The sequence below is a fragment of the Pseudomonas sp. KH_021 genome, from assembly GCF_057838865.1.
Map to the genome: position 1 here is coordinate 1253821 of NZ_CM174477.1, position 113513 is coordinate 1367333.

Annotated in this window: 100 protein-coding genes and 12 pseudogenes; 49 read left to right on the forward strand and 63 right to left on the reverse strand. The window is 57.9% G+C overall.

Going from position 1 to position 113513, the window contains the following annotated elements; genetic code table 11:
• Positions 1-171: 171 nt before the first annotated feature.
• On the reverse strand, positions 172-2763 hold the full coding sequence (locus AC3IX4_RS05880) for a glycosyltransferase (RefSeq protein ID WP_489259667.1): 2592 nt from the start codon (positions 2761-2763) through the stop codon (positions 172-174).
• 267 nt (positions 2764-3030) lie between these two features.
• On the opposite strand from AC3IX4_RS05880, the gene tcdA reads away from it, so the two are divergent.
• Complete coding sequence (gene tcdA, locus AC3IX4_RS05885; protein ID WP_489259668.1) at positions 3031-3858, forward strand: tRNA cyclic N6-threonylcarbamoyladenosine(37) synthase TcdA; 828 nt, start codon at positions 3031-3033, stop codon at positions 3856-3858.
• On the opposite strand, the gene AC3IX4_RS05890 is transcribed toward tcdA, so the two are convergent.
• Genes AC3IX4_RS05890 through AC3IX4_RS05905 form a run of 4 tightly spaced genes read right to left on the reverse strand, consistent with a single transcriptional unit; the run spans position 3837 to position 6930 of the window.
• Positions 3837-4247 carry a SufE family protein gene (locus AC3IX4_RS05890; protein WP_489259669.1) on the reverse strand — a complete coding sequence of 137 codons (411 nt, stop codon included), beginning with the start codon at positions 4245-4247 and terminating at the stop codon, positions 3837-3839. The two genes, tcdA and AC3IX4_RS05890, sit on opposite strands and share 22 nt — an antisense overlap.
• A complete protein-coding gene (locus AC3IX4_RS05895; protein WP_489261219.1) occupies positions 4244-5449 on the reverse strand; it encodes an aminotransferase class V-fold PLP-dependent enzyme in 1206 nt (401 codons plus the stop codon). Before AC3IX4_RS05895 ends, AC3IX4_RS05890 begins: the two co-directional genes overlap by 4 nt.
• A 53-nt stretch (positions 5450-5502) precedes the next feature.
• On the reverse strand, positions 5503-6537 hold the full coding sequence (gene dapD, locus AC3IX4_RS05900) for a 2,3,4,5-tetrahydropyridine-2,6-dicarboxylate N-succinyltransferase (RefSeq protein WP_489259670.1): 1035 nt from the start codon (positions 6535-6537) through the stop codon (positions 5503-5505).
• A gap of 45 nt (positions 6538-6582) precedes the next feature.
• Entirely contained in the window at positions 6583-6930 is a 348-nt protein-coding gene (locus tag AC3IX4_RS05905) for an ArsC family reductase (RefSeq protein ID WP_489259671.1), read from the reverse strand.
• A 391-nt stretch (positions 6931-7321) separates the two neighbouring features.
• Between AC3IX4_RS05905 and AC3IX4_RS05910 the strand changes: the two are divergent.
• A pseudogene (locus AC3IX4_RS05910) lies at positions 7322-7960 on the forward strand (cation:proton antiporter domain-containing protein); the annotation flags it as partial.
• Here AC3IX4_RS05910 and AC3IX4_RS05915 read toward each other — a convergent pair.
• The gene (locus tag AC3IX4_RS05915) at positions 7932-8219 is read right to left on the reverse strand and encodes a hypothetical protein (RefSeq protein WP_489259672.1); all 288 of its coding nucleotides are present in this window, start codon (positions 8217-8219) and stop codon (positions 7932-7934) included. The pseudogene AC3IX4_RS05910 and the gene AC3IX4_RS05915 sit on opposite strands and share 29 nt — an antisense overlap.
• Before the next feature lie 178 nt (positions 8220-8397).
• Here AC3IX4_RS05915 and AC3IX4_RS05920 point away from each other — a divergent pair, with 178 nt between their 5' ends.
• On the forward strand, positions 8398-8823 hold the full coding sequence (locus AC3IX4_RS05920) for a potassium channel family protein (RefSeq protein WP_489259673.1): 426 nt from the start codon (positions 8398-8400) through the stop codon (positions 8821-8823).
• A gap of 117 nt (positions 8824-8940) precedes the next feature.
• On the opposite strand, the gene AC3IX4_RS05925 is transcribed toward AC3IX4_RS05920, so the two are convergent.
• The 3 genes and pseudogenes from AC3IX4_RS05925 to AC3IX4_RS05935 form a co-directional block, all read right to left on the reverse strand.
• Positions 8941-9105 (reverse strand): hypothetical protein, encoded by a 165-nt coding sequence (locus tag AC3IX4_RS05925; protein ID WP_489259674.1) that lies wholly within the window; start codon positions 9103-9105, stop codon positions 8941-8943.
• Between the two features lie 132 nt (positions 9106-9237).
• Positions 9238-9336 (reverse strand): annotated as a pseudogene (locus AC3IX4_RS05930) (NAD(P)-dependent alcohol dehydrogenase); the annotation flags it as partial.
• A 15-nt stretch (positions 9337-9351) separates the two neighbouring features.
• A pseudogene (locus tag AC3IX4_RS05935) lies at positions 9352-9528 on the reverse strand (IS66 family transposase); the annotation flags it as partial.
• Between the two features lie 403 nt (positions 9529-9931).
• On the opposite strand from AC3IX4_RS05935, the gene AC3IX4_RS05940 reads away from it, so the two are divergent.
• Both AC3IX4_RS05940 and AC3IX4_RS05945 read left to right on the forward strand, forming a co-directional pair.
• The gene (locus tag AC3IX4_RS05940) at positions 9932-10165 is read left to right on the forward strand and encodes a hypothetical protein (RefSeq protein WP_489259675.1); all 234 of its coding nucleotides are present in this window, start codon (positions 9932-9934) and stop codon (positions 10163-10165) included.
• A gap of 154 nt (positions 10166-10319) precedes the next feature.
• Positions 10320-11068 (forward strand): annotated as a pseudogene (locus tag AC3IX4_RS05945) (cation:proton antiporter domain-containing protein); the annotation flags it as partial.
• A 134-nt stretch (positions 11069-11202) separates the two neighbouring features.
• Here AC3IX4_RS05945 and rnt read toward each other — a convergent pair.
• Together rnt and pyrC are read right to left on the reverse strand one after the other, a co-directional pair.
• Complete coding sequence (rnt, locus tag AC3IX4_RS05950) at positions 11203-11874, reverse strand: ribonuclease T (protein ID WP_489259676.1); 672 nt, start codon at positions 11872-11874, stop codon at positions 11203-11205.
• Positions 11871-12917, reverse strand: a complete 1047-nt coding sequence (pyrC, locus tag AC3IX4_RS05955) for a dihydroorotase (RefSeq protein ID WP_489259677.1) — start codon at positions 12915-12917, stop codon at positions 11871-11873. The genes rnt and pyrC overlap by 4 nt, the downstream gene beginning before the upstream one ends.
• 128 nt (positions 12918-13045) lie before the next feature.
• On the opposite strand from pyrC, the gene AC3IX4_RS05960 reads away from it, so the two are divergent.
• A complete protein-coding gene (locus AC3IX4_RS05960) occupies positions 13046-14038 on the forward strand; it encodes a flagellar protein MotY (protein ID WP_489259678.1) in 993 nt (330 codons plus the stop codon).
• 97 nt (positions 14039-14135) lie between these two features.
• On the forward strand, positions 14136-15353 hold the full coding sequence (locus AC3IX4_RS05965; protein ID WP_489259679.1) for an argininosuccinate synthase: 1218 nt from the start codon (positions 14136-14138) through the stop codon (positions 15351-15353).
• Between the two features lie 561 nt (positions 15354-15914).
• Here AC3IX4_RS05965 and AC3IX4_RS05970 read toward each other — a convergent pair.
• Positions 15915-16128 (reverse strand): annotated as a pseudogene (locus tag AC3IX4_RS05970) (hypothetical protein); the annotation flags it as partial.
• 534 nt (positions 16129-16662) lie between these two features.
• Between AC3IX4_RS05970 and AC3IX4_RS05975 the strand changes: the two are divergent.
• Positions 16663-17289 carry a response regulator gene (locus tag AC3IX4_RS05975; protein ID WP_489259680.1) on the forward strand — a complete coding sequence of 209 codons (627 nt, stop codon included), beginning with the start codon at positions 16663-16665 and terminating at the stop codon, positions 17287-17289.
• A gap of 81 nt (positions 17290-17370) precedes the next feature.
• Here the strand turns inward: AC3IX4_RS05975 and AC3IX4_RS05980 are convergent, their stop codons facing one another.
• From AC3IX4_RS05980 to metG, 8 genes are all read right to left on the reverse strand, one after another.
• Positions 17371-17547, reverse strand: coding sequence for a PA3496 family putative envelope integrity protein (locus AC3IX4_RS05980; protein ID WP_489259681.1), 177 nt, complete (start codon positions 17545-17547; stop codon positions 17371-17373).
• 107 nt (positions 17548-17654) lie between these two features.
• A complete protein-coding gene (gene nth / locus AC3IX4_RS05985; protein WP_489259682.1) occupies positions 17655-18293 on the reverse strand; it encodes an endonuclease III in 639 nt (212 codons plus the stop codon).
• Entirely contained in the window at positions 18290-18853 is a 564-nt protein-coding gene (locus AC3IX4_RS05990) for an Rnf-Nqr domain containing protein (RefSeq protein WP_489259683.1), read from the reverse strand. Before AC3IX4_RS05990 ends, nth begins: the two co-directional genes overlap by 4 nt.
• Complete coding sequence (locus tag AC3IX4_RS05995; RefSeq protein WP_489261220.1) at positions 18846-19457, reverse strand: RnfABCDGE type electron transport complex subunit G; 612 nt, start codon at positions 19455-19457, stop codon at positions 18846-18848. Before AC3IX4_RS05995 ends, AC3IX4_RS05990 begins: the two co-directional genes overlap by 8 nt.
• Positions 19457-20461 (reverse strand): RnfABCDGE type electron transport complex subunit D, encoded by a 1005-nt coding sequence (locus tag AC3IX4_RS06000; RefSeq protein WP_489259684.1) that lies wholly within the window; start codon positions 20459-20461, stop codon positions 19457-19459. The genes AC3IX4_RS05995 and AC3IX4_RS06000 overlap by 1 nt, the downstream gene beginning before the upstream one ends.
• Positions 20448-21461 (reverse strand): electron transport complex subunit RsxB, encoded by a 1014-nt coding sequence (gene rsxB, locus AC3IX4_RS06005; RefSeq protein WP_489259685.1) that lies wholly within the window; start codon positions 21459-21461, stop codon positions 20448-20450. Before rsxB ends, AC3IX4_RS06000 begins: the two co-directional genes overlap by 14 nt.
• Positions 21458-22039 carry an Rnf-Nqr domain containing protein gene (locus tag AC3IX4_RS06010; protein WP_489261221.1) on the reverse strand — a complete coding sequence of 194 codons (582 nt, stop codon included), beginning with the start codon at positions 22037-22039 and terminating at the stop codon, positions 21458-21460. The genes rsxB and AC3IX4_RS06010 overlap by 4 nt, the downstream gene beginning before the upstream one ends.
• A gap of 96 nt (positions 22040-22135) precedes the next feature.
• Positions 22136-24172, reverse strand: coding sequence for a methionine--tRNA ligase (gene metG / locus AC3IX4_RS06015; protein WP_489259686.1), 2037 nt, complete (start codon positions 24170-24172; stop codon positions 22136-22138).
• 153 nt (positions 24173-24325) lie between these two features.
• Between metG and apbC the strand changes: the two genes are divergently transcribed.
• Entirely contained in the window at positions 24326-25420 is a 1095-nt protein-coding gene (gene apbC, locus AC3IX4_RS06020) for an iron-sulfur cluster carrier protein ApbC (RefSeq protein ID WP_489259687.1), read from the forward strand.
• Positions 25421-25585: 165 nt separating this feature from the next.
• Here the strand turns inward: apbC and AC3IX4_RS06025 are convergent, their stop codons facing one another.
• Positions 25586-25795, reverse strand: coding sequence for a cold-shock protein (locus AC3IX4_RS06025; RefSeq protein ID WP_489259688.1), 210 nt, complete (start codon positions 25793-25795; stop codon positions 25586-25588).
• Positions 25796-26161: 366 nt separating this feature from the next.
• On the opposite strand from AC3IX4_RS06025, the gene dcd reads away from it, so the two are divergent.
• Together dcd and AC3IX4_RS06035 are read left to right on the forward strand one after the other, a co-directional pair.
• The gene (dcd, locus tag AC3IX4_RS06030) at positions 26162-26728 is read left to right on the forward strand and encodes a dCTP deaminase (protein WP_489259689.1); all 567 of its coding nucleotides are present in this window, start codon (positions 26162-26164) and stop codon (positions 26726-26728) included.
• 99 nt (positions 26729-26827) lie between these two features.
• A complete protein-coding gene (locus AC3IX4_RS06035) occupies positions 26828-27037 on the forward strand; it encodes a hypothetical protein (RefSeq protein WP_489259690.1) in 210 nt (69 codons plus the stop codon).
• A 63-nt stretch (positions 27038-27100) separates the two neighbouring features.
• Here the strand turns inward: AC3IX4_RS06035 and AC3IX4_RS06040 are convergent, their stop codons facing one another.
• The 6 genes and pseudogenes from AC3IX4_RS06040 to AC3IX4_RS06065 all read right to left on the reverse strand — a co-directional run bounded on the left by AC3IX4_RS06040 (position 27101) and on the right by AC3IX4_RS06065 (position 32744).
• Positions 27101-28216 (reverse strand): succinylglutamate desuccinylase/aspartoacylase family protein, encoded by a 1116-nt coding sequence (locus AC3IX4_RS06040; protein ID WP_489259691.1) that lies wholly within the window; start codon positions 28214-28216, stop codon positions 27101-27103.
• An 8-nt stretch (positions 28217-28224) separates the two neighbouring features.
• Positions 28225-28356, reverse strand: a pseudogene (locus AC3IX4_RS06045) (amino acid ABC transporter permease); the annotation flags it as partial.
• Between the two features lie 537 nt (positions 28357-28893).
• Positions 28894-31326 carry a penicillin acylase family protein gene (locus tag AC3IX4_RS06050; RefSeq protein WP_489259692.1) on the reverse strand — a complete coding sequence of 811 codons (2433 nt, stop codon included), beginning with the start codon at positions 31324-31326 and terminating at the stop codon, positions 28894-28896.
• Between the two features lie 143 nt (positions 31327-31469).
• Positions 31470-31679: an SEC-C metal-binding domain-containing protein gene (locus AC3IX4_RS06055; protein ID WP_489259693.1), complete on the reverse strand. Its 210-nt coding sequence runs from the start codon at positions 31677-31679 to the stop codon at positions 31470-31472.
• Positions 31680-31768: 89 nt separating this feature from the next.
• Positions 31769-32245 carry a YchJ family protein gene (locus tag AC3IX4_RS06060; RefSeq protein WP_489259694.1) on the reverse strand — a complete coding sequence of 159 codons (477 nt, stop codon included), beginning with the start codon at positions 32243-32245 and terminating at the stop codon, positions 31769-31771.
• A 4-nt stretch (positions 32246-32249) separates the two neighbouring features.
• A complete protein-coding gene (locus tag AC3IX4_RS06065) occupies positions 32250-32744 on the reverse strand; it encodes a DUF6231 family protein (protein ID WP_489259695.1) in 495 nt (164 codons plus the stop codon).
• 164 nt (positions 32745-32908) lie between these two features.
• On the opposite strand from AC3IX4_RS06065, the gene AC3IX4_RS06070 reads away from it, so the two are divergent.
• Together AC3IX4_RS06070 and AC3IX4_RS06075 are read left to right on the forward strand one after the other, a co-directional pair.
• A complete protein-coding gene (locus AC3IX4_RS06070) occupies positions 32909-33601 on the forward strand; it encodes a PA1041 family peptidoglycan-binding anchor lipoprotein (protein ID WP_489259696.1) in 693 nt (230 codons plus the stop codon).
• A gap of 100 nt (positions 33602-33701) precedes the next feature.
• Positions 33702-33977: a DUF1145 domain-containing protein gene (locus AC3IX4_RS06075; RefSeq protein ID WP_489259697.1), complete on the forward strand. Its 276-nt coding sequence runs from the start codon at positions 33702-33704 to the stop codon at positions 33975-33977.
• Between the two features lie 36 nt (positions 33978-34013).
• Here the strand turns inward: AC3IX4_RS06075 and AC3IX4_RS06080 are convergent, their stop codons facing one another.
• Both AC3IX4_RS06080 and AC3IX4_RS06085 read right to left on the reverse strand, forming a co-directional pair.
• Positions 34014-34682, reverse strand: coding sequence for a DUF3313 domain-containing protein (locus AC3IX4_RS06080; protein ID WP_489259698.1), 669 nt, complete (start codon positions 34680-34682; stop codon positions 34014-34016).
• 13 nt (positions 34683-34695) lie between these two features.
• On the reverse strand, positions 34696-34968 hold the full coding sequence (locus AC3IX4_RS06085) for a hypothetical protein (protein WP_489259699.1): 273 nt from the start codon (positions 34966-34968) through the stop codon (positions 34696-34698).
• Between the two features lie 208 nt (positions 34969-35176).
• Between AC3IX4_RS06085 and AC3IX4_RS06090 the strand changes: the two genes are divergently transcribed.
• Both AC3IX4_RS06090 and AC3IX4_RS06095 read left to right on the forward strand, forming a co-directional pair.
• Positions 35177-35887, forward strand: coding sequence for a response regulator (locus tag AC3IX4_RS06090; protein ID WP_489259700.1), 711 nt, complete (start codon positions 35177-35179; stop codon positions 35885-35887).
• Positions 35884-37224, forward strand: coding sequence for an ATP-binding protein (locus AC3IX4_RS06095; RefSeq protein ID WP_489259701.1), 1341 nt, complete (start codon positions 35884-35886; stop codon positions 37222-37224). The genes AC3IX4_RS06090 and AC3IX4_RS06095 overlap by 4 nt, the downstream gene beginning before the upstream one ends.
• Positions 37225-37344: 120 nt before the next feature.
• Here the strand turns inward: AC3IX4_RS06095 and AC3IX4_RS06100 are convergent, their stop codons facing one another.
• Positions 37345-37812: a CopD family protein gene (locus tag AC3IX4_RS06100; protein ID WP_489259702.1), complete on the reverse strand. Its 468-nt coding sequence runs from the start codon at positions 37810-37812 to the stop codon at positions 37345-37347.
• Between the two features lie 94 nt (positions 37813-37906).
• Here AC3IX4_RS06100 and dinG point away from each other — a divergent pair, with 94 nt between their 5' ends.
• The 6 genes from dinG (at position 37907) to AC3IX4_RS06130 (ending at position 46240) form a co-directional block, all read left to right on the forward strand.
• Complete coding sequence (dinG, locus tag AC3IX4_RS06105; RefSeq protein WP_489259703.1) at positions 37907-40051, forward strand: ATP-dependent DNA helicase DinG; 2145 nt, start codon at positions 37907-37909, stop codon at positions 40049-40051.
• A gap of 83 nt (positions 40052-40134) precedes the next feature.
• Positions 40135-42435: a beta-agarase gene (locus tag AC3IX4_RS06110; RefSeq protein WP_489259704.1), complete on the forward strand. Its 2301-nt coding sequence runs from the start codon at positions 40135-40137 to the stop codon at positions 42433-42435.
• 188 nt (positions 42436-42623) lie between these two features.
• Complete coding sequence (locus AC3IX4_RS06115; protein WP_489261222.1) at positions 42624-43769, forward strand: serine hydrolase domain-containing protein; 1146 nt, start codon at positions 42624-42626, stop codon at positions 43767-43769.
• 112 nt (positions 43770-43881) lie between these two features.
• Positions 43882-44853: an OmpA family protein gene (locus AC3IX4_RS06120; protein WP_489259705.1), complete on the forward strand. Its 972-nt coding sequence runs from the start codon at positions 43882-43884 to the stop codon at positions 44851-44853.
• An 18-nt stretch (positions 44854-44871) separates the two neighbouring features.
• Positions 44872-45519, forward strand: a complete 648-nt coding sequence (pdxH, locus tag AC3IX4_RS06125) for a pyridoxamine 5'-phosphate oxidase (RefSeq protein ID WP_489259706.1) — start codon at positions 44872-44874, stop codon at positions 45517-45519.
• 256 nt (positions 45520-45775) lie between these two features.
• Complete coding sequence (locus AC3IX4_RS06130; RefSeq protein WP_489259707.1) at positions 45776-46240, forward strand: outer membrane lipoprotein; 465 nt, start codon at positions 45776-45778, stop codon at positions 46238-46240.
• 57 nt (positions 46241-46297) lie between these two features.
• On the opposite strand, the gene nhaA is transcribed toward AC3IX4_RS06130, so the two are convergent.
• From nhaA to AC3IX4_RS06195, 13 genes are all read right to left on the reverse strand, one after another.
• Entirely contained in the window at positions 46298-47485 is a 1188-nt protein-coding gene (nhaA, locus tag AC3IX4_RS06135; RefSeq protein ID WP_489261223.1) for a Na+/H+ antiporter NhaA, read from the reverse strand.
• 235 nt (positions 47486-47720) lie between these two features.
• A complete protein-coding gene (locus AC3IX4_RS06140) occupies positions 47721-49334 on the reverse strand; it encodes an NAD(P)/FAD-dependent oxidoreductase (protein ID WP_489259708.1) in 1614 nt (537 codons plus the stop codon).
• A 114-nt stretch (positions 49335-49448) separates the two neighbouring features.
• A complete protein-coding gene (locus AC3IX4_RS06145; protein ID WP_489259709.1) occupies positions 49449-50123 on the reverse strand; it encodes a COG3650 family protein in 675 nt (224 codons plus the stop codon).
• 43 nt (positions 50124-50166) lie between these two features.
• On the reverse strand, positions 50167-50676 hold the full coding sequence (locus AC3IX4_RS06150; protein ID WP_489259710.1) for a DoxX family protein: 510 nt from the start codon (positions 50674-50676) through the stop codon (positions 50167-50169).
• 2 nt (positions 50677-50678) lie between these two features.
• The gene (locus AC3IX4_RS06155; protein ID WP_489259711.1) at positions 50679-51437 is read right to left on the reverse strand and encodes an HvfC/BufC N-terminal domain-containing protein; all 759 of its coding nucleotides are present in this window, start codon (positions 51435-51437) and stop codon (positions 50679-50681) included.
• Complete coding sequence (gene bufB / locus AC3IX4_RS06160) at positions 51434-52297, reverse strand: MNIO family bufferin maturase (protein ID WP_489259712.1); 864 nt, start codon at positions 52295-52297, stop codon at positions 51434-51436. Before bufB ends, AC3IX4_RS06155 begins: the two co-directional genes overlap by 4 nt.
• Before the next feature lie 79 nt (positions 52298-52376).
• Positions 52377-52676, reverse strand: a complete 300-nt coding sequence (locus AC3IX4_RS06165) for a BufA1 family periplasmic bufferin-type metallophore (protein WP_489259713.1) — start codon at positions 52674-52676, stop codon at positions 52377-52379.
• 307 nt (positions 52677-52983) lie between these two features.
• Positions 52984-54405: an IS1182 family transposase gene (locus AC3IX4_RS06170; RefSeq protein WP_489261224.1), complete on the reverse strand. Its 1422-nt coding sequence runs from the start codon at positions 54403-54405 to the stop codon at positions 52984-52986.
• A 101-nt stretch (positions 54406-54506) separates the two neighbouring features.
• A complete protein-coding gene (locus AC3IX4_RS06175; RefSeq protein ID WP_489259714.1) occupies positions 54507-55208 on the reverse strand; it encodes an ABC transporter ATP-binding protein in 702 nt (233 codons plus the stop codon).
• Entirely contained in the window at positions 55209-55976 is a 768-nt protein-coding gene (gene livG, locus AC3IX4_RS06180) for a high-affinity branched-chain amino acid ABC transporter ATP-binding protein LivG (protein ID WP_489259715.1), read from the reverse strand. It lies immediately after the preceding gene.
• Positions 55973-57229 carry a high-affinity branched-chain amino acid ABC transporter permease LivM gene (locus AC3IX4_RS06185; protein WP_489259716.1) on the reverse strand — a complete coding sequence of 419 codons (1257 nt, stop codon included), beginning with the start codon at positions 57227-57229 and terminating at the stop codon, positions 55973-55975. The genes livG and AC3IX4_RS06185 overlap by 4 nt, the downstream gene beginning before the upstream one ends.
• Complete coding sequence (gene livH / locus AC3IX4_RS06190) at positions 57226-58149, reverse strand: high-affinity branched-chain amino acid ABC transporter permease LivH (protein ID WP_489259717.1); 924 nt, start codon at positions 58147-58149, stop codon at positions 57226-57228. The genes AC3IX4_RS06185 and livH overlap by 4 nt, the downstream gene beginning before the upstream one ends.
• A 226-nt stretch (positions 58150-58375) precedes the next feature.
• Positions 58376-59503 carry a branched-chain amino acid ABC transporter substrate-binding protein gene (locus AC3IX4_RS06195; RefSeq protein WP_489259718.1) on the reverse strand — a complete coding sequence of 376 codons (1128 nt, stop codon included), beginning with the start codon at positions 59501-59503 and terminating at the stop codon, positions 58376-58378.
• Between the two features lie 368 nt (positions 59504-59871).
• Between AC3IX4_RS06195 and AC3IX4_RS06200 the strand changes: the two genes are divergently transcribed.
• Positions 59872-60177, forward strand: a complete 306-nt coding sequence (locus tag AC3IX4_RS06200; RefSeq protein ID WP_489259719.1) for a DUF2288 domain-containing protein — start codon at positions 59872-59874, stop codon at positions 60175-60177.
• Between the two features lie 230 nt (positions 60178-60407).
• The gene (locus AC3IX4_RS06205) at positions 60408-61304 is read left to right on the forward strand and encodes an NAD(P)-dependent oxidoreductase (RefSeq protein ID WP_489259720.1); all 897 of its coding nucleotides are present in this window, start codon (positions 60408-60410) and stop codon (positions 61302-61304) included.
• Here AC3IX4_RS06205 and AC3IX4_RS06210 read toward each other — a convergent pair.
• Together AC3IX4_RS06210 and rapA are read right to left on the reverse strand one after the other, a co-directional pair.
• Positions 61195-63489, reverse strand: a complete 2295-nt coding sequence (locus AC3IX4_RS06210; protein ID WP_489259721.1) for a putative bifunctional diguanylate cyclase/phosphodiesterase — start codon at positions 63487-63489, stop codon at positions 61195-61197. The genes AC3IX4_RS06205 and AC3IX4_RS06210 overlap by 110 nt on opposite strands.
• 671 nt (positions 63490-64160) lie before the next feature.
• Positions 64161-67007 carry an RNA polymerase-associated protein RapA gene (rapA, locus tag AC3IX4_RS06215; RefSeq protein ID WP_489259722.1) on the reverse strand — a complete coding sequence of 949 codons (2847 nt, stop codon included), beginning with the start codon at positions 67005-67007 and terminating at the stop codon, positions 64161-64163.
• A gap of 186 nt (positions 67008-67193) precedes the next feature.
• On the opposite strand from rapA, the gene AC3IX4_RS06220 reads away from it, so the two are divergent.
• From AC3IX4_RS06220 to AC3IX4_RS06240, 5 genes and pseudogenes are all read left to right on the forward strand, one after another.
• On the forward strand, positions 67194-67529 hold the full coding sequence (locus tag AC3IX4_RS06220; protein ID WP_489259723.1) for an aspartate-semialdehyde dehydrogenase: 336 nt from the start codon (positions 67194-67196) through the stop codon (positions 67527-67529).
• Between the two features lie 62 nt (positions 67530-67591).
• Positions 67592-67750, forward strand: coding sequence for a hypothetical protein (locus AC3IX4_RS06225; protein ID WP_489259724.1), 159 nt, complete (start codon positions 67592-67594; stop codon positions 67748-67750).
• A gap of 296 nt (positions 67751-68046) precedes the next feature.
• Positions 68047-70035: pseudogene (locus AC3IX4_RS06230) on the forward strand (FUSC family protein).
• Entirely contained in the window at positions 70022-70228 is a 207-nt protein-coding gene (locus tag AC3IX4_RS06235; protein WP_489259725.1) for a DUF1656 domain-containing protein, read from the forward strand. The pseudogene AC3IX4_RS06230 and the gene AC3IX4_RS06235 overlap by 14 nt, the downstream one beginning before the upstream one ends.
• Positions 70229-70239: 11 nt before the next feature.
• Positions 70240-71100 carry an efflux RND transporter periplasmic adaptor subunit gene (locus tag AC3IX4_RS06240; RefSeq protein ID WP_489259726.1) on the forward strand — a complete coding sequence of 287 codons (861 nt, stop codon included), beginning with the start codon at positions 70240-70242 and terminating at the stop codon, positions 71098-71100.
• Between the two features lie 109 nt (positions 71101-71209).
• On the opposite strand, the gene AC3IX4_RS06245 is transcribed toward AC3IX4_RS06240, so the two are convergent.
• Positions 71210-72391 (reverse strand): GAF domain-containing sensor histidine kinase, encoded by a 1182-nt coding sequence (locus tag AC3IX4_RS06245; protein WP_489259727.1) that lies wholly within the window; start codon positions 72389-72391, stop codon positions 71210-71212.
• Between the two features lie 177 nt (positions 72392-72568).
• A pseudogene (locus AC3IX4_RS06250) lies at positions 72569-72802 on the reverse strand (hypothetical protein); the annotation flags it as partial.
• 215 nt (positions 72803-73017) lie between these two features.
• On the opposite strand from AC3IX4_RS06250, the gene AC3IX4_RS06255 reads away from it, so the two are divergent.
• Positions 73018-74127, forward strand: coding sequence for an MBL fold metallo-hydrolase (locus AC3IX4_RS06255; protein WP_489259728.1), 1110 nt, complete (start codon positions 73018-73020; stop codon positions 74125-74127).
• 1 nt (position 74128) lies between these two features.
• Here the strand turns inward: AC3IX4_RS06255 and AC3IX4_RS06260 are convergent.
• Together AC3IX4_RS06260 and AC3IX4_RS06265 are read right to left on the reverse strand one after the other, a co-directional pair.
• Positions 74129-74242, reverse strand: a pseudogene (locus AC3IX4_RS06260) (formate/nitrite transporter family protein); the annotation flags it as partial.
• 213 nt (positions 74243-74455) lie between these two features.
• Positions 74456-74708: pseudogene (locus tag AC3IX4_RS06265) on the reverse strand (formate/nitrite transporter family protein); the annotation flags it as partial.
• A gap of 198 nt (positions 74709-74906) precedes the next feature.
• On the opposite strand from AC3IX4_RS06265, the gene AC3IX4_RS06270 reads away from it, so the two are divergent.
• The 5 genes from AC3IX4_RS06270 (at position 74907) to AC3IX4_RS06290 (ending at position 80870) form a co-directional block, all read left to right on the forward strand.
• Entirely contained in the window at positions 74907-76859 is a 1953-nt protein-coding gene (locus AC3IX4_RS06270) for a flavin monoamine oxidase family protein (protein ID WP_489259729.1), read from the forward strand.
• 170 nt (positions 76860-77029) lie between these two features.
• On the forward strand, positions 77030-77926 hold the full coding sequence (locus AC3IX4_RS06275; protein WP_489259730.1) for a nitrilase family protein: 897 nt from the start codon (positions 77030-77032) through the stop codon (positions 77924-77926).
• A 10-nt stretch (positions 77927-77936) separates the two neighbouring features.
• Complete coding sequence (locus AC3IX4_RS06280) at positions 77937-79136, forward strand: hypothetical protein (RefSeq protein WP_489259731.1); 1200 nt, start codon at positions 77937-77939, stop codon at positions 79134-79136.
• A complete protein-coding gene (locus AC3IX4_RS06285; protein ID WP_489259732.1) occupies positions 79133-80107 on the forward strand; it encodes an asparaginase in 975 nt (324 codons plus the stop codon). The genes AC3IX4_RS06280 and AC3IX4_RS06285 overlap by 4 nt, the downstream gene beginning before the upstream one ends.
• A 94-nt stretch (positions 80108-80201) precedes the next feature.
• Positions 80202-80870, forward strand: coding sequence for a UPF0149 family protein (locus tag AC3IX4_RS06290; RefSeq protein ID WP_489259733.1), 669 nt, complete (start codon positions 80202-80204; stop codon positions 80868-80870).
• 178 nt (positions 80871-81048) lie between these two features.
• Here AC3IX4_RS06290 and AC3IX4_RS06295 read toward each other — a convergent pair whose 3' ends face one another.
• Together AC3IX4_RS06295 and AC3IX4_RS06300 are read right to left on the reverse strand one after the other, a co-directional pair.
• Positions 81049-81471, reverse strand: a complete 423-nt coding sequence (locus AC3IX4_RS06295) for a type II toxin-antitoxin system VapC family toxin (protein ID WP_489259734.1) — start codon at positions 81469-81471, stop codon at positions 81049-81051.
• A complete protein-coding gene (locus AC3IX4_RS06300; protein WP_489259735.1) occupies positions 81468-81716 on the reverse strand; it encodes a FitA-like ribbon-helix-helix domain-containing protein in 249 nt (82 codons plus the stop codon). Before AC3IX4_RS06300 ends, AC3IX4_RS06295 begins: the two co-directional genes overlap by 4 nt.
• A gap of 224 nt (positions 81717-81940) precedes the next feature.
• Between AC3IX4_RS06300 and AC3IX4_RS06305 the strand changes: the two genes are divergently transcribed.
• Complete coding sequence (locus AC3IX4_RS06305) at positions 81941-82297, forward strand: hypothetical protein (protein WP_489259736.1); 357 nt, start codon at positions 81941-81943, stop codon at positions 82295-82297.
• A gap of 40 nt (positions 82298-82337) precedes the next feature.
• Positions 82338-83030 (forward strand): DUF6933 domain-containing protein, encoded by a 693-nt coding sequence (locus AC3IX4_RS06310; RefSeq protein WP_489259737.1) that lies wholly within the window; start codon positions 82338-82340, stop codon positions 83028-83030.
• Positions 83031-83109: 79 nt separating this feature from the next.
• Here AC3IX4_RS06310 and AC3IX4_RS06315 read toward each other — a convergent pair.
• Positions 83110-83327: pseudogene (locus AC3IX4_RS06315) on the reverse strand (DUF1016 N-terminal domain-containing protein); the annotation flags it as partial.
• Positions 83328-83452: 125 nt separating this feature from the next.
• Between AC3IX4_RS06315 and AC3IX4_RS06320 the strand changes: the two are divergent.
• Both AC3IX4_RS06320 and AC3IX4_RS06325 read left to right on the forward strand, forming a co-directional pair.
• A complete protein-coding gene (locus tag AC3IX4_RS06320) occupies positions 83453-83938 on the forward strand; it encodes an Hcp family type VI secretion system effector (protein WP_489259738.1) in 486 nt (161 codons plus the stop codon).
• Complete coding sequence (locus AC3IX4_RS06325; RefSeq protein ID WP_489259739.1) at positions 83935-84630, forward strand: DUF4225 domain-containing protein; 696 nt, start codon at positions 83935-83937, stop codon at positions 84628-84630. Before AC3IX4_RS06320 ends, AC3IX4_RS06325 begins: the two co-directional genes overlap by 4 nt.
• A gap of 844 nt (positions 84631-85474) precedes the next feature.
• On the opposite strand, the gene AC3IX4_RS06330 is transcribed toward AC3IX4_RS06325, so the two are convergent.
• On the reverse strand, positions 85475-86542 hold the full coding sequence (locus tag AC3IX4_RS06330; RefSeq protein ID WP_489256307.1) for an IS630 family transposase: 1068 nt from the start codon (positions 86540-86542) through the stop codon (positions 85475-85477).
• A gap of 657 nt (positions 86543-87199) precedes the next feature.
• Positions 87200-87817: a BRO-N domain-containing protein gene (locus tag AC3IX4_RS06335; RefSeq protein ID WP_489259740.1), complete on the reverse strand. Its 618-nt coding sequence runs from the start codon at positions 87815-87817 to the stop codon at positions 87200-87202.
• 610 nt (positions 87818-88427) lie between these two features.
• Here AC3IX4_RS06335 and dcm point away from each other — a divergent pair.
• Positions 88428-89864: a DNA (cytosine-5-)-methyltransferase gene (gene dcm / locus AC3IX4_RS06340; RefSeq protein ID WP_489261225.1), complete on the forward strand. Its 1437-nt coding sequence runs from the start codon at positions 88428-88430 to the stop codon at positions 89862-89864.
• Between the two features lie 37 nt (positions 89865-89901).
• A complete protein-coding gene (locus AC3IX4_RS06345; RefSeq protein WP_489259741.1) occupies positions 89902-90381 on the forward strand; it encodes a very short patch repair endonuclease in 480 nt (159 codons plus the stop codon).
• 113 nt (positions 90382-90494) lie between these two features.
• Here AC3IX4_RS06345 and AC3IX4_RS06350 read toward each other — a convergent pair whose 3' ends face one another.
• From AC3IX4_RS06350 to AC3IX4_RS06365, 4 genes are read right to left on the reverse strand one after another with little or no spacing between them, the layout of a single operon-like run.
• A complete protein-coding gene (locus AC3IX4_RS06350) occupies positions 90495-90935 on the reverse strand; it encodes an EcoRII N-terminal effector-binding domain-containing protein (RefSeq protein WP_489259742.1) in 441 nt (146 codons plus the stop codon).
• Positions 90932-92752, reverse strand: coding sequence for a DEAD/DEAH box helicase (locus AC3IX4_RS06355; RefSeq protein WP_489259743.1), 1821 nt, complete (start codon positions 92750-92752; stop codon positions 90932-90934). Before AC3IX4_RS06355 ends, AC3IX4_RS06350 begins: the two co-directional genes overlap by 4 nt.
• Positions 92745-93569: an HNH endonuclease gene (locus tag AC3IX4_RS06360; RefSeq protein ID WP_489259744.1), complete on the reverse strand. Its 825-nt coding sequence runs from the start codon at positions 93567-93569 to the stop codon at positions 92745-92747. Before AC3IX4_RS06360 ends, AC3IX4_RS06355 begins: the two co-directional genes overlap by 8 nt.
• Position 93570: 1 nt before the next feature.
• Positions 93571-95199: an ATP-binding protein gene (locus AC3IX4_RS06365; RefSeq protein ID WP_489259745.1), complete on the reverse strand. Its 1629-nt coding sequence runs from the start codon at positions 95197-95199 to the stop codon at positions 93571-93573.
• Positions 95200-95818: 619 nt separating this feature from the next.
• Between AC3IX4_RS06365 and AC3IX4_RS06370 the strand changes: the two genes are divergently transcribed.
• The gene (locus AC3IX4_RS06370) at positions 95819-96214 is read left to right on the forward strand and encodes a hypothetical protein (RefSeq protein WP_489259746.1); all 396 of its coding nucleotides are present in this window, start codon (positions 95819-95821) and stop codon (positions 96212-96214) included.
• A 72-nt stretch (positions 96215-96286) separates the two neighbouring features.
• Here the strand turns inward: AC3IX4_RS06370 and AC3IX4_RS06375 are convergent, their stop codons facing one another.
• Positions 96287-97534 (reverse strand): ribonucleotide-diphosphate reductase subunit beta, encoded by a 1248-nt coding sequence (locus AC3IX4_RS06375; protein ID WP_489259747.1) that lies wholly within the window; start codon positions 97532-97534, stop codon positions 96287-96289.
• 287 nt (positions 97535-97821) lie between these two features.
• Positions 97822-100698 (reverse strand): ribonucleoside-diphosphate reductase subunit alpha, encoded by a 2877-nt coding sequence (locus AC3IX4_RS06380; protein ID WP_489259748.1) that lies wholly within the window; start codon positions 100696-100698, stop codon positions 97822-97824.
• A gap of 582 nt (positions 100699-101280) precedes the next feature.
• Between AC3IX4_RS06380 and AC3IX4_RS06385 the strand changes: the two genes are divergently transcribed.
• Genes AC3IX4_RS06385 through fhuF form a run of 3 tightly spaced genes read left to right on the forward strand, consistent with a single transcriptional unit; the run spans position 101281 to position 104170 of the window.
• Complete coding sequence (locus AC3IX4_RS06385) at positions 101281-102024, forward strand: response regulator (protein WP_489259749.1); 744 nt, start codon at positions 101281-101283, stop codon at positions 102022-102024.
• Positions 102021-103628, forward strand: a complete 1608-nt coding sequence (locus AC3IX4_RS06390) for an ATP-binding protein (protein ID WP_489259750.1) — start codon at positions 102021-102023, stop codon at positions 103626-103628. Before AC3IX4_RS06385 ends, AC3IX4_RS06390 begins: the two co-directional genes overlap by 4 nt.
• Positions 103586-104170, forward strand: a complete 585-nt coding sequence (gene fhuF / locus AC3IX4_RS06395; RefSeq protein WP_489261226.1) for a siderophore-iron reductase FhuF — start codon at positions 103586-103588, stop codon at positions 104168-104170. The genes AC3IX4_RS06390 and fhuF overlap by 43 nt, the downstream gene beginning before the upstream one ends.
• 139 nt (positions 104171-104309) lie before the next feature.
• Here fhuF and AC3IX4_RS06400 read toward each other — a convergent pair whose 3' ends face one another.
• Positions 104310-105014: a 4'-phosphopantetheinyl transferase family protein gene (locus tag AC3IX4_RS06400; protein WP_489259751.1), complete on the reverse strand. Its 705-nt coding sequence runs from the start codon at positions 105012-105014 to the stop codon at positions 104310-104312.
• Positions 105015-105678: 664 nt separating this feature from the next.
• Between AC3IX4_RS06400 and AC3IX4_RS06405 the strand changes: the two are divergent.
• From AC3IX4_RS06405 to AC3IX4_RS06420, 4 genes and pseudogenes are all read left to right on the forward strand, one after another.
• Positions 105679-105864: pseudogene (locus tag AC3IX4_RS06405) on the forward strand (hypothetical protein); the annotation flags it as partial.
• Positions 105865-105924: 60 nt separating this feature from the next.
• Positions 105925-106602 (forward strand): response regulator, encoded by a 678-nt coding sequence (locus tag AC3IX4_RS06410; RefSeq protein ID WP_489259752.1) that lies wholly within the window; start codon positions 105925-105927, stop codon positions 106600-106602.
• Positions 106599-107945 carry an ATP-binding protein gene (locus tag AC3IX4_RS06415; RefSeq protein WP_489259753.1) on the forward strand — a complete coding sequence of 449 codons (1347 nt, stop codon included), beginning with the start codon at positions 106599-106601 and terminating at the stop codon, positions 107943-107945. The genes AC3IX4_RS06410 and AC3IX4_RS06415 overlap by 4 nt, the downstream gene beginning before the upstream one ends.
• Positions 107946-108230: 285 nt before the next feature.
• Positions 108231-109553, forward strand: a complete 1323-nt coding sequence (locus tag AC3IX4_RS06420; RefSeq protein ID WP_489259754.1) for a dicarboxylate/amino acid:cation symporter — start codon at positions 108231-108233, stop codon at positions 109551-109553.
• A gap of 30 nt (positions 109554-109583) precedes the next feature.
• Here AC3IX4_RS06420 and AC3IX4_RS06425 read toward each other — a convergent pair whose 3' ends face one another.
• A complete protein-coding gene (locus tag AC3IX4_RS06425; RefSeq protein ID WP_489259755.1) occupies positions 109584-110789 on the reverse strand; it encodes an ISL3 family transposase in 1206 nt (401 codons plus the stop codon).
• A 678-nt stretch (positions 110790-111467) separates the two neighbouring features.
• The gene (locus tag AC3IX4_RS06430) at positions 111468-112559 is read right to left on the reverse strand and encodes an IS630 family transposase (protein WP_489259756.1); all 1092 of its coding nucleotides are present in this window, start codon (positions 112557-112559) and stop codon (positions 111468-111470) included.
• Between the two features lie 58 nt (positions 112560-112617).
• On the opposite strand from AC3IX4_RS06430, the gene AC3IX4_RS06435 reads away from it, so the two are divergent.
• Positions 112618-112920: a DUF4225 domain-containing protein gene (locus AC3IX4_RS06435; protein ID WP_489261227.1), complete on the forward strand. Its 303-nt coding sequence runs from the start codon at positions 112618-112620 to the stop codon at positions 112918-112920.
• Positions 112921-113513 lie beyond the last annotated feature (593 nt).

Sequence of the window (113513 nt, forward strand, 5' to 3'; positions counted from 1 at the left end):
GTTCATCGCGGCTAAAGGCTAGGCGCCCCCGCCGCTCCTACAAGGTTCAGCCTGTAGGAGCTGGGCTTGCCCGCGATGAACACACCGCGGTGTGTCTGGCAAACCGCGGCGCATTCATCGCGGCTAAAGGCTAGGCGCCCCCGCCGCTCCTACAACACCCAATTCCTACGATCAGCCAGCCGTTGCCGGCTCCGTGGCATCCGAAGGCTTGGGCAGCGACGACAGCATGGCCATGATCATCGCCGCCAGGTATGGCAGCGATTGCACTAGCAGCATGGCGATCCAGAAGCGCACGTCCGCGCTTGGCAGGCCCTGCACCAGGTAAATACCCAAGGCCGCTCCCCACAACAGCAGCATGATGAACAGCTCTTCACGCGCCTCGGAAAGTGCTACCAGCAAGCCGTGGCTGTCTGCGTTTTTCGGGGTGCGGAAGAACGGAATGCTGGTGGTGAAGAAGCCGTACAGCACCGCCTTGGCGATGGTGTGCGACAACGCCAACCCTGCCAAAGCGGCGGCGAAGGCGTCCTTGAGGTTCACGCCAACGGCGCGACGGTACAAGAACACAATCTTGCCCACCTTGAAGAAGAACAGCGCCAACGGCGGGATCGCGAAGATCAGCAGGGGTGGGTCGACTCGTTGCGGCACGATGATCATGGCCGCCGACCAGAGCAGGGCTCCCACGGTGAAGAAGATGTTCATGCCATCGGCCACCCACGGCAACCAGCCCGCCAGGAAGTGGTAGCGCTGGCCACGGGTCAGTTCGGTATCTTTGCCGCGCAACAGGCTGGCGGTATGGCGCTTGATGATCTGAATGGCGCCATAGGCCCAGCGAAAACGCTGTTTCTTGAAGTCGATAAAGGTGTCGGGCATCAGGCCCTTGCCGTAGCTGTTGTGCGAATAGGCGGCCGAATAGCCTTTTTCGAATACCCGCAGGCCTAGCTCGGCGTCTTCGCAGATGCACCAGTCGGCCCAGCCCAGCTCTTCCAGTACCGAGCGGCGAGTCATGGTCATGGTGCCGTGCTGGATGATCGCGTCACGGTCGTTACGGGTCACCATGCCGATATGGAAGAAGCCCTTGTACTCGGAGTAGCAGAGCTTCTTGAAGGTGCTTTCGTTCTGGTCGCGGTAGTCTTGCGGCGACTGCACCACGGCGATTTTCGGGTCGGCGAAGTGCGGCACCATGTGCTTGAGCCAGTTTCGGTCCACGCAGTAGTCCGAGTCGATCACCGCGATGACCTCGGCGTCTTTGGCGGTGTGCGGGATCAGGTAATTCAGCGCGCCGCCCTTGAAGCCTGCCAGGGGGGAGACGTGGAAGAACTTGAAACGTTCGCCCAGGGTTTCGCAGTGTGCCTTGACCGGCTCCCAGACGGCCGGGTCCTTGGTGTTGTTGTCGATGATCAGGACTTCAAAGTCCGGGTAATCGAGGTTGGCCAGGGCATTGAGGGTCTGTTTGACCATCTCCGGTGGCTCGTTGTAGCAGGGTACATGCACCGACACTTTAGGGCGGTAGGCGCTGTCGGCCTGTACCGGCAGAAACTCACGCCGGCGCTTGTGAATCCATACCGCTTCGGCCAGCTCATGGGCTTCAGTCAGCAAGACAATAAACACCCCCAGGGCGCCGAGTGCGAGCAAGAAACCCACGGTCAGGCTGAACCAGGTGCTGTATTGCTGGCTGTAGTCATAGCCGATCCAGACCAGTACCGAACCACACAAAAAGGCGATGAAGGTCAGGAAAGTGCGCCCGCGCTGACGCAGTGCGGAGCCGTCGATCAGCAGCAGGGCCAACGACAACATGGCCAGGACCACCGAGCCGACTGCCAGCACGCGCCACTGCGGAATGGCCACGACCGGGCCTTCAAAGTTGAATTTTTGCTGGCGAGCAGCGTTGAACACGCCCCAGTACGCGCCGACCGAGCCTTCGTCGCTGACTTTCCAGGGCTGATCGTAGGCTTCGATGACAAAGTAGTTGAAACCCTGGCGATTGAGCTTGTTTACCAGGTTGCGTAGGTAAATGGCCTGGTCAGCCCCGGTGGCGTCAGCTCCGCCACGCATGCGGCCGTTGCTAGGCCAGCCCACTTCCGAGAGCAGCAGCGGTTTTTTCGGGAACAGATGCTTGAGGTCGCGCGCGCGGTCGAGCACGAACTGGCCGGCATCCTTCATGGGAATGAACTCCCAGTACGGCAGGACGTGGGCGGCAATCAGGTCGACGTGCTTGGCGAGTTCCGGGTGTTCTTTCCAGATGTGCCATTGTTCAGAGGTCGTCACCGGCACCTTCACCGCCGCACGGACTCGATCCAGATACTTGATCAGCTCTTCTGGGGTGATTTCCTCGCGAAACAGTGCTTCGTTGCCCACTGTGACCCGCACGACACTGCGGGAGGTGTTGGCAAGCTCAATGGCGCGATTGATCTCTCGCTCATTGCGCTCCTGGTCAGGGCTGATCCAGACCCCCAGCGTCACGCGCAAACCGAACTCTTCAGCCAGGCGCGGAATATCCCCCAATGAGCCATCAACCGAATAGATACGGATGCTGTCGGTCAACTTGCTCAGTTGCTCCAGGTCCTGACGCATTTCATCGTCAGTGGGGTATTGATCCTTTTGAGGGGTCTGACCCAGGCGAAACGGCGAGTAAGAGAAGCCAGAGATTTGCTCCGGCCAGTTGGGCGTCGACACCGGGCGGTTGATCAGCGCCCAGAACCCTGTGAACAGCGCGGCAATAGCCACGACGATCACCAGATTTAATCCAAATTTACGCGATGACATAGGTCGTTCGAATTCCAAAGGGTGAAGCGGGCGAGGGCAGCGTTCGGCTTGTATTAATCCGGTTGGGTATTGGATGTGTGGCTGCAGATTAAGTTCGCTTGCCGGCGCGATTGTCGTCCAGGACTGTGGGACAGTGAAACCATTAAAGCAGGATTATGCTGAAGGTTGTTAATGGGCGGGCATCCGTTTAGCGCCGCGGCCAATGCACAGGGTGCTCTCTTGGGCAGTCCGGCCTATAATGCGCGCCGGTTTTTTCGGGTTCAGGTCATGAGTACAGAAGATCCACGGTTTGCTGGCGTCGCCCGTTTGTACGGGGTCGATGGACTTCAGCGCCTGCAAGACGCCCATGTGGCCATTGTCGGCATTGGGGGCGTCGGTTCCTGGGCGGCCGAAGCGATGGCGCGCAGTGGGGTGGGCGAGATTTCCCTGTTCGATCTGGACGACGTCTGCGTCAGCAATACCAACCGCCAGTTGCATGCGCTGCAAGGCAATGTCGGGCAGGCCAAGGTCGAGGTCATGGCAGAGCGTTTGCGGGCGATCAACCCGGCTTGCAAGGTGCACGCGATCACCGATTTCGTCACCCGCGAGACGATGGCCGAGTACATCCATAACGACCTGGACTGCGTGATCGACTGCATCGACAGCGTCAATGCCAAGGCGGCGCTGATCGCCTGGTGCAAGCGGCGCAAGATCCAGATCATCACCACGGGCGGCGCGGGTGGCCAGATCGACCCGACCCAGATTCGCGTCGGTGACCTGAACCGCACGTTCAATGACCCGCTGGCGTCCAAGGTGCGTTCAACCTTGCGCCGTGACTGGAATTTCTCTCGCACGGTCAACCGCAACTACAGCGTGCCCTGCGTGTTCTCCACCGAGCAATTGCGCTACCCCAAGCCTGACGGCGGTATTTGCCTGCAGAAGAGCTTTGTGGGCGATGGCGTCAAGCTGGACTGCGCCGGTGGCTTTGGCGCGGTGATGATGGTGACGGCGACCTTTGGCATGGTCGCCGCCAGCAAGGCAGTGGAGAAGCTGGTGTCCGGTGTGCGCCGCCCCTCCGATCGGAAAAAACCGGATCAGCCACCCGCTGCCAGTTGAGCCATGCGTTGCAGCACGGCGTTCAAGCCGTTGCTGCGCGAGGGCGACAGTTGTCGGCCCAGCCCTAATTGAGTGAACCACTCAGCCAGGTCCAGTTGCCCAAGCTCGGCACTGGAAAGCCCTTCGACGCGCACCAACAGCAACGCCAGCAAGCCGCGAATCAAGCGCGCATCGCTACTGGCGTTGAACTGCCAGCGGCCGTTTTCCTGACGGGCCACCAGCCAGACCTGGCTTTCGCAACCATGCACCCGATGCGCTGGCGTTTTCTCGCTGTCAGTCATGGGCGGTAGGCGCTCACCCCATTGCATCAGCAGGCGAGCGCGTTGCTCCCAACCGGCGGCCTGGCTGAAAGCGTCCAGCGCGGATTGGGCGTGTTCGGGCAAGCTCATTGCAACAGCTCCAGGGCTTGATCCAGTGCCTCGAAAAAGCGCTTGAGGTCTTCGGAATCGTTGTACAGGGCCAGCGACACTCGCACAGCGCCCGATAACCCCAGGCTTTTGAGTAGAGGCATGGCGCAATGATGGCCGGCGCGCACGGCGATGCCTTGTTCGGTGAGCAGGTGCGAGAGGTCTGAGTTGTGAACCCCTTCCACCACAAAACTGGCCAGGGCCACTTGCGGCTGGCCGAGCAGGCGTACCCCTTTGCGCTCGCCCAGGCCTTTGAGCAAAAGTTCGTGCAGCAGGGCTTCGTGGCGCAGGACAGCGTGCTGATCAAGGCTCTCAAGGTAGTCCAGTGTCGCACCCAGACCGATCACGCTGGCGATTGGCGGGGTTCCGGCCTCGAACCCCAGCGGTGCCGGGCGAAAGGTGGCGCTGTGGTAGTCGGCATCCGCGACCATTTCGCCGCCGAATTGCCAGTGCTCCAGCCGCGCCAAGGCTTCGCTGCGCCCGTAAAGCACGCCCAGGCCGTCGGGCCCGTAAAGCTTGTGGCTGGAGAACACATAAAAGTCGCAACCCAATTGGGTGACGTCATGACGTCCATGGACCACGCCTTGGGCGCCATCGACTACCGTCAAGGCACCTTGCGCCTTGGCCAGGGCAATCAACGGCTCAAGGGGTTGCCAGGCCCCCAGGACGTTGGACAGTTGGCTAACAGCCAGCAGTCGCGTACGTGGGCCGATCAGGCTGCGAGCCTGGGCCAGGTCAATGAGGCCGTTCGGATCAAGCGGCAACACCACCAGCTTGAGCCCTTTACGCTGTGCCAGTTGTTGCCAGGGCAGCAGGTTGGCGTGATGTTCGAGGGCGCTGATGACAATTTCATCGCCGGCCACGAATTGCGCTTGCAGGCCGTAGGCCAGCAGATTGAGTGCCGAGGTGGCGCCATGGGTGAAGATGATGTGCTGGGCGCTGGGGGCATTGAGCCAGCGGGCAACCTTTTCCCGGCTGTCTTCAAATGCCTGGGTCGCGAGCGCGCCGGGCAGGTGCTGGGCACGATGCACATTGGCAGCGCCATGGCCGTAGTAATGGGAGAGGGCGTCAAGCAGGGCTTGGGGTTTCTGCGTGGTGGCGGCGCTGTCCAGATAGGTCTGGTGCTGCCGTTGCAGGGCGGCGAGGGCGGGAAAGTCCGCGCGCCAAGGGGAAAGCTGAAACATGATGATTGGGCCCTGGGCATCGAGCCCGGCGCAGGCCGGGCTCGATTGGCCACTCAGTTGTGAGCGTGCAGCGCTTCGTTCAGTTCGATGGCCGACTTGTGGGTCTTGCATTCCACTGCGCCGGAAACCGAGTTGCGACGGAACAACAGGTCTGGCTGGCCAGCCAGGTCACGGGCCTTGACGACCTTGACCAGTTGGTTTTGTTCGTCGAGCAGCGCAACCTTGGTACCCGCCGTGATGTACAGGCCGGCTTCAACGGTGTTGCGATCACCCAGCGGGATGCCGATACCGGCGTTGGCACCGATCAGGCAACCTTCGCCGACCTTGATCACGATGTTGCCACCACCGGACAAGGTGCCCATGGTCGAGCAACCGCCGCCCAGGTCCGAGCCCTTGCCGACGAACACGCCAGCCGAGACGCGGCCTTCGATCATGCCTGGGCCTTCGGTGCCAGCGTTAAAGTTGACGAAGCCTTCGTGCATGATGGTGGTGCCTTCGCCGATGTAGGCGCCCAGGCGTACACGAGCACTGTCGGCAATACGCACGCCGGTCGGCACCACGTAGTCGGTCATTTTCGGGAACTTGTCCACCGAGAAAACTTCCAGCAGCTCGCCCTTGAGGCGGGCTTCCAGTTGCAGCTCGGCCAGTTCGCCCAGGTCTACCGCGCCACGGCTGGTCCAGGCAACGTTTGGCAGCAGTGGGAAGATGCCCGCCAGGCTCAGGCCGTGTGGCTTGGCCAGGCGATGCGACAGCAGGTGCAGCTTCAGGTACGCCTCTGGCGTGGAGGTCAGGGCGGCGTCTTCGGCCAGCAGGGTGGCGACCAGCGGCTTGTGGCTCTCGGCCAGGCGGGTCAGCAGGGCAGCCTGGACTGGGTCGATGGCCTTGACCGCTTCGGCCAGTTGAGCAGCCTGGGCGGTGGTGAAGGTGATGGCCTGGTTGCCTGCGGTGTAGCCCAGTACAGGTGCTACCGCGGCGACCAGTTCGGCCGATGGGTTGACCAAAGGTTGTGCATAGAAAACTTCCAGCCAGGTGCCTTGACGGTTCTGGGTGCCGACGCCGAAGGCCAGGCTGAATAGAGTAGTGGACATGCAGTTACCTCTTTGCGATAGGAGTGGGCGCTGGTTTTCGGTCGTTTATTCGACCGCCGCCGCATAAATGTCGGGTTTGAAGCCAATCAGGGTTCGCCCCCCCAGATCGAGTACCGGGCGCTTGATCATGGAAGGTTGCGCAAGCATCAGTTCGATGGCCTTGGCCTGATCGAGATCGGCCTTCTGCGCATCGTCGAGCTTGCGGAAGGTGGTGCCGGCGCGATTGAGTACCACTTCCCAGCCGTGCTCATTGCACCAGCGGGTCAAGTGCTCTCGGTCGATACCGACGCTCTTGTAATCGTGGAAGCTGTAGCTGGCGCCCTGTTCGTCGAGCCAGGTTCGAGCCTTCTTCATGGTGTCGCAGGCTTTGATGCCGTAGAGAGTGTAAGCCATTGATTCATACGAGGTGCCCGGCTGATCGGACGCCCTCACAGTCTCCGTGAACATAATCGACGAATTATGCGACATCGATCCCGTTGGCGCCACGGGTTTGTCCCGCAGCGACTGGCGCTCAATCTAAACCGTCATTGTTGCAGTTGTGCATAGGCGTGCCCGGTGGGTTAAGCCATTGAATCAGAGCACTTTGTATCATCCCGTAACATCTTCTCTGGCTCTATGCGACTTTTGTGCAGCGGTCTGACCTGGGCCTGAGTCGCTACTATGTAGGAGCAGGCTTTAGCCGCGATGAACGCACCGCGGTGCATCAGGCAAACCGCGGTGCGTTCATCGCGGCTAAAGCCGGCTCCTACCCCAAAGCACCAGGTTTTGTACGTTCAGAGGAACCCTGCCTTATGCAGTCTGCTTATTCTCCAGATTGGTCGGACGGATAATTCCCTTGCCGTTGCCACTGGTCCAGATCGCTGCGGGGCTTTGCTGGCGTGGCCAACCCTGGGGCTGCACGTGGCGCTCGACCCCGAATTGTTTCTATTCTTGTTTCTGCCGCCTTTGCTGTTTTCAGATGGCTGGCGCATGCCCAAGAGCGATCTGTGACGGTTGCGCGGCCCTATCCTGACCCTGGCTGTGGGCCTTGTGCTGTTCACTGTCGTGGGGGCAGGCGATTTCCCAGGACCGCTTGCCGGTTCCCTTGATGCGAATGCTTCAAGGCGAAGCACTGATGAACGATGCCTCGGGCCTGGTGACCTTCAAGTTTGCCCTGGTCGCCGCCATGACCGGTGTGTTTTCGCTGACCGAGGCCAGCCTGTCATTCGTGTTCGTTGCGTGTGGCGGCCTGGCCATCGGGGTGGCATTGAGCTGGCTGGTCGAGCGCTTGGGCGTGTCGGGCATCCTGTCGGCGGTGGCGGCGGGCATGATGCAAAGCTGGGTCGATTTGTTGCCGCGTCAGACCAGTACCCGGCTGTTGAATAAAAGTGTCTGGTCGCTGCTGGAGTTTGCCTTCAATGGCTTTTTATCGCCGACAATGGGTTGCGCAGGTCGTGACTGACAATTCCGATAAGCTGCTCGGCGAATAGGGCTCTGTCTTCAGCCGCGGCGTAAGTGATGCGCAGCTTGTCGTGGGTAATATCCATTACCCGTTGATCCTTGAGGTGTTTTGCCAAGTGTCTTTCGACGAGCATTCGGGCATTGAGTAGCTCGCGCTCATACCTTTGCCGATCTTCGGCCCTGAACAGCGTCATTTCATGAAAAATGCCAGCAGAACTCTCACAACGGATAGCGCTGAGCATCAGTAAACTTCATAGCACAATCCCGACTCAGTGGAGGTCATAAGATAAGCATTGCCTATCCCGCTACCTTGTCGTTGATATAGATCATGAAGGTCATACCCACAATATGCTATTGGGCTCGTTACTGGCGCCATAGCGTCTATTGTTTAGGCAACATGGCTGCGCGTTCGAGGCTTCCATGCTTTCGATTACGTTAATCAATACGCTGGTGGTGATGGTCACGGTGATCATTCATTACGAATGCTTGATGCGCCTGAATGAATGGCTACCCAAGCTGAAAGCTTGGAGCCGGTTCAGAATGGTTGTGGGGGTATTCGGGGCACTGATAGCCCATGCCGTCGAAGTCTGGTGTTTTGCGCTAGCCTATTACCTGATGGCCCGCTCTGGCAGTTGGGGCAGTTTGCAGGGCAGCTTCGATGGCTCATTCATGGACTGCGTGTACTTTTCCTTTACCACCTATACGACCATCGGTTTTGGCGATATCTCGCCCATTGGCGACCTCAAGTTCCTGACCGGACTGCAAGCGCTGACAGGTCTGGTGCTCATCTCCTGGACCGCGTCATTTCTATTCGTCGAAATGCAGAAGTACTGGAAAATCAAATAGTCCGCTTCGCTGACAGGTTGAATGAATGATGACTGAAGCCGTGTCTGCCAACACCTTGCCTCCCTCCCAACTGGATGTGGAGCCGTTTAGCCTGCCCCGCTTATGATTTCACGGGTGTTACTCAACGGCAGCGGCCAAGCGGCTACCCAGTGTCGGTTGTGCGAATACCTTCTGGCCAGCCGTGATCGGCCAGATATGCGGCGCTTCGATACGTGCCTTGAGTTGGCCAACGAGTGCCTTCGCTTCTTCCTGGCTGTTGAAGTTCACTTCCAAGTCATCCATGTGCACGACCCAACAATGGGACGTCCGTTACTCTGTGATAGCAAGGATCATAAACAACCTCCTTTCGACCTCGAGAGTCACCCACCCGTTATCAAGGTGTTATCGCAACCTTCATCACTCCGTCCCGCTGATGCCCGGGCGCAGCACCCGCAGTGCGGACTCGAAGGTGCCCTGGGTGCCCAGCGCTTCGATGGACACGTCGACACCTCGGCCGTCGGTCAGGGCCATGATCTGCGCAACCACATACACCAGCTTGCCATTCCAAGAGCCGAGGAAGTTACGCGCATGCTCACCGGCACGGCTTGGGCTGAAGTCGTAAACCACGGCCCTGAGCGCCGAAAATAGCGTGGTGCTGGAGGCCCAGACGTAAGCCCGATGGGTTTTCTTCTCGCCTGGTGCAAGCATTTGCACCGGTGTTTCATCGAAAGCGTCCGGCGAACACACCTTCGAACTCCTACACTACGGTAAGGGGCCGGGGAACACACCTTCCGAGCCCGGCCAATTACCCTTGAGCAGGTCGCCCTGGTACGCCACGCCTACGACGAAGCATCCAGGCAGCGCGACATTCGCCTGGATGAGCTGACGCGCAAGACCGGTACCGCGGCAGACAACGCGACCAAGGCTGTGGCTACTGCCACCCAGGCCGCTGACAAGGCTGATGAGGCACTCAACCGGGTATCACCTTAGTCGCGCCACTCAATCGAGGTGCGCCGTTTTGTAGCGCGGGAGTAGTCATGCCTTTCCTTGAGCTTAGGTCTAAGAAAGCGTTGGAGAAGCACCCGATTGGGTACCAGCTACTCTGAAGCTTCAAGCAAGGAGTCCTGACATGGCAGATAAATATGTTGGAAAAATCGTTGGAGTTGGTACGGATAGCTTGGAGTACGTGATCAACATCTACCAAGACGAGATCGTTGAGCGCTCTTCAGGCGGAATGGTTCGACATGAAGGGATGAAGCATTTCGAAATACGATCGGGTGGTGCTGTGAATAGGATTTCGGAAACCGTGTACGAGATCGTGGCTACGGGAGTGAGGGTCACTGTTCGTGATGGTGAAAGCTAAGAGAGCCGGCCGCATGGCAGGACATCCTCTATGGCGGCGCCGTATCAGTCAGCTCCCGGTAGGGGAAAAAGCTCGTTGAGATTGCGCGACGCCATGTTCATTTTTGCGCACGCAGCATCTGCCGCCACCTACACAAGTGTGCAATGAGAACTAAGGCTTGATCTTCCTGCTGTTGGGCTTGCAGTTGCCCGATATCGTCAAGGCTGTTGTCAGCCACGAACCCACTTTGTGGCCGACCTTGCTGTGGCGCTGCCTGGATGTGGTTGCCATCTTTGCGGTGCTGTTGGTGCTGCGTTTTGTCTGGGTCCAGGGTGTTTGGCGTTTGATCAATAAGATTCGGCACTGGCGCGGCAAGGAGAACTTGGCGATGGTGCCCAACGCCCGTTCGTGCCTGTTGCTGACCTTGGGCGGTGTGCGAGGGGCGGTGACGCTGGCGGGTGTGATGTCGGTGCCGCTGTTGCTGGCGCCGGGTGTTGATTTTCCTGAGCGAGATCTGCTGACTTTCATCGCAGCCGGGGTGATTCTACTTTCACTGGTGGCTGCCTGCATCAGCTTGCCATTGTTGCTGCGCGGCATCACCAAGAGCCAGGACGATGCCTTGCGCGAAGGCGTGCGCGATACCCGGCGGCGCAGGCCGCTCAAGCTTCGCTGGCTGCGGACGTCAAGGCGCGAGTGATGGCTGAACTTCGCCATCAGTTGGAAGTGTTCAATGATTCCGCCGAGGCGCAGGCGCTGGCCTGGCAGATGGATCAACTGGAGCGTCGATTGCGGCTGCGGGCGCTGAAAGCCCAGCGCCTGGAACTCTACAAATTGCGCCGCCACAACCAGATCGGTGATGAAGTGCTACGCCAGGTGCTGGGTGAACTGGACCTCAGCGAGGCCAATCTAGGGCAGGTTAAATAAACCGGACGGCCCGTGTAGGAGCCAGCCTTGGCTGCGATGCGGGCAGCGCGGTGCAACAGTCAAACCGCGGTGCGTTCATCGCGGTGGTCCGGCACTCCGGTAAAGCCGGCTCCTACCCCAAAGCTGGCTTTTGATCAATGATCAAAGTCGTGCCAGCCGCCCATTTCTTTCCAACGATTGACGATGCCGCAGAACAGCTCGGCAGTCTTTTCTGTGTCATAACGTGCCGAGTGTGCCTCACGCCCATCAAAATCGATGTCGGCGCTCTGGCAGGCCTTGGCCAATACCGTTTGACCGTAGGCAAGCCCGGCCAGCGTCGCAGTATCGAAACTGGAGAACGGGTGGAACGGGTTGCGCTTCATGTCAGTGCGCACCACAGCGGCATTGAGGAAGTTCAAGTCGAAACTGCTGTTATGACCGACCAGGATCGCCCGCTTGCAGCCATTGGCCTTCAAGGCCTTGCGTACGCCACGGAAAATATCGGTCAGCGCGGCTTCTTCGCTGACGGCCATGCGCAGCGGGTGATCGAGCTTGATCCCGGTGAATTCCAGGGCGGCGGCTTCGATATTGGCGCCTTCGAAGGGCTCTACGCGGAAGAAATAGGTGTGATCGGGGAACACAAAACCTTTTTCATCCATGCCGATAGTCACGGCAGCGATTTCCAGCAAGGCGTCGGTGGCGCTATTGAAACCGCCTGTCTCGACATCCACGACGACCGGCAGATAGCCACGAAAGCGCTCGGCCATTGGGTGGCGAGAGCCACCGCCCTGACCGTCCTGCTCGTCATCAAAACGATCTTCGCTCACACCGACTCCTCCAGCACACGCCACTGCAGGGTTTCACCGGCACGCAACGGGACAACATTCAATTCGCCGAACGGCAGGGTTGCCGGGGCGGTCCAGGCTTCGCGAACCAGGGTGATGCGCTCGCTGTTGGCCGCCAGCCCGTAGAAAGCCGGGCCGTGCAGGCTGGCAAAGCCTTCAAGCTTGTCCAGTGCGTTACGTTGCTCGAACGCTTCGGCATACAGCTCGATGGCGGCGTAGGCAGAGTAGCAACCGGCACAACCGCAGGCCGCTTCCTTGGCATGCTGGGCATGCGGCGCCGAGTCGGTGCCCAGGAAGAATTTCGGGCTGCCGCTGGTAGCGGCATCCAGCAGGGCTACCTGGTGGGTGTTGCGCTTGAGAATCGGCAGGCAGTAGAAGTGCGGCCGAATTCCGCCAACCAGCATGTGGTTGCGGTTATAGAGCAAGTGGTGCGCGGTGATGGTGGCGCCCACATTGCTCGAAGCCTCATTGACGAACTGCACGGCGTCGGCGGTGGTGATGTGCTCGAACACTACTTTGAGCGTCGGGAAACGCTCGACCACGCGACGCATGTGCTCGTCGATGAACATCTTCTCGCGATCGAAAATATCGATCTCGCTACGGGTCACTTCACCGTGTACCAGCAGCGGCATGCCAACTTCGGCCATGGCCTCGAGCACCGGGGAAATGAGGTCGATGCTGGTGACGCCCGAATCCGAGTTGGTGGTGGCGCCAGCCGGGTACAGCTTGGCGGCGTACACGAAGCCGCTGGCCTTGGCTGCACGGATATCCTCGGGTTGGGTCCGGTCGGTGAGGTACAGCACCATCAACGGTTCGAACTGGCTGCCGGCCGGGCGGGCGGCCAGGATACGCTGGCGATAGGCATCGGCCTCGACGGCATTGCGCACCGGAGGTACCAGGTTAGGCATGATGATTGCGCGGCCAAAGGTGCGCGCAACGTCGGCAACGGTGTGGGGCAGCACGGCGCCATCGCGAAGATGGATGTGCCAGTCGTCGGGACGCAGAAGGGTCAGGCGGTCGGACATTGGGGATTCCAGGCGGGTCGAACTCACGGCGAATGCTACCGGAAAAGACTCTGCGGGGCACTCGCTATCAAGTTTTGCCGTGGCTGACCGATATGCCCCGAGTGTGTCGTGAATTTATGGAGCCCTCCGTGCGCCAGCGTTATCTAGCCCTGCTCAGTCTGTTTGCAAGCCTGCCGGCTGTGGCCCTGACCTTCCAGACTCGTTTGGAAAACATCGAGTGGCGCGTGGAAGGCGATCAATTTGAATGTCGTCTGGCCCAGCCGATCACCGATTTCGGTACGGGGGAGTTCGTGCGTCGCGCGGGTGAGCAAGCGACCTTCAGGCTCAAATCCAGCAGCCATGTGCTGGGCACAGGCTCTGCCACCCTCCTGGCGGCAGCCGCGCCCTGGCAGCCTGGCAGAGGCGATATCAATCTTGGTGCGGTCCGGGTACGCCGTGGCGCTGTCGTGCTGGACAGTACGCAAGGGCAGGCCAGTCGCTTGATCAATGGCTTGCTCGATGGGCGCAGTACGGTGGTGCGCAACGGGGCCGGTGAAGCGGGACAGCCACTTGAGGTCCGCCTGCTGCCCGTCAAGTTCAGTAAGGCCTACGGCGAATATCAGGCCTGTGCCAGCAAGCTGTTGCCGATGAACTATGACCAGATTCGCCAGACCCGAGTCGGCTTTCCCGGCGGCGGCATTGACCTGGACAACAACGGCCGCGCTCATTTGGACGCCCTGCTGGCGTTTATGAAGGCCGACCCCAGCGTCAACCATGTGGAGCTCGACGGGCATTCGGACAACAGCGGCAATCGCCTGACTAACCGAGACCTGTCTCGTCGTCGGGCGATGGCGGTCATGGACTACTTGAAGGCTGGCGGCCTCACCGAAGAGCAGATCACCCTGCGTTTTCATGGTGAACGCTACCCCTTGTCGCCCAATACTTCGGCTGCCAACCGTGCGCGCAATCGGCGGGTCAATATCGAGCTGGACCGAGTCGCCATGGCGCCCAAGCCCGCAGCAGCGCTTGAGCAGGCTGCGGCACCTGCGCCTATGCCAGTACCCTCCAGCCCCGCACCCATCGCCACAACGGCGCCAGCAGCGCTGTCGGCGCAGCAAAATCCGTCGCGCCTTCGACAATAACTGTCGCTTCATCGTCACAAGCTGTCGCGCCACTGTAAATTTTTCGCCCAGACCGGTAGAATCAACGGTTTTCCGTACAACCCCGTGGAGTAATGGCATGGCGGACGTAAATAAGGTCGTTCTGGCGTATTCCGGCGGCCTGGACACTTCGGTGATCCTCAAGTGGCTGCAGGATACTTATAAATGCGAAGTGGTGACCTTCACCGCAGACCTGGGACAAGGCGAAGAGGTAGAGCCTGCACGTGCCAAGGCGCAAGCCATGGGTGTGAAAGAAATCTACATCGATGACCTGCGCGAAGAATTTGTCCGCGATTTCGTCTTCCCGATGTTCCGCGCCAACACCGTCTACGAAGGCGAGTACCTGTTGGGTACTTCCATCGCACGTCCGTTGATCGCCAAGCGCCTGATCGAAATCGCCAACGAAACCGGTGCTGATGCCATCAGCCACGGTGCCACCGGCAAGGGCAACGACCAGGTTCGTTTCGAACTGGGCGCTTATGCGCTCAAGCCGGGCGTCAAGGTCATCGCTCCATGGCGCGAGTGGGATCTGCTCTCGCGTGAGAAGCTGATGGATTACGCCGAGAAGCACGCGATCCCGATCGAGCGTCACGGCAAGAAAAAGTCTCCGTACTCGATGGACGCCAACCTGCTGCACATCTCCTATGAAGGCGGCGTGCTGGAAGACACCTGGACCGAGCACGAAGAAGACATGTGGCGTTGGACCAAGTCGCCTGAGTCGGCGCCAGACGTTCCAACCTACCTGGAGCTGACCTATCGCAACGGCGACATCGTTGCGCTGGACGGCGTCGAAATGTCCCCGGCCACTGTGCTGGCTACCTTGAACCGCATTGGCGGCGAGAACGGTGTGGGTCGTCTGGACATCGTGGAAAACCGCTATGTGGGCATGAAGTCCCGCGGTTGCTACGAGACGCCGGGTGGCACCATCATGCTCAGGGCTCACCGCGCGATCGAATCGATTACCCTGGACCGTGAAGTGGCTCACCTCAAAGATGAGCTGATGCCTAAATACGCCAGCCTGATCTACACCGGTTACTGGTGGAGCCCGGAGCGCCTCATGCTGCAACAGATGATCGACGCTTCGCAGGTCAACGTGAACGGTGTCGTTCGCTTGAAGTTGTACAAGGGCAACGTGATCGTGACCGGCCGCAAGTCCGACGATTCGCTGTTCGATGCCAATATCGCAACGTTCGAAGAAGACGGCGGCGCCTACAACCAGGCCGATGCAGCGGGCTTTATCAAGCTCAATGCTTTGCGCATGCGCATTGCTGCCAATAAAGGCCGCAAGTTGTTCTGATTCTGTTGTTGATGTTGAAAAGCCCTGGCCTGAATGGCCGGGGCTTTTTTTTGACTTTTTGCATGATATGACCGACTCCAGTTCGTTTTCACTAGATGTCGGTGGGTGTGTTGATTTGGCTGAGCTTCAAGGAGTCGAGGTTGTAGAGCGCAAACAGGCAGTTATTTTCTGTATTTTCGCTGGCCAGCGTCATGACGTCGTTGAGGGCGTTCTCGATCAGGGTTCTCCTGGATTCATTGATCAGAATCAGCACCACCAGGCTCTGTTCTGGAGGGTCGACTTTTGCTGCTGAGGCAGTTGTCTGAAGTAGCTGTAAAAGAAGTAGGACAAGTTCCGGTTGTGAGCTGAATAAGTAGCCGTTGACGATATATATTCTGCCCTTGGTCTCGAACGTGATGGCAATTTTGTTGCTCAGAATGCTCTTGATTTTTTCAGTCGTGGTTTGTTGGCTCATCAAGTCGAGGAGGCGGGCATTGTGGGAGGCGTTTAGCGTTATTGCCAGGTCTGCTGGGCAGGGGGGCTGCTCAAGTGCGTTGAGAAAGTGGTTTTCGTTGCTGAAGTCTGAAGGTGAATATAAAGACTTATAGTTAAAGTTTAACGTAAGGAAAAATAAAATCGTCAAGAATGGTGGGAAGCCCACCAGAAACCAGGTGTAAATATTTTGGCTGTTTTCGTCTAGAAAGGGCAGTGATGCCATGGCGGATGCCTCGATGACGCCGGCAAATATAGCAATCATGGTCAGTGGATTTCGGGCTATAGCAGTGGGCTTGTCCATGGCAATTCCTTGAGTCATGTTGTCGGCAGCGGTTTATGCGTAGCTTGCCAGTGGGGGCCACCGCTAAAGGTGGTGTTTATGTCTCATTGCCAAGTGTGCCCCTGTCGATTGACAGCATGAGGCTAGGCTTTACGTTGGCGGGGTTCAATGGGAAGTTTTTCAAGGGTTATGGAGTGTGCGGCTGTGGACGTTAGGTGGGCAGGTGTTATGTTTTGAAACTGTATCTGCTTGAAGTGATAGATCAGCCTGCTATGGTGAAATGGTCACTGAGAACGGTTCGTTTAGTGCCGGTTATGAAATTTAATCTCAACGAGTTCTGTGCTGCCATTGTTCAAGATTCCGGTTGCAAGGTTGTTTGCTTTAAAAGAGTTGTTGAATTCCTGCTTGTAAGGTTTTTTTGTAGGAAGTGTCCCTCTTGAATGTAGGCAGGGTCTCTGCCTGTATATGCTCGCCAAGAGTGCAATGCAAAGAGTCCAATGACTAGGCTATTGTGCGGGCTCTAAAAATTCGAACAGCGAAGAATTGGATTTGCCCATGAATAAAGTGCTGATCGTGGATGATCATCCCGTCATTCGCCTTGCTGTACGCATGTTGATGGAACGCCATGGCTACGACGTCATTGCGGAAACGGACAATGGAGTGGATGCGCTGCAGTTGGCGCGCGAGCACGAGCCGGACATCGTGATCCTGGATATCGGTATTCCCAAGCTGGACGGGCTGGAGGTCGTTGCCCGGTTGGCGGCTGCCCATATTGGCATGAAGATATTGGTGCTGACCTCCCAGGCGCCGGGGCATTTCTCCATGCGTTGCATGCAGGCTGGGGCAGCGGGTTACGTGTGCAAGCAGCAAGATCTCACTGAATTGCTGAGTGCGATCAAGGCCGTGCTCTCCGGCTACAGCTATTTCCCGAATCAGGCGTTGCATTCGGTGCGCTCAAGCCTGGGTAGTTCCTCAGAGGCGGAAATGGTCGAGCGCCTTTCAGGGCGCGAGATGATGGTGCTTCAGCAACTGGCCAAGGGGAAGTCCAACAAGGAAATCGCGGACGGGATGTTCTTGAGCAACAAGACTGTCAGTACCTACAAGACCCGACTTCTACTCAAGCTCAATGCTCGCTCGCTGGTCGACCTGATCGAACTGGCGCAGCGCAACGGTCTGGTTTGATCCTGTGTAGGAGCCAGCCTTGGCTGCGATGGGCACACCGCGGTACATCAGGCAAACCGCGGTGCGTTCATCGCTACAGGTTCAAAGGTCAAAATCGTAGTCGGCGAGCAGTTTTTTCAAGCGTCGCTCTTCAAGAAGATCGTCGACTTCGCGTCGTTTCTTCAAGTTGCTTTTCGCCGTTTCTTTCGACGGTTCTGCCCCTTCTGCAGGGTCGTCTTGGGTAACATCTTCGTCTACTTCGAGTTCAACGGTGCTCATAAGGTCAACTCCAGGCTTTGACTGCCGTTGGCGCTCCTTATAACTAGAATCCTGAGCAAGGTAAAAAAGATTTTTTCAATCGACTGAGCGGTTTTATCCAGATTTGCTCAATCGTCTGAGGTTTTGTGCTTGTACTCGCACAGGTCTTCAATCAGGCAGCTGCCACAACGCGGCTTGCGCGCCTGGCACACGTAGCGCCCGTGCAGGATCAACCAATGATGAGCATCGAGCAGATAGGCTTTGGGCACGAACTTCATCAGGCCCTTTTCAACTTCAACCACATTCTTGCCTGGCGCAATGCCGGTTCGGTTGGCGACGCGAAAAATGTGCGTATCGACTGCCATGGTCAGCTGCCGAAAGGCGGTATTGAGCACCACATTGGCAGTTTTACGGCCTACGCCTGGAAGCGCTTCGAGGGCTTCGCGTTCTTGCGGTACTTCGCTTGCGTGTCGTTCGATCAACAGGCGGCATGCCTCGATCACATTCTTGGCCTTGCTGTTGTACAAGCCGATGGTCTTGATGTATTCCGACAGCCCTTCAACGCCCAACGCGTAGATTGCCTCGGGCGTGTTGGCGACCGGGAACAGCTTGGCAGTGGCCTTGTTGACGCCCACGTCGGTGGACTGAGCTGAAAGAATCACCGCGATCAACAGCTCGAACGGGGTTGAATAGGCCAGCTCCGTCTTGGGTTCGGGATTCTCATCATGCCAGCGGCGAAAAATCTCCAGGCGTTTAGCGGCATTCATGTTTTAGGTGTTTCCTTGGCAGAAGCATTGGAGCGGGATCGCAAATGATAGGCACGAACGCCTGCCAGTAAAAGGCCCGCCAATATGAGGGCGCCGGGCGCCAGGGTGGCAAGCCTTACGCCCATTTGCTCGCCACCGGTTGGCACAGAAAGGCTCAAGGTGCCGCTTGAGAGCAACTCCCGGACCAGGCCCAAAACCAGCAGGAGAGCGCCATAGCGGGCCAACGAAGGCATGCTCAAGGATGATGGGTCTGCCCGCTCCAGCAGCAGGCAGTTCAAGGCCAGCAAGGCGGGATAGAGGCCGAGGGCCTGGTAGAGGGGCAGCGACCAGGCGCGCAGCGCTATTTCCAGGCAGGTTGCCATTGCAGCGGCCACCAGCAGGCACGCCAAATCGTGCATCGACTCATGCAGATGGTGACGCAATGGTGCCATGCACAGGCGCCAAGTCAGCACAATGAACAAGCTCGCCAACAGCAAGGCGAAGGCGTGTGCCAGTGTCTGGCTGGCGCCGAGAAGGGGGGCCAGGCTCAAGGGGCCCAGCCAGGCCCAGGTCTTACTCATGGAGGCCTCCGGGAAGTAGCGTGGCGCTGTGTTCATCGAAGTAGCGCAGGGCCTCATGCACTGCGTTCACTACTGCGCGTGAGGTAACCGTCGCGCCAGCAACCTGATCAAACGTCCCCTTGTCGCGAACCAGTGCCCACTGCTCATCTGGCGTATTGCGCCGATCCTTTGCGGTAAACGCCGCCATCATCGGGTTTGCGGGGTCGGCAATGCGTGCGCCGAGCCCTGGGGTTTCGCTGTGCTGCAACACTTTGCTGCCGATCAAACGGCCTTGCGGGTCAATGGCAATCATCAGTTCAATGGGGCCGCCGTAGCCCGTGGTTCTGCTTTGCAGTACTACGGCGCACGGCTTGCCGTCTTTGCTGGCCAGGTAGCCGGCCAGCAGCGTACTGCCCGCCAACGCGTTGTCGGGCAAGGCCATGGGGTGCTTCAAGGGCTGGTTGTCGTAGCTGCCGCTCGGTAACACACTCAGCAATTGCTGTGCTTGCAGTTGTTCCAGGGCCTGAGTGATGCGCTGGGCGTTGAATTGTTGCCAGGCATAGCTGGCGCCGAGGCTGACCACTGCCAGTACTGAGACCATCAGCACACTGCGCGTGCGGCTGATCATTGGGACACCTGTGGGGTGCGCTTGGCAACCCGTTCCAGGGCCGGCACCGCGAGGTTCATGAGCAAGACGGCGAAAGCGACGCCATCAGGGTAGTTGCCCCAGGTGCGTATCACGTACACCAGTGCGCCTGCACCTATGCCGAAGATCAGCCGCGCCTGGGCGCTCCTGGGGCCGGACACAGGCTCCGTGACGATAAAGAAAGCACCCAGCATGGTTGCCCCGGACAGCAAGTGAAACAGGGGAGAACCCTGCGAGTCAGAGCCCGAACCATTCCAGAACACCAGGCTGAAAACGAACAGCGATACCAGCATTCCCACCGGCGCATGCCAACTGATGACACGCCGGTGCAGCAAAAACAGCCCGCCGAGCAGAAAGCCCAGATTGCTCCATTCGACACCCTGGCCACCGTAGCGCCCGAAAGCGGGATGGTGAGCGAACAATTCATCCATTGTCAGGCTTTTGTTGAGGCGCAGCGCGTCCAGGGCTGTAGCGTGTGCCCACGCGTCCGGGGAGCTTGCCAGATGCAGGCCGAAGGCCTGTTGCAAATTGCCCTGCAGATCGGCTGCGTGCAATGCCGGCCAATGCGTCATGTGCACCGGAAACGACACCAACACCAACGCATAGCCAACCATGGCTGGATTGAAGGGGTTACGACCCACACCTCCGTAAATATGCTTGCCCAGCCCCAGGGCGGCGGTGCTGGCAATTATCACCAGCCACCAGGGGGCGGCTGGAGGTAGGGCGATAGCGAGCAAGGTGGCAGAGACCAAGGCACTGCCATCGCTGAGGGCGGCCGTCACCTGCTGGCCACGCAAGCGCACGAAAACCGCTTCGCAGGCCATCGAACTGCTCGCCGCCAGCACAAAATTGGTCAGCGTTCCCCAGCCTTGCAGCCAGAACAGCGCCAGCACACCCGGAATCAAAGCAAGCAGAACATGGCCCATGGCCCGGCGCGTGCGCTCCAGAGCCAGAGTGCTGTCAGCGACCTCAAGGGGTTGCATGAGCGTCCAGTTGGCGCTGCGCCTGGTTTACCGCATCGCGCGCAGCACTTAGGGTCTGAGGGCTGGTGGTTGAATCTCTTTCCAGTTTGCCAAGCTCGGCACGGCGCATGGCCAACTGGATTTTCGCGCGCTTGAGGTCAGCACTGGCCGGCGCGGCGGCTTGGGTGGGTGGTGTCGGTGCCTGGGCTTGAAGTGTGTCCAGCTGCGTCTGCGCTTGATCCAGGGTCAGCTGTAATTCTTCAAGCTGCAGGTGCTGTGGCAGGGTAGGGGGCGATCCAAAAGCCTTGAGCGATTTGTGCAACTGGGCTCGACTCATGGCTACGGCAATTTTCGCCTGCTTGAGCGCGGCATCGTCCGCCGCGGCTTTTTGCGCCTTGACCCGCTCCAGCGCCGCCTGGATGGGGTCGCTCGTTGTGGTCTCGACCTGAGCCGAGCGCTGCAAGCGATCCTTGCGATCCTGCAGCTTTTGCTGCTCTTCGCGATGCAGGCGAGCGGCCCGCTGCTCATGGCGTTGGCGTGCATGATTGCGCTTGTCGGCGCGGGCCTGCAATTGCTCGGCAGTGGTCGCCAGGCCGCTGACGATCGGTATGACCTTGCCCAATGCCGGCAACGGCACCAGATCGATGCAGTCAACTGGGCAGGGCGCCACACACAAGTCGCAGCCTGTGCATTCATCAGCGATAACGGTGTGCATCAATTTGGCGGCACCGACGATGGCATCCACCGGGCAGGCCTGAATACATTTGGTGCAGCCGATGCATTCGGCCTCACGGATGACGGCAACCTGGGCTGGCGCCTCGCCACGCTCGGTGTCCAGGGCAATCACCGGCACCTGCAGCAGGTTCGCCAGGGCCGCAATGGTTTCAGCACCGCCGGGTGGGCATTTGTTAATGGGCTCGCCCGCGGCAATGCCTTGTGCATAGGGCTTGCAGCCGGGATGACCGCATTTGCCGCACTGCGTCTGCGGCAGCAGGGCGTCGATGCGTTGAATCAAACTCATGATCTGAACAATCCGTCGAAACCAAGAAACGCCATTGCCATGAGGCCGACACTGATCAACTGGATCGGCAGGCCCCGAAAGGGCGAAGGCACATCGTCATTGCAGGCCCGCTCGCGCAGGTCGTCGAAAAGGCTCAGGGCCAGCCAGAACCCTAACCCGGCGCCCAGGCTCATTATTAAGGTAGTCCAAACGCCGAAGTGCCCATCGTCAGCGCTTAAGGCCAGGCCCAGCACCGCGGCATTGGCCAGCAGCAAGTTGTCGAGCCCGGCAAAGGGCAGGGCGGGAAGCAACCTTGCCAGTAAGCGCAGTAGCGGCGTGATCAACAGCACGCACAAGGGCAGGAACACGAACAGGCGTAGAAAGCCCAGGTCCAGGGGCGCCAATAGATATTGGGCCACCAAATTGCCGGGTACTGCCGTCACGATCATCAAGGCGCAGGTGGCAATGCCCAGCGCATGGATGCGCGTGCGACCGGTGTCCTGCGCAATACGCACCAACGGGTCAATGCCCAGCGGTGTGTGCAACACAAGGTTGTTGATCAGGGCGGCGCTGATGAGCGTGAAGAACAGTTCGGTCATGGTCATGCCGGCGTGCGAGCTGTCAGCCATTATCCGGCAAGGACACAGCAATGAAAACGCCCCGCCACGAATCGTCGTGGCGGGGCGTTCAGGGTATTACTTGATGCGTTGGCCAGGTTTGGCGCCGCTGTCGGGGCTGAGCAGGTAGATCTCTTCACCGCCAGGGCCTGCAGCCATCACCATGCCTTCGGAGATACCAAAGCGCATTTTGCGTGGCTTGAGGTTGGCGATCATCATCGTCAACCGGCCTTCTAGCTCGGCCGGGTTCGGGTAGGCCGACTTGATGCCGGAGAACACATTGCGCTGCTCGTCACCAATGTCCAGGGTCAGGCGCAACAGTTTGTCGGCGCCTTCCACGGCTTCTGCCTTGAGAATCAGGGCAACGCGCAGGTCGACGGCCGCAAAGGTGTCGAATTCGATTTCGGCCGACAGCGGATCTTTCTGCAGTTCGCCGTTACCGGTGGGTGCGGCTTGGCTTGCAGCCAGGTCTTCTTTCGAAGCATCGGTCATGGCTTGGACCTTGGCCGGGTCGATACGCGTCATCAGGGCCTGGAACGGGTTGAGCGTGTGGTTGTTCAGCAGGGTCTTGTGGTCGTCCCAGGTCAGCGGTGCCACGTTCAGGAATGCTTCGGCGTCTGCAGCCAGCACCGGCAGTACCGGCTTGAGAAAAATCACCAGTTGGCGGAACAGGTTGATGCCCAGGGCGCAAACGGCCTGGACTTCGTCCTGCTTGCCTTCCTGTTTGGCCAGCGACCAGGGTGCCTTGTCGGCGATCCAGGCGTTGGCACGATCGGCCAGGCCCATGATTTCACGCATGGCGCGGGCGAAGTCGCGCGTCTCGTACGCGTCGGCAATGCTCGGTGCGGCGGCCAGAAAGGCTTCGGTCAGTTCTGGCGCGGCGTTACCCTCGACCATCACCCCGGCGTTGCCTTTGTGGATGAAGCCCGCGCAGCGGCTGGCGATATTGACCACTTTGCCAACCAGGTCCGAGTTGACCTTCTGAACGAAGTCTTCCAGGTTCAGGTCCAGGTCATCGACTCCGCGACCCAGCTTGGCCGCGTAGTAATAGCGCAGGTATTCCGGCGACAGGTGGTCCAGGTAGGTGCGCGCCTTGATGAAGGTGCCGCGCGACTTGGACATCTTCTGGCCGTTGACGGTCAGGTAGCCGTGTACGTTGATGGCGGTCGGCTTGCGGTAGCCGGCGCCTTCGAGCATGGCAGGCCAGAACAGGGCGTGGAAGTTGACGATGTCCTTGCCGATGAAGTGGTACAACTCGGCCTTGGAGTCTTTATTCCAGTAGGCGTCGAATTCCAGTTCCGGGCGACGGGCGCAGAGGTTCTTGAAGCTGGCCATGTAGCCGATCGGGGCGTCCAGCCAGACGTAGAAATACTTGCCTGGCTCGCCCGGGATCTCGAAACCGAAATACGGTGCATCGCGGGAGATGTCCCACTCTTGCAGGCCGGCATCCAGCCATTCGGCGATCTTGTTGGCGACAGCATCTTGCAGGGTGCCGCTGCGGGTCCACGCTTGCAGCATGGCCTGGAAATCGGGAAGCTTGAAGAAGAAGTGCTGGGAGTCCTTGAGCACCGGTGTCGCGCCGGAAATCGCCGATTTCGGGTTTTTCAGCTCGGTCGGTGCATAGGTTGCGCCGCATTTCTCGCAGTTGTCGCCGTACTGGTCTTCGGCCGCGCACTTGGGGCAGGTGCCCTTGATGAAACGGTCGGCCAGGAACATTTGCTTTTGCGGGTCGAAGTACTGGGTGATCGAGCGGGTGGCAATGTGCCCGGCGTCACGCAGCTTCAGGTAGATCTGGCTCGACAGTTCGCGGTTTTCTTCGGAGTGGGTCGAGTGGAAGTTGTCGAACTCAACCAGGAAGTCAGCAAAGTCGGTGCTGTGCTCTACCTGGACGGCGTCGATCAGTTGTTGGGCGGTGATGCCTTCCTTTTCGGCGCGCAACATGATGGCCGAGCCATGGGCATCGTCTGCGCAAACATATACGCACTGATTGCCGCGATGCTTCTGGAAGCGCACCCACATGTCGGTCTGGATGTACTCAAGCATATGGCCAAGGTGGATGGAACCATTGGCATAGGGCAGGGCGCTGGTGACGAGAATCTGACGTGGCTCGGACATGGGGCTCGGCTTTCTGGCTGTAAAACGAAGATCGGCCACTATAAAGGGCTCGCAAAGATATTTCACCCCGTGTGCACCACTCGCAATGCTTTCAATGACACAGAACGGTTACGATAGCCGTCTATTTTGCTCAGTCTTGACTCGGGAGTGTTCATGAGCGCCGTCAATCGCGCCGCGGTGGAAGCCGTCCTTTCTCAATACACCGACCCTTACCTGAACCTCGACCCGGTCAGCGCCGGATGTGTTCGTGCCGTGGAAATCACAGGCGATCATGTTCGCGTGCAGTTGGAGCTGGGGTACGCCGCTGGCCTGTTCAAGAATGGCTGGGCGCAGGTGCTGCAAACGGCCATTGAAGGCCTGGACGGCGTGGCTAGCGCCAAAGTCGAGATCCAGTGCGTGGTCGTGGCGCACAAGGCCCAGGCTCAGATTCCGGGCATGGCCAATGTGAAAAACATTGTCGCGGTGGCCTCCGGCAAGGGTGGCGTGGGCAAGTCCACCACCGCTGCCAACCTGGCCCTGGCCCTGTCTCGCGAAGGCGCGCGGGTGGGGATTCTCGACGCCGACATCTATGGCCCCAGCCAGGGCGTGATGTTTGGTATCGCCGAAGGTACCCGACCAAAGGTCAAGGATCAGAAGTGGTTTGTGCCGCTTGAAGCCCATGGTGTTGAAGTCATGTCCATGGCTTTTCTGACCGATGACAACACGCCGATGGTCTGGCGTGGTCCGATGGTGTCTGGTGCGTTGCTGCAACTGATTACCCAGACCGCCTGGAACGACCTGGATTACCTGGTCATCGACATGCCGCCAGGTACGGGCGACATTCAGCTGACCCTGGCGCAGAAAGTGCCGGTGGCCGGGGCTGTCATCGTGACCACTCCGCAGGACCTGGCCTTGCTGGACGCCAAGAAGGGCGTCGAGATGTTCCGCAAGGTCAATATCCCGGTGCTGGGTGTGGTCGAGAACATGGCAGTGCACATCTGTTCTAACTGCGGCCACGCTGAACACCTGTTCGGTGAGGGCGGGGGTGAGAAGCTGGCGACCCAGTATGGTGTCGAGCTGCTGGCTTCGCTGCCGCTGTCGATGCTGATTCGTGAACAGGCCGATGGCGGCAAGCCAACCGCAGCTGCCGAGCCCGAAAGCCAGATTGCCATGGTTTATCAGGAGCTGGCGCGCCACGTCGGTGCGCGCATCGTATTGCAGGAAGCGGCAACACCTGCAATGCCGAACATCACCATCAGCGACGACTGACAGGCTTCTATTCGCGAGCCCGACAAGCTCTGCTCCTACCTGCATTCCGGAACCAGTCATGCCGGAATGCCAGATCATCGCGAAGCGTTCAATCCGTGAATTTATTACGCCCACAAAAAAGCCCCGCTTTTAAGGGCGGGGCTTTTCGAAGCTAAAAGCTACAAGTTAGGCAACTTGAACTTCTTCAGCTTGCATGCCTTTCTGACCGCGGGTAGCGATGAAAGTGACCGCTTGGCCTTCTTTCAGGCTTTTGAAGCCGTCAGCTTGAATGGCTTTGAAGTGTACGAACAGGTCGTCACCGGATTGTGGGGTGATGAAGCCGAAGCCTTTTTCATCGTTGAACCACTTAACGGTACCGGATTGGCGATTGGACATGGTGTATCTCCTTGGACACAGTAATTAGCTACGACGCAGGAACTGCCCTGGTCGGGACTGAGTGCAAAGAGCAGGAAAATTCGTAGAGATGGTTTGATCGAAATCTAACATCGGGTAGAGATTCTCAGTGACACAAGCAGCTTCAGTGGCGCCACCTTAACCCTTTTTTCCTAATGTGCCAATGGTCTTGTTCGGGTTTAGTGGAATTCGGGACTAATGGCGCATGTAGCACGCCAACAGTGCATTTTGTGCCCAAGAGGGAATGGCCATCCGGCACCTTGCGTGGATGAAACTTTGAAGCTGGGCGTGAGCCCGGTAAGATGCGCGGCACTATTTTCTTCACCTTGCTATTCAGGACACACCGCCATGAGCATCAAATCGGACAAGTGGATTCGCCGCATGGCGCAAGAGCACGGCATGATCGAGCCTTTCGTCGAGCGCCAGGTGCGCGGTGAAGGCCAAGACCGAGTGATCTCCTTCGGCGTATCGAGCTATGGCTACGATGTGCGCTGCGCCGATGAATTCAAGGTGTTTACCAACATCAATTCGGCGACCGTCGATCCAAAGAACTTCGACGAGAAGAGCTTTGTCGACGTCAAGAGCGATGTCTGCATCATTCCGCCAAACTCCTTCGCCCTGGCCCGCACCGTCGAATACTTCCGCATTCCGCGCAATGTATTGACCATTTGCCTGGGCAAGAGCACCTATGCGCGCTGCGGCATCATCGTCAACGTCACACCGCTTGAGCCGGAATGGGAAGGCCACGTGACCCTGGAGTTCTCCAACACCACCACACTGCCAGCCAAGATCTACGCCAACGAAGGCATAGCGCAGATGCTGTTTCTTGAGTCAGACGAAGAGTGTGAAGTGTCTTACAAGGACCGTGGTGGCAAGTACCAGGGCCAGCGCGGCGTGACCCTGCCGCGTACCTGAGGCGTCCTGGCGAGGGAATTCCTTCGCCATTTGGCACTCCAACGAGATGTACTGTTGCGGTCTGCGCAAGGCAGGCCGCACCTCGATCAGGAGCGCGCTATGAAAATCGACCCATCGATCCGTGCAAAACTCGCCTTGTTACAACCTAATCAGGTGGGCCGGCTGGCGAATCCTAACCTTGCAATGGCTGGCGGAATTCCCGGCCAACCCGACCCCGACACGCCTCAACCTGGTGATCCAGATCACCAGCCGACCGAACCAGGTGAGCCGGCACTGCCCGATGAGCCACCTCCTGCCCCCGTGGTCTGATCTCGCCTGCAACCAAGGGCGTCTCCAATAGTGCCGCCCGTTTGTGCATGGGCAGGGTGTTCCTCAAGGCGAAAGAAGGTAGCCGCTGCGATAGGGCACCTGGCCTGCAACATGGGCAATGACCATGCCGGCGGTGGCCATGCGCCGCAAGGAGCGGGCATAGAGCAGGCCGGGTTGCACATTGTGGATAGGGGTGACCCGGTCGTTGAGCGGGTTGATGATTTCGGCAATCACTTGCCCTGCGTGCAGGTATTGCCCTGGGGTCGCGTGAAATACCAGCAGGCCACCCAGTGGTGTGCTGACCGGTTCGACCGCTGCCAACGGTGTCTGCGGATACAGCAGCGCTGGCAGCGGCGCCGGTTCGCCACCGATGGCGCCGAAATGAGTGAGGTAGTTCAGGATGGCCTCGCTGTCGTGACTGGCCATGGCATGGTTGACGTCGCCTTGGCCGCGCAATTCAACGGTGACTGAAAAACTGCCTTGCGGGATCGGGAAGCGGTCGCCGAAGCGTTGCTGCAATTGCCACCAGACCAGCGTGAAGCATTCATCGAAAGACTGCCCACCCGAATCGGTGGCCAACAGGCTCGCCTGGGCGCCCAGGTAGCGAGACAGCGGCTCTACCTGGGGCCAGGCTTCGGGTGTGGTGTAAAGGTGCTGCACGGCTTCGAAGTCGCAGTGAAGGTCCAACACCATGTCGGCATCGAAGGCCAGCTGTTGCAAGGTCAGGCGCTGCGATTGCAGGGGGGTATGCGCCGGCTGGCGTTCCAGCTGCTGGCGCAGGCTGTTGCGGATCAGCCAGAGGTTGTGGGCTGTGTCGTCGTTGAGGTGGGGCTGGATTTCATCACCGACCTGGTCGCTCAGGTCGATGAAGTTGCGATTGAAGTTTTCCCCGCTCTGCAATTCGTATCGCCCTAGCGGCACATCCATCAACACCTGCTCCAGCCCCACTGGATTGGCGATTGGCACTAGCACAATCTCGCTGCGCAGCAAGCCTTGCAGCTCAAGCAAACTCAGGCGCTGCTTGAGGTGCCAGGCGACCAGCATGCCGGGCAATTCATCAGCATGCAGCGACGCCTGGATATAAATCTTGCCAGCCCCGCGAGGGCCGTAGTGGAAGCTGTGGATCTGGCGGGAGATGCCGGGTACCGGCGCCAGGATCTCGTGAGTCCGATGGTGCATGGTCGATCCTAATGTGCAGGTCCGAGAACGGCCCGCCAGCGGCGCTCAGCCAGGCGGAGCAGGCCAACCAAGGTCAATATCACACAAAGATAGATGATCGCGGCGATGCCGAACGATTGAAACGTCAGAAAGGTCGTCGAGTCGTCATTCTGTGCCGTTCTCGATTCAAGAGCCTAGGCGCCGTGCACCGCGGTGTATCAGGTAATTCGCGGCGCATTCATCGCAGCCAAGGCTGGCTCCTGCACCGTGCTGGTGTAGGAGCCAGCCTTGGCTGCGATGGCCATAGGTATCTACACATCTTTTGGTGTACTGCATTTCGTAGCAGTGGACGAGTAGAACGAGGCCACGTCCGGCTGCGCAGCAGTCGTAAAACCTGGCACTTCAGTATTCAGATACACCGCGAGTACAGGCTTTGCGAGGACTACGTCCCCGGACCTGGCCTCGCTGAACTCGTCTACTGCTACGAATGTAGCCGCTGACGAGGTACGAGGCTGCGATCGGCAGCGAAGCGGCCGTAAAACCTGAGACCGTAATCCATCAGGCACACCGAAGGGCCTGAATTTACGACGGCTTCGCCGCCGATCGCAGCCTCGTACCTCGGCAGCGGCTACAAGAGCCGCGCTGCCCCAGAATTGTGTAGATACCTATGCTGCGATGGCCACACCGCGGGCATAGGGCTATTTCCCGGGCGTCAAGGTCAGCCGCTTGATGCCATAAGCCTTGTCGAGATTCTGTGGCTGCATCGGAAAGCTCACGTACTGCCCCTTCAACCAGCCCTCTATGCCATCGGCAAAGTGCGGGCTGGCCGGGTTGCCAGACTGGCCGCCACTGTTCTGACCCATCAGCGGTTCAGCCTGGCCGAAGTCGACGATCAGGCGCATGGCGGGTACGAGCCTGGGATTGAAGTCCTGGCCCCAGGCGTAGGCCGAGCTGTTCAGGGTGGTGTGGTCGCCTCCGGCCGGGATGGCTGTGCGATTCAACTTGCCGCTGGCGGTGAACCATTCGTAGCGGTGTAGCTTGCCCCACTGCCAGGCCTTGCGATCGGCACCCATTGCCTTCTCACCGGCGCTGACGGCAGCGGCGAGGCTCTGGGCCAGAACGGTAGGCTTGTCTTCTTTCGGTACGGTGGTGACATTGTCCCAATACGGGCTGTCTTCGCGGCCAAGCAAGTGGTCAGCCTGGGCTGAGTAGGAGAGGTTGGCATTCGCCACGAAGGCCTTCCAGGCCGGGCTCGATTCCGGGCCCAGTTCGTCGAGGAAGGTCAGCTTGGCGCTTTCTTGCAAGAACAGCTCGTACAGGGCTGCATCGCTGGACACCGGGCTGAGCTTGCCGTCAAAAGCCATCAGGCGGGTGTAGGCTTCCCGCGCCTTGGCGCGATCGGCTTGAGGCAGCGCTTCGATCGCCTTCTTCAGGGGCTGGGCCATACCCGGCGCCGCGAACATTTTTTTCAGTTTGTCGGCGAACAGCGTGGTCTGGTCGTATTGCATGTTGATCATGCTGCGGGTGTCATGCTTGCCGCTGCCGGCCAATTGCGCAATACGCTCGCCGCGCTCTGGGTAAGACCAGGTGTTGGACAACTGCATGCCGTAGCCGTGGGGCACCGTGCGCTGGTTGGCAGTACCCAGCCAGCCTTGCGGCGGGTCCTGGTCATAGGGGTGCAGCATCGGGTCGGCATAGCCGTCCCAGTCGAAGCGGCCGTTCCAGCCCGGCGAGGGCAACAGGCCTTCGCCTTCGCGTCGATTGGGGAAGCTACCGGTGACCTGCCAGCCGATCTGGCTGGCATCGGCAAGCACCAGGTTCAGCGCAATGGCGCGGATTTCCCGGCTGGCGTCGAAGGCTTTTTCGATGTTTTGCGCACGGGACAAATCAAACAGCGCGTCCAGGCTGCGGTCCCCCTTCAATGCTGGCGTCTGTAGGGCCAGGCCGAACCCACCTTGGCTGCCTGTCAGCAACGGTCCATGACGGGTTTCATAGACTGCCTCGCGGATCGGCCGCTGGCCTTTGACGAAGTAGGTTTCGTTGCGCACACCAGCCGGTTGCCATTTTCCGTCCACTTCAACCATCAGGCGGCTGCCTTCGCGCTTGAGCTTCTCCAGAAACAGGTCCTGGTTGTCGGCCATGACCGAGGTCATGCTCCAGGCCACTTTACCGTTGAAGCCTGCCAGGATGCCCGGGTAACCGGCGAGCGTCACCCCGGCCGCCTGATACTTCGGTGAGCGGATTTGTACATAGTTCCAGGCCGATGGGAGGGCCATCGGCAAGTGACTGTCATTGGCCAACAGGCTTTTGCCGCTGCGGCTGCGTTGCGGGCTGATCGCCCAGTTGTTGGCGGCGGCACCGAGCCTGTTCAACTCGCCCAGTTGCGTCGCCATCTTGTTCAACTCACCCAGCCCCGGCAGCTGCGTGCCCAGGTTCAGGCCCTTGAGCTTGTCGGCTTCAGGGAAGGGCAGCGGCTCGTCCGGGTAGCTGGGAAGCAGCCAGGCCAACGGCTCGGCACCGACTTTTTGGGCCAGCACCAGCGAAGAGATTTCCTCCTGAAGGTTGCTCGACAGGCCGAAACCCAGCAGGCAGAAGATCAGCGCCGAATCTTCCGGTTTCCAGTATTCAGGGCGATAGCCGCTGCTGGCGAGGTCGGCCGGCAGCCTGTCGCGGTAGCGGAACAGATAGGCGTTGACGCCGCGCGCATACACTTCATAGAAGCGCTTGAGGCGCGGCGATGCGTCTGTGTACAGCTCATTGGCGGTTTTTCTGAGATTGACGGTGCGCATGAATCGGTCGAGGTCCAGTGCCTCGGGACCGTTCAGTTCCGCCAGCCGGCCTTGGGCGAGCAGGCGCAAGCCGACCATCTGGCTGATACGGTCGCTGGCGTGCACGTAGCCCAGGGCGAACAGCGCATCATGGAAGTTGTTGCTTTCGACCAACGGCATGCCGAGGTTGTTGCGGCGTACCGAAACGTTTTGCGCCAGGCCCTTGAGCGGCTCCACGCCGACGGTGGGCGGCAGGCTGCTACGGTTGTCGTAGGTCTGGCATCCGCTCAGGCTGACGAGCCCGGCCAGTGCTGCGGCTGCGCCGAACCTTGGAAGAAAATGAAATGGGGCGGGCGCGGCCATAAAGGCTCCTGCAGGGGCTGACGACTAAAAGGCGCTACGTTAGTGAGCGCCCGATCGCCGCGCAAGCGGGAGAGAGGCAAACGGGGGGAATATTTGCAGCAGCCTGCTCGCACCACTGCGAGCAGGCGTTCAAGACCGGGCGATCAGGCGCCGTGGCACTTCTTGAACTTCTTGTTGCTGCCGCACGGGCACGGGTCATTACGACCGACATCCTTGAGGGTATTGCGCACTGGCTCCTGAGGGGGGTGGTTGCAGTGCGGACCGTGTACGTGGCCGTGGTCATGATCGTGGTGATGATCGTGATCGTGATCGTGGTTGCAGTCCGGGCCATGAACATGGGGTTGCTGGGTCATCTGGGGTCACTCCGAAATAAAATCGCCGGGGATTATCTCACCAGTGCGCGCCAAGTGCAGGTCCCTGCCGAAGATTAATCCGGTGCCTTTTAGCGGGTGATATAGCTGGCGCAGCACTTCTTGAATTTCTGCCCGCTGGCGCACGGGCAGGCATCGTTGCGCCCAGCTTTCAATGGCACGGTCGGGTCAATGAAATACCAGCGCCCCTGATTTTGCACAAACGAGGAGCGCTCACGGTGGCTGTGCTCTCCTTCGGCATCGTGCCAGCGGGCGGTAAAGGTGACGAAGGCGTGTTCGGGTTGGCCTCCCAAGACCTCTGCGCTTTCGACCTCAAGGCCCAGCCAAGTGCTCCCTGCACTCCAGGCACTGATCGACGCACGGTCCAGGCCTTCCTGCTGGACGGGCAGGGTGGTGTTGACCAGATAGTCGATATCACCCAGCACATAGGCGCTGTAGCGCGAACGCATCAAGGCCTGGGCGTCGGGCGCTGGATGCCCGGCGTGATAATGGCCGCAGCAGGCATCGAGCAGGTTACCGCTACCGCAAGGACAGATCTCAAGGCTCATGCCGTTACCACCAGTACTTTCCAAAATTTTCCGGGTTGGCCCAAAACTTGGCGTTCAGCCAATCGGGCACTTGTTTGTATTCGCGTAGATCATAGGTATAGAGGCTCAGCACCTGGTCATCGCGCTGGAAGCGCTCACTGGCCTGCAACGCCAGGGCCAGAAAATCTGTGTTCTGCCAGCCGCAGGCACGCAGGTCGGTCAGCACGGCAATGCGGCTGGCATTCAGGTTGCGGATGCCCCCCAGCAATTGTTTTCCGGCAGTCAGGCTCAAGTGCTCAAGGCAGTCGACCAGCAAAGCCAGGTCAAAGCGCTGGGCGGCTAAATGGGCCGGCAGCGGGCCAGGCTCGGCCATCTGGATCTCGCAGTCGGGATGGGCCGCTTCAAAGGCGTCTACTGCCGGGACCCGGCTGCCCACCAGCAGCAGTCGCTGCGGTGCATAGCGTTCGAGCAGGGCGGCCAGGGCTTGCTGCGGCGTGCGCGAAGAAAAAACGTCAGCCATCGATAATCCTCTGTCAGAACCGCCAAGACTAACGGGCTACACGCCTTCGGCCTAGCCCCTTGTACACCTGGCCGATCATGGCTTATTGCTGGCGCAGATGGAATGCGCGGTCTTTACTCCCAAGAGCATCGGTTTCGTACCGATTTCTTTAGGAGAAAACCTCGATGAGCATTGTTCGGACAGCATTACCCCTGGTTCTGCTTACCAGCGTGTTGACTGGTTGCGCAGGTTTACAAAAAACCGATTGGCCGACGTGTGCCGCCGTGGGGGGTGTGGGCGGTGCTGCATTGGGTGCCATCGAAAGCTCCGCTTACGCAGGTTACGGCGCCCTGATCGGCGGCGGCCTGGCAGCCGCTTATTGCTGGGTGCATGGTGACGGCGACGAAGATGGCGATGGCGTGCCGGACAGCCGCGACAAGTGCCCAGGCACTCCGCGCGGTGTGCAGGTCGATGCCAATGGTTGCCCACCGGAACCGGTCGCTGTGATCGAAGAAGTGGTGGTGGTCAAGGAAGAAGTCATTGTGATCCGCGATGTCCTGTTCGAGTTCGACTCGGCCCGACTGACCGCCGCCGACAAGATGCGCCTGGACAAAATCGCCACGAAGTTGAAGGCAGAAGCGTCCACCGCCAGGCTGACCGTCACGGGCCACACCGATAGCGTTGGCAGTGATGCCTACAACGCCAAGTTGTCCGATCGCCGAGCCCGTTCGGTGGTCGAGTATCTGATCGAGAGTGGTGTGCCACGTTCAAGCTTCGTCCAGGTTTCCGGGGCGGGTGAGAGCATGCCGGTGGCAGACAACAACACCGCCGATGGCCGCGCCATGAACCGGCGCGTGGAAATCCGCATCAACCGCTAAGCCTGCAGCCGCGCCGCCTTGTGATGTGCCACGGCGCGGTCTTTGCTCCCACGTCACGCTTGCGAGCTCAAATAAAGCATTGAACAAAAAAGGAGAGCCTATGAAGTGGTGCTGGAGAGTGGGCAAGTGCCTGACGGTGCTGTTCTGGTGGGTGGTATTGCTCAATGTGTTCATGCCCATGGTCAAGCCGTTCAATCTGCTGGTCAGTGCGGCAGGTGCGGGGCTGCTGGGATTGCATCTGCTTGAGGTGCTGCTGTTCAACAGTCTCTTGCAAGGACGCAGCCACCGCTGGTTCGACCGGTTGCAGATCTTGCTAGTGGGCATATTCCACATTCAGTCAATCCCATCCCCAGCCAAGGCGAACAAGCCCAAGTGAATCGGGCGCCGCCAAAGCTGGGCGCTGTGCTGGGGGTTACTGGATAAATGCCTGCAAGTCAGTGGTCAGTGTGTCGATCGCCACCTTGAAGTCCTGGGTAGTGACGGGTTGGTTGGCGTTCTCCAGGGTTGCCCCGAAGACTTTGCGCACCACTTTGACCACCGTCTGGCCATTGTTCCCATCAATCAGCTCAGCTTCCACGTAAAGCTCAGTATCCTGATCGCGGTAGCCTGTGGCGGCAGACACGCCGCCGACAACGGCGGCGACCGGGACGACTTCATACCAGTGCATGCCTTCATTCGACGCACTGACGCCGGTGATGGCGGCGCGCATAACCAGCACGCGCGAACCCCGCGGTGCCAATCGGGCATCAGCGACAATCGGGTAACTCTGCCCCAGGACGTTTTTGGTGCTGTGGGTCATGTAGGCCTGCAGCTCTTCGAGGGTCTTGAGGTTGACCCGGCCATCAGGGCGAGGCGTGGGGTAGAAATCCAATTGCTTGAATGCGATCGCGTCATAGGCGTACGGGTTCCAGCTCGCAGCTTCCCAGCGCATCGTCTTCTGCCCGCTCGTGGTGGTGACTTCCTGTAGGTGGCTGTAGTTATGCAAATAGCCGGAATACTGCTCTTTCTCGGTGAATCTGGAGGTGCAACCCACCAGCAGCATGCCACCCACTGCGATACCTGATATGAGTTTGTGGAACATAGTGTTGTGATGCTCACTTGCGCATTGAGTTAGTCGGCCCACTCTGTGCCAGCGTCTGCGGTTTTCCATGGCGGGTCAGCCAGTTCAGCATCTCGGCCACCGACACCCTGTGGTTATGTTCCACCCATTGCACGCCCTCATGGCTGTAATGTTCGCTGTAGTGGCTCAGGACCAGCTCGCACTGGTCTTCTGACAGTTGAAGGCTGGTTTCGCGAAAGTGCAGGGCGGCGCCGGCATGTTTTACCACCCGTTGCTCCAGAATCAGTGACCGATTGTTAGTTGGCATAGGTTTGGCCTCGAGAGTGATTGCGCTTGAGCCAAAGCATGGCAAGCAGACATGGCAGAGAGGGATGTGGATACTGACAGTCGGTCCTTGCCAGCAGATGTCTGATTTTTTGCCAACCTGACACTTTGTTACCGAGTTGAAATATATGACGGATGGCATCGAATGGTTTTAGATGTGAACTCTTACAGAACTTAAGTGATGCGTGCAGGTGAGCAGTCTTTTGATCGTGGACGATGACCTCGAGGTCCTTGCTCTGCTGAAGAGATTTTTTATGCAACACGGCTATTCGGTGGAAGTCGCCACCGATGGTGCCTCGTTGTGGTCGGCCATGGAGCGCCAGGCACCGGACCTGATCATTCTCGACCTGATGCTGCCGGGGGATAACGGGTTGACGCTATGCCAGCGCCTGCGCCAGCGATACCCAACGCCGGTGATCATGCTCACCGCCATGAGCGAGCTTAGTGATCGGGTGGTGGGCCTTGAGATGGGCGCCGACGATTACCTGGGCAAACCCTTCGACGCCCGCGAGCTGTTGGCCAGGGTGCGCGCGGTATTGCGTCGGGCCGGGGAGAATCGGCCCTTGACCGGGACGGTGCCGCACCCGTTGATTAAGTTTGCCGACTGGCAGCTGGACCTCACCCGGCGGGAGTTACGCTCGCCTGACCAGGTGATGATTCCTTTATCGGCCGGGGAATTCGACTTGTTGCTGGTGTTTGTCGAGCACCCGCAGCGCATTTTTACTCGCGAACAATTGCTGGACCTGGCACGAGGTCGCAGCCATGACGCCTTCGATCGCAGCATCGACGTTCAAGTCAGCCGCTTGCGGCGCAAGCTGGATATCGACAGCAAAGGCGTGGAAATGATTCGCACGGTGCGCAACGTAGGGTACCTGTTCACCCCCAGTGTGACTCGCCAATGAAAGAGGCCAAGGCGCGCTGGCGCCTGCGCACGCGCGATACGATTGCCCGTTGGATTGCCCTGACGACGATCGTCGCGATGCTCACGTCGCTTGGCTTCAACGCGCTTTTCACCCAGTTGGCGGGCGTCTGGGCGTATCCGCCCCTGATCGAGACCGGCCTACTGGAAAAGGTCGCCTTGCTGAGTAAGCTGATCGAAGCATCACCCGCCGCACAGCGCAAACAACTTGCCGCTGCGATCAGTGACAGCAACTTGACCATCAGTTGGCATGCCGATCGCCAGGAGCTGGGCCTGCCGACGGTCCCTGAGGCGAGCCGTCGCGCGGCCACCCCAGAGGCGCAGCGTCTGTTCAACGCTCCTAAGCGCCACCTCGAAGCGTATCAACCCAGCGACTGGCCACAGCAAAACGGCCACTACGCCTTGCTGGTGCAACTGGCCGATGCTTCCTGGCTAATGTTCAGTGTCCCTTCTCGCAGTTGGGGGCTGGGCCAGTGGCAGCGTGACCTGATTCTGATTGTGCTGGTACTGTTGTCCACCGGGCTCGTCGCCTTGATTGCAACCCGCCGCCTGGCCAAGCCTCTGCAACAATTCGCCCAGGGTGCCCGGCGTTTTGGCGTCGACTTCCGTGCGCCGCCTATCGAGCCGGTAGGTCCTCAGGAAATTCGCCAGGCGATCCTTGCGTTCAATGCCATGCAGGCCCAGTTGCAACACTTCATCAATGACCGCACGCAGATGCTCGCCGCCATTTCCCACGACCTGCGCACGCCCTTGACCCGCATGCGGTTGCGCGGCGAATTCATCGAAGACCTGGAACAACAGCAACGGTTGTTCCGCGATGTTGACGAGATGCAGGCCATGATCAACTCCAGCCTGGAATTCTTCCGCGACGATGCCCGACTGGAACAAAGCACGCAGTTCGATCTGGCGGAGTTGCTGCAAACCCTGATCGACGACTACCGCGACCAGTTCATCGATATCACCTTCAGCGGCCCTGCTCGACTGGTTTACTTTGGGCGCCCGCTAGGCCTGAAACGCGTCATCACCAATCTGGTCGACAATGCCATCAAATATGCCTGCGAACCTGTCATTGAACTGTATGAGGACAGTGAAAAGGTGACCCTTCTTGTACTGGATCGAGGGCCTGGGATCCCCGTTGAAAGCCATGAGCAGGTGTTTTCGCCGTTCTTTCGCCTGGAGCGGTCACGCAACAAAAGCACTGGCGGGGTGGGCCTGGGGTTATCCGCAGCCCGGGCGATCGTGCTGGAGCAAGGCGGGTCATTGACCTTAAGCAATCGCCCAGAGGGAGGATTGGAGGTGCGGGTCGTGTTGCCAGTGTAGGAGCCGACTTTAGTCGCGATGGCCTCACCGCGGTTCATCCCAGACCTCACCGCGGTTCATCCCAGACCTCGCGCGGTTCATCCCAGACCGCGGTGAGGCCATCGCGACCAAGGTCGGCTCCTACGGGAACGACGGGCGGGCGGCCGCCACGGCCACAACCAACAACCCGACGCACAGGTTAATGCCGACCAACCGGCGAATCCGCCCTAGCGCGGCGGCACCGGCAGGCCAATCCTGGCTTTCGACGGCAGTGCGCAGTTGCGGCAATTGCAGCGACTGGATGCGAATGAACAGGGCCGTCATCACCACATAAAGCCCCATCATCACCTGCACATAGCGCGGCGCGGTCTCGAATCCGCCAAAGCGCATCTGCAGCATGCCGACACCACTGATCGGAAGAATCAGCACCGCAAGCCAGACCCAGGTGAAAAAGCGTGGGAAAACTTCAAGCCATAACTTCAACCGTGGCGGCCCCTCAAGCGCTGTCATGGCCGCCGGGCGCAGGATCATCCAGGCGAAAAACATGCCGCCGACCCAAACCAGGGCTGCTAATACATGCAAGGTATAGGTGATGGCATAGGGGGTCATGGGGATCTCCGTTCGGCGCTGGGGGCAATAGCGGGGTATGATAGCCACCCATCCCGAATACTGAAAATTTATCCAGCCCTGCGCCCCCGAAACTATGATCAGTAACGAACTCAAATCCCAGATTCAGGGCGCCTATTCGCGTTTTCTCGAAGCCAAGAGCCTCAAGCCTCGCTATGGCCAGCGATTGATGATCGCTGAAGTCGCCAAGATGCTCGGCGATATTGCCTGCGACGACGAAGGCAAGCGCAGTGGCGACCCGGCCGTGGTCGCCGTAGAGGCAGGCACCGGTACTGGCAAGACGGTGGCCTACGCCATCGCGGCCATCCCAGCTGCCAAGGCCGCGGGCAAGCGCCTGGTGATTGCCACGGCGACGGTCGCGCTGCAGGAGCAGATCGTCTACAAGGATCTGCCCGACCTGATGCGCAACAGCGGCCTGAGTTTCACCTTCTCACTGGCCAAGGGGCGCGGGCGCTACCTGTGCATCTCCAAGCTCGATGTGCTGCTGCAGGAAGGCCACGCGCAAAGTGCAACCGCACAGCTGTTCGAGGAAGAAGGCTTCAAGATCGAGGTCGATGAAGCCAGCCAGAAGCTGTTTACCAGCATGATCGAGAAGCTGGCCGGCAATAAGTGGGACGGTGACCGTGACAGCTGGCCCCAGGCCCTGGAAGACCAGGATTGGGCGCGCCTGACCACCGACCACAGCCAGTGCACCAACCGGCATTGCCCCAACTTCCAGCAGTGCGCCTTCTACAAGGCCCGCGAAGGCATGGGCAAGGTCGATGTGATCGTTACCAACCATGACATGGTACTGGCCGACCTGGCCCTGGGCGGTGGTGCAGTACTGCCTGACCCGCGTGAAACCATCTACGTGTTCGACGAAGGCCACCACCTGCCTGACAAGGCCATCGGTCACTTTGCCCATTACACGCGCTTGCGTTCCACCGCCGATTGGCTCGAGCAGACGGCGAAAAACCTGACCAAACTGCTGGCCCAGCACCCGCTGCCGGGGGACCTTGGCAAGCTGATCGAGCAAGTCCCGGAGCTGGCCCGTGAAATCAAGACCCAGCAGCAATTCATGTTCACCGTGTGTGAAGAGCTGGCCGATTTTCGTGCCGGCGAAGACATGGAAGGGCGTGAGCGGCCACGCCATCGTTTCGTCGGCGGAGTCGTGCCTGAGCACATCCGCGAAATGGGTATCGAACTGAAAAAAGGCTTCTCCCGCCTGACCGACCTGTTCACCCGGCTGACCGAATTGCTCAAGGAAGGCATGGATGACGAGGTCAATATCGGTATCGCCAGCCACCAGGCCGAAGAATGGTACCCCCTGTTCGGCAGCCTATTGATGCGTGCCCAGGGCAGCTGGGAGTTGTGGACAGCCTTTACCGCCGAAGACCCGGAAGACAGCCCGCCCATGGCGCGCTGGCTGACCCTGGCCGACAGTGGCGCCCTGTTCGACATCGAAGTCAACGCAAGCCCTATCCTGGCGGCCGAAATGCTGCGGCGTAACCTGTGGAGCGTGGCCCACGGGGTGCTGGTCACCTCGGCTACCTTGACGGCGCTTGGCAAGTTCGACCGCTACCGTATGCGTTCTGGGCTGCCTAAAAATGCAGTCACTACCATCGTGCCCAGCCCATTCCACCATGCCGATGCGGGTGTGCTGCGAGTGCCGGACCTGCGAGCCGACCCGCGGGATGCGGCTGCGCACACCGCTGCCATCATTCGTGATCTACCAGAATTGGTTGAAGGTTCAAGAGGCACGCTGGTGCTGTTCTCCTCGCGCAAGCAGATGCAGGATGTATTCGACGGCCTGGATCGAGACTGGCGCAAGCAGGTGTTTATCCAGGGCAATCTGTCCAAGCAGGAGACGCTCAACAAGCACAAGGCGCGAGTGGATGGCGGGGATTCCAGCGTCTTGTTCGGGCTGGCCAGCTTTGCCGAAGGGGTTGACCTGCCGGGTGCCTATTGCGAGCACGTGGTCATTGCCAAGATCCCCTTTGCGGTGCCGGACGACCCCGTCGAAGCAGCCTTGGCCGAATGGATCGAGGCGCGGGGCGGTAACCCCTTCATGGAAATCGCCGTACCAGACGCTTCGCTGCGCCTGATCCAGGCCTGTGGCCGGCTGCTGCGGACCGAGGCCGACCGGGGCACCATCACATTGCTTGACCGTCGTGTCGTCACACAACGCTACGGCAAGGCTATTCTCAATGCCTTGCCACCGTTTCGTCGGGAAATTTCCTGAGCCAGCGGGCAACCTTTCCCGCTGGTGTTGTCTATTCACGCCATGAAGGCCGACGTTGGCCTTCCCAGGAGAGCTCAAACCCTATGATTCGCCGTTCGCTGCCTGCCGTATTTGCACTGTTGTTTGCCGCCCCTGTAGTGGCCGCACAACAGACGCTGTTCAACTTCGTTCGACCTGCAGACGTGGTGCAGATCGCGACCGAGGATGCCAGCCTGCCGCAATCCAACGCGGAACAGACAGCCGAGGGCGAAGTATTGCGTCGGGTGGTGTTCAACCCCGTCGAGCGGCCCAGTTTGCGCATGACCCCGCAAACGGGTGTCTGGGACTGGTCGCAGACGCCTATCATGACCTTGCGCCTGCAAAGTGCCATGAATTGGGCGCTGACCGTTGATGTCACCGTCACCAGCAACGACGGCAAGACCTTGACCAGCCGCGTTGATCTGCCGGCAGGCCCGGCTCAGACCGTATTGATTCCCTTGCAGGCCAACACGCCCCTGAGCCAGGGCATGCGCGCCGGCCCGCCGATGCCTTGGGTGCGAGACGGCCAGCGGCTGTTGCTGGCCGGCAGCGTGGGAGAGGTGGATCGCTCCCAAGTCACCTCGGTCACCTTGTCGATGCCCAAGCCCACTGTAGCGCAGAGCCTGTTGATCGAGCGCTTTGGTGTGCAGGACGGGGAAGACGACATGATCAAGGCCGCTTACGGCAGCCTGGTTGATGGCTACGGCCAGTTCAATCGCGGCAAGTGGCCAGAAAAGATCACCAGCGACGATCAACTCAAGGCGGCGGCCGGCAAGGAACAGCAACAGCTCAAGGCCTGGCTCGGTGAACGCGAAAAACAACCGCTGGACAAATTCGGCGGCTGGAGCAAAGGCCCGACTTTTGACACTACAGGGTTTTTCCACACGCAAAAGCGCGATGGCCGCTGGTACCTGGTGACACCTGAAGGGCACCCGTTCTATTCGCTGGGCGTCAACGCCGTTGCCCCTCAAGGTGGGCGCACTTATGTGGATGGCCGCGAATACATGTTTACCGCGCTGCCCCAGGGCACCGAGCCCTTGGCCGATTACTATGGCCAAGACGATAACCGTGACGGCAATGCATCCTCCCATGGTCGCGGTTTCAATAGCGGACGCTGGTACGACTTTTATGCGGCTAACCTGGCCCGCACCTATGCAGTGCCGTGCGCCAAGCCTGCAGAGGCACCAAGCGAGCCTGCCAATACGGTGGCCCCGCCTGATTGCTCAGCAGGCAAGTTTGACGCCAAGCGCTGGCAGGCTCACACGCTCGATCGCTTGCAGGCCTGGGGTTTCAACACCATTGGCAACTGGAGCGATGCAGGCTTTGCACGGAATGACCGAGTGCCCTACACCTTGCCGCTGCTGATCGTCGGTGATTACGCCAGTATCAATACCGGCAACGATTGGTGGGGTGGCATGCCCGACCCGTTCGACCCACGCTTTGCCATGGCGACCGAGCGGGCCGTGGCCATTGCTGCGCGGGACCATCGTGATGACCCTTGGCTGATTGGCTACTTTGCCGACAATGAATTGTCCTGGGCGGGCCGCACAGATGACCCCAAATCCCGTTATGCGCTGGCCTATGGCACCTTGCGGCTCACCACCGACGTACCGGCCAAGCGTGCCTTTCTCAAACAATTGCGCGACAAGTATCGCAACCAGGAAGGCTTGTCCAAGGCCTGGGGCATCAACCTGACGGCCTGGGAGCTGATGGAAGATCCAGGGTTCGAACCGCCACTGCCAAGCCCGGAATACCCGGAAATCGAGGCCGATTTCAAACACTTCCAGCGCGTTTTCGCCGACACCTATTTCAAGACCATCTCCGATTCGCTGAACTGGCACGCCCCCAACCATCTGTTGCTGGGAGGGCGTTTTGCCGTCAGCACGCCGGAAGCGGTCGAGTCCTGTGCGCAGTTCTGCGACGTGCTGAGCTTCAACTTCTACACACCCAAGCCTCAAGATGGCTACGATTTCGCACGCCTGCGTAACCTCGATAAACCGGTGATGATCACTGAATTCAGCTTCGGTTCGCGTGACCGTGGGCCACTTTGGCCCGGGCAGCTCGAAGTGGCCAAGGAAGAAGACCGTGGCCCGGCTTATACCAAGTTTCTCAAGGCCGCCCTGAGCGAGCCGGTGGTGGTTGGGGCGCATTGGTTTGAATACCTGGACCAACCTGTCACCGGTCGACTGCTCGATGGGGAAAACGGTCATCTGGGCCTGGTCGGCGTGACCGACGTGCCGTTCCAAGGCTTCGTCGCTACAGTGCGCAAAGCCAACCAACAGGTACTCGAAGAAATCGGCAAACAGGCGGCGCTGTCCAAACCCGCGACAGAGACGCCCAATGAAGAACGAAAAGACGCCCCGTGATCCCTGCAAAACCCCCGGCTCACACACCCACGCGGTGTAGGAGCACGGCTTGCCGGCGATGAAGTCACCGCGGTGTGCCAGGTACGATGCCTGGCGGGTAAACCCGGCTCCTACGCAGGTTCCCAAATACCCTGAGTGCTGGAACAATGCAGCCCTCGTCGAACAATGAAATGTGTGGAGAGTCAGCGGTGCAGATCCAGGGTCACTATGAACTCAAGTTCGAGGCAGTGCGCGAGGCCTTTGAGGCACTCTTCGATGATCGTCAGGAGCGCGGCGCGGCGCTGTGCATTCAAGTTGGTGGCGAAACGGTCGTCGACCTGTGGGCCGGTACAGCCGACAAGGACGGTACCGAGGCCTGGCACAGCGATACCATCGCCAACCTGTTTTCCTGCACCAAGACCTTCACGGCCGTGACTGCGCTGCAATTGGTGGCGGAAGGCAAACTTGAGCTTGATGCCCCGGTCTCCCGCTACTGGCCCGAATTTGCGGCCGCAGGCAAACAGGCCATTACGTTGCGCCAACTGCTCTGCCATCAAGCCGGTTTGCCAGCCATACGCCAATTACTGCCTGCCGAGGCTCTGTACCAGTGGCAGACCATGGTCGACGCCTTGGCGGCTGAAACGCCGTGGTGGACGCCAGGCACCGGCCATGGCTACGCGGCCATTACCTATGGCTGGTTGATCGGTGAGTTGATCCGTCGCGCCGACGGCCGCGGCCCCGGTGAGTCGATCGTTGCCCGGGTTGCCAAGCCGCTGGGGCTGGATTTCCATGTGGGGCTTGCGGATGAAGAGTTCCATCGCGTCGCCCATATCGCCCGCGGCAAGGGCAACATGGGTGATGAAGCCGCCCAACGGCTGTTGCAGGTCACGATGCGTGAGCCCGAGGCCATGTCGACCCGAGCGTTCACCAATCCGCCCTCCATCCTCACCAGCACCAACAAACCCGAGTGGCGACGGATGCAGCAACCGGCCGCCAACGGCCACGGCAACGCCCGCAGCCTCGCCGGTTTCTACAGCGGCCTGCTCGACGGCAGCCTGCTGGAAGATGAACTGCTCAACGAACTGACTCGCGAACATAGCCTGGGCGAAGATAAAACCCTGCTGACCCAGACTCGCTTCGGGCTAGGTTGCATGCTCGACCAACCGCAAGTCGCCAACGCCACTTTCGGTCTTGGGGGGAGAGCGTTCGGTCATCCTGGCGCCGGCGGTTCAGTCGGTTTCGCCGACCCGGAACGCGATGTGGCCTTTGGTTTCGTCACCAATACCCTGGGGCCATACGTATTAATGGACCCGCGAGCACAGAAACTGGTGCGCGTCCTGGGCACCTGCCTGTGATCGGAATGTGACGGAATTCCGGAACCCGGCTGTTATTCTCTCCTCCAATTACTTGTTATTTGGGCATTTTGCCTGTTGTTAATTTACCCACTGTCCTAGCGTGGAATACCTGATGTCCTCTTACAAATCGATCGCGCTCGTGCTTTGCCTGGCTGCAACGGGCTGCGCCCAAACGCCAAACCATTCGTCCGCTGACAGCGACCATGGCTGGTGGCCCTTCGGTGGCGACAAAGTCGCTGACAAGGAAGTGAAAGCCGCCGTAGAAGAAAAGGCGATAGCCAAGGCGGCCGCACCTGCCGAGAAAAAAGAGAGCGGCTCTTCATGGTGGCCGTTTGGCGGCGATAAGGATAAGAAAGAGACCAAAACCGTCTCCAAAGTCGATCCGAAAGTGACCCAGGCTTGGCTCGACAAGTACGAGCCTTCGCTGCGCGAAGCAATCAAGGACAGCAAGCTTAAACTTGAGCGCCGCGACAATGTGCTGGTGATTACGATGCCGGTAGACAGCGCCTTCAACCCTGATCGCCCGGCCATGCTGCTGCCGATCACGTTGGGGCCGATCACCCGTGTCGCGAAAATCCTTGAAGCCGACCCGAAAACCGCCGTATTGCTGCTTGGGCATGCCGACTCCAGCGGCGTGGCAGCGGCTAACCAGAAGTTGAGCCAGGAACGCGCAGGTTCTGTCGCGGCGATTTTCCGCCTCAGTGGTTTGCAGCGTGATCGCATGATGCTGCGCGGCATGGGCTCGGCGGCGCCGCGTGCAGCCAATGACAGCGTTGAAGGGCGCTCCCTGAACCGTCGTGTCGAAATGCTGGTCACCCCACAGGAAACCCTCGTCGCCTTGATCGGCCAGTACAAGCAGCCCACGTTCACGGCTGCTGAAATGCTCGCGGTGAAAGGCAGTGCGCCCGCCTCGGCCAAAGCGCCTGAGAAAAAGGCTGTTGCACCCGCCAAAAAAGCGACCGCTACTAAGAAGGCGCCCACCAAGGCTGCGGTCGCGAAGAAAGCGGCACCTGCCAAACCTGCAGCCAAGAAGGCTGATCCGGTAAAGAAAGTGGCGACTACCGCACCCGCCAAGACTAACTGATCGACAAGGAAGCCCGTAATGAGACCCACCCTGGCGGATATGCGTCGCGACTATGTGCGTGATGGCCTCACCGAGGCTCAAGCGCCGAACGAGCCCTTTGCCCTGTTCAGGCAATGGTTCGATGAGGCGGTCAAGACCGAGCAGGCGCCGGTCGAAGCCAACGCCATGACGCTGGCGACCGTCGACACCGACGGCCGGCCACACTGCCGGGTATTGCTGCTCAAGGGGCTGGACGACAAGGGCTTTACGTTCTTCAGCAACTACGAGAGCGCCAAGGGCAGGCAGTTGTCAGCTCATCCCTTTGCCGCCATGACCTTTTTCTGGCCAGCCCTGGAGCGTCAGGTTCGCATCGAAGGCAAGGTGGTGAAGGTTTCGGCAGAAGAATCGGATGCCTACTTCCAGGTGCGGCCATTGGGCAGTCGCCTGGGCGCTTGGGCTTCTCCCCAGAGCCAAGTGATTGCTGATCGTACCGAGCTTGAAGGGCTGCTGAAGACTACCGAGCAGCGTTTCAGTGACAAGGCACCGCATTGCCCGGCGCATTGGGGCGGCTACCGTTTGTTGCCTGAGCGAATCGAATTCTGGCAAGGGCGGCCAAGTCGCCTGCATGATCGTCTCAATTACCAGCGTAAGGGCGACACGTGGTCGCGCGAACGCCTGGCCCCCTGAGCAGAAACCCTGTAGCCGCTGCCGTTAGGCTGCGATGCGGCCCGAAAGGGGCGCCCGCTTCGCGGTCGATCGCAGCCTATCGGCAGCGGCTACATTTGATTTTTTGTGCGCAGACGTTGTCTAGACGTTCTAGCCTGTGTGCAGGTTGGCGCGTGTCTGTACCGTACCTGAACGGAAGCAATTTTATACAGGCTGTGTCGTGACAGTTGAGTTGGCACGGCGTCTAATGAAGACCTGTCTTTTGGAGATTAAACCCATGCGTAAATCTGCTTTGCTCGTTGCTTCCTGTACCGCGATGTCGCTGTTGCTGGGTGGCTGCGCCTCCAGTCTGACCGGCGACTCTTATTCGCGCGATGAAGCGCGGCGTGTACAGACCGTGCGCATGGGTACGATCGAGTCCCTGCGACCGGTCAAAATCGAAGGCACCAAGACGCCGATTGGCGGGGGTGCCGGTGCTATTGTCGGTGGTGTGGCGGGTAGTGCTGTTGGCGGTGGTCGCGGCAGTGTCGTCGCCGCAGTCATTGGCGCGGTAGCAGGCGGCTTGTTGGGCTCGGCGACCGAAGAAGGCCTGACCCGTACCCAAGGCGTGGAAATTACCGTGCGTGAAGACGACGGCAGCATGCGCTCTTACGTGCAGGCGGTTCAGCAAAACGAGATTTTCCGTGTCGGTGAGCGCGTCCGTATCATGACTGTCGACGGTACCAGCCGCGTCAGCCACTGATCAGCGTTATAAAGCCCCGACCAGCCAGGCTGGTCGGGGCTTTTTTATCTCAACAGGTTATGGCAGAGCGGGTTGGGGTTGGGGTTTGCGGCTCGACACAGCGGTAATCGCATAGCCTGCAATGGCTGCAATGAACGACCCGGTGAGAATCCCCATGCGGTCCATACCGGCATATTCGCTTGCGCCTGGCACAAAGGCCAATGACCCCACAAAAAGGCTCATGGTAAAGCCGATACCACACAGTATCGCGACACCCAACACCTGGCCCCAGTTGGCGCCGGCCGGCAAGGCGGCCATGCCAGCCTTGACCGACAGCCAGGTCAGGCCGAAAACCCCCAGGGCCTTGCCGACCACCAGGCCAAGGGCGATGCCCATGGGGACAGCGTGCGTGAAACTTTCCAAGGTGGCACCGGCTAAAGGCACCCCAGCATTGGCGAAGGCAAAAATCGGCAATATGCCGAATGCCACCCAAGGGTGCAGCGCGTGCTCAAGGCTGAGCGCTGGCGAGGTCTCGGCATTGCGGGTACGCAAGGGGATGAACAGCGCCAGCGTGACACCGGCCAGCGTGGCATGTACACCGCTCTTGAGCACGCAGACCCAGAGAATCAGGCCGACAACCATGTAGGGGCCGAGCTTGACCACACCCATGCGGTTCATGGCGAACAGGATGGCCAGGCAAGCGGCTGCCAGCATCAAGGACAGGCTCGAAAGCGTGCCGGAGTAGAACAGTGCAATGACGATAATGGCGCCCAGGTCATCAATAATGGCCAGGGTCATCAGGAACAGTTTCAGGGAAGTGGGCACGCGCTTGCCCAACAAGGCCAATACACCCAAGGCGAAGGCAATGTCGGTGGCCATGGGGATCGCCCAACCCGCCACTGCAGCCGGATTGTCGCGGTTCAGCGCCCAATAGATCAGCGCCGGAACCACCATGCCCCCGATGGCAGCAGCGCCCGGCAGGACAATCTGGGAGGGTTTGGACAGGTGGCCATCGACCACTTCGCGCTTGACCTCAAGGCCAATCAACAGAAAGAACAAGGCCATCAGCCCATCGTTGATCCACAACAGCAAAGGCTTGGCGATTTCCAGCGCACCGACCTTTGCCACCACCGGGACATCCAGCAGGCCGTTATAGAGGAATGACAGCGCCGAGTTGTTGATGATCAGCGCCAGCGCTGCTGCTGCAATCAACAACAGCCCGCTGGCAGCTTCCAACTGAAAGAAACGAGTGAAAGTGCTTCGCAGCAAGTTGGCTCTCCCTGCATGATTTTTCGGAAAGGGGACACCCTAACCCTTACGGTTAGTTGTTAAAACAAAAAATATATTCTTTTTTGTAATAAGGAATTAATGAGCTTTGGACGACGGCACAGAGCCTAGCAGTCGGACGGAATATTCGCGTCAGACACTATCTATTGTTGATGTAGGAATATTCCTAGATGAAGCATCAGGGCAGCGCTCGGTCCGAGCGCTGCCCTGATGTTTAGTGGGCGATGCCGAGGATGTCGCGGGCAACGGCTTCGGCAATGCGAATGCCGTCAACACCTGCCGAAAGAATGCCACCGGCGTAACCTGCGCCTTCACCGGCCGGGAACAAGCCGCGCAGGTTAAGGCTCTGCAGGTCTTCGCCGCGGGTAATACGCAGCGGCGAGGAGGTGCGGGTTTCGATGCCGGTCAGCACAGCGTCGTGCAGGTTGTAGCCTTTGATCTGGCGATCGAAAGCGGGCAAGGCTTCGCGGATGGCTTCGATAGCAAAGTCAGGCAAAGCCAAGGCCAGGTCACCCCAAGCCACACCTGGTTTGTAGGAAGGTTCGACGCTGCCGGCGGAGGTGGATGGCTTGGCGGCCACAAAGTCACCTACCAACTGGGCCGGGGCCATGTAGTTGCTGCCGCCGAGGATATAGGCGTGAGCCTCCAGGCGCTCCTGCAATTCGATGCCGGCCAGCGGGCCGCCTGGGTAATCCTGTTCTGGCGTGATGCCAACAACGATACCCGAGTTTGCGTTGCGCTCATTGCGCGAATATTGGCTCATGCCATTGGTGACGACGCGGCCAGGTTCGGAAGTGGCGGCCACCACGGTACCGCCAGGGCACATGCAGAAGCTGTAGACCGAGCGACCATTCTTGGCATGGTGGACCAGCTTGTAGTCGGCCGCGCCGAGCTTGGGGTGGCCCGCGTACTTGCCCAGGCGCGCCTGGTCGATCAGCGTTTGCGGGTGTTCGATGCGAAAGCCGATGGAGAACGGCTTGGCTTCCATGAACACGCCCCGTGCGTGCAGCATGCGGAAGGTGTCACGGGCACTGTGGCCCAGCGCCAGGACGACATGTTTGGAGGCGATCTGTTCGCCGCTTTCGAGCACCACACCCTGCAACTGGCCGTTGTCCAGCAGCAGGTCGGTGACTTTTTGTTCGAACCGAATTTCTCCGCCCAGCGCCTCGATCTCGTGGCGCATGTTTTCAACCATGCCAGTGAGACGGAAGGTACCGATGTGCGGCTTGTTGATGTAGAGAATCTCTTCCGGCGCACCGGCTTTGACGAACTCATGCAGCACCTTGCGGCCATGGTGCTTGGGGTCCTTGATCTGGCTGTACAGCTTGCCGTCGGAGAAGGTGCCGGCGCCCCCTTCGCCAAATTGCACGTTCGACTCGGGGTTAAGCACGCTTTTGCGCCACAGGCCCCAGGTGTCTTTGGTGCGCTGGCGTACTTCCTTGCCGCGCTCGAGGATGATCGGCTTGAAGCCCATCTGCGCCAGCAGCAGGCCAGCGAAAATACCGCACGGGCCGAAACCGACGACTACCGGACGCTCCTGCAAGCCTTCAGGCGCATGTCCAACGACCTTGTAGCTGACATCCGGTGCCGGATTGACGTTGCGATCGTCGGCGAACTTGCGCAGCAACGTCCCTTCGTCCTTGGCACTCAGGTCGATGGTGTAGATGAATTGCAGGTCCGAAGACTTCTTGCGGGCGTCAAAGCTGCGCTTGAACAGGGTGAATGCCAGCAGTTCTTCGTCGGCGATCCCCAGGCGCTGCACGATGGCCAGGCGCAGGGCTTCGTCGGGATGGTCCAGCGGCAACTTCAATTCGGTGATTCGTAACATGACAGGGTCCAATTTCCAGGCCACAGGGAAGGGCCCGGCAGCTTTACTCGAACCGGCAATTATAAGCCGGTCGAGCGGTTTACCGGCAGATTAAAAAAGCGATGCTCGGCGCCGTCAGTCGTCTCGCGAGCCGCCGTAATAGGCGCAACCGCGTTGTGGCTGGCCGTTGATGCGAAGTTCCGCGCTCAAGTGCTGGACACTGCCGGTAACACTGTCGACGCAGCGCTGCGGAGCGGCCCACAGCTCGATGCGCTGTTCATTGGCTTCGCTGCTGAGGTTGAAGCGGCCTTCAGGGAGTTGCTCCTCCAGATACGGTAGGGCCAAAGGTGGTTGGCCTTCGCGCTCGAGCACCATGCCTTTGCCACTGGCTTTGACAGTCCAATCGGGCTTGTGACCGGAAGCGCGGAGGGTCAGGCGCTTGAAGTTAGGGTCACTGCACGCATTGGCCGAGCGCGCGAGGCGGTAGAACTGATGCAGGTCCAGTTGGCCGTCATTGCCACCGGTGGTACTGGCGGCGAAGCTGCCGCGCAGGTCGACGAACAGCTTGCCGGCCGTGTTGCCGAAGTCTGCGACTTCCTGGGCAATGCCGGTATTGCCACTGTCATTGATGACGAAGCGACGCCCCTCATTGCAAGGCTGGAACAACAGTTGGCCGCCTTCGCCCTTGAGTTCGCCCTGCATGCGCGTCATGCCAGCGGTGGAAACTGACGTTGGCTTTTCGGCAAACATCTGGCAGCCGGTAAAGATGGGCAATAGGGCGACGAACAACAGAGAACGGGCAATGCGCATCGAGGGGGCCTCCTGGAAATGGCTGCCACGTTACGCAGGCTCGTCACCGATCACAAGGGCTCAACCGATGTGACGCAATCCAGTGGTCAATGGACAGCCGGCCCGGGCCGCGGGCCATCAGCAATAGCAACACCGCCGCCCAGGTCCCGTGGGTAGGGTAGGCGTCGGGGTAGACGAAAATCTGGATGGTCAGTGTCATGCCCAGCAAGGCCAATGCAGAAAAGCGCGTCGCCAGGCCCAGCAGGATCAGCACGGGAAAGCAATGCTCGGCAAATGCTGCCAGGTGCGCGGCGACTTCCGGTGGTATCCACGGTAGCGCGTATTCGCTGCGAAACAGCGGGATCGTGGAGTCGGCAAGACTTGGCCAGCCCACTTGAAAGGTGCCGTCGAACACGTCGATAGCCAGCCCTTCGACCTTGGTCTGGCCGGACTTCCAGAACACCGCGGCAATCGAGAAGCGCGCTACAAAGGCGATCAAGCTGTGGGGAATGCGTTCGAACAGCGAGATGATGCGATCGAGCAATCGCACGGGCAGTCCATCTGGAGTGTTCATGTTCAGGCCTTCTGGGGTGGGGTCAGGTGGATGATTGCGCCTTTGCCGATCAGCAGGGTCAGGATCGGCACCAGTTCGAACTGAGGGTCACGCGCTGTCCCTTGGCGTGCGGCAAGGCCGAAGCTCCGGCCATGAAGAAGGCTCGACATAAAGGCCCCCGCGCCGGGTGGCAGGTTGATCACTTCGACCTGAAGCCCATGGCGCAGCACTAAGGCGGTTTGAGCGATATCAGGGTTAACCTGGCTGATGTCCGCGCCATGATGTGCCGCCCACAGTGCGCAAACAGCGTAGTGTGAGTCGAGCACGGCAAGGCTGGGGTGAAGCGTGAATTGCAGGCCAGCCAGAAGATCTGGCTGGTCGAGAACGGTAGCCAGGCGCTGCGGGTCGATGGCTGGCGAGTCGGCGGCGTGAAAAGCACACACTCGCAGACGTTCCAAGCGAGCGACGTCTGCCAGGTATGGCAGGCTGGTGGCGGGTTCGAAGCGTTCGATAAAGTCGCCAAAGTGCTCGCCGTAATGGACCATCAAGGGCGACTGAGGCGGGTGCTCAAGGATGAATTGCCGGGCCATCGCCGCAAAGAAATCGTCCCCCACCAACTGTTGGACCACCGGGTAGCTGTCGGCCAGCGATTGGCTCAGGGACACCGCGACGTTGTTGCGGTAAACCGCAAATCGACTGGCGGCGGCTTCGCCGTTGAACAAAGGCGGGCAACGTCTGCCCGGTAGCTGCAGTGCTTGGGCAAAAAGGGCTTGAGTGCTCATGCTGCCACCGTGCAGCGCTCGATCAGCCTTTGCGCTCGCTGGGCCTCGGCGAGCAATACGTTCAATGGCGGTATGTCATTGTCCCGCTCGATCAAGGTTGGAACCGGCCCGATGATGTGCAGCAATTCAGGGAAGAGCGACCAGACCGCCTCATCGATCGCAGCGCCGTGGCTGTCGATCAGCAGGCGTTGACCGAGGCTGTCCGTGTCTTCGGCGAACCCCGCCAGATGAACCTCGCCAACGGCGTGCAAGGGCAGTGCATGAAGGTAGGCCAACGGATCACGGGCATGGTTGACGCAGCTGATATAGAGATTGTTCAAGTCCAGCAGCAGGCCACAGCCGGTGCGGCGAATCACTTCGCTGATGAAGTCAGGCTCATCCAGCGTCGAAGCCCGCCATTGCACATAGGTAGCGGGGTTTTCCAGCAACAGGCGTCGGCCAAGGTGTTCCTGGGTTTGCTGAATATGATTGCAGACGCGCGCCAGTGCGGCCTGATCGTAGGCCAGCGGCAGCAGGTCGTTGAAGAAACAGGGGCCATGGCTGGACCAGGCCAAGTGTTCGGAGAACCATTGGGGTTGATAACGTCCCAACAGGGTTTTCAGGCGGTCGAGGTGAGCTGTGTCAAGTGGCGACTCGCCACCGATGGACAGCCCGACACCGTGAATGCTCAAGGCGTAATGCTCGCGCAAAAGCCCCAGGTAATGATGGAAAGGCCCGCCCTCGACCATGTAGTTCTCAGCGTGGATTTCCAGGAAGCCGATGGCGGGTTTATCGACCAGCAAGGCCTCGAAAAAGGCCGGCTTGAGCCCCAGCCCCACAGATTTTGGCATGTTTGAACGGTGCAGGGCAGAAAGGGACATGATCGGGACTCAGGCCGGTTGAACGAGGTGTAAATACCGTGGCGCCCCTTTCGGGCCGCATCGCCGCCTACGGCAGCGGCTACAGGGCTTTGGCCTTGAAGGCCATGAGTTGGCCGAAGCCGGTTGGCGAGGTCGAGCTGGCGGTTTTCTCGCAAGTGCCTTTTGGTACCAGTTTCCAGGCGTTGGCCTGGTGGTCCATTTTCGAGGTGCCGGCGCAGGTGGTGCCGGCGCCAGCAGCGCAGTCGTTCTTGCCTTTCATGGCCACGCCGAAGCATTTCTCCATGTCGTCGGCGGCATGAGCGGCAGGCAGCAGGGTCAGGTTCAGGGCGGCGCCCAGGGCGATGGCGAGGCTGGTGGCGGTGAGTGTGGATTTGTTCATGATGATTGCTCCAGTGATCAAAAACGCAGGCCGGGGTTTGTGTGGCTTGCTTGCGTCACTAGAGAAGGTAGACGGGCGGGTGTTACAGCAGGTGGAAAAATATAAACGGGTTATGGGGCAACCCACGGCTTTGGGGTAGGAGCCGGGTTTACCCGCGATGAACGCACCGCGGTGCATCAGGCACACCGCGGTGCGTTCATCGCAGCCAAGCAGGCTGTGTGAAAACCCGTGGCCATCGATTCAAGCAAACGCCCCGACCTGTTCGGGGTGTTTGCTTGAATCGAAAATATGGACGAAAAAAGACCTTTCAGTCCATTAGCGCCATCATTTGGCGTGCCCCGAGCACGTTAATTGCTCTTTTAAGGTTGTAAGCGGTTATCGCAAGCGCCATTTCCGCTCGCGCACCCTCAAGTTGTCGCAACAAGAAACGGCCATTACCAAATAGCCATTGTTTGAGGTTGCCAAAAGGGTGTTCAACAATCGATCTTCGGCTGACCATCATCTCGGGATGCGCCTGCATTCGCTGCGCCATTCGCTCAAAAGCATCTTCGTGAGCATGGCGCGAGAGGTATCGACGCTTAGCGTCGGTGCATTGCCCTTTTAACGCGCACGATGTGCAATCGCTGACGGCCTTATAGACCCGGCCATCGTTGTGCAACTGTTTAAATATCAGCAATTGACCCGCAGGACACGTGTAGTGGTCTTGCTCTTGGTCGTAAGTAAAAGCGCTTCGCTCAAAAAAATCCTGACCCTTTTTGCTGGAGTTTTTTGAGCGGCTGGGCGGGACATAAGCGGTGATGTTCGCGTCTTCACACGCCTGGAATTGCTTGCCATTGGAGTAACCACCATCGGCAGTCACCGTTAGCTCAGGCTGTTGCAGCAGCTCTTTGGCTTCCTTGGCCATCGGCTCTAATTGGCGCCTGTCCTCGCCATCCTGAGTCACTTCATGGTGCAAGATCAGGCAGTGCTCGGCGTCCACCGCCGTTTGCACGTTGTAAGCAACCTGCGAGCCCTTGGCAGTGCGCATCATGCGGGCATCACTTTCGTGGGTGTTGAACTGTTCTAGCCCCTTGGACTTCAGCAACTTTTGGCGAGCCCGGTTGTTTGATTGCTTGTCTTCAAGTCGAGCCAGCGCTGTTTTGATAGCGCTGGGGTCAATTGTTTCGCTGTCTTCAGACTTATCGGCCTCGTCCAGCTGTGCCAGATACTCGCCAATGCGCTTGTCCAGTTTTTCTTCCTGCAGTTTGAGTTGCTTGAGGCTTAAATGACGCCGTGCAGAGGCTACCGCCTGGAATTTACTGCCATCAATGGCAACCAAATTACCCGCAATCAAGCCGGCCGTGCGGCAGAACTGGACAAAGGCTCGACACGTTTTAACGAAGGCTGCTTTGTTGTCGCGGCGAAAATCGGCAATGGTCTTGAAGTCAGGCTTGAGTCGATTGATCAGCCACATAACTTCGACGTTACGCTGGCACTCGGCTTCAAGCCGGCGTGAGGATCTAATCCGGTAGAAATAACCGTAGAAGTACAGTTTGAGCTGATCAGCAGGATCGTAAGAAGGGCGACCTGTGTTCTTGGGAACCGCTTTACCGAAGCCCAGTTGCGCTAGATCCAGCCTGGCGACATAGGCGTCAATCACGCGCACGAGATGGTCTTCAGGTATCAGATCTTCCAGGGAAGTCGGAAAGAGACTGGTCTGGTGCCGCGCTTCGCCTTGAATGTACGCCACTGAAAAATGCCCCGTGTTTTCAATACGAGGCATTTTCTTGAATCGCTGCGAAAATTGCTAGGTTTTCACACAGTCTGCAAGGCTGGCTCCTACCCGAGCGATCAGCCGCCCAGGTAAGCCTCGCGCACTTTAGGGTCGGTCAGCAGCGCTTCACCGGTCCCCTCCATGACCACCCGGCCGTTTTCCAGTACATAGGCCCGGTCGGCGATTTTCAGGGCCTGGTTGGCGTTCTGCTCAACCAGGAACACCGTCACGCCATCCTTGCGCAGCTGTTCGATGATGTCGAAGATCTGCTGGATGATGATGGGCGCCAGGCCCAGCGACGGTTCGTCGAGCAGCAGCAGCTTGGGCTTGCTCATCAGGGCCCGGCCGATTGCGAGCATTTGCTGCTCGCCGCCAGACATGGTGCCGCCACGCTGGCTAAACCGCTCCTTGAGCCGCGGGAACAATTGCAGGACCTTGTCCATCTGCTCCTGATAATCGCCCTTGTCGGTGAAAAAGCCGCCCATCGCGAGATTCTCTTCAACCGTCAGGCGCGCAAATACCCGACGGCCTTCCGGGACCACGGCGATGCTCTTGCGCATGATCTGCGACGACTCCTGGCCGACCAGCTCCTCGCCCAGGTAGCGAATGCTGCCACTGTGGGCCCGGGGTGAGCCGCAAAGCGTCATAAGCAGGGTTGACTTGCCCGCGCCGTTGGCACCGATCAGGGTGACGATCTCGCCCTGGCGGATTTCCACGTTGACGCTGTGCAGCGCCTGGATCTTGCCGTAGAAGGTGGAAACGTTTTCGAACTGCAGCATTTACGCTTCCCCCAGGTAGGCTTTGATCACTTCAGGATTGCCCCGGATCTGTTCCGGTGTGCCATCGGCCAGCGGCGTGCCCTGGTTGATCACGACGATGTGGTCGGAAATGCTCATGACCAGTTTCATGTCGTGCTCGATCAGCAGCACGGTAACGTTGTGTTCTTCACGCAAGGTGCTGATCAGCGCCTTGAGGTCTTCGGTTTCCTTGGGGTTCAGGCCGGCTGCGGGTTCGTCGAGCATGAGGATCCGTGGGCGGGTCATCATGCAGCGAGCGATCTCCAGGCGCCGTTGCTGGCCGTAGGCCAGGGTGCCAGCCGGGCGGTTGGCAAACTCGGTGAGGTTGACCTTGTCCAGCCAGAACTGGGCGTACTCCATGGCCTCGCGTTCGCTTCGACGAAAGCTGGGGGACTTGAGCAGGCCCGCGAAGAAGTTGGTGTTCAAGTGCCGGTGCTGGGCGATCAGCAGGTTCTCGACCGCCGTCATTTCCTTGAACAGGCGAACGTTCTGGAAGGTGCGCACCACGCCCTTGCGGGCAATCTGGTGGCCGGCCAGGCCCTGGATAGGCTGGCCGTCGAGCAGGATCGTACCGCCGCTGGGCTTGTAGAAGCCGGTCAGGCAGTTGAAGACAGTGGTCTTGCCGGCGCCGTTAGGGCCGATCAGGGCCACGACTTGTTTCTCTTTGACGCTCAAGGCCACGCCATTGACGGCCAGCAGGCCGCCAAAGCGCATGCTCAGGTCGCTGACTTGCAGAATGTTCTGGCTCATTGGCGCAGCTCCAGGTGAGGACGTTGCATGGGCAGCAGTCCTTGTGGACGCCAAATCATCATCAGCACCATCAAGGCGCCAAACATCAACATGCGGTACTCACTGAAGTCACGCATCAATTCAGGCAGCAGAATCATCACTACCGCCGCCAGGATCACTCCCAACTGCGAGCCCATGCCGCCCAGTACCACGATGGCGAGAATGATCGCCGACTCGATAAAGGTGAACGACTCGGGCGTGACCAGGCCCTGGCGAGCGGCAAAGAAGCTGCCGGCAAAACCTGCGAAGCAGGCGCCCAGGGTGAAGGCCGAGAGTTTGATGACGGTCGGGTTGAGCCCCAACGCACGGCAGGCGATCTCGTCTTCGCGCAGCGCTTCCCAGGCACGGCCGATCGGCATGCGCAGCAGGCGGTTGATCACGAACAGCGCCAACAAGGCCAACAGCAGGGCCACCAGGTAGAGGAAGATCACCTTGTTGATCGAGTTGTATTCGGTGCCGAAGAACTCGTGAAAGGTCTGCAGGCCCTCGGCCGCGGTGCGGTCGAAGGTGAGGCCGAAGAAGGTGGGTTTGGGAATGCTGCTGATGCCGTTCGGGCCGCCGGTGAGGTCGGTGAGGTTACGCAGGAACAGGCGGATGATCTCCCCGAAGCCCAGGGTTACGATCGCCAGGTAGTCACCCCGCAGGCGCAGCACCGGGAAGCCCAGCAAGAAACCGAACGTGGCAGCGATCAGGCCGGCAAGCGGCAGGCAGATCCAGAAGCTCAGCCCGTAGTAGTGCGAGAGCAGGGCGTAGGTGTAGGCACCGACGGCATAGAAGCCGACGTAACCCAAGTCCAGCAAGCCTGCCAGGCCAACCACGATGTTCAGGCCCAGGCCCAGCAGCACGTAGATCAGGATCAGGGTGGCGATGTCGACCGCACCGCGCGAGCCGAAGAACGGCCACGCCAGCGCCGCGACGATCAGCCCCAGGATGATCCAGCGTTGAGTGCTTGGCAGCGTCAGGAAGTGACTGACGTTGGCCGGTACCAAGGGGCCGCGGTTTCTGGAGCGGAACAATGCACTCCATTGCTCGTTGAAGAGCACCCGCAAAAACATCAGTACCGAGCACAGGGCAATGACGCCCAGGGCCAGGTCGCCCTGGCCATGCACTTCCAGGTGGATACCGACGATGCTCAGTTTCAGTCCCAGCACCGGGAATGCCACGGCCCAGACCAACAAGGCGCTGAAGAACGCCGATTTAAGATGCTTATTCATACTTTTTCAACCTCCGGGCGGCCCAGGATGCCGGTCGGCCGGAACAGGAGCACAAGAACCAAGAGACCGAACGCCACCACATCCTTGTACTGGTCGCCGAAGATGTCGGCACCGAAGGCTTCGGCCACGCCCAACACCAGCCCGCCGAGCATGGCGCCCGGAATACTGCCGATGCCGCCCAACACCGCCGCGGTGAAGGCCTTCAGGCCCACCAGGAAGCCGGCGTTAGGGTTGATCACGCCGTACTGCATGCTCAGCAGTACAGCCGCCACGGCGGCCAGGGCCGCACCAATGACGAAGGTCAGGGCGATGATGTTGTTGGTATTGATGCCGAGCAGGTTGGCCATCTTGATGTCTTCGGCGCAGGCCCGGCAGGCCCGGCCCAGGCGCGAGCGGGAGATGAACAAGGTGAGCCCGGTCATGGCAATGAGCGTGACCACGAACACCAGAATCTGCATGTAGGAAATCAGGACTTCCTCGGCACCGCCTGGACCGAAGGAGAAGCTCCCCGGAATCAGGTTTGGAATCGATTTGTCCTTGGAGTCCTGGGCCAACAACACCGTGTTCTGCAGGAAGATCGACATGCCGATGGCGGAAATCAGTGGGATCAGGCGGTTACTGCCGCGCAGGGGGCGGTAGGCAACCCGTTCGATGCTATAGCCGTAGGCGCTGGTGACCACGATGGTCGCCAGAAAAGCAGCGGTCATGAGCAGCGGCAGGGAGTCCAGACCCAGCATGGCCAGCCCGGCGAGGGCGATGAAGGCCACGTAGGAACCAATCATGTAGACCTCGCCGTGGGCGAAGTTGATCATTCCAATGATGCCGTAAACCATTGTGTAGCCAATGGCTATCAAGGCATAGGTGCTGCCAATGGTCAGGCCATTAACCAGCTGTTGGAAGAAGTGATAGATCTCAGGCATTACAGCGCTCCTAAAAACCTGTACGCATTTCACTGGTGGAGTCATGTTCCAGCCTGGCAACGTAGCCTTGAGCTACGGGGGCGCAGGCATTGGCCAGCGAACCGCTGGTGACGGTTTTGAGATTTTCAGGTGAACCGGTTCCCGGATCACGGGACGTCGGCCCATATACTTTCGTAAAACAAAGCCCACTGCTTTCACAGTGGGCTTTATCAAGCGTCAGTCCCGATTACTGCGGGGAGACTTCGGTTTTAGGCTTGCCGAAGTGCCACTCGTAGACCACAAATTTGAAGTCTTTCAAGTCGCCATTCTTGTCGAACGACAAGGTGCCAGTCGGGGTCTTGAAGTTGCCGGCATGGATGGCTTCAGCCACCTTGGCGGTGTCTTCGGTCTTGGCTGCCTTGATACCTTCGGCAATCACTTCAACTGCTGAGTAGGCTGGGAACACAAATGGGCCAGTCGGGTCTTGCTTCTTGGCGGCGAAGGCATCGACCAGGGCCTTGTTCTCAGGATCGGTGTCAAACGACTTCGGCAGGGTCACCAGCAGGCCTTCGGAAGCACCTTGGGCAATTTGCGAGATAGAGTCGTTGCCGACGCCTTCAGGGCCCATGAACTTGGCTTTCACGCCTTTTTCCTGCGCTTGACGCAGGATCAGGCCCAGCTCTGGGTGGTAGCCGCCGTAGTAGACGAAGTCGACGTTGTTTTGCTTGAGCTTCTGGATGATCGAGGAGAAGTCCTTGTCGCCGGCGTTGATGCCTTCGAACACGGCCACCTTGATGTTCTTGCCTTCCAGGGTTTTTTTCACGGCGGTGGCGATGCCTTCACCGTATTGCTGCTTGTCGTGCAAGACAGCAACGACTTTCGGCTTGACGTGGTCGGCGATGTAGTTGCCGGCCGCTGGGCCTTGGGCGCTGTCCAGGCCGATGGTGCGGAAGATCATTTTGTAGCCACGGGAAGTGATTTCCGGGCTGGTGGCGGCAGGGGTGATCATGATCACGCCTTCGTCTTCGTAGATATCCGAAGCCGGTTGAGTGGAGCTGGAGCACAGGTGGCCGACCACGAACTTGACGCCATCGTTGACCACTTTGTTGGCGACGGCCACGGCCTGTTTAGGGTCGCACGCATCGTCGTATTCCTTGGCTTCGAGCATCTTGCCGTCAACACCGCCCTTGGCGTTGATCTGCTCGATGGCCATTTTCGCACCGATGAACTGCATGTCGCCGTACTGGGTCACCGGGCCGGTTTTAGGGCCGGCGATACCGATCTTGATGGTGTCCGCAGCGAACGAATGGCCGGCAATCCCAGCCAGAACCATAGCGGCAAACAGTTTGGAAATCTGCTTAGTAGCCTTAGTCATAGTGCTCCACTCAATGTTGTAATTTTTATAGTCCTGTTGGCCAAAGCAGCAGGACCGGATCAGGCTTGCCCACCGAACGACCTGTGTCGAGTCGTGTGCAAAACCTTGAAATCTCCGGTCATTCCCCCCGACAACTGTACCGGTACAGTGTAGAGCGCCGATTTGCCGCTTGAAAAGCTGGCTGCCGAGGGCAATTCACTGGAGTGTCGCCTAGTTGAAAGAAAGTTATAGAAAAGCGGCGATTTTTGACCTGTTATCGGTGGCATCCGTTGCTTTTCCAAGCTTTTCCTTCATTCACTTATTTGCAACCGGGTTTTTCTGCAAAAATACCGACCCGAATTCGCGTCGAATGATTTTTGGTGAAACCCATGACAGAACAACCTAGCACCCTCTATGCCAAACTGCTCGGTGAAACCGCAGTAATTACCTGGAAAGAGTTAGAACCCTTTTTTGCCCAGGGCGCCCTATTGTGGGTCGCGCCTGAATTGGATCTGATCGCGGTGGCCGAGGCCATGACCGAGGATCGCAAGGCAGACTTTACCCAATGGCATGCGGCGGGCACTGTGGCCAAGCTGTCTGATTCGCAGGCGCTGAGCCTTTACGAGGACGCGCCCGACATCTGGGCAGTGGTGGTCAAGCCTTTTATCCTGATCCAGGTGCGTGGGGCGAAGTGAATTGGCGCACCACTATGGTGCGCAAAAAGACTGTCCAGAACGGTCATGGTGCGTGACTGAAAAGTCAAATAGTGGTGCTTGGTAACAATCGGGTTGATTAAAAGAGCAGAGGCGGTAACAGCGATGTCGAGTGCAACTTTACCGACGCATGAATTAAGCGTTGCAGCCCCGCGGCTAATTACGGTTAATTGAGCGCCCCGCTGATTTTATTCATCTCACAGGAGCTGTTCATGAGCACTGCATTACCTTCATTGGCGTTTGCTGGTATCGGTTTGATGGGCCTGCCCATGTGTCGTCGATTGCTGGCTGCTGGATACCCCGTGACGGTATGGAACCGCTCCGCGGACAAGTGCGCACCTCTGGTGGCTGCCGGTGCGCAGGTTGTCGAGACGCCCGCGCAATTGTGCCAAGCCGCCGACATTGTGATGCTGTGCCTGGCCGATACCTCGGTGGTGCGGGAGGTGGTGTTTGGCCCGCAAGGCGTTGCCGAAGGCGCCCGTGCAGGGCAATTGTTGGTGGATTTCTCCAGCCTTGAGCCCACCGCCACCCGGGAAATGGCCGCGGAGCTGGCGGCACGCTGCGGCATGGCCTGGCTTGATACGCCAGTGTCCGGGGGGACTGCGGGGGCTCAGGCCGGCTCTCTGACGATCATGGTCGGGGGAGAGGCCGCGGATCTTGAGCGGGTGCGGCCGATCCTGCTCACCCTTGGCCAGCGGGTGACCCATATGGGGGCTATTGGTGCGGGGCAGGTGACCAAGGCATGCAATCAGATGATCGTGGCCTGTAATGCCTTGGTGATTGCCGAGGTCGTTGCCCTGGCCGAGCAGTCGGGGGTTGATGCAACCCTGCTTGCCCAAGCCCTGGCCGGCGGTTTTGCCGACTCCAAGCCACTGCAGATCCTGGCCCCGCAGATGGCCGAGAGCCGGTTCGAGCCCATCAAGTGGCATGTGCGAACCTTGCTCAAGGACCTGGATGGCGCTGTGAAGCTATCGCGTGAGCAAGGGGCCTCGACCCCCATCAGCGGATTGGCCGCACAACTGATGCGCTTGCACGGGAGCCAGGGTTATCTGGAAAAAGATCCCGCAACACTGGTCCATCTATACCGCGCAGCGCCGGAGCAGGACTGACGTCAGGTGCATCACCGTAGCTTCTGCGGTTGAGTCGATCGAGAATGGGCCGCAGGTCCTGAAGGCTCACCGGTCGGCTGAGTAGATAGCCTTGTACAAAGTCGCAACCTGAGCGCTCCAGAAGTTCGTACTGCTGGACCGTTTCGACACCTTCGGTCACCACCTGCAACCGAAGCGTATGGGCCATGGCGATAATGGCCTGGACGATCTCCAAATCTTGGGTAGAGCGGGAGATATCCTGAATAAACGAGCGGTCTATTTTCAGGGTGTTCAGCGGCAGTTGCTTCAGGTAGGCCAGCGATGAATAGCCGGTACCAAAGTCGTCGATAGACAGCGAAACCCCTAGCGCCCGGATTTTCTTGAGTAAGTTGATGGTGGTGTCGATGCTGCCCATCAGTGCGTTTTCGGTGACCTCCAGTTCCAGGCGGCGTGCAGAAACGCCATGGGTCATGAGCGCGTCAGCGATTTCGTCTGGCAGGTCTTCACGGCACAGATTCAGGGCCGAGCAGTTCACCGTGATTTTCAGTTGTTCGCAGCCGTTATGGTTCAGGCGACTGAGGTCGTGACACGCGCGACGCAGTACCCAGCTGTCCAGCTCGGCGATCAGGCCATTGGCTTCGGCGATGCCGATGAAACGGTCCGGGCTAAGCAGGCCATGCTGCGGGTGTTGCCAGCGGATCAGCGCTTCGAGCTTGGCAACCTGACCTGTCTTCAGGTCGTAGATGGGCTGGTAATAGAGCATAAGCCCAGTCTCTTCCACTAGTGCGATGCGCAATTCTTCCTCCAGCTGCAACTCCAGGGTGGCCCGAGTCTTGAGGCTGGCACTGAAAAAATTCAGATGATTACGCCCGTTGCCCTTTGATTGATAGAGCGCCAGGTCGGCGTTTTTCAGCAATTCCTCGCAACTGTTGCCGTCGTCCGGGAAAACGCTGATGCCGATGCTGGTGGTCATCACCATGCGCCGGCCGGCCAGGTCGATGGGTTCTTTCATTTTTTGCATGATGCGTTGGGCCAGATGCCGGGCCTCATCACGATGGTTGATGCCTATCAAAATGCAGAACTCATCGCCGCCAAACCGTGCGACCACGTCTTCATGGCTGCGAGTGGCGCTCTTGATGTGGCTGGCGATGACTTTAAGCATTTCATCCCCGGCGTCGTGGCCCAGGCTGTCGTTGATTCGTTTGAAGTGATCAATGTCCATAAACAGCACCGCGAGCATGCGGCCACTGCCATCCTGGCGCTCGGCGAGCCTTTCGGCGAACATCTGATTGAAACCTCGGCGGTTCATCAGGTTGGTCAGCACGTCGTAATGGGCCACTTGTTGGAGCGAAACCCGCGCCTGATCAAGCTGGCTCAGCAGCGCATTGACGCGGCGAAGGTCATGCTCCTTGCTTTGCAGTTTTTTGTCCGAAAAGGCCGCGCTGATGCTGCTGGCGATCACCAATAACGTAATGAAGGCGATGGTCAGGCTCAATTCGAGGCCATTGCTGGCGGTTTTGGCTATTTCCAGGCTGCTACCGGTTGGCACCACCAAGGTCATGGCCCACATGCCGGTGAAGTGGGTCAGTACGAGGCCTGCGCCCATCACAAGGCTGGCGCTGAGTTTAAGCCACAGATGATGCGCACCACTGCCAGAACTCAGGTGCCGGCCCAGTTGAAGGGACAGCAAACTGACGCTGACGGCAATGATGAGCGACAGGACGACCAGGTCCATGCGGTAGTACTGCACGGCGTTGGAGATCATGGCGGCCATGCCCAGATAGTGCATGGAGACGATACCCAGGCCGATCAGCAAGGATGCTTTCACGTAGTCGAACGTTTTGATTTCTGCTTGGCAGAGGGTGCTCATGGCGAGCAGAGCGGCCAGCAGCATGACCATCAATGAAGCGGCAGTGGTCGGCAGGTCATACTGGATGTCCAGTGGGGCCTGGAAAGCCAGCATGCTGATGAAGTGCATGGACCAGATACCCGCCGCAATGCAGCAGGCACCCAATAGGCGCCATTGCCGCCGGGCCTTGCCCACTTCCGCTTGGCTGGCGCGTTCAGCCATATCCAAGGTTGCAAAACTGCCCGCAAACGCTACCCCGAAGGCCAGCAGCAGCAAAAAAAGATTGTGTCGGCAATCCATCAGCACCTGCCCGCTCGGAGGATGCTCGACAATAAGATTCAACCCCAGCCATTCCATAGCATGTCCATTTTGAGCCTATCGAAAGGTCCCCGCTCCCAGCAGACCTGTCATCGAAGTATAGGGCGGTGCTCAAAAGTTCCTTGGTTGATGGCACTTTGATTTCAAATATTTTGGAATAGAAGACCTAACAAAAAGTAATAAATAGTAGTCTGCGACGAACTCGCCGCGAATGGCCTGATAGATCGTGGTGTGGCCATCGCAGCATAGGTATCTACACATCTTTTGGTGTACTGCATTTCGTAGCAGTGGACGAGTAGAACGAGGCCACGTCCGGCTGCGCAGCAGTAGTAAAACCTGGCACTTCAGTATTCAGATACACCGCGAGTACAGGCTTTGCGAGGACTACGTCCCCGGACCTGGCCTCGCTGAACTCGTCTACTGCTACGAATGTAGCCGCTGACGAGGTACGAGGCTGCGATCGGCAGCGAAGCGGCCGTAAAACCTGAGACCGTAATCCATCAGGCACACCGAAGGGCCTGAATTTACGACGGCTTCGCCGCCGATCGCAGCCTCGTACCTCGGCAGCGGCTACAAGAGCCGCGCTGCCCCAGAATTGTGTAGATACCTATGGCCATCGCAGCCAAGGCTGGCTCCTACCGGACGGTGTAGGAGCCGGGTTTACCCGCGATAAATGCACCCCGATTTATCGGAGTGCCGGACCACCATGATCAGCCGGCGACCAGTACTCGGATCGCTTCCAGGCGCAGCGCTGCTTTGTCCAGCATAGCCAGCCCTTGTTCACGCTGCTTGCGCAGGGCTTCGATCTCGCTGTTGCGTACGGTCGGGTTGACGGCCTGCAGAGCGGTCAGGCGTGCCAGTTCTTCATCGGTTTCTGCCGCCAGGCGCCGCTGGGCTTCGGCCACACGCTCGGTATGACGCGGCAGCACCTTGGTCTCGCCAGCGTTGATGCGTGGCCCCAGGCTGTCGCGTTGGGCCTGGATGAACTTGTTGGCGCTCGCCTTTGGCACACTTTCAAGCTGTTCGTTCAGGGTTTCAAAGGCTACCCGAGGCGCCAGGTCGTTGCCGTTGGCGTCGAGCAGGCAGCGCAGGGCAGCTGGCGGCAGGTAGCGTCCCAGTTGCAGGGCACGCGGCGCGACGACTTCGCTGACGTACAACAGCTCAAGCAGAACGGTGCCCGGCTTGAGTGCCTTATTTTTGATCAGCGCAACGGCGGTGTTGCCCATGGAGCCGGACAGCACCAGGTCCATACCGCCTTGCACCATCGGATGCTCCCAGGTGATGAACTGCATGTCTTCGCGAGACAGCGCCTGGTTGCGATCGTAGGTGATGGTCACCCCTTCGTCGTCGCCCAATGGGAAGCTGGCGTCGAGCATTTTTTCGCTCGGCTTGAGGATCAGGGCGTTTTCCGAGTGATCTTCGCTGTCGATGCCGAAGGCGTCGAACAGGGTTTCCATGTAGATCGGCAGGGTGAACTGATCGTCCTGCTCCAGGATCGCCTCAACCAGTGCCTGGCCTTCGCCAGCACCACCGGAATTGAGCTCCAGCAAACGGTCGCGGCCTGTGTGCAATTCGGCTTCCAGGCGCTCGCGCTCGGTACGGGCTTCAGTGACCAGCGCTTGCCATTCGTCATCATCACCGCTTTCAAGCAACGGCAGCAGGCGCGAGCCGAACCGGTGCTGCAGGGCGTTGCCGGTTGGGCAGGTATTGAGGAAGGCATTGAGCGCTTCGTGGTACCACTGGAACAGACGCTCCTGCGGGCTGTTCTGCAGGTGCGGCACATGCAGTTCGATGATGTGCTTCTGGCCAATCCGGTCCAGACGGCCGATACGCTGCTCCAGCAGGTCCGGATGGGCAGGCAGATCGAACAGCACCAAGTGATGGGAAAATTGGAAGTTACGGCCTTCACTGCCGATTTCCGAGCAAATCAGCACCTGGGCGCCGAACTCTTCGTCTGCAAAATAGGCGGCAGCGCGGTCACGCTCCAGAATGTTCATGCCTTCGTGGAACACCGTGGCCGGGATGCCGGAGCGCACGCGCAGGGCGTCTTCCAGGTCCATCGCGGTTTCGGCGTGGGCGCAGATCACCAGGACCTTCACGCGCTTGAGCATCTTGAGGGTATCGATCAGCCATTCCACCCGCGGGTCGAAACGCCACCAGCGCTCTTCGTCGCTGGTTTCGGCCTGGGCCTGGAAGCTGACTTCCGGGTACAAGTCGACGTGCTCGCCCAGCGGCAGCTCCATGTACTGGTCGGGGTTGGGCATCGGGTAGGGATGCAGCTTGCGCTCCGGGAAGCCTTGAACAGCGGCGCGGGTATTACGGAACAGCACGCGGCCGGTGCCGTGGCGGTCCAGCAGTTCACGGATCAGGCGGGCGCTGGCTTCGGTGTCGCCATCGGCCACGGCGCCGAGCAGGGTTTCGCCTTCATCCCCCAGGAAGCCCTGGATCGTAGCGTGCGCCTTGGGCGATAGGCGGCCCTGGTCGAGCAGCTCTTGCACGGCTTCGGCCACGGGGCGGTAGTTTTCGCTTTCGGCGCGGAAGGCGGCCAAGTCGTGGAAACGGTTTGGGTCGAGCAGGCGCAGACGCGCAAAGTGGCTGTCCTGGCCCAGTTGTTCCGGGGTGGCGGTCAACAACAGCACGCCGGGTATGACTTCGGCCAATTGCTCGACCAGTGCGTATTCAGGGCTGACCTGATCCTCGTGCCAGACCAAATGGTGGGCTTCGTCGACCACCAGCAGGTCCCAGCCAGCGGCGAACAGTGCATCCTGGGCTCGCTCGTCTTCGGTCAGCCATTCCAGGGCCACCAGTGCCAGTTGGGCATCTTCGAACGGGTTGTCGGCGTCGCTTTCGATAAAACGCTCGGCATCGAACAGCGCCACTTGCAAGTTGAAACGCCGGCGCATCTCCACCAGCCACTGGTGCTGCAAGTTTTCCGGTACCAGGATCAGCACCCGGTTGGCGCGACCCGACAGCAGTTGGCGATGGATCACCAGGCCTGCTTCGATGGTTTTACCCAGGCCTACTTCATCCGCCAGCAAAACCCGTGGTGCGATCCGGTCGGCCACTTCGCGGGCGATGTGCAACTGGTGTGCAATCGGCTGGGCGCGCACGCCCCCCAGGCCCCAGAGCGAAGACTGCAACTGGCGGCTGGTGTGTTCCAGGGTGTTGTAGCGCAGCGAGAACCAGGCCAGCGGGTCGATCTGCCCGGCGAACAGGCGGTCACTGGCCAGGCGGAACTGGATGAAGTTCGACAGCTGGGTTTCCGGCAGCGTGCAGGCTTCGTTCTGGGCATTGAGACCGTGGTAGACCTGCAGCCCGTCGATGTCCTCGACTTCGCGCACGGTCATTTTCCAGCCTTCGAAATGGGTAATGGTGTCGCCCGGCGAGAAGCGCACGCGGGTCAGCGGCGCGTTGCGCAATGCATACTGGCGAGTGTCGCCAGTGGCCGGATAGAGCACGGTCAACAAGCGACCGTCCTGTGCCAGGATAGTCCCGAGACCCAGCTCAGCTTCGCTGTCACTAATCCAGCGTTGCCCCGGTTGATACTGCTGCACCATGCTGCCTGTCTCCCGCCATGAAAAAGCCGACTATGTTAACGGATCGGGCCCCTGAGGCCAAAGACTCTCGTCACCGTACTTGAGCAAAGATACTTGCGGTTGCGGCACTTGCGGACGACCGGTCGGTCTATCCGTTCAAGTTTTGCCGCTGACCGCCGACCGACCCAAGACAGGAGAGCCCCAACCATGCTGCCGCCGATCATTCCGTTGAGCGTCATCCCGGTCACCTCGCAATTGGACCCGGTCAAGCAGGCCCCGAGCATTCCCCCCGTGGTGCCAGCGCAACCGACCTCCAGTGACGGCGCGATCGACCTCAAGCAGCGCGACCCGCGCGAGGCCGCCTTGCTACTGCGCGAGGAGCAACAGCGTCAGCAGCGTGGCCAGGGCAACCTGGGCAAGCAGGGTGGCGATTCCTATCTGGCGATTCCTGGCGATGAGCTCAACGCGGACAACACCGTGCCGGTGGCCCCCCTGATTGATGGCGAGCCGCGGCAAGGCCTGCTTGTCGATATCGAAGTCTAGACTGGCCAGCGGCGCCCGCATTGAGCATTATTGAGCCTTGCGTGCAACCAATGTGCAGAGCCATGAGCCAAGACGACAAACTGATCGACCTCAGCAGCGAGCGCGCCAAGCGCGTACACGACCTCAATGAAAAACGCCTGAAGGAAGTGCGCCAGGCTTTCGAGCAGGCGATGCCGCTGGGCAAACCGAAGAAAAAGCCGAAAAAGCCGAAAAAACGCTGAATAATTGATGGCAGATCAGTGCTGCATCCTCCTCTCGCGCTCACCCATAAGCCTCATCGATCGGTCAATTTCCCCATTGCTGACTGCTGACTGCTGACTGCTGTAGCCGCTGCCGAAGGCTGCGATGCAACCCGTCAGGGTTGCCAATGGCGGTCTGACGATCGCGCGCCCGCTGAGCGTGCGATCGCAGCCTTCGGCAGCGGCTACAGATAGTTAGCTAGCTAATAATTTGTGTTTCCAACGCTCGGCGCTGTTCTCTGTCTATCGTTAGGTTGTCATTCACCAAGGTCCAACCCGTGCCCATCACCCTGCAGGCGTTGCTTGCGCCCAACAAACTTGCCCTCCAATTCGCCCTGAAAACCTTGCTCGGCGCTGGCCTTGCGCTTTGGCTGGCCTTGCGGTGGGGGCTTGAGCAGCCGACCTGGGCACTGATGACCGCTGTTATCGTCGCCCAGCCGCTGTCGGGCATGGTGGTGCAGAAAGGGCTGGCGCGGCTGTTGGGAACCCTGGTTGGCACCTTTATGTCAGTTGTCTTTATCGGTTTGTTTGCCCAGACGCCGTGATTGTTCCTTTTTGCCCTGGCGCTCTGGCTGGCCTTGTGTACGGCCTGCTCGACCCTGATGCGCAGCGCCTGGGCCTATTCCTTCGTGTTGGCCGGCTACACCGTGGCGATCATCGCCTTGCCGTCGGTCAATACACCGTTGGCGGTCTTTGACCAAGCGGTCGCGCGTTGCACCGAAATTTGCCTGGGAATCGTCTGCGCTACGGCCACCAGCGCCTTGATCTGGCCGTTGCGGGTGGAAAAACAATTGGCAAGCCAAGCACGCCAGGCTTGGATGAGTGGCATGCAGGCTGCTCGTGCGGCGTTGATCGGCGAAGAGCAGGGGCGCAAGGGATTGCTGGAAATCCTGGGGCGCATCGTAGCGGTTGACTCACAGCGCGAGCACGCCTGGTTTGAAGGCACTGTTGGCCGGGAACGTGGCCGGGCGGTTCGCGCCCTGAGCCAAAAATTGCTGATTTTGCTGCGTATCTCCCGTTCAGTGCGGCGCCAGTGGCGTCAACTCGACGCAACGGAAGCCGCACGGTTGGCTCCCTGGTTTGCCGAAGTCGATGTGGCGCTGACCAACCCTGACCAACCGACCTTCTTGTTGTTGCGCCAACGGGTTTGGGATGCCGCTCAGGATGAGACCAGTAGCAGCGCCGAACATTATTGCCTGGCCCGCTTGGCCCTGCTCCTCGACAACGCCATGGCCACGACCTTGGCCCTGCATGCCGTGGAAGAGGGCAAGGCCCCGGCCGACCTGCCCGACAGCCTGGCGGTGCACAGGGACGTGCCAATGGCGCTGTTATTCGGCTCGCGCAGCGCCTTGGCATTTCTGGCCATGGCCAGTTTCTGGATGGCCACCGGCTGGGTGTCGGCGCCGGGCGGGTTGGTGCTGACCTGTGTGGTGTGCAGCTTGTTTGCCAGCCGCGAAAATGGTGCCCAGATTGGCATGAGCTTTTTACGCGGCATCTTCCTGGCGTTGCCGGTGGCCTTTCTGGTTGGGCAGATACTGCTGCCGCAATGGAGCAGTTTTGCCATGCTCTGCCTGGGAATGGGGGTGCCGTTGTTTCTGGGAGCGCTGGGGATGGCCAACCCACGCATTGGCGCCACGGCGACGTCCTATTCGCTGCACTTCATCATCCTGGTGTCACCGCTCAACCACATGACCTTCGATGTCGCCAGTTTTCTGAACAGCGGCCAGGCGATGGTGTTTGGCGTGGCGACGGCGGTGCTGGCCTTCAGGTTGGTGGTTTTGCATCACCCGGCCTGGCATAGCAGGCGCTTGCGTGCGGCGACCATGACCGATCTTGTGCGCCTGACCTATCGTGATCTGCGCGGTGCCGAAACCTGGTTTGGCGGGCGCATGGCCGATCGTGTCCTGCAACTGGCCCATCAGTTCAACGCCTTGCCCGAATCTGAGCGTACTCGCTGGGATGAAGGCTGGCACAGCCTGGACCTGGGCGACGAGCTCTTGCATTTGCGCATGTGCCTGGCGATAGCCCAAGCCCCCCTGAAAGGACCTGAGCGCGATTATCTAGTGACGCTGGAGCAGGTCTTGGCCGCAGGCCCGGTGGGCGATCATGCGAATGATTTGGACGATGCCAGCACCCGCTTCATCAGTGCCATCCGGCAACAGCCCGCCAATGATGCGCTGCGGTTGGCTGAAGGTGCGGTGCTGCAATTGCAACGCAGCTGGCGCAAATGGTGTCGCCAGCAGGAGGAAATACATGGGATTGCGTGAGTGGGCCTTGGGTGGCGTGCTGCTGAGCCCGTTTCTGGTGTACGTGCTGTTGGCCCTGTTGCTGACAGGGGCTGCGCGACTGTTGATCCGCCTGACGTCATTGGGGCGCTGGATCTGGCATGAAGCGTTGTTCGACAGTGCGTTGTTTGTTTGTTTGCTGGCCTTGGTGACCCATGTGCTGGGGCCCTTATAAGGAGTTTGAACATGCGTACATTTGTACGTGTCTTAGTCACCTTGTGTGTGGTGGTCGTTGCCCTGTTTGCCGGGTTTTATCTCTGGCAGTACTACATGCTTTCGCCCTGGACGCGCGACGCGCGAGTGCGCGCGGATGTCACCGTGATTGCGCCGGATGTGTCTGGCTGGGTACGTGAGCTGAAGGTCTACGATAACCAGGAGGTCAAGGCGGGTGACCTGCTGTTGTCGATCGATCGTGATCGTTTCCAGGCCGCGCTGGAAAAAGCCAATGCCGTGGCCGACACCCGTCAGGCGCAGTTGCGCCTGCGTGAGCACGAAGCTTCTCGCCGGGCGGCGCTGGGGCCGCAGGCGATCAGCGCAGAGCTGCGCGAAAACGCTCAGATCAACGCTGCCATTGCCCGTGCCGAATATCGCGAAGCCCAGGCCGAGGTCAAGGTGGCTGAGCTCAACCTCGCCCGCAGCGAAGTGCATGCCCCGCGCAACGGCCATATCACCAACCTGCGCCTGGCCGCAGGCAACTACGTCAATGCCGGGCAGGCGGTGATGGCACTGGTGGACGACTCGACCTTCTACATCCAGGCCTATTTCGAAGAAACCAAATTACCGCGCATTGAGGTCGGCGCGCCGGTGAAGGTCTGGCTGATGAGCGCCGGCGAGCCGATCCAGGGCAAGGTTGAGAGCATCAGCCGCGGCATTACCGACCGCAACGCCACCCCCGACGGGCAATTGTTGGCGCAGGTCGAACCGACCTTCAACTGGGTACGGCTGGCCCAGCGCATACCGGTGCGGATCACGCTTGAAAATGTACCCAAGGATATAAAGCTGAGCGCCGGGATGACCGCGAGTGTGCGGGTGATAGACGCCCTGTAGGAGCAGAGCTTGCCGGAATGCCGGACCATCGCGATGGCATCACCGCGGTAATCAGTCAGGACCGCGGCGCGTTCATCGCGGCTAAACCGGAATGCCGGACCACCGGCTCCTACAGGAGGGGTAGGCGGAAGGTAAACAGGGTGCCGGCCTCGCTGCTGGACACCACTTCCATGCGTCCCCCATGGCTCAGGGCGATCTGATTGGCGATGTACAGGCCTAGACCCAGGCCGCTTTGCGGTGAGTCTCCCTTGCGTCGAGCAAAGGGTTGGAACAGTTGCGCCATGATGGCTGCCGGAATCGGCTCGCCCTGGTTATGCACGCCGATCACCAATACCTGGTCGATGATTTCGGCTGCCACATCCACCGCCCCGTCCTCGGCGCCATGGTTGATGGCGTTGGAAACAAGGTTGGACAGTACTTGGCTGAGACGCTCGCGGTCGCACAGCACGTTCTGTAGGTCGCCAATACGCAGGCGGATCAGGCGTTCTGGATGCACCCGCTGAATTTCTGAAACCACATGGATCAACGCGTCGGCCAGGTCAGGGCAGGGTTGGATATTCAGATGGATGCCGCTGCCCAGGCGGCCGCGGGCAAAGTCCAGAACGTCCGAGACCAACTGTGCAGCCCGCTTGCTACTGGTGAGAATATGCAGAAGGATGGTTCGGCTTTTCTCATCTTCAATTTTGCGCAACAGCAGTTCGGCGCCCGCGGAAATGGCGAACAGCGGGTTACGCAAGTCATGGCCGAGTACGGCAATGAATTGTTCGCGTATCTCGGCGACCGCGCGCTCCTCTTGTAACTCGGCCTCGGTGATCTGTAGTTTTTCATCGCTTTCAATCTGGATGGCCAGTAACCGCGCAAAGGACTCCATCATGAGTTGGATCGGGCTGTTCTTGAGCTGGGCCGGATTAGGGTCCAGTGCGCAAATGGTGCCGAAAAACGTGCCATCGGTGCGAAATACCGGCACTGAAATATAGCTTTCGAATTTGTAGAGGCGAGGTGTGAGGTGTTCGCAGTACTGGTTATCCTCACTGGCCTTGTCGATCACGATGGTCTGATGTGAGCTGCGAATTTCATTACACAGCGTGGTGGCCAGCTCCAGCTCACCTCCCACCTTCAAGCCAAAACCCAAATTGTCGAGCACCGCGCAGGCCGTCCAGTGATTTTCGCTGACCCGAGCCACGGCGGCAAAGCGCATGCCTGTGGTCTCGCAGATCACTTGAAGAATCGCGGGCACTGCGTTGATCCGGCTTATGGTTGCGATGTCGGCGGTGATGGCGGAATTCCCCATGGGCGATCCACTTCGTCAGGCTGGCAAACGGGCGCAAGCGCGCCCCCGAGTGTTCAGTCTAGCCAGCAACCTGGGCTGTTGTGCAATTAACTGAGGCTCAACTGACGCTGAGATGGTTCGTGTTGCGCTGCAAGTGCTCGATCGCTTGTCTATCCACCGGCCGGCTCAGGTAAAAGCCTTGTACCTCGTGGCATTTGTCCTTGGTGCATCGAGCATCGATAAGTGGGCGATACGGGCATGGGCGGCCACTTCATCGGTAATATCGCTGGCAGTACCTCGAAAACCGATCAGTTGTTGATCGTGCGCAATGGCCCGCGCCGAGACGCGGCAAAAGCGCAATTGCTTGTGTTGATCCCGATAGGCGCAGCGCAGATTCGAATCCTGCGGGCCGCTGCTGGCCAGGCCGTCGAGTGCCCCAATGCCAGGTAGGAGCCGGCTTTAGCCGCGATGAACACACCGCAGTGCATCAGGCAATCCGCGGTGCGTTCATCCCATCACTTCTCAGTCAGGATAGGCGACCGAAGGAGAGGCGGTGGCAACATTCATCTTTTGTCACGGTTGAGGACTTCGTTTATCGGGGTGTCGGCGTATTCTCTATCCCTTCCTCCATAATAATTGGAGGCTGTATGAAAGTTTTCCTGTCTATGGGAGTCGTATTGCTTATGGCACATTCACCCGTGGAGGCCGGCAAGCAGATCGTTTTGCAACCGGCAAAGCAGCGTGAGGGCCGCTTTCTGAACATGGCCACGCTGCCGGCAGACGGCTTCCTGAAAAAGCTGCGCATTGGGTTCAAGTTTCTGTTCTTGAGCAAACCCGCCGATACCCGGCCAAGCCAACCCATCCCGGTCCAACCGCTGACCCAGGCGCAATTGTTGGCAGCACCCGACCGGAGCTTGTGGCGGCTGGGGCATTCGACACTATTGCTCAAGCTGCGTAATCGTTTCTTCATTACCGACCCGGTGTTCGCCGAGCGCGCCTCGCCCGTGCAGTGGGCCGGGCCGCAACGCTTTCACCAACCGCCACTGGCGCTGGCCGAATTACCGCCCCTGACTGCGGTCATTTTGTCTCACGACCATTACGACCATCTCGACGAGCAGGCCGTCAAAGCCCTTGCTGGCAAGGCCGAGCACTTCCTCGCCCCGCTGGGTGTGGGAAATCGGCTGATCGAATGGGGCGTGCCGGCCGAAAAAGTCCGTCAATTGGACTGGTGGCAGGAAACCGAGGTTGAGGGCATCCGATTTGCTGCCACACCTTCCCAGCATTTTTCCGGGCGCGGGTTGTTCGACAGCAACAGTACGCTGTGGGCTTCCTGGGTGATGATTGATGACGATCTTCGCTTGTTTTTCAGTGGCGATAGCGGCTATTTCGACGGCTTCAAGCAAATCGGCGAACACTATGGGCCTTTCGACCTGACCCTGATGGAAACCGGCGCCTACAACGTCAACTGGCCCAACGTGCATATGCAGCCAGAGCAAAGCCTGCAGGCGCACCTGGATGTTCAAGGCCGCTGGCTGTTGCCGATCCACAATGGCACGTTCGACCTGTCCACCCACCCGTGGCGCGAGCCCTTCGAGCGTATCGTCGCCTTGGCGACCGCCAGGCAGGTTCCGGTGACTACGCCGCAAATGGGCGAGCGTGTCAGCCTGGCAGCTCCGCAGGCGGGGACGGGGTGGTGGGCTGCTTCGCCTTATACCGCTGGCGCCCCAACCTGCGAAACCGTCGCCGTCGGCAAGTGATTCAACGCTTTTCGTCGTCTTGGCGTGCGGGAGTACACTCGGGCGGCGGTGAGGTGTCGCTGCGAATTTGGGCGTGGCTTATCAGGGCAAAGATAAAGCTGCCGCCGATGAACCGGTGGAATACCGGTCGGTAGGAGCACGGCTTGCCGGCGATGAAGCCACCGCGGTGTGTCAGGTATGGTGCCTCGCGAGCAAGCTCGGCTCCTACCTTGGCCGGTGGAATACCGTCCGGTAGGAGCACGGCTTGCCGGCGATGAAGCCACCGCGGTGTGTCAGGTATGACGCCTCGCGAGCAAGCTCGGCTCCTACCTCGGCCGGTGGAATACCTGCCTACCAGCGTCGGGGCGGCAAAGCCCAACCAGAAGTCTTTCCAGCCGACCTCGCCGGCCCATGGTGGCGATCATCCAGCCAGACACGATGCCTTTGGAAAACATCTGATAGGTGTCGTTTTTCATGACTTTGTGGCCAATTTCCAGAAAGGCGGCGTCGGTCTTGGGGTCGAAGATCGGCAGTTCCAGCATCACGAACGACACCAGCAGCGTTCCCGCCAGGTTACCCACCAACACCACCGTCCATAGGCGTCATGGGCGTGCCTGCAACGGATGGGGGCATTGCAGTTCAGAGTGGTTCGAGGGGGATTTAGTTGCGGGCGCGGCCCCGGTTGCGATGGGCTGCGGGGCAGCCCCGATAAACATATAAGACCTCGGCAAGTTCCCAGACGACAAGATCAGGCCGCCCCCTCGGGCAATCTGAATCTTTTCCGATAAGGACATCTAACCGTGACAATTGGCTCATCTTTCAATCATCCCGCAGATATATCAGCACGTCTGACTGCGCCACGTGTTCGCAGGTCCGCGCCTAATTGGGCGGGACGTTTCCCCAATCCTCCAGACCTTTGCTTTGACTATCGGCAACTACTTGAGCAGGGAGGTGGAGTCGCCGCTGCCACTCAATCAGATCACCGGATTTGTATTGTCGGTGCGGGTGTGACTGGCCTTACGGCTGCCCGTGAATTACTGCGATGCGGGTTTACTCATATCACCTTGATTGAGCAGTCCCAGCGTATCGGTGGTCGCCATTTGACCGTACACAACAAATCTTCTCGTGATGCAGCGCCGTCGACGCCCTTCGAAATGGGGGCGATGAGAATGCCATTCTTCAATCGTACGGGAGAGCCGCCGAAGGACGGTCGCTCATTGATGGCCTATTACGCCGGACTGTTCGATTTGCGCCTTTCGGACTTTCCCAATCCCGGTACTCCGTGGGTCACTTCAACCGGTATCTATTTGCAGGAAGGTACGCTGGAAGATCCTGACAACCCGGCAATGCTGATCTGGACCAACTCCGATGGCCAGACACCCCCGCCCACCGAAATACTCCAGCGGGTTCATGGCAAGTGGCTGGCCTTTGCCGAGCGCATGACAGAGCACGTGGCTGCTGTGTACGGAACGTCCGAATGGGAGCAACGTTGGGAGGCGATCGTCAGGCGTTATCAGGCGCTTTCGTTTCGTGATCTGGTCAGGCTGCCCGCCATTGAAGGCTGGAGCCCAGAAGCGCCGGGTGACTTCGGTGGCCTTGGAATGGATAGCGCTGAGTCGGCTATTTTTTACGCCATCGGTATCGGAGATGGAAGTTGGGGGGCGTTCTATGACGTGTGTTGCCTGTACCCGCTACGAACGGCCATTTTCGGTTTCAGCAGCCATTTGCAATTGGTTCACGGCTGCGTGGACGAACAGGGTGCACCGCTGCCTGCGCCGTTCCTTGAAGCCAACACGGTTTATGACAGCAAGGGGTTACGCTTTGAGTCGCCTACTTACATAGGGTTGGCGGCGCTGGACGAAAGCCTTTTGTTCAAAGGCATTGATACACGCGAAGGTTCGCTTTATGAGCATTTGGTGGCGCGTGATGAGGGTCTTTTGACTGACGCTTGCGTCACTCGGTTGAGCAAGTTGTCCAGTGGTGAAGTACGGGTTCATTTTGATTGGAACATCAGCAACCCCTCAAACAAGCAATCGCTTAAAGAAGACTTTGATTCAGTGATTGTCACGCTGCCTTCATGGTTGATAGAAACCCAGGTCCAGCTGGAAAATTTTACCCCCACGATGCTCCCGTTCAACGTCATCAATGCCTACAAGACGGCGCATTGGGAAACCAGTTGTAAAGTCTACGCACCGCTCAAGAAGAGCTTTTTACGCAAACACACAGGCATACCGCAGATTCTCATCACCGACAGCTTTATCCATGATGTTTATGCGTATCGCTATAACGAACACTACGCCTACGATTGCATCTTGCTCAGTTACACCTGGGAAGACGATGCCACCAAGCTTGCGTCTTTCAGTGATCAAGCCTTGGTCAAGAAATGCACCAAGGAACTTGATCGCATCTTGATGCGGTGCGGCAATATTCAAACGCCTATTTCGCCTTATATCGATATCCGCAATGCTCGCGTACAGCGATGGATGACCGACAAGAACTCATTGGGATGTGCCAAGTTGTACCGCGCTGGCACTTACTACGATGCGCTTGGCTTGATGAAGTACAACCGTGATTTGTCTGCACTGTCTGGGGTTTATTTTGTCGGTGAGTCGTTTTCGATGGATGCAGGGTGGACGGAACCTTGTTTGCGTACCGCGGTGGATGCCGTGATCAATATTTGTCACACGACTAACGCTGCATTCAATGGTGGATTTTCAATGGAGGTGTACCCGGAATACCGTATCGATGAGTAGTAAAAATATTAATATTTAGCGTCTGATTTCTCTCGGTGAAGCTCCAATTTCCTACAAACATCTCCCACGTAATTACGGGATTTGTCTGACTTGTACATTTAATTGGGTGGGTCGTTAATGGAGAGGCATTCAATTGGAGTGCCTCCTCATAACAATACGAGATCAATCCTATGCCAGACGCGACCGCCGCCATCAGCCCCGTACGCATTGCCGTTATCCAGTTCAACCCGCAGGTGGGTACTGAAAACACCGATTACAACCTCACCCACACCATGGTGCTCGCTGAAGAAGCGGCCAGGGCAGGGGCTAATCTGATTGTGCTGCCGGAGCTTGCCAGTACCGGCTACACCTTTCGCTCTCGCGAAGAAGCCTTCCTGCATGCCGAAGCCGTGCCGGGTGGCCACAGCGTTGACGCATGGCTGGAGTTCGCGGCGCGCTACAAAGTCTATCTGGCCGCGGGGCTTGTCGAGCGCGATGGGGTTCGGCTTTACGACACCGCTGTACTGGTGGGGCCGGACGGATTTATCGGCAAGTACCGCAAGGCTCACCTGTGGAACCAGGAAAAGCTCTGGTTCACGCCGGGAGACCTGGGTTTTCCGGTGTTCGACACGCCCATCGGCCGTATTGGGCTGTTGATCTGTTGGGACATCTGGTTTCCCGAAGTGCCACGCCTATTGGCACAGCAAGGCGCCGACATCATCTGCAGCCTGAATAACTGGGTGTGGACGCCACCCCCATTGTTCGATGCCAGCGGCAAGTGCATGGCCTCGTACCTCACCATCACCGCGGCGCATGTCAACAATGTCTTTATTGCGGCGGCCAATCGCACGGGCATCGAACGCAGCTCGCGATTTTTGGGCTGCTCACTGATAGCGGGTACCAGCGGCTGGCCGATCAGCGATATCGCAGGCGCCGAGGATGAATGCATCCTCTATGCCGACGTCGACCTCACCAGCGCCCGCAGCGCACCGGTCTGGAACAACCTCAACGACCTGTTGCGCGATCGCCGCACCGATCTCTACGGACCCATGCTCGGGTACACCCAGCATCCAGCGCTACCGCGCTAGGAGGTGGGGAATGATCAACTTCATCGACAAAACCCAACGCAACACCTGGTTGATGTTGCTGGCCAGCGTGCTGATGGGGGCTGGGGTCATTGTGCTGCTCGAGATTGCAGGTGGGCGTTTACCCATCTCAAACGCGCCGCTCTGGCCTGGCTATACGGGCATGATGGACAACCTGCATGACCCATTGGCGCGCTTGCGCTGGATCGTGGGCGACATCAGCGAAGTCGCCTTCTACAAGCATGAGCTGGCAGCGTTCGGGCTATTGGCCGGCGCGGGCATCGCCCATTGGGCAAACCGGCGCGGCAAACGCTGGCAGGGTTTTGCCATCAGTTACGGGACCGGGCTGTGGCCGTGGCTGGTGATCAGTTCTCTGCTTGGGCTTTTGCTCAGCCATGTACTGTGGGGCTGGACACTGAAATACGGCGCCTGGCAGCCGACCTTCGTGGCCTTTGTCTCTTTGCCTGCGGCCATGGTGCTGATGTTCGGGCGTGGCTGGAGAGTGGCGGTTACCGGGGCCGTGATGGGGGCTCTGCTGGTCGCGCCGATGTGCCTGCTGTTGGTCAATTACCTCTGCGGCCCATTAGGGTTGCCAGCGGTCATCGGTAACGTCGCAGGCATGGCGCTCGGGAGTGTGATTGCCTTTGTGGTGTGTCGCCGCTTTCCGAAACTGGTTGAGTCAGCGCCCCTCCCTTGCCCTCAAACGTCGCTGCCGCTCATGCCAGTCGAAACCCGTTACGGTTTCGTCTGGAGCCTGCGCCGTGTGTTGGCGGACTTCACCGAGGCCCCGTTCTTCGGCAACGAACTGGCCAGTATCGGCTTGCTGTTGGGTGTTTTGTTGGCGTACCTGCTCAATTCGGCAAGCCCCGCTTATGGCTCGCAGCTGCTGCTGGAAATGATCGCGGGCCAGGCCCTGGCTTCGCTCATAGGCGTGCTGATGTGGCGGCGGCAGTGGATGGAGCTGGGGTGGTATCCCACTTACATCCCGATTGTGTCAGTCGTGCCCGCTGCCGTTTTGACATTGGGGGGCGGCTGGGAAGTCATCGTGTTGAGCGCAAGCCTGGGTGCATTGATCGCTCCGCCGCTGGCTGTCGCCATCAGCCAGCGCTTGCCAAGCCACATGCACGGCTACATCGGTAATGTCACTTCGATGGCCTTGAGCACCGCCTTGATCGTGCCAGGGTTGGGGCTGTTGCCAGGAGTTTCGGCATGACGAGCCTACCTTTGATCGCCATCGGCGCCCTGGGCGGCACCGTCAGCATGCTCGCCCCCGAACCGGGCGCTGGCGTGTTGCCCAGTGTCAGCGGCGAAGCCATGCTGGCTGCGCTGCCGGCCTTGGCAAGCCTTGCTCAAACGTCGGTCAAAACGCTTTGTTTGCTGCCCAGCGCCTCGCTGGACTTCGTCCGGTTATTGGGCGTGCTGCAGTGGGCCAGATACCGGGTCGAAGAGGGCGCCCAGGGGGTGGTGCTGACCCAGGGCACCGACACGATGGAGGAAAGTGCCTGGCTGCTCGACCTGCTCTGGGACCTCGATGCCCCGCTGGTCCTTACCGGTGCCATGCGCTCGGCCGGCAAGCCCGGCAGCGACGGCCCCGCCAACCTGATGGCCGCCGTCGCAGTGGCGGCAGCACCCCATAGCCGTGGGCGCGGCGTGCAAGTGGTGATGAACGACCAGATTCACAGCGCCGCGCGGGTGCGTAAAACCGATAGCCTGGCGCTCCAGGCTTTTACTTCACCAGGCTACGGGCCCAGTGGCCGGGTTGTGGAAGGCGGCGTCCACTATCTCTACCCGCCCGCAGCGCGCGTGACGTTGCCCATCCCCAAGCGGCTAGACCACAAGGTCGCGCTGCTCGAAGCGTGTCTGGGCGCGGACACCGCTTTGATTCGGCATCTGGTGGCCGTGGGCTATGAAGGGGCGGTGATTGCCGGATTCGGCGCAGGGCATGTTTCTGTGGACTGGGCCCAGTGCATCGAGGATGCCGCGCTTCAGATACCGGTGATCGTCGCATCACGCACCGGAGCCGGCGCTACTGCCACCAGCGCTTATGGATTTGTCGGCGGCGAGATAGACCTGCAAGCCAGGGGCGCCGTGATGGCGGGTGAGCTTTGCCCGAGAAAATGTCGGGTATTGTTGTGGGTGCTGATTGGCAATGCCTTGCAGCATGAGGTGAAAAACCACCTGTAAAACCTGAAACGCCGTAAGACTGGTCTGATTTCGATACCGAGTCGTGGCGAGCCTGCGTAAAATCCTCGGCAAATTTCACAGACAGGTCCACCCCATGCAGCTTTCAGATTTCGAACCCTTGGATAACCGCGAGTTGCAGAAGGTGGACGACGTGCTGACCCAGCACGGCAATGAAGCCGCCATCCAGAACGCCTCGGAACTGGATGGCTTCTTTACCGCGCTTGCGTCCGGCCCGGTCATGGTCATGCCCAGCCAGTGGATGCCCGCCATCTGGGGCGGCACCGAGCACGAACCCAAGTGGAGCAACCCTGCCCAGGCCGAGCGCTTCTACAAGTTGATGATGCGTCACCTCAACTCCCTGGCGGCCGAGTTGATGGAAGCGCCAGAAACCTTCGAAGCCGTTTTCCTGGAAAATCAGGAAAGCGGGAACACTGAAACCATCGTCGACGAATGGTGCATCGGCTTCATGCGCGGCGTGCAACTGTGCGGCGGCTGGAAAGACTTGCCGGCAGAACACGCCGACAACCTCGAAGCCATCGCCCTGCACGGCGTCCAAGAGAACTTCGAGCGCGTCCAGGCCATGAGTGAAGAAGAGCTCCAGGCCTCGATCGACGCGATTGAGCCTGCAGTGCGCGAACTGCATGCCTACTACCTGATCCTGCGCACCCCGAAGACGGCGCGCAGAGATGAGAAGCAAGTCGGCCGCAACGACCCTTGCTCGTGTGGTAGTGGGAAGAAATACAAGCAGTGCTGCCTGCACTGATCATCGCAGTCGATGTAATGAAATGGACTCGCCCAAGCCGAGGCGTCTATGCGCCACGCTGGCATGTAGCCAACGACAGCGAGGGCGAGTCCGTGGCAGAGCATATAATCAAAAGCAACGTTTTGTCTTCACCTGCGTGCAAAAAATTACGCCCTTGAAAACACTGCTGCTATCCGTTCTATTTACTCCGCCAAGGGTTGACGACTTCAATATCGCAATCCACAAAGTCCTTAACATTGCGCGTCGCCAGTGTTGCCCCTCGTGAATGAGTGACGGCTGCAATCATGGCATCAAACTGACTGATGGGTTTGCCAGCTAAGCGGCGGTTTGCTGAAAGCGCGGCAAATGCATCGGCTGCGTCGGAATCAAAACTCAAGATTTTCCCGCCGAAGTCCTCATCGAATATCGACAGCGCTGCTTGCCATAACGCCTCACGTCGCTGGCCTTCAGGCATGAGGCGAACGCCATATAGAATTTCGCTACGCGTGACTGTTGTAGTGAACAACGACGCCCTGGGTTGTTTTCTTAGCCATGTTAATACGTGCAAGTCAGGTTCAGCTCGCAGCACCTCTGACAGGACGTTCGTATCGAGAATAATCATGCGTCGAAATCCAACGGCTCTCGAATGGCTTCTCGAGGGGGAATTTCCAGATCAACTCCCCCTAAAGGAGCAACTCGAGCGCGAATTGAGTCCACCAACGAACCGGCATTGGAAGATCCGGTCGACAAAGCGCAACGTAGAATATCCCGTGCCTCCTCCTCCATGGATCGCCCGTGCAATGCCGCCTGCACACGAAGGCGCGCTTTGAGCTCATCGTCAACGTTACGAATGGTCATGCTAGCCATGTCAACCTCCACATTCATCAATGAATGCATATTAAGCAATGATTGCGAGGGGGGCAAAACCGTTTGTCTTGCATCATATGAGCCCGAAAGTCCTGCATGGTTGCTGGCCGTTCTCCAACGCTGGAGGCCGCTAGCCATATCTGTGGTGTGAGGGGTAGTCGGCAGCCCAAGGCCTCAGAGTCAGCTACGCAACTTTCAGCCACCGCATCCAAGAGGTACAAGCAATGGCTAAAAATCCCGACTGGACACTTTTTGAAGCTCTGTCTTCAGTCGCCGTCGAGCGCTTCCATCAGAGCACCGTCGACTCCATCCAAATTGTGATGGACAACAAAGCGCTGACAGCCCGACAGCGCTATTTCATCCTCAGGCAGTTGATGCAGGACCGACATAAAGACCTGCGAAATGCTTTTGATGGTCTCCATCCCAGCACGATGAGGATGAGTCTACGACTGATGCTCATGCATGAGGTCGTGACCGAAGAGGAACTCGCTAAACTCAGTCCCAAGACGCGGGCAGGCATGGAGAAAGTTGTAAAGCAACCTTATGAAATCCCCTGGCCGGATGATGCATCTGACAGCTAACCTTCACCACCACCGGCAAAACTGCAAGGATCAAGGTTCTATGCTCATCTTCAACTGCAGCCAGGCAGCCACTGATTTCTTTACCCGTGTGCAAAAGGGCAAGAAAATCACCCCTGTGCAAATCCCGCCCTTTACCCGAATAGAAGACGACGCGCTCTCCATGGCTGAGCAGGGCGTCGATCCAGCCGAAGCGGACCAGTGGCTGCTCCATGCCGCCGTGATAAAGCGCAAGCATGTGTTGATTGCCACCCACATCGCCACCCGCTACATGATGTTTTTCAGTGATATAAGAAAGGCAGATGTCGATTGCTTTCTGGATGACTTCTTCAAGCGTTGGTGGGACGGCATGCTCAAGCTTGCCATGCACAGCAACGTACTTGATTGGGTAGATATGTCCATTGCAGGCGATAGGTTCATTGCTTTTACTGAGCATCACCTCATGTTCAAACGCGGCGATCGTAGCACCCAAGGACATCTCAACGAAGCGCTCTTTATATTCAAAGACATCGTCGATGAGGCAGGCTGCTTGCCGTCGGATGAATTTGAGTTTATCGGTTTTGACGCTGACATGAACAAGATGATACGAGGCATCAAAGGCAAGTATTTCTACCCGGAGGAAGAAATGCTGGCTTGGTGGCTGCAGAAGTTTTGCGGAGTGACTGATGCGGGGGTGGTCAAGCTTAAGGCACGGCAGGCGGCGATGCGTCGGAGTGTGGGAATGGATATGCAATGACGCAGGTATGTTGAGGCGGTATCAGCAGGCGGGGCAGGCATAGTCCATGCCCAGGCTTTTATAAAAGTCTCACCAGTGGCGAGACTTTTGCTGAGAAGAGTGCCGACTTGAAATGCCGTTCAAACTCCCGGCTCGACCACTTATCCTGAATGGCCATCCGCAGGTAAAACTTAGGTTCTTCGAGGGGCTTGCTCTGGCTGAGGATCAGGTTCTGAGTCCATGGCAATTGTGTCAGCAGTGCTGACACTTCTCCTCGTCTCGATAAGCATCATAGAATTGGCGCATTCGAAACAGACTTAGCCCCTGTGTACCTTAGGAATTTTCCCTTTATTAAAGAGAATTGTCTGACTGATTTGTTTCTCAGAATATGCGAAGGTCCTCCAGCAAAAAAATAACCAACTAATAAAAAAGGAGCGACTTGCATGGCTAATCACGGATACATGCGCATCACCGGCAAGGTACAAGGGCTTATATCAGCAGGATGTTCAACCCAGGACTCTATTGGTAACAAGTGCCAGGCAGGTCATGCCGATGAGATTATGGTGCTGGCCTATTCGCATGACATGCTCACGAAAAATGCGTCCGGGGTGGGTCAGCATCGGCCCATCATGATTACCAAGAACATTGATAAATCTTCGCCCCTGCTAGCCAGTGCCCTCCACAGCGGAGAAGAAATTGAATGTGTCATTGATTTTTACCGCCTGGCGCCGTCGGGAGGCAGAAGCAAATACTACTCAATTAAATTGTCAGGTGCCCGTGTAGCACATATTAGTCTTCAGGTCCCCCATGCCATTTACATGTCCGATACAGACCCGCAAGAACTCATTGCGATCAGCTACAGGGATATTTCATGGACGCATCTCCAGGCCGGCACAAGCGGCTATGCGTTCTGGGACAATATTCGATGAGCGAGGAAATATGTGACATTCATGATGTAACTAAGGCTGCCGCTGATTTGGTGGCCTATGGATGCACGGTGGGGGCTACGCACTTTGATGATGGTATGGCGCAGCTTACATTCAGCTCGTTTATCTCTTCGTTTGCCAATCAAATAATCAAAGCGGTTGATGAGGGAGTCATCAGCGCTTGGCAGGGAGTGGCGGAGATAAGGGCAGAGTATGAAGGGTTGCACTCGAAGGTGCTTTTTTATGCTCAAAATGGGATTGGAGTGGCTGCTGGGGTTGTACAAATTAGGACGGGTGTCGGGGTGACCGCTGGCTCAGGACTGGCGGGAGCGCCAATGAGCTTTTTTCTTGTCGCGCATGGTGTCAATAATATTTATGAAGGCATTGGCAATATTTACAATGGCCCGGAAGTGATTGGGACTGTAGGGCCAACTCGGCGCGCCTACCAGGCTATTTTAGGTGATGACTATTTAGGTAACCAGTACTACTACTCTGTTGACTTGGCTTTGTCCGTACTGGGGGCTGTGAGGTTAGTGCGAAAACCCGATTCGGTACAGCTATTCAGACGCGACCAGATTAACTATGAGCCGGCTTATAGGCAAAGTAGTAAGCTGGCATTATATTTTGAGGGGTTAATCGATTCTATAACGATTAATACCATGCTTGGAGAGGCAGAGCTAAAGAAAAGTGAGTAAAATACGGTGTTGTTTAAAGGCTATAACACACCCCGCATCCTGGGGATATGAAAGCGCAAGCCCCCCAAAAATATAACAACGTACGCAATCACGTGGGCTGCCTGTAAGGCTCTTCCGTCGAGCGGTATTGCTTTGTTTATCAGCCATACTACAATTGCCGAGCATGGGAGGGCATAGGCAAAAACGGCTAGAGAGATAGCAAAGTAATATCGCAAGTTTTCTAGATTCATGGGGGTGATAGCTCTTTCGCAGAAACAGAGCATAAGCCTAGTATGTTAATCGTGGAGCAATCAACCTTGTTTACAATTTAGTGGTCAATTTTGTTAGCCGAAAGGCAGATTAGATGGGATAGTGGAGTTCTGTTCTCGAAAATTGTAACAATCTGCAACCTGCGGTTTTGTGGCACAGCCTTCCGGCGGCGGCAGAGCTTTTCAGCGTGTCGTCGATACTGGGTTTGACGAGGTAAGTGAGAAAGTTCGGCTCATTACAGTTGTTCAAACATGATCCACTAAATCATGAGGGGGTATATCGGCAAAGCAGAAAGTTGGCCATGTTTTTAAGGTTTAATTGATTCTGTTAGTTATTCCATGGTGGCTGAGGTAGAGAAAGTATCAAAATGGAAGTAGGGGGGGGTTGTCTTGCTCAAGCTACAATACGCCGCGCATTCTGGGTGTGTAAATGCGCAATCCAACAAGGACAGTAATTATATATGAGATCACATAAGCGGCTTGCAAGGGCTCTCCTTCTAATGGGATAACTCTTTTTATCAGCCATACGGCCGTTGCCGATATCAACAACGAGCAGGAAAAAACTGCTAGTGTGCTGTCTTCGAAATAATTTATCCCTATGGTACGGCCTCAAGTGCCTCGCGAGCTCGTTGGATTTTGCTCAAAATCTCCTCGCCTTTCGCGTTCCAAACGTACCGGGTCGGCTGAGCATTTCTTAGTGCCATGAACGTTGTTATCGAGGATTCCAACTCGCGCACCGAGGCAAAGCTACCGTCTCGTAGATACACCGTGATGTCTCGGAAAAATCGTTCGACCATGTTCATCCAAGAGCTGGACGTCGGTGTGAAGTGCATATGGAAACGCGGGTGCTTCGCCAGCCAGGTTTTCACGGCGGCGTGCTTGTGCGTCGCATAGTTATCGACGATCAGGTGAAGCTGGAGATTCTTGGGGGTCTGCTTGTTGATCTTCTTGAGGAAGGACAACCACTCTTGATGACGGTGTTGACGTTCGATGCTGCTGATCAATTTTCCCTGCAGATAATCCAGCGCAGCGAATAATGTAACCGTGCCGTGGCGGGTGTAATCATGTGATTTCGTCTGGATGTGGCCGATGCCCAGAGGCAATCCAGGCTGCGTGCGTTCCAAGGCCTGCACCTGGCTTTTTTCGTCGCAACACAGCACCAATGCCTTGTCCGGCGGGGCCAGGTAAAGGCCGATAACATCCCAGAATTTCTGTTCGAACTGCGGATCGTTTGAGAGCTTGAAGGTGCGAGTCAGATGAGGCTTCAAGTCATTGGCAGCCCATAACTTATGGACCGTACTCGAAGAAATCCCGACCGCTCTCGCCATACTCCTGCAGCTCCATCGCGACTCGCCAATGCGAGGTTTCGTGACCTGCTCCAAGACGCGGCGGACAGTATCGGCAGGCAGCGACGACTTGCGTCCACGACCTGGTTTATCAATCAATCCGTCGAGCCGGAGCAACTGAAAGCGTTGGCACCAGTTGGTGACTGTCGGGAGAGAAAACCCAGTCAGTCGTGCAATCTCTTCCCGTGTTTCGCCCTGTGCTGCAAGCAGCACAATGCGTGCTCTACGACCTTCACGCTGGGGAATGGTGGCGGAGCGAACGCGCCGGTTCAGTTCGGCCTTTTCTTCGGAGCTAAGCGTAATGTCCAGTGCGCTCACCTGAAGCTCTCCAAGGGGGAAATGACACCTGAAGTGTAGGTGAAAAATTAGAAAAGCTATTTCGCAGACAGCACACTAGAGAGACGGAGAGGTAATATCGCAAATCTTCTAAATTCATGAAGATAATAACTCTTTCGCAGGAATAAAATTTAATTCAAGTTAGCAGGATAGCGGTATTGCGTAACCTATTGCGTTACACAACGCCGCGCAGTCGAGGTATGTATAACCGTAATCCAATGGCGACTAGAAAAATATATGTTGTTGCATAGATATACTGCAAGGCCGCTCCTTCAGGGTGGAAAAGCTTTTTTATGGCCCATGCAATAATGAGTGTATAAGGTCCGGCGCAAATGAAAATCAATACAGAGACAGAGAAATAGTATCGCGAATTTTCTAGATTCATGGGTTGTAAGATGTTGGTCATTGAGCTGAAGGGCAAGCCTAGTATATTTGTATTGAGTTGTTCAACCCTATTTTGCAATTGGGCAGCCCAATGCGTTATCCGAAAAAGCACGGTGGGGTGGGTTAGGAGATAGCGTAGCTTAAATTCTGCCCTTGATAAATGTAACATTTTGCAATGCATACATTTGTATCACTACATATCGGCAGCGACAGAGCAGCAAACTGCAAAGTCTCAGCATTACTGAGACTTACCATCTACCGAAGCAGCCCTGAATGAAACAACCGTGAAGCCGTCTCCCACCAAGACCGCTTGCGAGCACTCGGTGCAACCTCACCCATTTGCGGATGAGCCAACACTTCTGGCATATCCCGCAACCTGATCCACGGCTCGCTTTGCCACTGCAGCATGCTTACGGACAACTCTCCCCATTTCAACAGGCTCAGGCTCGGCACGCGGTTGCCGAGATTGGCGTGCTCGTCCCGCATCACCGCAATGACCTCGTTGGTGAGCCACTGGCGAAGGCTGCGGTTTTCAGGTGAGTAGTGATGGACCAGCATCGTGTACGCGGCTGATTCATTGATCATTACCGTTGGCTGATAGGTGCCGTTGCGCAGCAGTACGAGAGTGCGGGTTTGGTCAGGGTCAAGTTTGCGAAGGGCGTGAGTTTCGAGATAGCGGCCGATCAATCGGCCCAGGTCGCGGGCGCAGAACCAGGCTTGAGATTCGAGCCAAAGGGTATGGAGAGGGCGGTTGTGGCGGGTGAAGATGAGGGGGCTGAAGTGGTTGGTGCAGATTGCATCTGTTGGCAATGCGGCAGGTATCGGTGGGGATTCGATGCACCTTCGAGCTGAAGGATTGGCAGGAGTCGGCATTTCCATGTACCTCTGTCGCTTCTTAGGGCGTTATGGGTGTCGGGAGCTAAGAAACCCACACAGAAGGCCGGACATATTCCCCTTTCAGGTCTTGTATTAGTCCACTCCCGACATAACAGAGATTTTTTGCGCGCACATCTCTACCGTAAGCACAAAAGCCACATCTGTCGGGAGCGGTCAAGCCGCTGTGTTAGGCGTTTCTTAGGCGCTTCGGCAGAATAGGCAACCTAGAGCGGTGGGTCAATTACGGATCCTGTAGGTACTTTCTGAAATTTATGGTCAGGGTCAATTCGAACAAGCCAATCAGTACGTTATACATCGAAGCCTTGGTGGAGCACGTTGCTCTGAGCAGGGGCTTCCGCGGTTTAATGAGGTCAAGCTGGGTTGTAGCCGTATGGTTGTCATCTTGGAATCGGACACAACCGGTGAATTTGTCACAGATGTGCGCTAGGAAAAAATACTGTATTTATATACAGTACACCCTTAAAGCTTCCCTTGGCTTCTGTGATGATGGCGGCATGGAGACGTGCTGCAGATAAAGCTTCACATTGAACAGCTAAGGGATAGAATAGTGACGTTTCGTCACAGATTTGACCCAGATAGGTTGCCAATGAATCTCATGGAAAACGCTGCAAGCTCGCCCTCAGGGAGCGTCAGCTCTATCACAACGCGCGTTGATAGTAATGCCAGCAGCGATTTAGCTCTCTTGCATCAATTACTGGAGATTTTTGACCAAGGTTACCTGGCTGAGGTTCTCAACGAAGCCCGTCCAGGTCATTGGTGTCGTGAAACGATCAACCGTTGGGTAAAAGGAAAGGCTTCCCCCAGCTTCACGCATGGAGACTACAACCGATTGCAGGCGCTTTTGCCCGCCAAGGTTGAAGGAAAACGCGTGTTTACCTTTATCGATCTATTTGCAGGCATTGGAGGCATTCGGAAAGGTTTTGAGGCAGTTGGCGGCGAATGTCTATTTACTTCTGAGTGGAATAAATACGCTGTCCGTACCTACAAAGCCAATCATTATTGCGATCCGGTGCGCCATCGCTTCAACCTGGATATTCGCTCCGTTACTCTTTCGGACAAGCTCGAAGTAAGTGAAGCCGAAGCTTACCACCATATTAACCGTGAAATTCCAGACCATGATGTTCTACTGGCAGGATTCCCTTGTCAGCCATTTTCGTTGGCCGGAGTCTCCAAGAAAAACTCCCTTGGTCGTAAGCATGGTTTTGAATGCGATACTCAAGGAACTCTATTCTTTGATGTGGCTCGAATTATTGCAGCAAAACGTCCTGCGGTATTTCTTCTGGAGAATGTGAAAAATCTCAAGAGCCACGACAAGGGTAATACCTTCCGTATAATCTGTGAGACGCTAGACGAGCTGGGGTATGAGGTAGCCGATGTGAATGCTCCAAAAGGCGCGGATCCGAAGGTTATAGACGCGGTAAATTTTTTGCCGCAGCATCGGGAGCGCATCGTGTTGGTGGGATTTCGACGTGACCTGAATGTGCATCAAGGCTTTACTCTGAAGGACATTGTCAAGCATCAGCCAGCCAAACGACCATCGTTTGGGGATATCCTCGATACAGAAGTTGATAGCAAGTACATTCTTACGCCAAAGTTATGGGAGTATTTGTACAAATATGCTCAAAAGCATCGTGAAAAGGGTAATGGTTTTGGTTTTGGGCTGACAGGATCGAATGGAATCGCTCGTACTCTTTCCGCTCGCTATCATAAGGACGGCTCGGAGATTTTAGTAGATCGAGGTTTTGTGGGCTCTTTAGATTTTTATGGTGATTTGAATCAGATGAATCGTCCGCGTCGTCTGACTCCTCAAGAGTGCGCTCGCCTTATGGGTTTTGATAAGCCCGGAGAAAGTTCTTTTGTGGTCCCAGTTTCAGATACTCAGGCTTACCGTCAATTTGGAAACTCTGTTGCAGTGCCAGTTTTCGAAGCTGTAGCTCGACTGATGAAAAGCCGAATTTTAGCCGCGAGGGAAAAGATGGCTGACTCCGAACGACCGCAGTTGGAAATTGCATTGACTAATTGATTGAAGCAGTTCGTTTCCGATAAGGGGTGGCTTTGTTTTGATTGATACTGTCGACATTGTGACGCGCTCCCGAATGATGGCTGGAATCAAGGGAAAACACACCAAGCCGGAAATGCTTGTACGTCGGTATCTCCATGCAATGGGGTACCGATTTACACTGCATCCCAAGAGTATGCCGGGGCAGCCTGACTTGGTCTTTCCTCGCTACCGTTTAGTCATTTTTGTTCATGGTTGTTTTTGGCACCGCCATTACGAGTGCTTTTATTCAACTGACCCATCAACAAGGGTAGATTTCTGGCATGAGAAATTTGCGAAAAATATTGAGAGGGATCGATCGCAGATTACACAGTTAAATCAGGCCGGATGGCGAGTGCTGACGATATGGGAGTGTGGACTTAAGCACCACTCTAGTAGATTGATTGAAATTTCGGATCTCATTCGGTCAGAAGAGCGAATAATGGTTTGGCCAACTATCCCTCCGAGAATAAGAGTGCCTGTACCGAAAAATAGCCAGTGATCACTGCATCAATAACGTCCCGAATTAATTAAGGCGCTACATATGGATTAATGCTGCGTTTCGGCGCTTACGTGGCAACCTAAGCGATGCTGCTCATAAGAGATTTGAAGTTTTCAATGAGCTCTACGCCAATTTGAATTGATTTTTATTCTATAAGTCTTCCCATCTACGGGCTCGTTGGCTTTTATTGCTGGGCTACTGACTTGGATTCTGTAAAAGGGTTCACCTTCATTGCGGGAGATCTCAAAAATATCGCCCTGACGTGCTGTCACCTCTCGAAAGTAACTAGTCATATAGGTTATGCGATACTCATTGCGAGTGCCATTTGTGTCATGGAACCGGTTGTTATAGTACACAAATCTAAAGCGCCGCATTGTGCCGGCATTATCCAAACACTCGATCCATGCATCGGGGTTCTTTAGGCCTGAATCTAGAGTTGGCAGGAATTCGAGTAGCTCTGATTCCGATCTTGGGATCAAAATCCCTCCTTGGTGACCTCCAGTGGCTCCGACATCGTTAGCGCTAAGCGTTTTGCAGAAGGATTTTTTTGTCATGATTTTCTCGGTTGAATTTCAAGCGCCCGTTTTAGGTCTGTAGCATCTCTTGATGAAATGGGGATGCTTTCATTGGCTAGCTCCCTTTTCCACAAGGCGCGCTCAATCATTATCTCTTCCACAGTATCTTTATAGTAGAGGCGATAAATAGTAACGGGTTGGGTCTGGCCGCGGCGGTGAGCCCTTGCACTTGCTTGAGCCTCTAATGCGGGATTCCAAACTGGGGTGTAATGGATAACAACTGTGGCCGCAGTAATGTTCAAACCGGCACCAGCAGCTTTAGGATTCAAAACTAGACACCCTGGACCTTTATGAGCAGAATACGTGTCGATTATCGTTTGGCGATCGGATTGAGGCGTACCGCCATTGATAGCGCCCCAATATGCATTGGGAAATCCGGATAATGCATCCTTCAGTAAGTCGCCAACTCTGTTGAAAAGTGCAAAAACGATTACTTTTTTGCCGTTCAAGAAAGCTTCGCGCATGAGAGTTACAGCCCTTTCCATTTTCGGAGTAATCAAAGGAAATGTATCTGTAGGAGAAACCTTTGCGTTTTCCGAGTCCGTATCACTTTCATCGGCGCGCCGTAACCACGGATGGGCGCATATCAATTGCAACTGAAGTGTTGCCACTAAAGCCCCGGCAACGGGGTACTTAAGTAGCGTGGCTTCTCGGACACTCAAGTAGTGATCTGCGAGCGAATCGTCTAGTTCTAGAGGCTCATCAATGTCAATCCGCTCTGGTAGATCACCGGCGACATCGACTACTCTGCGTTTGAGGATTATTGGATCCGTAAAGCATCCAATTATCTTTGCTGACTCTTTCGTGTCGGGATAATGCTCTTCGAATTCGCGGCGCGATCCGAGTAGTCCCGGGATCGCAAAATCAACTAGAGACCATAGATCAAGAAGGCTATTCTCGATAGGAGTACCAGTCATGGGAATGGATCTGCGACGTGGAATGGTTGCAATGGCGCTTCTTCGAATTGAATCTGGATTTTTGATTGCTTGTGCTTCATCGCAGATTAACCAAGACCATTCAAAAGAGGAAAAAATAGAAATGTCATTTACCATGGTGTCGTAGGTGGTAATTACGACATTGTTTTTTTGTAGATCCCGATAGATTCCTGCCCTGTTGGGGCCACGATGAACCAACACATTCATGCCCTCACAGAAGCGGGAAAACTCCCGAGTCCAGTTGGCTATCAAGCTGGTGGGACAAATGACCAATGCTGGAGAATCATTTGTAGGTGGTTCCATGAGCAGTAACGATATGATCTGGATAGTCTTCCCAAGACCCATTTCGTCGGCGAGGATTAACCCGCCAGTATGCGAAATTGTTTCCCACATCCAGCGGACGCCACGCGCCTGGTAAGGAAAGAGGGTTGCTGTCAAACCGGGAATAACGAGCTCTCCCTCAAGGCTCGCAGCCCCGACTTGCCCAGCCTTGAGGAAGGTATCGTCGGGTTCCGACTGTATAATCTCACTCACTTCGCGCAAAAGTCTGATCGCTTCGCTGTAAGTTAAATTCGTCGGATCCGAACCTTGCAATATCTGGGCTAAAATATCAGCAGAGTCACGAGGAAGCGGACGTATAGTGGTCCCGTCTACTACCCACGTGTGACGATTGCTTGGGGCCCGGTAGATATATTTGGTTCCCTTTAATACGCGGGTTCCCCCGAGACTTGCAACAATGGATTTCCCGATCTTATCGATAATAATAATCGGGTCGATGACACGTTCCGAAAGTTTGAAACCTTCTGGTGGATTAGAACGTAATTCTTGAAAGGCTTTGGGTAGACTGCTTAATTTAACCACGACAAGCCTCCATAATCTCTCGTAGTTCTTTTATGCTAATTGGTATCGGATGTCTCGTATGCACCGCACGATGGCAGCTTGGGCAAAGAGGTACCAGGTCAGTGCACGGATCATATGATCGGGGTTCTTCTAGCGATGCCAGTGGTTGTAAGTGATGGACTTCAATTATAGCGCCGGCTTCTCCATATGACTGCCTTGGTTGCAAGCCACAAACCATGCACTTCTCTCCATGAATGCGAATGCATAGGAGTCTGTTGCGCGGATTACGCTCCCGTCGTTTAACAGCCGATCTCAAGATAGTGCCTTCAAAAGCAGTAGATGCATCATCTGTAGGGCTCTCGATGACGTCGTACCCAATAAGTTCAGCCATTGCAGCCATCATGGGCACAATTATGTCGCGGCAGGTGGCAACCACCGTGGCATTATCCAGTGGGTCGTCAAGATTGCGAATCGTTGCAGTCATGCGAAAGGCACCACTCATAATAGTCCATTCGGGAAAGCATTGATCAATCACGTCAATCTCGACTTCGGAGCGGATTGACTCAACCAATGCACGTGCCAATTGGATATCTTCTGGCGAAGCCTTCCGTATTTGGGATACAACGCTTCCTGAGAAATTGCCAAAATACAGGCTGACCCGATGCCCCTTCAAACCATGTAATTTTAATTCGGCAACAGGTCCGTGTTTTTCGTCTAAGTCAGCGAACCATATTCGTAAACCAGAGCGAAGGCCGCTCTGGTCAACTAAGGCGCCCATGGCCGCACCGGTCCCCTCTTCAAGTTCTTTTAGAATAAGACCTCTTTTGGAGACGATCATTTCAATCTTCTTCGTTTATAAGTTCACTGGGTTCGGGGTCAGGAACAAGGCGTAATAATTTTCTTAGATTGTTCGATATTTCCGTGCGTATATCTTCGAAAATAGGCTCCAACTCTTCATTGGTGTTGTTTTGTTCAGCTACTGCAAAGGCCCAGAGCAGCAGGTCCATTCCTTCTACAGCATAGCCATTGGCTGCTGCTCTTTTGTAGATTTTTTGATAAAAATCATGATGCTTATTTAGTAATACTGCTGGAACATGGCCTTCATCGCCAGCGCTGCGAAGTACGGGCTGCCAAAGCTCACCGCTGGTGATGTTTTCTACAGCATCGACATAAATCGCTTCTGAGTTAACATGACTTTGAATTGGTACCTTAAGACGGATTTTTGGACCGAAGTTGTTCGAAACTATTGCGGATTGGGACGTAGGGTCGACCGAGGTGACTTTCGGTTTGTCTGCATTGCTAGTGTCAGCAATATTTTTGTTTGCGCTGGAGTGGTCAATCGCCTGAGTATTCGCCTGTTCACGGTTTTTTCTGCGATAACGGCGCCCAGCCTCGCGATAAATAGGTTGAAGCAGTTCGTACAGACCATCAGCAAGATCAGGGTGGAAAAGAATTCGAGACTTTTTTACATCGATTCGGAATGCATCGTCGAGTTTGTGGTTGAACTCAAACTCGATGCGCAGCAGCGAAAAGTGCGGCTCAGGAACACCGAAAACCTCCATCCAGCCGCCATCTTGTATTAGCCGGCCTTCTCGATAGACATAAAAACCCTGCGCCCGGTTCGCAATCCGTGCATGTGCTTTTTCTTCTTCTTTGGTCATGTCATTGCGATGTGGGAGTATCCACGCCTTAATTTTAGCGGTGTCTACTGAACCATCAAGTAATTCTACTTCAAGAGTTTGCTTTTTCTCTGCAAGGACTTGTTCTGAGCGCGCTGGATAAAATGGGTTCCATGACTCAATGAAAGTCTGATTAATATAGATTTCAATGTTTCGCTCACGATTATCATTTTTATCGATAAAACGGTGAAAGACGAGTGAGAGGTGTTTGCTCAAGCTTTCGGCGAGTCTGGTGATAGCAGCCCTTTCTCTAGCTCCACCTGGCTCATAATCCTTGGTAAGAATTCGGTCGCACTTCTCCCAAATCACAAGGGTTCCCTTTTCGCCGCATAGCTCGTCAAACATTTCTTGTTCATCGTGCGTTACGGGTTCTTGAAGCATCTCCCACCGCTTCTGCTTTGCGACGAACTCGAGGTCCCAAGCAAGTTTTGCCAAAGGCTGATCTGAACTTTTGCGTGAAATCAGTGTAAATTTCAAGCAGACTGAGCTGGAAGCTGTTTTCAGGCCGAGACCAAATTTCCCAAGGCTCTCGGGGTTTTCACGCTCAGGGGCACCGTAACGCATTGCACGATGAATACCGTGAGCGTCCATGCCATCGCCGTTATCACCGAAATATATGAGCTTGCGTCCATCATCACGCAGGACAATTTCGATATTGATCCGGTCCGCTTTAGCGGAGATCGAGTTGTCGATTAGGTCTGCTGCCGCGGTTTTGACGTTGTAACCGGTGTCGCGAAGGCCAAAAATAAGCCGTTCAGCATCGGGTTCATTGATAAGATCGTCGTTCAATCTGAAATTCCTTTTGCGTGTTGGGCATTCACGGCTCCACCCATGCAATCAGCTTGAAGGCCCTATGTGGCCATCTGTTCCGTGATGGCGTCGCTTTGCCATCATACGATGATTTGCGATGGTGAACCAGACGGTATCGATGTGAGGGACGACTGTCGCAGGTTTCCGCATCGTCGGCCTCAGCATGTCAAACAGTCCTTGGCTGAGCAAGAGCACTTCATGCTGATACGGAAAAATACGATGCCTCAGCATGGTCTATCTGACTAAGGACATAGGACCTCGGTCACGTTGTCAAGGGTGTTGCGCCATTAAAATAAGCCGTGCTGCGGGCGTAGAATTACACTGCTCTCAATTGCGCAGGGTATTTGGGAAATAGTTCCAATATGAGGCTTTAAATCGAGGTCGGATTACATTCGTAGCATTGCAGAGGACCATTGATCTCGCTTTGTATGGGGGCGAGAGAAAAATGACCATGCGTTTGTTTGAGGGGGTTGAAATTTTTACAGAATGATAGCACATTGACCTCTGGGCATTGACGCTCGATCAAGTGAGATAGAGCCCGCCCTGATTCTAGGTTGAGTAGTGCTTTGAAACCTGACTTTAGTAAAGGAGTGTTAGTGTGTCGAATCAAGCTATTGTACTGAGGCCTGCATGTATCAAGACTCTCTCTGCTGTAGAGGCTCGACCAGAAAGATCAAATCAGCATGAGTTCAACGGTGTTGCTGAGCTTAAGAATATATTTGGGGGGGATAAGCTCGAATTAAATACAAAGTTTTCTGTTAGGGGCGGTGATGTTTCTGATGAGGCGGGTGTTACTTGGTATGATGCAAGGGCGGGGCATCCGGTGCGTTCGGAGTTTAGACTCTACTTTCAAAAAAATAAAGTGATGGATGTTGCGCGGCCGGGAGACAATATTGTTGTTGGTTACGATAAAAATAAAGATCTTCATTGCATATTAATTAGGTCGGGCTCTTTGGATCATAATCCGAATATTGAAGGATGGGAGAAGTTGTAGGGTTTGAATTGTACTGTTTTGAATGTAGCTAAAGAGGCTGCCGTGGCAGCCTTTTTAGTTTATAAGTTGGGATCAATCCCAGCTCAACGCCCCACCCGTCTGATACTCAATAACCCGAGTCTCAAAGAAGTTCTTCTCTTTCTTCAAGTCCATAATCTCGCTCATCCACGGGAACGGGTTGGTCGTCCCTGGATATTCTTCCTTCAACCCAATCTGCGACAGGCGACGGTTGGCGATGAACTTCAAGTAGTCTTCCATCATCGCCGCGTTCATGCCCAGTACGCCGCGAGGCATGGTGTCACGAGCGTATTCGATTTCCAGCTGAGTACCTTGCAGGATCATCTGCGAGGCTTCTTCCTTCAGCTCGGCGTCCCACAGGTGCGGGTTTTCGATCTTGATCTGGTTGATCACGTCGATGCCGAAATTCAGGTGCATGGATTCGTCGCGCAGGATGTACTGGAACTGCTCGGCGACGCCGGTCATCTTGTTGCGGCGGCCCATGGAGAGGATCTGGGTGAAGCCGCAGTAGAAGAAGATGCCTTCCAGAACGCAGTAGTAGGCGATCAGGTTGCGCAGCAGCTCTTTGTCGGTTTCAACGGTGCCGGTGTTGAATTCCGGGTCGGAGATGGCGCGGGTGTACTTCAAGCCCCAGGCGGCTTTTTTCGCGACCGATGGGATCTCGTGGTACATGTTGAAGATCTCGCCTTCATCCATGGCCAGCGATTCGATGCAGTACTGGTAGGCGTGGGTGTGGATCGCCTCTTCGAAGGCCTGGCGCAGGATGTACTGGCGGCACTCGGGGTTGGTGATCAGGCGGTACACGGCCAGGGCCAGGTTGTTGGCAACCAGGGAGTCGGCGGTGGAGAAGAAACCCAGGTTACGCATGACGATGCGGCGTTCGTCGTCGGTCAGGCCTTCCGGGTCTTTCCAGAGGGCGATGTCCGAGGTCATGTTGACTTCTTGCGGCATCCAGTGGTTGGCACAGCCATCCAGGTACTTCTGCCAGGCCCAGTCGTATTTGAAGGGTACGAGTTGGTTGAGGTCGGCGCGGCAGTTGATCATGCGCTTTTCATCAACGGCAACGCGGGCAGCGGAGCCTTCGAGTTCAGCCAGGCCCTCGGCAACGTCGAGTTTGTCCAGGGCGGCTTTGGCGCGGATGATAGCAGCGGAGTCGCTGGCGGTTACAGCGCGAGCTTCGCGGGCGGCTTGGCCACCAGCGTTGTCGAGTTTGTCCATGGCAGCTTCGGCGGCGTGGCCAGCGTTTGCGCCTTTGGCGGGTTGTTCGCCGTCTTCTTTATCGAATTCGTCCCAGCTCAGCATGATGTGCGTCTCCTGCGTGAGGGCCACCTTGTTCAGGGGCCGGTTGGATCTTTGGAATGCGTTGCTTGCGTTTCGGTACTGCACGCAAAAAACATGGAGTTCTTGAGGGAGTAGGCCCTCTTTTTTATGGCTGGGGGAGGGACAGATGTAGCAATCCCTCACCTAGCCCTCTCCCAATTGGGGAGAGGGGACTGAACGGCGGAGTGGTTCAGTCCTGTGTGCGGCAGTGAGACCGCTATCGCTGGCAAGCCAGGCTCCTACAGGGATAGCGGGGTTTCACATAAGCCTTATTGGCAAGCTTCGCAATCCGGCTCGTCGATCGCGCAAGCCTTCGGCACGGGTGCCGGGGCTGGTGCAGCCTGGATCGGGGCGTCGCCGCCGCTCGATACAGCGTTGAGCTTGCCGGTGTTGATGGTCGACTTCTCGGTGCTGGTCGCGGCCAGGGCACGGAGGTAGTAAGTGGTTTTCAGGCCACGGTACCAGGCCATGCGGTAGGTCACGTCCAGTTTCTTGCCCGAAGCGCCGGCGATGTACAGGTTCAGCGACTGAGCCTGGTCGATCCACTTCTGACGACGGCTGGCGGCGTCGACGATCCACTTGGTTTCCACTTCGAAAGCGGTGGCGTACAGGTCTTTGAGTTCCTGCGGGATACGCTCGATCTGCTGCACGGAACCGTCGTAGTACTTCAGGTCGTTGATCATGACCGAGTCCCACAGGCCGCGGGCCTTGAGGTCGTGGACCAGGTACGGGTTGATCACGGTGAATTCGCCCGAGAGGTTCGATTTCACGTACAGGTTCTGGTAGGTCGGCTCGATGGACTGCGACACGCCGGTGATGTTGGCGATGGTCGCGGTCGGCGCGATGGCCATGATGTTCGAGTTACGAATACCTTTTTGTACGCGAGCACGCACCGGTGCCCAGTCCAGGGTTTCGTTCAGGTCGACGTCGATGTACTTCTGGCCACGGGCTTCGATCAGGATCTGTTGTGAATCCAGCGGCAGGATGCCTTTGGACCACAGCGAACCCTGGAAAGTCTCGTAGCTGCCGCGCTCGTCGGCCAGGTCGCAAGAAGCCTGGATGGCGAAGTAGCTGACCGCTTCCATCGACTTGTCGGCGAATTCGACCGCAGCGTCGGAGCCGTACGGGATGTGCTGCAGGTACAGAGCGTCCTGGAAGCCCATGATGCCCAGGCCCACTGGGCGGTGCTTGAGGTTCGAGTTACGCGCCTGCGGCACCGAGTAGTAGTTGATGTCGATCACGTTGTCGAGCATGCGCACGGCGGTGTTGACGGTGCGTTGCAGCTTGGCGGTGTCGAGCTTGCCGTTCACGATGTGGTTCGGCAGGTTGATCGAGCCCAGGTTGCAGACCGCGATCTCGTCCTTGTTGGTGTTCAAGGTGATCTCGGTGCACAGGTTCGAGCTGTGGACCACGCCCACGTGCTGCTGCGGGCTGCGCAGGTTGCACGGGTCCTTGAAGGTCAACCATGGGTGGCCGGTCTCGAACAGCATCGAGAGCATCTTGCGCCACAGGTCTTTGGCCTGGAGGGTCTTGAACAGCTTGATCTTGCCGTATTGGGTCAGGGCTTCGTAGTACTCGTAGCGCTCTTCGAAGGCCTTGCCGGTCAGGTCGTGCAGGTCTGGCACTTCCGATGGCGAGAACAGGGTCCACGGGCCGTCATCGAAGACGCGCTTCATGAACAGGTCAGGGATCCAGTTGGCGGTGTTCATGTCGTGGGTACGACGGCGGTCATCACCGGTGTTCTTGCGCAGCTCGATGAACTCTTCGATGTCCATGTGCCAGGTTTCCAGGTAGGCACAGACAGCGCCTTTGCGCTTGCCACCCTGGTTAACGGCGACGGCGGTGTCGTTGACCACCTTCAGGAACGGCACAACGCCCTGGGATTTGCCGTTGGTGCCCTTGATGTAGGAGCCCAGCGCGCGCACAGGTGTCCAGTCGTTACCCAGGCCACCAGCGAATTTGGACAGCATGGCGTTGTCGTGGATAGCGTGGTAGATGCCCGACAGGTCATCCGGCACGGTGGTCAGGTAGCAGCTGGACAGCTGCGGACGCAGGGTACCGGCGTTGAACAGGGTCGGGGTCGAGGACATGTAGTCGAACGACGACAACAGGTTGTAGAACTCGATCGCACGGGCTTCTTTATCCTGCTCTTCCAGCGCCAGGCCCATGGCCACGCGCATGAAGAAGACCTGCGGCAGCTCAAAGCGTACGCCGTCCTTGTGGATGAAGTAGCGGTCGTACAGGGTCTGCAGGCCCAGGTAGGTGAACTGCTGGTCGCGTTCGTGCTCGATGGCCTGGCCCAGGCGCTCCAGGTCGAAGGTGGCCAGTGCAGGGTTCAGCAGTTCGAACTCGATACCCTTGGCAACGTAGGCCGGCAGGGCCTTGGCGTACAGGTCGGCCATCTCGTGGTGAGTGGCGCTGTCGGCCACTTCCAGGAAGCTCAGGCCTTCGGCGCGCAGGGTGTCCATCAGCAGGCGGGCGGTGACGAACGAGTAGTTCGGCTCACGCTCGACCAGGGTACGGGCGGTCATCACCAGGGCGGTGTTGACGTCGGTGATGGCCACGCCGTCGTACAGGTTTTTCAGGGTTTCGCGCTGGATCAGCTCGCCATCGACTTCGGCCAGGCCTTCGCAGGCTTCGGTGATGATGGTGTTCAGGCGGCCCATGTCCAGCGGCGCGAGGCTGCCGTCCGGGCGGGTGATGCGGATGCTTGGGTGCGGCTGTTCAGGCTGCTCGGCGCCACGGGTGGCACGCTCTTTGGCACGCTGGTCGCGGTAGATCACGTAGTCGCGAGCCACTTTCTGCTCGCCGGCACGCATCAGGGCCAGTTCGACCTGGTCCTGGATTTCTTCGATGTGGATAGTGCCGCCCGATGGCATGCGGCGCTTGAAGGTGGCGGTGACCTGCTCGGTCAGGCGCGCGACGGTGTCGTGGATGCGCGACGAGGCGGCAGCGTTGCCGCCTTCAACTGCGAGGAACGCTTTGGTGATAGCGACGGTGATCTTGTCATCGGTATAAGGAACGACAGTGCCGTTACGCTTGATCACTCGCAATTGGCCAGGTGCAGTCGCAGCCAGATCCTGATTGGAATCTGCGGCCTGCGGCGCCGGGGCCTGCGGGTTCTCGCGAGTTGTGTCGGTTTGCATGCGGGTGTGTCTCCACGTTCTCTAAGTTTGTTTAGGCACGCGTGCGTGCCAACCGTTCTGTCCTGAAGCGCTGCTACCGGCCGCACGGCGTGATCGACAAAAGGTGTCGTTTCACGCCCCGCTGAGCCGGGCATGTCAACTTCGGGGCAGTCCAGGGATAACGTTTGCGATCCCGCTAAAAAGGGACCTGCAAGGGGTTGAGTTTTGCGATCTACTTGTGGTTGCGCTTTGTGCCAAAACCCAACATGTAGTGTTTTTACGCGAATGGGATACAAGATAATGCGGTATCGGGGCTAATGCAAGGCGATCAACTGTGGATAACTTGTGGGTAATTTGTGTGTGAAATCACCGATTTCAATGTAGGCCGCATCGGGCCTGACGTTGACCGCCGGTCATCCTTTTTTTCATCGCCTCGAAGGCGTCTGCCTGTTTTTGAGGGCGCGAACCCTATCACAAAAAATCGCCTTTACCGAACGGATTTGCCATCGCATTCCGACGGCCTGGCATACGGGGTAATATCCGATCGATTCGAAGCCATTGTGGCTAATTTTCCTACAACAATAGTTACAAATGAGGTCGTCAATGGAGCAAGCAACCTGGCGAGTGTTAATCGTCGAAGACGACCAGCGTTTGGCCGAACTGACCGGCGACTACCTGCAAAGCCATGGCTTGCAAGTGGCGATCGAGGGCGACGGGGCCCAGGCTGCGGCGCGGATCGTGGCTGAGCAACCGGACCTTGTGATTCTCGACCTGATGCTCCCCGGTGAAGATGGACTGAGCATTTGCCGCAAAGTTCGCAACCAATATGCCGGCCCGATTCTCATGCTGACGGCGCGTACCGATGACAGCGACCAGATCCTGGGCCTGGACCAGGGCGCCGACGACTTCGTCTGCAAACCCGTGCACCCTCGGGTGTTGCTGGCCAGGGTTCATGCCTTGTTGCGTCGCACCGAGACGGTGGTGGCCATGGACGAGGGCAAGCGTCTGCAATACGGCCCGCTGGTGGTCGATAGCGTGTTGCGCGAAGCCTGGCTGTTTGATGATGGCATTGAACTGACCAGCGCCGAATTCGACCTGCTCTGGCTGCTGGTGTCCAATGCCGGCCGCATCCTCTCGCGCGATGAAATCTTCACCGCCTTGCGCGGCGTTGGCTACGACGGCCAGGACCGCTCCATCGATGTGCGCATCTCGCGCATTCGCCCGCGTATCGGTGATGACCCGATCCACCCGCGCATGATCAAGACCATTCGCAACAAGGGTTACCTGTTTGTCGCCGAAGCGGCCCAGGCCATGGGCCGTGAGCAAGCGCACGGCGGCGGCGCATGAATTCGATCTTCCTGCGTATCTATGGCGGCATGCTGGCTGCCCTGGTGCTGGTGGCGGTGCTCGGGGTACTGAGTTTGCACCTGCTCAATGAGGTACGCGCCGGCCAGTATCGCGAGCGGCTGGCCCATGGCACTTTTACCCTGATGGCCGATAACCTGGCGCAAATGAGTGAGCTTGAGCGCAAGCGCAATCTGGCGATCTGGGAACGTTTGCTCGGCATTCCGTTGGCGTTGCAGCCACTGGCCCCGTCCGTGCTGGACAGCAGCCAGCGCAAGCGGGTCAGCCAGGGTGAAGTGCTGGTGCTGACCACCGGCCCGCATGCCGCCAAGGTCTACAGCCGGGTCGGCACCCAGCCCTGGTTATTGACGGGCGAGGTCCAGCAGATCAGCGAGCAGCTGGCCCGCGCCACGATTTACCTGCTGGCCGATGAGCTGGTGCGTTACCCGGTGGCCGAACAGCCCCGGCGCCTGGAAGCGCTCAAGCGCAGTAAAGGCTTTGGCTTCGAGCTACAACTGGTGCCGCTGGACCAGGCCGACATGGACGCCGATCAGCGCCGCCGCGTGGTGGAAGGCGACACGGTGATGGCGTTGGGCAAGGGCGGCGATTCGATCCGGGTGTTCGCAGGGGTCGCAGGCACGTCCTGGGTGCTGGAGATGGGGCCGTTGTACCAGATGAATCCCTATCCACCGCAAATGCTGGTGCTGATCGCAGCGCTTGGCCTGTGCCTGATCGGCTTGACCGTCTACCTGCTGGTACGCCAGTTGGAGCGCCGCCTGCGAGGCCTTGAAGCCGCCGCCACAGAGATTGCCCAAGGGAGTCTGGACACCCGCGTGCCGGCGGGCGACGCCGACTCGGTCGGGCGCTTGGCGGCAGCGTTCAATGGCATGGCCGAGCATTTGCAAAGCTCGCTGACCATGCAGCGCGAGCTGGTACGGGCGGTGTCTCACGAACTGCGCACACCGCTGGCGCGCCTGCGCTTTGGCCTGGAAATGATTGCCAATGCGGGCAGCGAGCAAGCCCGCGAGAAATACATGACCGGCATGGATGGCGATATTCAGGACCTGGACAAGCTGGTGGACGAGATGCTGACCTATGCCCGCCTGGAGCAGGGCGCGCCGGCGCTGTCGTTTCAGCCCGTGGACCTGGATGCGCTGCTCGATCAGGTGATTGCCGAACTGGCGCCGCTGCGGCCCGAAGTCAGCGTCAGCCGTGGCCCGCGCCAAGGCGCTGAAAACGGCCAGGGAGCGTGGGTCGAGGCCGAGCCGCGCTACCTGCATCGGGCGTTGCAGAACCTGGTCGGCAACGCCCTGCGACACGCTGAGTCTAAGGTCCACGTGAGTTATCAGTTGGGCTTGCAACGTTGCCGGGTCGATGTCGAGGACGATGGCCCCGGTGTGCCGCAAAGTGCCTGGGAGCGGATCTTCACCCCCTTTATGCGCCTGGACGACAGCCGCACTCGAGCGTCGGGCGGGCATGGGCTGGGGCTGTCGATTGTGCGACGGATTATTCACTGGCATCAGGGACGCGCCTTGATCGGTGCCAGCCAACGGCTGGGCGGAGCCTGTTTCAGCCTGTCCTGGCCGCGCTCTCAGGAAAAACCATGAGGCTTGCGCTATCGGCGTTACTGACGGCGCAGCGGCTAGACGCCTTGCTGTTGCGACTCTATGGCCCTGAGCTGATGCTTGCGCAACGCCCGGTGCTGGTCTCGCAATGGTCCAAGTACTATTTCATGCAGGTTTGGCCATGGCTGTTGGGCGAGCGGGCTACTGGTTTCGAGCAGACGCTCGTGGCGTTGGATGAGCGGGGTTTGCCGGTCGCACTGACAGGCTCCGAAAAGAGCGTCGAGCTGGCACTTGAGGCGGCTCTTGAGGATCATCTGCGGCCGGTCATCAAGGCCCTGGCGGCGTATGGCAAGGTGGCGCCAGTGGTGCTCTGGGGCAATGCGGGCGACTGTCTGGATCAATGCCTGGGCGGCTTGCCAGCGCCGCAGCGCCTGGCCGCGCAACGCTTGTTGAGCACGCCAGGCAGCCCGGTGTTTGACGCTGTCGGATTGCGTGATGATGGCCGCAAGGTACGACGCACGTGTTGCCTGAGCTACAAGGTGGCGTGGGTAGGGCACTGTGAACATTGCCCGCTGCTGGATTAGGCTCTGTACGAAATGTATCTGAGCTCGGTTATGCTGCGTTGAAAACAGGCTCGGAATGCTCATTTACAACCAGTAAACTCCGCTTCCTCGCCTGTTTTCGCCTTGCCTAACCTTCGCTCAAACACATTTCATACAGAGCCTAGACGCTGACCAGGCTTAACAGCTGGCCATCGAACAGGCTGAACTGAGCGTCCAACTCCCGGCCGTGGTGCCAGTCTTCAGACAGATCGGTCAGCAGGCGCAGGCGTGCATGACCTTGCCTTGACCATTCCAGCAGTTCGGCATGCTCGAAGTAGAAACGCTGCTTGACCAGCGGATACAGCGCCTTGAACAGGCTTTCCTTGAGCGAGAAGGTCAAGGTGACGGTCAGCGCGACTTCGTCGGCGTGCAGGCGCTGCAGTTCTTCAGGCGTCAGGATTTCACCGGCCAGGCGCTGGGCCCGTTGCTCCTCGAGCAGGGTCTCCACATCCAGCCCCAGCCCTTGGCAATCGCCATGATGGGCCACCACGGCGGCGGCCCAACCACTGCCATGGGTGATCGAGCCAGCGACCGCCTCAGGCCAGATCGGCGCGCGGTCTTCGCCGATGCCGGGCACAAACGAGCGGCCATTGAGGTGCAGCAGGGCGCTGCGGGCGCACGTGCGGCCTGCCAAAAATTCAGCCTGGCGCTTGGCCACCGAGCGTTGCAGGCTGGCGGTGGGCGTGATGCCGCTGCGCTCAAAGTCATCGGTGGCCAGCAGGGCAGGGTTGAACCGGCAACTGACCAGCACCGCACCGGGCACTGCCTGGGGCAGAGGCCAGTGGGTGGACAGTTCGGAGCAGCAAGTGGGAAGAAGTGCATTCATGGCCGCATTCTGCCTTGGCGCCGCGGTGGAATCAAAAGCTTCGGGTGATGCCATCGCGACGGTTCGGCGCCTCGACAAGCTCTGCTCCTACAGTGGGCGGCGGTGTACAGGGTCGGGTAGGAGCTGGGCTTGCCCGCGATGAACATAGGTATCTACACAACTCTGGGGCAGCGCGGCTCTTGTAGCCGCTGCCGAGGTACGAGGCTGCGATCGGCGGCGAAGCCGTCGTAAATTCAGGCCCTTCGGGGTGCCTGATGGATTACGGTCTCAGGTTTACGGCCGCTTCGCTGCCGATCGCAGCCTCGTACCTCGTCAGCGGCTACATTCGTAGCAGTACGGCAAAAGATGTGTAGATACCTATGCCGCGATGAAGCCACCGCGGGGTGTCAGGTATGACGCCTCGCAGCCAAGGCTGGCTCCTACCCTCCGGCAAACACTTCCTTGAAGGCGGCCACCTGCGCCGCTGCCATGTTAAGCCAACCCACCGGGTTGATTCGGTTCAGCCACGGTTCAGATAGGGTTCAGGTCGCGTTCAGCCCAGCCTCTTTAGTCTTGCACCACACCCAATCACTTGCGCAAGACCTGGAGCAAACCCAATGAATGCACTCAACAAACTGCTGCTGGCCATGATGATGATCGGCAGCAGTGCCGTGGCCCAGGCCAGTATGCCTATGGTGTGCAGGGCGGCCTTATTCAAAAGGTCAGCCAGAACGCTTCGCTCGAACTGGGTTATCGTTACCTGCGCAGCAACGCCAGCACTGAGCTGTCCGAGCACGGGGGTGCCAAGCAGGGTTCTCTGCGCCTGAGCAGCAGCGCGCAAACCTACCTGTCGGCCAACTACGCTTTCTAAGCACCTTACTATCCGCGCCCTCTGCGTTAGGGCGCGGCGGTCGACCCTTTGGAGAGTGTTATGAAATTGCTGGTGGTCGAGGACGAGGCGTTGTTACGCCATCACCTGCACACCCGATTATCGGAGAGTGGGCACGTCGTCCAGGCGGTTGCCAATGCCGAGGAAGCGCTGTACCAGGCCGGGCAGTTCAATCATGACCTGGCCGTGATCGACCTGGGCCTGCCGGGCATGGGCGGCCTGGACCTGATACGCCGCCTGCGAGAAATGGGCAAGCTGTTCCCGATACTGATCCTGACCGCCCGTGGCAACTGGCAAGACAAAGTCGAGGGCCTGGCCGCTGGCGCAGACGATTATGTCGTCAAGCCGTTCCAGTTCGAGGAGCTGGAAGCTCGCCTCAATGCGCTACTGCGCCGTTCCAGTGGCTTTACCCAGTCGACCATCGTCGCAGGTCCCCTGGTATTGGACATCAACCGCAAGCAGGCCAGCCTGGACGAGCAGCCGCTGGCCCTGACGGCCTATGAATACCGCATCCTGGAGTACCTGATGCGTCATCACCAGCAGGTGGTGGCCAAGGACCGGTTGATGGAGCAGTTGTACCCCGATGATGAAGAGCGTGACCCGAACGTCATCGAAGTGCTGGTGGGTCGCTTGCGTCGCAAGTTGGAGGGTGAGCATGGCTTCAAGCCAATCGACACCGTGCGCGGCCTGGGCTACCTGTTCACCGAGCGTTGCCATTGATCCGTTCGCTTCGCTTTCGGCTGATGCTGGCAGCAGCGGTGCTGGCGCTGCTGTTCATGCTGGGGTTGTTGCCGGCCTTGCAGGGGGCTTTCAGCCTGGCGCTGCAGGAGTCCATCGAAAAGCACCTGGCCTCGGATGTCACCACCCTTATTTCGGCGGCGCGAGTCGAAAACAACCAGCTGACGATGCCAGTGCTTTTGCCGGACGAACAATTCAACCTGCCCGACGGTCGTCTGCTCGGCTATATCTACGACCGCGACGGCAACCTGGTCTGGCGCTCGCGGGCCACCGCTGATGAAAATATCAATTACACACCGCGCTATGACGGCCGTGGCAACGAGTTCGCACGTATCCGCCAGCGCGATGGCGAAGAATTCTTTGTCTATGACGTGGAGGTCAAGCTGCTCGGCGGGCGCAGCGCGGCGTTCAGCATTGTCGCCTTGCAACCGATGCGTGAATACCAGCAAACCCTCAGAGGCCTTCAGGAAAAGCTCTTCCTGGGCTTTGGCGCCGCCTTGCTGGCGTTGTTGTTATTGCTTTGGGCCGGGCTGACCTGGGGGCTGCGCTCGTTGCGGCGCCTGAGCGTGGAGCTGGATGAAGTCGAAACTGGCGTTCGAGAAAGCCTGAGTGAAGAGCACCCCCGCGAACTGCTGCGCCTGACCGACTCCCTTAACCGCCTGCTCCACAGTGAGCGGGAGCAGCGCGGCCGTTATCGCGACTCGCTGGGCGACCTGGCGCACAGCCTGAAAACCCCGCTGGCGGTGCTGCAAGGGGTCAGCGAAAGCATGGCCCAGCGCCCGGCCGATAAGGATCAGGCACGCATTCTTCAAGCGCAGATCGAGCGCATGAGTCAGCAGATCGGCTATCAACTGCAGCGTGCGAGCCTGCGCAAAAGCGGCCTGGTCCGTCATCAGGTAGCGTTGCAACCCCTACTCGACAGCCTCGGCAGTACCCTGGACAAGGTCTACCGCGACAAGCGCGTGCAGGTCAGCTTCGACATTCCCGACCCAGGCCAGGTGCCGATGGAGCAGGGCGCCTTGCTCGAACTACTGGGCAATCTGCTGGAGAACGCCTACCGCCTGTGCCTGAGTCGAGTGCATATCAGCCTGAGCGCTACGCCGGAGCATATCGATCTGAGCGTCGAGGATGACGGCCCCGGCGTACCCGCGCATCAACGTGCGCGCATCCTCAAGCGCGGCGAACGGTTAGATCGCCAGCACCCAGGGCAAGGCATTGGCTTGGCGGTGGTCAAGGACATCATCGAAAGCTACGACGCGCAGTTGACCCTCGATGACTCGGTGCTCGGTGGCGCCGCATTCCGGATCCGCTTCCCGGCTCAGTAGGGGACTTTCGAGGCGGATACCCGCCACGGTGAAGGGAAAATAGCTTGCTGCGGGCGGAAAACCGCCAGCCCCTAAGCGACGAACTCGCGACAATCTCCGTGTGAAAGCCCGGCTTTCCTGGCCTGCACGGCTTCCTGGCAATTTGGCACGCGGCTTGCGATAGAGCATGCAGGTCTGCTACCCGCAGCCGCCAAAACAAATCCCTCCAATACAGGAGGGTTCGTACTTTAGGTATCGCGCGCACCACACGAAAGGTGCCGACGGTACGCTTGAGGAAGCCATGCCATGACTCGTCAGCCTATCTACAAATCGCTGTACTTCCAGGTGATCATTGCCATCACCATCGGCATTCTGCTCGGCCACTATTACCCGGAAACCGGCGTCGCGCTCAAACCGCTGGGCGATGGCTTCGTCAAGCTGATCAAAATGGTCATTGCCCCGATCATCTTCTGTACGGTGGTCAGCGGCATCGCCGGCATGCAGAACATGAAATCGGTGGGCAAGACCGGCGGCTATGCGCTGCTGTACTTCGAAATTGTCTCCACCATTGCGCTGATCATTGGCCTGATCGTGGTCAACGTGGTCAAGCCGGGTGTCGGCATGCACATCGATGTCAGCACCCTGAACGCCAGCAGCGTGGCAGCCTACGCGGCGGCGGGTGCCCAGCAGACCACCATCGGCTTCCTGCTCAACATCATCCCGAACACCGTGGTAGGTGCCTTCGCCAATGGCGATATCCTCCAGGTCCTGATGTTCTCGGTGATCTTCGGGTTCGCCCTGCACCGCCTGGGTGCCTACGGCAAACCGGTACTGGACCTGATCGATCGCTTCGCTCATGTCATGTTCAACATCATCAACATGATCATGAAGCTGGCTCCGATTGGCGCCTTTGGTGCCATGGCCTTCACCATCGGCCAATACGGTGTGGGTTCGCTGGTGCAACTGGGCCAGCTGATGCTGTGCTTCTACATCACCTGCGTGGTGTTCATCCTGGTCGTGCTCGGCAGTATCGCCCGCGCCCACGGCTTCAGCGTTGTGAAGCTGATTCGCTACATCCGTGAAGAGCTGCTGATTGTGCTGGGCACTTCGTCTTCAGAGTCGGTCTTGCCGCGCATGCTGGTGAAGATGGAGCGTCTGGGTGCGAAGAAGTCCGTAGTGGGCCTGGTCATTCCGACCGGTTACTCGTTCAACCTTGACGGTACTTCGATCTACCTGACCATGGCCGCGGTGTTTATCGCCCAGGCCACCGACACCACCATGGACATCAGCCACCAGATCACCCTGTTGCTGGTGCTGCTGGTGGCCTCCAAAGGTGCTGCGGGCGTGACCGGTAGCGGCTTCATCGTACTGGCCGCTACCCTGTCCGCCGTTGGCCACCTGCCAGTCGCGGGCCTTGCGCTGATCCTGGGTATCGACCGCTTCATGTCAGAAGCCCGCGCCCTGACCAACCTGATCGGCAATGGCGTTGCCACGCTGGTGGTTGCCAAGTGGGTCAAGGAACTGGATGAAGACAAGTTGCAGGCAGAGTTGGCCAGCGGCGGTACCTCGATCTCCGAGGAAGGCCCGAGTGATGATCTGGGTGTGGTTGAAGCACCGATCCGTGCCTGATCATTGATGTGAACCCATAAAAAAGGTTCTTCACGGATTGCCGGGAAAAGCGCATTTGATCTTCAAGAAGAAAAATGCGCTGTCCCGGTAGCCGTAAGCCATTCGCTTGATGACCTTGATCCGATTGTTGATCCCCTCTAGTTGGCCTGTGTGCATTGGCCATCGAACTCTGCTCAAAATGCCTCGCCAGTAACCGCTCAGCCTTTTCGCGAACTGGATCAACGAAGGAATGCCGCTCTGCTTGGCATGCCCCATCCATTGTTTCCACGCCCTACGCCATTCCCACGCTGTTTCGCTCGACCATAGCGCTTTGAGCTCAGCCTTCATGATATAGACCGTCATCAGCGACTGATTGGCATCCAATAAATCCTGCAGATGTACCTGCTGCTCTTGGCTCTTCAGATTTTCGGGGTTGCGCAGCAAGAGCCAGCGGGCCTGCTTGACCACCTTTCTCGCCGGTTTGTCATGGCGCAGTCGGTTAGCCTCGTCGACTCGTACCCTGTCGATGACTTCACGACCGTATTTGGCGATGACATGAAACAGGTCGTAGACCACTCGCGCATTGCGGCAGTGATGTTTCACTTCCAGATCGAAGGCCGTATTCATATCCATGGCGACCGCTTCGATTTGTGAACACCGCTCTGGCCCCAGATCCTCGAAAAACGAGCGTATAGCTATCCGGCTGTGCCCTTCACCCACCCACAAAACGCGACGCGTATCGGCATCCAAGATCACGCTGGCGTAGCGATGCCCCTTGAACAAGGCGAACTCATCCATCACCAAGCGCTTGGGCTCGGCCTCGGGTAGTTCATGCAATGTTTGCTCAAGCGCGCGACGCTCCAGGACGCGCACTGTTTCCCAGTGCAGGCCAAAGAGTTGAGCGACATGGAGCGTTGCCATCTGGCGACAGGCTTTGATGACCGCTTGGCAAAGCCTTGCGCTAAGCCTGGCGTACCGATCAAGCCAACTGACCGACTCCATCCGAGTCCCGCAGTCCAGGCAACGCAGGCGTCTAAAAACAGCGGTAAGCGTGACAGGGTGGCCAAGAATTGGCAGATCCCGAATGGATCGCTCTGACTGGTCGTGGACAGCAAGGCAGGGCTTGAGACAGCCGCTGCAAAGAGGAATCTGATTAGGTCGAGGGGTTAGGTTGATCTGGAGAGAGCCGCCAACGACTTGGGCGGAAGCCACAGAAAATCCATCCCAAAAAGGCAGGATCGTATTAATATCTGGCATGAGAACGGCGGTTTGGTTGATGGGTTTGCTCGCACGAACATCATCGGTCAAATCGCCGTTCTTTTTTGTCTATTTCCCAGGATTCCGTGAAGAACCTTTTTTATTTGGCTCAACGCGCAATCGCGCCCTCTCCCTAAATCCACAAAGACCTAAAGCCGAACCACCAAGGCTAACAACCCCAACCCCACAGGCCATGGCACGTTGCAACCAATGTAGGAGCGGGCTTTAGCCGCGATGCGCCGCGCGGGCGGCGCTCGATTTACGCAACAGCGCAAAACCCAAGGCAAGCGCTTAGAAGCCTTGATACGGCCCTCCCCCCTTCATTCTCGTGGTGAACCCGCTGGATGCCTGTCAACAGATCGCATGAGCTACATGAGGTGTCCGCCTTGGTTTTTCCATTGCTCTTGAGATCGCGCGCCGCCCGCGCGGCGCATCGCGGCTAAAGGCTAGGCGCCCCCGCCGCTCCTACATTTGTTGCAACGCGCCATGGCCTGTGGGATTGGCGTTGTTAGCCTTGGTTCGGCTTTAGATTTTTGTGATTTCAGGGGGGGCATTGCGCGACTTCGCGTCGCTGGCAACTCCAATCTCACAGGCCATGGCACGTTGCAACCAATGTGGGATCGACGGGGGCGCCTAGCCTTCAGCCGCTAATGCGCAACCTGCTAGCGTCATGAGCGGTTAATTCAATAACTTATTTTTTATCGCTCCCAGCTTTGCTTTGTTTACAGAGCTAATGATGGATTCAGCCGTCTTGCTCCACTTGAAGGGCTTCGCCGAAAGGTCATTGTGGGCCTCGATAAATTGACGAATAGCCGCTTTCAGTTCGGCCACGCTGGTGAAGACACCCCGATACAGTGCTCGCCTTTCCAGCTGCGCGAACCAGCCTTCCACGGCGTTCAGCCACGAAGCACTGGTCGGCGTGAAGTGCAGTTTGAAACGCGGGTGCTTCTCCAACCATTGCTTGATGGCCGGTGTTTTGTGCGTCGAGCTGTTGTCCAGAATCACATGCAGGTCAAGCTCTGCGGGCGTCGCGCGGTCAATCTGTCGCAGGAAAGCCAGAAACTCTTTGGCCCGGTGGCGCTGGGTTATCCGCCCGATAACCTGGCCGGTCAGGATGTCAAAAGCGGCATACAGACTGGCGGTGCCATGGCGTTTGTAATCATGCGTGCGTCGCTCGATCTGACCAGGGCGTAGGGGCAACATCGGTTGTGTGCGATCCAGTGCCTGGATCTGGGTTTTCTCATCAACCGACAGCACGATGGCGTTATCCGGCGGGTTCAGATAAAGCCCGACGACATCGACGACCTTATCGGCAAAATGCGGATCGTTGCTGATCTTGAACGTCTTCAAACGATGGGGTTTAAGGTCGGAAGCGGCCCAGACTTGTCGCACCTGCCAAGCCGTAACGGCGGCATATTTGGCCATCAAGCGCACACTCCAATGCGTCGCCTCACGAGGCACGCGCTGGGTTGTCAGGGTAAGAATCTCCTTTATTTTTTGAGTGCTGAGCTTGCGAGGCTGGCCACTTCGAGGCAGGTCGTTCAAGCCCTCAAGACCTGCCTCCAGATAGCGCTTTCGCCATTTGAACACCACCGGCGCTGAGACCTGGAGCTGATGGCTGACGTCCTTGGGCGTTAATCCATCCGCCAATAACAGCAGAATTTTGGCCCGCTGCCCGAGACGTTGTGCCAGCGAGCCCATCCGCGACCAGCCTTGTAGTGTGGCTTGGTCAGATGGCGTTAAAACGAATGGGGCGACGGGTTTGGCCATGCGCACTACTGCTCAGCGAGGTCGAAGTCTGGTCAGTATATCGACATACTTTTAGATAATCGAACTAACCGCTCAGGACACTAGTACCGTCGGCCCAGTCCGGCGCGCATATCAAAGCGTATTAAAAGACGACTACCAGGGTAGTATGCTCTACTATAGCGTTGACTTGGGTTTGTCGGCCTTGGGGCTGGCGAGAATGGTACGTAAGTCCGACTCCATGCAACTGTTCAGGCATGACCCAGTCAATTATGAAATGGCTTATCGACAGAACAGCAAGCTTGCCTTGTTTTTTGAGGGGCTAGTCGACGCCATTACCATTAATTCGATGTATACAGCGGAAGGTTCGATAAATAGCGAATAGCGTTCGCGGATCACCCCCGATATCCAAAAAAACCACGCATCCTAGGAATGTAAACTCGCACCCCTACAATAACCAAAGGCACATATATCACTGCATAGGTGACTTGCAAAAGTCTCCCCTCCAAGGGGAAAGCTTCTGTAATTACCCACACAATAATCGCAGTGTACGGCGCAGCACAAATCAACACCAGGGCGAACACGCAAAAATAATACTTAAACTTATTTACATCCATAAAGTCACCCCGCCAAACACTAACCCAGAATAAAGCATCAGACCCGCGATGTCATTTGTGTGTCCGGGGGCGCCGGCAATTAAGCATATCGCCAGCGGCGGTTTGGCGCAGGGCGCCGGGACGAAAGGCGGGTGGATCGGGGGCAGCTTTGATCATGTATGGCTCCTTTTTTCTGGAACCGCCACCGTCGCTCTCACACTAGGGTGGCAGCTGTGAACGGGGTGAGAGAACCGGGGTAAGAAGCCAACCCGGCCAGGCCGAAGCCTGCCCGAACACAGCCGCCATAAAACAATTCGCAGGCGAAAAAAAACGCCTGCAACGGTTTCTGGGCGCTTGTGCAGCTCCTTATCTTGCGGACTCT

Excerpts from the sequence above, each read along its gene's own strand:
- AC3IX4_RS06200 (WP_489259719.1), top strand. The coding sequence starts at position 59,872 with ATGACAGAACAACCTAGCACCCTCTATGCCAAACTGCTCGGTGAAACC.
- AC3IX4_RS06070 (WP_489259696.1), top strand. The coding sequence starts at position 32,909 with ATGAGCATTGTTCGGACAGCATTACCCCTGGTTCTGCTTACCAGCGTG.
- livH (WP_489259717.1), bottom strand. The coding sequence starts at position 58,149 with ATGCCTGAGATCTATCACTTCTTCCAACAGCTGGTTAATGGCCTGACC.
- dinG (WP_489259703.1), top strand. The coding sequence starts at position 37,907 with ATGATCAGTAACGAACTCAAATCCCAGATTCAGGGCGCCTATTCGCGT.
- AC3IX4_RS06055 (WP_489259693.1), bottom strand. The coding sequence starts at position 31,679 with ATGACCCAGCAACCCCATGTTCATGGCCCGGACTGCAACCACGATCAC.
- AC3IX4_RS06080 (WP_489259698.1), bottom strand. The coding sequence starts at position 34,682 with ATGTTCCACAAACTCATATCAGGTATCGCAGTGGGTGGCATGCTGCTG.
- AC3IX4_RS06140 (WP_489259708.1), bottom strand. The coding sequence starts at position 49,334 with ATGTTACGAATCACCGAATTGAAGTTGCCGCTGGACCATCCCGACGAA.
- AC3IX4_RS06150 (WP_489259710.1), bottom strand. The coding sequence starts at position 50,676 with ATGAACACTCCAGATGGACTGCCCGTGCGATTGCTCGATCGCATCATC.
- AC3IX4_RS06185 (WP_489259716.1), bottom strand. The coding sequence starts at position 57,229 with ATGAATAAGCATCTTAAATCGGCGTTCTTCAGCGCCTTGTTGGTCTGG.
- AC3IX4_RS05890 (WP_489259669.1), bottom strand. The coding sequence starts at position 4,247 with ATGAGCTTGCCCGAACACGCCCAATCCGCGCTGGACGCTTTCAGCCAG.
- AC3IX4_RS06295 (WP_489259734.1), bottom strand. The coding sequence starts at position 81,471 with ATGATTATTCTCGATACGAACGTCCTGTCAGAGGTGCTGCGAGCTGAA.
- AC3IX4_RS06025 (WP_489259688.1), bottom strand. The coding sequence starts at position 25,795 with ATGTCCAATCGCCAATCCGGTACCGTTAAGTGGTTCAACGATGAAAAA.
- tcdA (WP_489259668.1), top strand. The coding sequence starts at position 3,031 with ATGAGTACAGAAGATCCACGGTTTGCTGGCGTCGCCCGTTTGTACGGG.
- AC3IX4_RS06100 (WP_489259702.1), bottom strand. The coding sequence starts at position 37,812 with ATGACCCCCTATGCCATCACCTATACCTTGCATGTATTAGCAGCCCTG.
- AC3IX4_RS06390 (WP_489259750.1), top strand. The coding sequence starts at position 102,021 with ATGAATTCGATCTTCCTGCGTATCTATGGCGGCATGCTGGCTGCCCTG.
- AC3IX4_RS06145 (WP_489259709.1), bottom strand. The coding sequence starts at position 50,123 with ATGCGCATTGCCCGTTCTCTGTTGTTCGTCGCCCTATTGCCCATCTTT.
- AC3IX4_RS05965 (WP_489259679.1), top strand. The coding sequence starts at position 14,136 with ATGGCGGACGTAAATAAGGTCGTTCTGGCGTATTCCGGCGGCCTGGAC.
- AC3IX4_RS06175 (WP_489259714.1), bottom strand. The coding sequence starts at position 55,208 with ATGCTGCAGTTCGAAAACGTTTCCACCTTCTACGGCAAGATCCAGGCG.
- rapA (WP_489259722.1), bottom strand. The coding sequence starts at position 67,007 with ATGGTGCAGCAGTATCAACCGGGGCAACGCTGGATTAGTGACAGCGAA.
- AC3IX4_RS05990 (WP_489259683.1), bottom strand. The coding sequence starts at position 18,853 with ATGAGTAAGACCTGGGCCTGGCTGGGCCCCTTGAGCCTGGCCCCCCTT.
- rsxB (WP_489259685.1), bottom strand. The coding sequence starts at position 21,461 with ATGAGTTTGATTCAACGCATCGACGCCCTGCTGCCGCAGACGCAGTGC.
- AC3IX4_RS06360 (WP_489259744.1), bottom strand. The coding sequence starts at position 93,569 with ATGATCGTCTCCAAAAGAGGTCTTATTCTAAAAGAACTTGAAGAGGGG.
- AC3IX4_RS06120 (WP_489259705.1), top strand. The coding sequence starts at position 43,882 with ATGTCCTCTTACAAATCGATCGCGCTCGTGCTTTGCCTGGCTGCAACG.
- AC3IX4_RS06075 (WP_489259697.1), top strand. The coding sequence starts at position 33,702 with ATGAAGTGGTGCTGGAGAGTGGGCAAGTGCCTGACGGTGCTGTTCTGG.
- AC3IX4_RS06210 (WP_489259721.1), bottom strand. The coding sequence starts at position 63,489 with ATGGAATGGCTGGGGTTGAATCTTATTGTCGAGCATCCTCCGAGCGGG.
- nth (WP_489259682.1), bottom strand. The coding sequence starts at position 18,293 with ATGAATGCCGCTAAACGCCTGGAGATTTTTCGCCGCTGGCATGATGAG.
- dcm (WP_489261225.1), top strand. The coding sequence starts at position 88,428 with ATGAATCTCATGGAAAACGCTGCAAGCTCGCCCTCAGGGAGCGTCAGC.
- AC3IX4_RS05975 (WP_489259680.1), top strand. The coding sequence starts at position 16,663 with ATGAATAAAGTGCTGATCGTGGATGATCATCCCGTCATTCGCCTTGCT.
- AC3IX4_RS06165 (WP_489259713.1), bottom strand. The coding sequence starts at position 52,676 with ATGAACAAATCCACACTCACCGCCACCAGCCTCGCCATCGCCCTGGGC.
- AC3IX4_RS06320 (WP_489259738.1), top strand. The coding sequence starts at position 83,453 with ATGGCTAATCACGGATACATGCGCATCACCGGCAAGGTACAAGGGCTT.
- AC3IX4_RS06035 (WP_489259690.1), top strand. The coding sequence starts at position 26,828 with ATGAAAATCGACCCATCGATCCGTGCAAAACTCGCCTTGTTACAACCT.
- AC3IX4_RS06205 (WP_489259720.1), top strand. The coding sequence starts at position 60,408 with ATGAGCACTGCATTACCTTCATTGGCGTTTGCTGGTATCGGTTTGATG.
- AC3IX4_RS06155 (WP_489259711.1), bottom strand. The coding sequence starts at position 51,437 with ATGAGCACTCAAGCCCTTTTTGCCCAAGCACTGCAGCTACCGGGCAGA.
- AC3IX4_RS06130 (WP_489259707.1), top strand. The coding sequence starts at position 45,776 with ATGCGTAAATCTGCTTTGCTCGTTGCTTCCTGTACCGCGATGTCGCTG.
- AC3IX4_RS06400 (WP_489259751.1), bottom strand. The coding sequence starts at position 105,014 with ATGAATGCACTTCTTCCCACTTGCTGCTCCGAACTGTCCACCCACTGG.
- AC3IX4_RS06235 (WP_489259725.1), top strand. The coding sequence starts at position 70,022 with ATGGGATTGCGTGAGTGGGCCTTGGGTGGCGTGCTGCTGAGCCCGTTT.
- livG (WP_489259715.1), bottom strand. The coding sequence starts at position 55,976 with ATGAGCCAGAACATTCTGCAAGTCAGCGACCTGAGCATGCGCTTTGGC.
- AC3IX4_RS06385 (WP_489259749.1), top strand. The coding sequence starts at position 101,281 with ATGGAGCAAGCAACCTGGCGAGTGTTAATCGTCGAAGACGACCAGCGT.
- AC3IX4_RS06225 (WP_489259724.1), top strand. The coding sequence starts at position 67,592 with ATGAGCCAAGACGACAAACTGATCGACCTCAGCAGCGAGCGCGCCAAG.
- AC3IX4_RS05980 (WP_489259681.1), bottom strand. The coding sequence starts at position 17,547 with ATGAGCACCGTTGAACTCGAAGTAGACGAAGATGTTACCCAAGACGAC.
- AC3IX4_RS06325 (WP_489259739.1), top strand. The coding sequence starts at position 83,935 with ATGAGCGAGGAAATATGTGACATTCATGATGTAACTAAGGCTGCCGCT.
- AC3IX4_RS06065 (WP_489259695.1), bottom strand. The coding sequence starts at position 32,744 with ATGGCTGACGTTTTTTCTTCGCGCACGCCGCAGCAAGCCCTGGCCGCC.
- AC3IX4_RS06300 (WP_489259735.1), bottom strand. The coding sequence starts at position 81,716 with ATGGCTAGCATGACCATTCGTAACGTTGACGATGAGCTCAAAGCGCGC.
- dcd (WP_489259689.1), top strand. The coding sequence starts at position 26,162 with ATGAGCATCAAATCGGACAAGTGGATTCGCCGCATGGCGCAAGAGCAC.
- bufB (WP_489259712.1), bottom strand. The coding sequence starts at position 52,297 with ATGTCCCTTTCTGCCCTGCACCGTTCAAACATGCCAAAATCTGTGGGG.
- AC3IX4_RS06420 (WP_489259754.1), top strand. The coding sequence starts at position 108,231 with ATGACTCGTCAGCCTATCTACAAATCGCTGTACTTCCAGGTGATCATT.
- pdxH (WP_489259706.1), top strand. The coding sequence starts at position 44,872 with ATGAGACCCACCCTGGCGGATATGCGTCGCGACTATGTGCGTGATGGC.
- metG (WP_489259686.1), bottom strand. The coding sequence starts at position 24,172 with ATGTCCGAGCCACGTCAGATTCTCGTCACCAGCGCCCTGCCCTATGCC.
- AC3IX4_RS06285 (WP_489259732.1), top strand. The coding sequence starts at position 79,133 with ATGACGAGCCTACCTTTGATCGCCATCGGCGCCCTGGGCGGCACCGTC.
- AC3IX4_RS06380 (WP_489259748.1), bottom strand. The coding sequence starts at position 100,698 with ATGCAAACCGACACAACTCGCGAGAACCCGCAGGCCCCGGCGCCGCAG.
- AC3IX4_RS06275 (WP_489259730.1), top strand. The coding sequence starts at position 77,030 with ATGCCAGACGCGACCGCCGCCATCAGCCCCGTACGCATTGCCGTTATC.
- AC3IX4_RS06375 (WP_489259747.1), bottom strand. The coding sequence starts at position 97,534 with ATGCTGAGCTGGGACGAATTCGATAAAGAAGACGGCGAACAACCCGCC.
- AC3IX4_RS06425 (WP_489259755.1), bottom strand. The coding sequence starts at position 110,789 with ATGCCAGATATTAATACGATCCTGCCTTTTTGGGATGGATTTTCTGTG.
- AC3IX4_RS06335 (WP_489259740.1), bottom strand. The coding sequence starts at position 87,817 with ATGCCGACTCCTGCCAATCCTTCAGCTCGAAGGTGCATCGAATCCCCA.
- AC3IX4_RS06195 (WP_489259718.1), bottom strand. The coding sequence starts at position 59,503 with ATGACTAAGGCTACTAAGCAGATTTCCAAACTGTTTGCCGCTATGGTT.
- AC3IX4_RS06290 (WP_489259733.1), top strand. The coding sequence starts at position 80,202 with ATGCAGCTTTCAGATTTCGAACCCTTGGATAACCGCGAGTTGCAGAAG.
- AC3IX4_RS06310 (WP_489259737.1), top strand. The coding sequence starts at position 82,338 with ATGCTCATCTTCAACTGCAGCCAGGCAGCCACTGATTTCTTTACCCGT.
- pyrC (WP_489259677.1), bottom strand. The coding sequence starts at position 12,917 with ATGTCCGACCGCCTGACCCTTCTGCGTCCCGACGACTGGCACATCCAT.
- AC3IX4_RS05925 (WP_489259674.1), bottom strand. The coding sequence starts at position 9,105 with ATGGATGACTTGGAAGTGAACTTCAACAGCCAGGAAGAAGCGAAGGCA.
- AC3IX4_RS06245 (WP_489259727.1), bottom strand. The coding sequence starts at position 72,391 with ATGGGGAATTCCGCCATCACCGCCGACATCGCAACCATAAGCCGGATC.
- AC3IX4_RS06255 (WP_489259728.1), top strand. The coding sequence starts at position 73,018 with ATGAAAGTTTTCCTGTCTATGGGAGTCGTATTGCTTATGGCACATTCA.
- AC3IX4_RS06410 (WP_489259752.1), top strand. The coding sequence starts at position 105,925 with ATGAAATTGCTGGTGGTCGAGGACGAGGCGTTGTTACGCCATCACCTG.
- AC3IX4_RS06085 (WP_489259699.1), bottom strand. The coding sequence starts at position 34,968 with ATGCCAACTAACAATCGGTCACTGATTCTGGAGCAACGGGTGGTAAAA.
- AC3IX4_RS06220 (WP_489259723.1), top strand. The coding sequence starts at position 67,194 with ATGCTGCCGCCGATCATTCCGTTGAGCGTCATCCCGGTCACCTCGCAA.
- AC3IX4_RS06280 (WP_489259731.1), top strand. The coding sequence starts at position 77,937 with ATGATCAACTTCATCGACAAAACCCAACGCAACACCTGGTTGATGTTG.
- AC3IX4_RS06050 (WP_489259692.1), bottom strand. The coding sequence starts at position 31,326 with ATGGCCGCGCCCGCCCCATTTCATTTTCTTCCAAGGTTCGGCGCAGCC.
- AC3IX4_RS06430 (WP_489259756.1), bottom strand. The coding sequence starts at position 112,559 with ATGGCCAAACCCGTCGCCCCATTCGTTTTAACGCCATCTGACCAAGCC.
- AC3IX4_RS06000 (WP_489259684.1), bottom strand. The coding sequence starts at position 20,461 with ATGCAACCCCTTGAGGTCGCTGACAGCACTCTGGCTCTGGAGCGCACG.
- AC3IX4_RS06040 (WP_489259691.1), bottom strand. The coding sequence starts at position 28,216 with ATGCACCATCGGACTCACGAGATCCTGGCGCCGGTACCCGGCATCTCC.
- AC3IX4_RS05940 (WP_489259675.1), top strand. The coding sequence starts at position 9,932 with ATGGCAGATAAATATGTTGGAAAAATCGTTGGAGTTGGTACGGATAGC.
- AC3IX4_RS06110 (WP_489259704.1), top strand. The coding sequence starts at position 40,135 with ATGATTCGCCGTTCGCTGCCTGCCGTATTTGCACTGTTGTTTGCCGCC.
- AC3IX4_RS05895 (WP_489261219.1), bottom strand. The coding sequence starts at position 5,449 with ATGTTTCAGCTTTCCCCTTGGCGCGCGGACTTTCCCGCCCTCGCCGCC.
- AC3IX4_RS06305 (WP_489259736.1), top strand. The coding sequence starts at position 81,941 with ATGGCTAAAAATCCCGACTGGACACTTTTTGAAGCTCTGTCTTCAGTC.
- AC3IX4_RS06240 (WP_489259726.1), top strand. The coding sequence starts at position 70,240 with ATGCGTACATTTGTACGTGTCTTAGTCACCTTGTGTGTGGTGGTCGTT.
- AC3IX4_RS05905 (WP_489259671.1), bottom strand. The coding sequence starts at position 6,930 with ATGGCTTACACTCTCTACGGCATCAAAGCCTGCGACACCATGAAGAAG.
- apbC (WP_489259687.1), top strand. The coding sequence starts at position 24,326 with ATGAGCGCCGTCAATCGCGCCGCGGTGGAAGCCGTCCTTTCTCAATAC.
- AC3IX4_RS05880 (WP_489259667.1), bottom strand. The coding sequence starts at position 2,763 with ATGTCATCGCGTAAATTTGGATTAAATCTGGTGATCGTCGTGGCTATT.
- AC3IX4_RS06060 (WP_489259694.1), bottom strand. The coding sequence starts at position 32,245 with ATGAGCCTTGAGATCTGTCCTTGCGGTAGCGGTAACCTGCTCGATGCC.
- AC3IX4_RS06010 (WP_489261221.1), bottom strand. The coding sequence starts at position 22,039 with ATGACCGAACTGTTCTTCACGCTCATCAGCGCCGCCCTGATCAACAAC.
- AC3IX4_RS05915 (WP_489259672.1), bottom strand. The coding sequence starts at position 8,219 with ATGCTCAGCGCTATCCGTTGTGAGAGTTCTGCTGGCATTTTTCATGAA.
- AC3IX4_RS06350 (WP_489259742.1), bottom strand. The coding sequence starts at position 90,935 with ATGACAAAAAAATCCTTCTGCAAAACGCTTAGCGCTAACGATGTCGGA.
- dapD (WP_489259670.1), bottom strand. The coding sequence starts at position 6,537 with ATGTCCACTACTCTATTCAGCCTGGCCTTCGGCGTCGGCACCCAGAAC.
- AC3IX4_RS05920 (WP_489259673.1), top strand. The coding sequence starts at position 8,398 with ATGCTTTCGATTACGTTAATCAATACGCTGGTGGTGATGGTCACGGTG.
- AC3IX4_RS06095 (WP_489259701.1), top strand. The coding sequence starts at position 35,884 with ATGAAAGAGGCCAAGGCGCGCTGGCGCCTGCGCACGCGCGATACGATT.